A 101,398-nucleotide genomic window follows, 5' to 3' on the forward strand; every position below is an offset into this window, starting at 1 on the left:
TCTCTCTTTGGACTCAGGGTCAACATACAAGGAGCGAGGCTTGCCCGCGAAGGCGTCAGATCAGTCAGTAATGATGTCGACTGACCGACAGCCTTCGCGGGCAAGGCTCGCTCCTTCGATGCTTTCCGCCTTTTATTCCTTGATCACCAAAATCAATAGTGCTGTTCAAGGCGCTCCAGTCTCCATATTATCGCCGTCATAAAGTCATCCTCCGTGGAGCGTCCCATGCCTGTAAAAGCCTTGTTCAAACCGTTCCACCTCGGCAGCCTCGAACTGCCGACCCGAGTCGTCATGGCGCCGATGACCCGTTCGTTTTCGCCGGGTGGCGTGCCTAACTCCAAAGTGATCGAGTACTACCGTCGTCGTGCCGCCGCGGGTGTCGGCCTGATCATCACCGAAGGCACTACCGTTGGTCACAAGGCTTCCAACGGCTACCCGAACGTTCCGCATTTCTACGGTGAGGCCGCGTTGGCGGGCTGGAAAAAGGTCGTCGATGCCGTGCACGCCGAAGGTGGCAAGATCGTTCCGCAGTTGTGGCATGTCGGCAGCGTGCGTCGTATCGGTACCGAGCCGGACGCCAGCGTGCCGGGCTATGGTCCTTCGGAAAAAATCAAGGACGGGCAGGTCGTGGTTCACGGCATGACCAGGCAGGATATTCAGGACGTGATTGCCGCGTTCGCCCAGGCTGCCAAGGATGCCCAGAGCATCGGCATGGACGGCGTGGAAATCCACGGCGCTCACGGTTATCTGGTCGACCAGTTCTTCTGGGAGGGCAGCAACCAGCGCACCGACGAATATGGCGGCAGCCTGGCCAATCGTTCGCGCTTCGCCATCGAGCTGATTCAGGCCGTGCGTGCTGCGGTCGGTGAAGGTTTCCCGATCATCTTCCGTTTCTCTCAGTGGAAGCAGCAGGATTACACCGCGCGTCTGGTGCAGACGTCGCAAGCCTTGGGTGAATTTCTCAAGCCGCTGTCTGACGCTGGCGTGGATATTTTCCACTGCTCGACCCGCCGTTTCTGGGAGCCGGAGTTCGATGGCTCTGAACTGAACCTCGCAGGCTGGACCCGCAAACTCACCGGCAAGCCGACCATCACCGTGGGCAGCGTTGGTCTGGATGGCGAGTTCCTGCAGTTCATGGTCAACACCGACAAGGTGGCGCAGCCGGCTAGCCTGGAAAAATTGCTTGAGCGTTTGAACAACGACGAGTTCGACCTGGTGGCGGTCGGCCGTGCGCTGCTGGTAGACCCGGACTGGGCGCAGAAGGTGCGCGACGGTCGTGAAGAAGACATTCTGCCGTTCAGCCGTGAGGCGTTGATGACGCTGGTTTAAGCGTCGGATGCCTTCGCGGGCAAGCCTCGCTCCTACAGAAGAACGCGATCACTGTAGGAGCGAGGCTTGCCCGCGAAGCTGTCAAGGCAACATCGCCGCCCCCGGCAGCACCTGCCCCTGTACACACGCCCCCCGCAACTGCCCTTCAAACTGTTCAATGATCGCTGCCCAACCCTGGCGACTGGCATGCTGGCGCGCATTGAGCCGCACGCAACGCAAGGTTTCCCGCTCTTCGAGCATCCAGGCTGCCGCATCGCAAAATGCTTCTTCATCACCAGGCATCGCGAGCACACCGTTGTAACCATGGCGAATATGTTGCGCGGCCGCCGCCTGATCGTAAGCCACCACGCCGAGCCCCGAGGCCAATGCCTCAAGCACCACGTTGCCGAAGGTTTCCGTCAGGCTCGGGAATAGAAACACATCCCCTGACGCATAATGAGCAGCCAACGCTTCGCCGCGCTGAGAACCGCAAAAGATCGCCTCGGGCAGATCCCTTTCCAGGTCCGCCCGTTGCGGCCCGTCGCCGATCACGATCATTTTGAGGTGACGCTGCGGATAACTGCTTTTCAGGCTGTCGAAACAGCGCTTGAGCAAGCCCAGGTTTTTCTCCGGCGCCAAGCGTCCTACGTGGATGACAGCAATGTCGTTCTCACCCAGCCCCCATTGCTCCCGTAGAGCGCCCAGGCGTTTGGCCGGGTGGAACAGTTGGCTGTCGACGCCCCGGGACAGTAATGCCAGGCGTTCGAAATGCCGGCGCTCCAATTCCATGCGCTGGCTGACACTCGGCACTAGCGTCAGGTTCGAGCGGTTGTGGAACCAGCGCAGATAGTGCGTCAGCAACCGGGTGAGCAAGCCGAAGCCGTATTGGCTGGAGTACTGCTGGAAATTGGTGTGGAAGCCGCTGACCACCGAAATGCCCAGACGCCGTGCCGCGCGCAATGCCGACAAGCCCAGCGGACCTTCGGTGGCGATGTACAGCACATCCGGGCGATGACGCTTCCAGCGTCGCAGCAACTTGTGCATCGACGACTGGCCCCATTGCAAGCCAGGGTAGCCTGGTAGCGGCCAACCTCGGCACAGCAGCAATTCATCGTCGCTGCCGGTCTGCTGATCGCAGCCCTGACGAGGCCGGACCAATTCCACCTGATGCCCGCGCGCGCGCAAACCGTCACACAGGCGACCCAGTGTATTGGCCACGCCGTTGATTTCCGGAGGGAAAGTTTCAGTGATCAGGGTGATATGCAGGGCTGTCGTCATGACCCCAGTTTCTGCTGAGGCCATGTCGACGTTGTGACGGTCAGATGATGGATTTATGACCGCGTCAGCGTTGTACCACCAGGTTCTCCGCACCGCGCTCGCGCACCCAGAACAGTGTCGCGCCTGCCACGGCCGCCGGCATCATCAGGATGTTGACCACCGGGATCAGCAACACCAGGTAAACGCTGCCGCCAAAACCCATGCTCTGCCAGCGTTTCTGCCGCAGCCAGTCGAGCATTTCGTTCCAGCCCAGCTTGTGGTTGTCCGCAGGGTAGTCGATGTACTGGATCGCCATCATCCACACCCCGAACAACAGCCACAGCGGTGCAGCAATGATGTTCACCACCGGGATGAACGAGAGGATGAACAGGCCGATCGCCCGTGGCAGGAAGTAGCCGAGTTTGCGCATCTCGCGGGCCAGGGTGCGCGGGATCATCGCGATCAGCTCAGCCCAGCTGAAGGCCGGGAAATCGTCGGTGCCGCGTACCACCACCTCGACTTTCTCTGCGAGAAAGCCGTTGAACGGCGCGGCGATGATGTTGGCGAGCATGGTGAAGGTGAAGAACACCATCAACACCACCAGCACCACGAACAGCGGCCAGAGGATGTAACTGAGGAAACTCAGCCACTCGGGCAGGGAAGGCATCAGCGTATCGACCCACACGCTGAACTGATGGCCGGCCAGATAGATCAATCCGACGAACAGCACCAGGTTGATCGCCAGCGGCAACAACACGAACAAACGCAGGCCGGGGCTGAGGACCAGTTTGAGGCCTTCACGCAGGTATTGCGGGCCGGATAGAACGGGGGCGGGCATAACGAGCTCCGAGCAGAGGGTAAACGCGCCGACCTTACCGGCTTTGCCTGGCAGGTGAAAGCACGGCAGCGGTATCGACATTCACTGTAACAAAGGCGTCCTGAAAATCACCCTGACGGCATAGAGACCACCTATGAGCTGGATTGTTAAACCGTATTTCCTTAATCTTCGCCCCCTCGATACGCTGCACCCAATCTTTTTACAGGACGGTCGGGTTCAAGCCTTCCCCAAGTGCTTTCAACCGTTCTTTTTTATTCCCGCCGGTGATCCGGCGTTCCGCGCCAGGTGTTCCGGGCCGGTCAACAGGAGCAGGTCATGTCTGAAGTCCGTCATTCGCGAGTGATTATTCTCGGTTCCGGCCCTGCCGGTTACAGCGCTGCGGTATATGCCGCCCGTGCCAACCTCAAGCCACTGCTGATCACCGGCATGCAGGCCGGCGGTCAACTGACCACCACCACTGAAGTCGACAACTGGCCTGGCGATGTCCACGGCCTGACCGGCCCGGCGCTGATGGAGCGGATGCGCGAGCACGCCGAACGCTTTGAAACCGAGATCGTTTTCGATCACATCAATGCCGTGGACTTCGCTGCCAAGCCATACACCCTGACGGGCGACAGCGCGACCTACACTTGCGACGCCCTGATCATCGCCACCGGCGCCAGTGCTCGTTACCTGGGCCTGCCGTCCGAAGAAACCTTCATGGGCAAAGGCGTTTCGGCCTGCGCGACCTGCGACGGTTTCTTCTATCGCAACAAGCCAGTCGCTGTGGTCGGTGGCGGCAACACCGCGGTGGAAGAAGCCCTGTACCTGGCCAACATCGCCAGCAAGGTAACGTTGATTCATCGTCGCGAAACCTTCCGCGCCGAGAAGATCCTGATCGACAAGCTCAATGCCCGTGTTGCCGAAGGCAAGATCGAGTTGAAGCTGAACGCGACGCTGGACGAAGTCCTGGGCGACAACATGGGCGTGACCGGTGCCCGCCTGAAAAACAACGACGGCAGCTTCGACGAAGTGAAAGTCGACGGCGTGTTCATCGCGATCGGCCACACCCCGAACACCTCGCTGTTCGAAGGTCAGTTGACCCTCAAGGACGGTTACCTGGTGGTACACGGCGGCCGTGATGGCAACGCCACCGCGACCAACCTGGAAGGCATCTTCGCTGCCGGTGACGTGGCTGACCACGTTTACCGTCAGGCCATCACCTCGGCCGGCGCCGGCTGCATGGCGGCATTGGATGCTGAACGTTACCTCGACGGCCTGCAGAACGCCTGATTCTGCTTTCATGAAAAAACCGGCCTCGGCCTAATGATGTTCACTTAAGAAAAAGTTGGCATCCTGTGGCGAGGGAGCTTGTCGGATCGCCGCACCGTCCCGCTGGGCTGCGCAGCAGTCCCTTTTTTAGGGCCGCTTCGCGCCCCAGCGGGAGCAAGCTCCCTCGCCACGGGTATAGTGCTCGTCCTTAAGTGAACAGCATCAGGCCTTGGCCGGTTTTTTTATACCTTCGATTAATCATCAATTGCTTTATGCGCGAGTGCACTCAGGTCAGTCTGGCCAGGCACGCCTCAAGGATATCCAGCCCCTCTTCAAGCACCGCCGCCTCGGTGGTCAACGGCGCCAGCAAGCGAATGATGTGCCGCGACTTGCCGCTTGGCATCAGCAGCAACCCGGCGTCCCGCGCCAGTGCCAGCAGTTGCGTCAACTGCGCGGCGGCGGGTGTGCCGTCGGCGTGGGTCAGTTCAATGCCGCGCATTGCGCCAACGCCGGTCAGGCGCCCGAGGTAGGGCGATAACTTGCGATCACACCAGGCTTGGTAGCGACTGACAATCGCCTCTTCCTGCTGCGAGCCCCAGGCTTGCAGGCGGGCATCGGTCATCTCGTCCAGCGTCGCCAAAGCGGCGGCGCAAGCGATGGGATTTCCGGAGTAGGTGCCTCCGAGCCCGCCCTTGGGCAAGTTGTCGAGCAGCGATTTGCGCCCGACCACCGCACCCAGCGGCACGCCGCCGGCGATGCTTTTGCCGAGCAGGATCAGGTCCGGCTCGATGCCCAGACGCGAGAACGCGAAGCGTTGCCCCGTACGGCCGAAACCCGACTGGATTTCATCGGCAATCAACACAATGCCCTTGTCGTCACAGAAACGGCGCAGCGCTTGGGCGAACGTTATGTCCATGGCCAGAAACCCGGCTTCACCCTGCACCGGCTCGACGATGAAGCAAGCCACGTCCTCGACGTCGATTTCGACGCTGAACAGCCGTTCCATGGCTTTCAGGGCTTCGGCGCAGGTCACGCCGTTGTCCTGGCTGGGGAAAGGCAAGTGATACACCGGTCCGGGCAGCACACCGACCTTCTGTTTGTAGGGCGCGACTTTGCCGTTGAGGTTGAGTGTCGCCAGGGTGCGACCGTGGAAGGCGCCGTCAAAGGCAACCACGGCACTGCGACCGGTGGCGCCACGGACGATTTTCAGCGCGTTCTCGGCGGCTTCGGCGCCGCTGTTGGTCAACATACCGCTGACCGGGTAATCGACCGGGATGAACGCGCAGAGGCGATCCATCAAGTCGATGTACGGCTGATGAGGCGCGGCATTGAACGCGTAGTGGGTCAGGCGCGTGGCTTGCTCGCGGATGGCCTCGACGATGCGCGGATGGCAATGGCCAAGGTTGAGCACGCCGATGCCACCGACAAAGTCGATGTAGCGTTTGCCGTCGGTGTCCCAGACCTCGGCGTTTTTGCCGTGGCTGAGCGTGACAGGGTGAACGATGTTGATCGACTGGCTGATGGTTTCGTTGCGCATGGATGACCGGCTCGGAAGAAGGAGGACTTCTTTTTATCTAAGCCGTGAGCAGCGGTGCCAGGCAAACGAAATAAAATCACCGGGTCAATCTGAAAAGTCGGGATGTATCGCCGATCCCTGCAGGAGCACGGCTTGCCGGCGATGGCGATCTTGAGGACGCCATCGCCGGCAAGCCGTGCTCCTGCAGAAAGCTGTCAGCGGCGGGTCAGGGGCTGTTGGGTGAACTTCACACCGGCCAGGCCATGGGCGATCAACGCACGAATATTGCCGTGATCGCTGCCCTCAGGCGTCGCCAGCACCGAACGATAATGTTCGCCGAACGCCAGCAGCGCTTCTTCATCACTCAGGCCTTCCAGCAACGCCAGGCCCAGGGTCTTGCACGAGCCTTCGTTCTGCCCGGCGGCGTTTTCCACGCCGCCATTATTGAAGGCCTGAGGCTGGTAGTCGTAACCGGCAGCAATGAACGCGAGGGTGTCGGCGAAGATGTGTTCACCGGTCTTGAGACTTGCGCGCAGGGTGTTCAAATCACTCATTGGGTTTTCCTTTGGCAAACGCCGCTTGTTGTTCGGCGCTGGCTTCTTGCTGAAATCGGGCTTTCCATTCGGTATACGGCATGCCGTAAACCACTTCGCGAGCGTCATCGAGGCTGACGTCGATCTGACGTTCGTCGGCGGCGGCCTTGTACCACTTGGACAAGCAGTTGCGGCAGAACCCGGAAAGGTTCATCAGGTCGATGTTCTGCACATCCTTGCGGCTGTCCAGGTGGGCCACTAGCCGGCGAAAGGCCGCGGCTTCGAGTTCGAGGCGTTGTTGATCGTTCATGGCGGTCTCGGCGAGACAGCTTCAAGCGGCAAGCTTCAAGCTGCAAGTTGGGTTGTGGTGGCTGCAAGTTTACAGCCTGACGCTTATAGCTTGAAGCTAGCGGCTTGCCGCCAGCGTAATCGACACCGACTCGGCAAACCGTAGCGCGTGGGGCTTGTCGACTTCGACTTCGGCATACAGCACCGAGGCGTTGGCCATGACCAGATCGAGAATTTCCTGGGTCAGGCGTTCAAGCAGGGCAAAACGATTGCCCTCCACGTGGGCGATGATCGCTTTGGTGATGGTGCGGTAGTTCAGCGCGTGATCGATATCGTTGTCACGCACCGCTTCCTGGGCCGCATAGAGGATGGTCAGGTTGATCAACACATCCTGCTTGTTGAGGATTTCATCTTCGTTGATGCCAATGAAAGTGCGCAGACACAGGTCCTTGACCCGGATGCGTGCCATGCCTGGTTGAAGTTGTGGCATTACTACTTGCTCCGTCCAATCAATTGCAGGAACTCCTGGCGGGTGTTGCTTGACTCGCGAAAGGCGCCGAGCATCACCGAGGTGTTCATGGTCGAATTCTGTTTCTCGACGCCGCGCATCATCATGCACATATGCTGGGCTTCGATGACCACTGCGACGCCTGCCGCACCGGTGACTTGCAGCACCGCGTCGGCGATTTGCCGGGTGAGGTTTTCCTGGATTTGCAGGCGGCGGGCAAACATGTCCACCAGCCGGGCAATCTTCGACAGGCCCAGCACCTTGCCCGTGGGAATATAAGCCACATGCGCCTTGCCGATGAAGGGCAGCAAGTGGTGTTCGCAAAGCGAATAGAGCTCGATGTTGTCGACGATCACCATTTCATCGTTGTCGGAGGCGAACAGCGCGCCATTGACGATCTCTTCGACACTTTGTTCGTAGCCATGACAAAGGTACTGCATCGCCTTGGCCGCACGCGCCGGGGTGTCTCGCAGGCCTTCGCGATCAGGATTTTCACCGAGGCCGATGAGGATCTCGCGATAGCTCTGGGACAGGGCGTTCTGGTGCAGGAATAGCGTCATGGAAGATCCTCGCGGGACACTTATTTGATGTGCCTTCCGCCATTGACGGTCAGGGTCGTGCCGGTGACATACGGGTTGTCGAGCAAATATCGCAGGCTTTGATAGATCACTTCGCTGCCCGGTTCGATGCCCAGGGCGGACTTGGCCAGTGCCTTGGCGCGATAGGCTGCATCGTCGTCAGCATTGAACATTAGCAGGGCGGGCGCGATCCCGTTGACCTTGATGTGCGGCGCGTACTTTGCAGCGAAGGACAGGGTCAGGCTGTCGAGCCCGGCTTTGCTGGCGCAGTAGCCAATGTGCTTGCTGCTGCCCTTGCGGGTCACGTCGTCGCTGATGTGCACGATATCGGCGGGGCTCGAGCGTTCCAGCAAGTCGGCGCAGTGCAAGTTGATCAGGTAGGGCGCCAACATGTGTACGCTGAACATGCGGGTGAATGCCGCTGCATCGGTATCCGCGGTTTCGGCGAGCCATTCGGAAGCGTTGTGGACAATTGCCCGCAGGCTGTCGGTATGGGTTTTCAGTTCACGGATGAATGCAAAAACCCCGGCCTCGCTGGAAAAGTCCGCAAACACTGCCGTCGCCCCCAAATCCCGCAGGGTCTGTACGCCGGGCCGTTCACTGCGGTAGCTGAAGATCACGCGATGACCGTCTTCGAGCAGTCGCTGCGCACAGTGCAGGCCAACACGCTGGCCGGCACCGGTGATGAGGATAGGGGCTGCAGAAGAGGTCATGAGCGGCTCGCATCGCGTTAAGAGCAAAACTATACCAGCGCATTGCAGCGTTCACCTACGCCCACCGCAAGGGCAGTGCCGAGGTCACTCAGGAGAGGTGTTTCGCCAGGCGCAGCGTCGGGGGTGATGGGGTGCGTCTCGGGCCAGACAAGGCCTATTGCTGATGTGCCAGAAACGACAGTGACATTCTTTCCCGCGTCAGGTTGAATTTTTTCGGGACTGGAGAGTTAGAATGGGCCTCGAACGCTACAAGGATGTTTAGCCAGATGCCCGTAATCACTGACATCGCTTCGGATTCCCGCCACAGCGGCTTACTGGAGCAGGATGAGCTCTTCCCCATTCGCGAGGTGTCGCGCCTGACCGGCGTCAACCCGGTGACCCTGCGTGCCTGGGAGCGCCGGTATGGGCTGATCGTGCCGACACGCACCGCTAGTGGGCATCGTCTGTATTCGATGGCCGATGTCGAGCGGGTGCGCAGCATTCTCGGCTGGATCGAATCGCACCTCATACCTCAAGACCTTGTGCAGGCTGACTACTCGCAGTGGCAGCAACAGATCGAGGCCGCCGTCGTGTCATTCGATGAGGTTCGGCTGGATCAGGTCTACGGTCAGATTTTTTCCACGTATTCGCAGCCGGTCGTTTTCCAGGACATTCTCCTTCCGCTCTGGAAGCAGTTGCTGCAACGCCAGGATGCGTTCGGCAGGACCAGCGAATGGCTTTTCCTCGATGGTTTTCTGCGATCAAGAGTGTTGCAGCGCCTGCTGCTGATTCGCGACAAACAACCAAGACGAGTCATCGTTTGTGCCCTCGCGGGACAATGCCGGGAGCTTGAGCTGTTGCTTGCTGCGCTGTTTCTCGGCTCCGGGCAAACGGGCGTGCGGGTATTGACCATTGGTCAGCCGTTTGATGAATTGACCCTGGTTTGCGAACGAATCAAGCCACAGGCATTGGTGCTGTTCTCCAACCACGTGCCGACGGCGGAGCTGCCGCGGCGTTTGAATCGCCTGGCGATGAGCCTGGATTGTCCAGTGTTGTTGGCGGGCGATGCATCGGATCTGGCGCAGGAAAGCCTGGCCGGATCGTCGATTGGCTGCCTGGGGAACGAGGGAACGGTGATGCGCCAGCGCCTGAATCAATTTCTCGCTGGCGGTCTGGATACCTGATCGTCAGAGATGCAGGGCGGGGTGGGTCAGTCGGTGCTGCTGCAGGATGTACTGGCGCAAACGCTCGGTTTCATCCTTGTCGTCCTGGCTCAACTGATAGGCATAGAAGCCTTGTTCGGTTTCCTTCTCGAACGTGCCACGCAAGGCGATTCGCTCATAGCCTGACGGGCTGAACCACAAGGCGAAATGCTTCGGTGCCTTGGTTTTGTTGCGAACCTCCAACAGCACGCCCTTGAACGATACTTCATGCACCCACATCGTACCGGGCTGGCCCTTGGCATTTTCAAGGGCTACCGGCTCGTCGAGCACCAGCCGCCATGGGCGGACCAATGGCCCGTCTTCATAAATGCTGGGTACGCCCAGCCGAAGATGCAGCGCGTGAAATTCGTCTTCCACCAGATGCAGGGGGAAGGTCATCTGTTGATTTTCGAAATTGGCTTGGATGGTCACTTGCTCATGCGCAGCAAGGCGCGTGAGCAAGTCACGGATTTGCGATCCACCGTTGACCAGCAGACTCGACGTCGCATCCCGCACATTGAGCTGCGGGTTATGTTGCATGGTCTGGATGAAATCCAGCTCATCCTGGGTCAGGAGCGCGTCGCGTTGCATAGCAAACTCGAAAGATATAGATACAAAGTCATTGGTGATTGTAGTTAATGACAATTAATTCGCAGTTTTGTTTGCGCCGTTCGTCGCCTTTATCGCCGCGAGTTCGGCCTGGACTTCAGCCAGTTGCGCTTCCAGCTGTGCAACCCGCTGCTGCGCCTTGACCTGCACGGTCACGTCTTTCTGGACGCCGATGAAGTAGACCTGTCCGTCATTCGGATTTTTCACCGTGGAAATCGACAGCTCGTTCCAGAAAGGGGTGCCGTCCTTGCGGTAATTCCTGATGATCTCCCGGCAGGAGCCTTCATTGTTCAATGCATCGCGGATCAACGGGAGGGCCTGCTGATCTCGGTCTCCCGACTGAAGGAAGCGGCAATCCTGGTAGAGGATTTCTTCGCTGGTGTACCCAGTCAGGCGTTCGAAAGCAGGGTTGACGTAAATCAGGATCTTGTCTTGCTCGCCTTCCTTCTCGGCAATCACGATGCCGTCATTGGAGGCATTGATGGCCAGTTGCAGCAGCTTTGCGTTGATCATCGGTGAAACCCTTCCTTGTTGGTTGTCTGCGGCATTCTAAAAGAACAATGCTGACCGTGCTGTTAATATCCCGGTCTTTCACTCAGGTTCAGGATCAGATTGATGAAAGTCGCCATCATTTCCGGCTCGGTCTACGGCACGGCTGAAGAAGTCGCCCGTCACGCCGCGAACATTTTGAACGCTGCCGGTTTCGAAACCCTGCACAACCCCCGTGCAAGCCTTGCAGACATTCAAGCGTTTGCCCCGCACGCCTTGCTCGCCGTGACCTCGACCACTGGCATGGGCGAATTGCCGGATAATCTTCAACCGCTGTATTTCTCGATTCGCGACCAGTTGCCCGCTCAATGGCGTGGTTTGCCCGGTGCGGTCATCGGGCTGGGCGATGCCAGTTATGGCGATACTTTTTGTGGCGGTGGCGAGTTGATGCGCGAGCTGTTCGGCGAGTTGGGTATTCGCGAAGTCCTGCCGATGCTGCGTCTGGACGCCAGTGAAAGTGTGACCCCTGAAGCCGATGCAGAGCCCTGGCTGGCAGAACTGGTCAGCGCATTGCGCGGTTGACCGACAGTCTTCAACGTTCGTTTCAACCGCTGTCACGGTTCTGTCGAGGCTGCTTCAAAGGCGCGCCTCGCCTTGCCTGGCGGCGGTACTTTGACACGGATCCAAACTCTTTGAGCCACTGACTCGTTCGGCCATCAAGCTGGCTGCCAATGCAACTACGGGAACCCTGGAGGCTGACTAGACTCGGTAGTCATTGGAAACACTCCATAATAAAAAAGCCGAGGTTCCTTGCCGTGAGCGTAGCCCCAGTCCAATCCTCACACAGCGTCAAAGACCTGGTCAGCGCAGCCGAATGGCAGACCCGTGTCGACCTCGCTGCCTGTTACCGTCTGGTGGCCCAGCATGGCTGGGACGATCTGATTTTTACCCACATCTCTGCCAAAGTACCCGGCACTGAAGACTTCCTGATCAACCCGTTCGGCTTGATGTTTCATGAAATCACCGCGTCGAGCCTGGTCAAAGTCGATCAGGCCGGTAACAAGTTGATGGACAGTCCCTACGAGATCAATCCGGCCGGGTACACCATCCACAGTGCCGTTCACGAAGTTCGCCATGACGTGGTCTGTGTGCTGCATACCCATACGGCGTCAGGTGTTGCGGTCTCGGCGCAGAAGCAGGGCATTTTGCCGATCAGCCAGCAGTCGCTTTTTGTTCTGTCGAGCCTGGCGTATCACGCCTATGAAGGCGTTGCGCTGAATCACGAAGAAAAGGCACGTCTGCAAGCCGACCTCGGCGAGAACAACTTCCTGATGCTGCACAACCATGGCCTTTTGACTTGCGGCAACAGCATCGCCGACACCTTCCTGATGATGTTCACCTTTCAGCGCGCCTGCGACATTCAGGTCATGGCACAGAACGGTGGTGCCGAGTTGATCGCCATCGAACCGCAGATTCTTGCCGGCGCCAAGGCAATGATTGCCGGTGTCACCAAAAGCTCCCAAGGCATGGGCGGAGCGTTGGCGTGGCCGGCGTTGCTGCGCAAACTCGATAAACAAGACCCGGGTTATAAACTCTAATGGCACTCGCAGAGATCCCCCTGAGTGTCTGGCGCAAACGCGGGCAGACCTTCGATTTCCATGGTCAGACCATCCATTACTGGACGGCGGGGCAGGGTGAGCCGCTGTTGCTCATCCATGGTTTCCCGAGTGCCAGTTGGGACTGGCATTATCTCTGGCAACCGCTGGCCCAGCGTTATCGGGTGATTGCCTGCGACATGCTGGGCTTCGGCGACTCGGCCAAACCGGTCAACCATGAATACAGCCTGCTGGAGCAGGCCGATCTGCAACAGGCATTGCTGGCTCATCTGAATGTCGAGCAACCGGTGCATGTACTGGCTCATGATTATGGCGACAGCGTGGCCCAGGAACTGCTGGCCCGGCATTACGAATCGCGGATCAATCTCGCCAGTTGCGTGTTTCTCAATGGCGGGTTGTTTCCGGAAACCCACCGTCCGGTGCTGATGCAAAAACTGCTGCTCGGCCCCCTAGGCTGGATGATCGGCCGCGCGTTCAGTCGCGACGGCCTGGTGAAAAGCTTCCGCCAGATTTTCGGGCCGCAGACCCGTCCCAGCGAAAGCGAAATGGATGATTTCTGGAGCCTGATCGAAAGCAATCGCGGGCCTCGGATCATGCACAAATTGATCACATACATTCCGGAGCGCCGCGTCCAGCGCGATCGCTGGGTCAGTGCAATGCAGCGCGGTGAAGTACCGCTGCGGGTAATCGATGGCGAAGTCGATCCGATCTCGGGCGCGCACATGGTCGCGCGTTACCGCGAGCTGATCCCCGAACCGGACACCGTGCTGCTGACCGATATTGGTCACTATCCCCAGATCGAGGCGCCGTGCCAGGTGCTCAAGCATTACCTGGCGTTTCGCGACCGGTTGGTGATGCCACCCCTCAAAGTGGCCTGTTCCTGAGGCTGGGGCTCATCATCCCCCAGCCTTATCGCGCACCATTCAGCCTCCGCCGTGTTCATTGTGAGCCGCAGCGCCGTGCCTGACACTCCCGGGTAATGTCCCTGGCCTGCTGGAGTTTCCTCACATGAATGAGTCTGTGCGCTTCGAAGATAAAGTCGTGATCATCACCGGTGCAGGTGGCGGCCTGGGACGGGCGCATGCACTGTTATTCGCCAAACAGGGTGCGAAAGTGCTGGTCAATGACCTTGGCGGCTCGGCCCAGGGCGAAGGCGCCAACGCTTCGGCCGCCGACCGCGTTGTGGCTGAAATCCGCGAGGCCGGCGGCACCGCCGAGGCCAACCACGACTCGGTCACCGATGGCGACAAACTGGTCCAGCACGCCCTCGATGCCTTCGGCCGGGTCGACGTGGTGGTCAACAACGCCGGTATCCTGCGCGACAAGACATTCCACAAAATGGACGACGCCGACTGGGACCTGGTTTACCGCGTCCACGTCGAAGGTGCCTACAAAGTCACCCGCGCTGCCTGGCCGCACATGCGCGAGCAAAACTACGGTCGAGTGATCTTCACCGCGTCCACTTCAGGCATCTACGGCAACTTCGGCCAATCCAACTACGGCATGGCCAAACTTGGCCTCTATGGCCTGACCCGCACCCTGGCCATCGAAGGCCGCAAGAACAACATCCTGGTCAACGCCATCGCCCCCACCGGCGGCACCCGCATGACCGAAGGCCTGATCCCGCCGCAAGTCTTCGAACAACTCAAGCCAGAACTGGTCAGCCCGCTGGTGGTGTACCTGGCCAGCGAAAACTGCCAGGAAACCTCCGGCCTGTTCGAAGTCGGCGGCGGCTGGATGGGCAAAGTCCGCTGGGAACGCAGCCTCGGCGCCGGGTTCGATCCACGGGTGGGGTTCTCCCCGGAAGACGTGGCGGCGCATTGGCAGCAGATCTGTGATTTCGAAGGAGCGGCGCATCCGAAGGACAATATTGAAGCGTTGAAGGAGATGATGGGGAATTTGCAAAAATATTCGCTCTGACTGCGCTTCATTCGGCAGAGCCAGATCAGGTTCTGCCGTCCCCGATTGACCCCCTCGCGACAAAAACCACGCCCATAAAAAAGGCCGCTGCAAACGCAGCGGCCAAGCAAGACGTTGGATCCAGGAGCTACAAATCAACGTCGGTGTACACGGGGCGATGAGTCGAAACGCTTCAACTCACCTGAAATCTGTCGTGCTTCCGGGCTGTAATCCGTGAAAGCCCGGCAAGAATAAGTCTTTGCCGGCAAAGGAAAAACAGCAATTGCGGACATGCACCGTTACCGCCTGCGTAACAGTTCGCTCGCCTGCAGCGTAGTCCATGAATTCGACTGATGCCTTCACATCCAGTCTGTCTATGCGCCGCGCAATCGCCCGTTCCATATGACCAGTCATCCTTTGGAGGTACATCACGAATACCTCCTTGGTGCGCTTATCGCCCCAGGCCTGCGGCAGTAGGGTGAGGCCTTCTGTCACTCACCGGGGAAGACGCATGACAAAAACAACAATGCGCGCCATCTTCACACCGCAGGCGCTGGCCGCTGCGGTTGCCTTGGGCTGCTGTGCCCAGGCGCAGGCTGTTTCATTCAACATCGGGGAAATCGAAGGGACGTTCGACTCTTCGCTGTCGGTCGGCGCGAGTTGGGGCATGCGCGATGCGGACGATGCCCTGGTGGGCACGGTCAACGGTGGTAGTGGACAGGCGTCGACCGGCGACGACGGTCGTCAGAATTTCAAGAAAGGCGAAACCTTCTCGAAGATCTTCAAGGGTATTCACGACCTTGAACTGAAATACGGCGACACCGGTGTGTTCGTCCGTGGCAAGTATTGGTACGACTTCGAATTGAAGGACGAAGACCGGCCGTTCAAGCCGATCAGCGATCACAACCGCAAAGAGGGCTCCAAGTCTTCCGGTGCGCAGATTCTCGACGCCTTCGTCTATCACAACTATTCCATCGCCGATCTGCCGGGGACTGTTCGTGCCGGTAAACAGGTGGTGAGCTGGGGCGAAAGTACGTTCATCGGCAACTCGATCAACAGCATCAACCCGGTCGACGTTTCCGCGTTTCGTCGTCCGGGTGCCGAGATCAAGGAAGGGCTGATCCCGGTCAACATGTTGTTTGCTTCCCAAGGCCTGACCGACAAGTTGACCGTCGAAGGTTTCTATCAACTGGAGTGGGATCAGACCGTCGTCGATAACTGCGGCACCTTCTTCGGGGTCGACGTGGTAGCGGACGGATGTAACAAGGGATACACGGTCGCCAGCCCTGCGATTGCACCGTTGCAACCGATTGCTGCGGCGTTTGGCCAGGGCTTCGAGGTGACCAGCGAAGGCGTGGTCGTTCCCCGTGGTGGCGACCGCGATGCCCGGGATTCGGGGCAGTGGGGGACCGCATTGCGTTGGCTGGGCGACGATACCGAGTATGGCCTGTATTTCATGAATTACCACAGCCGAACCCCGACGGTTGGCACCACGACGGCGGGGCTCAGAACGCTGGCGAGCATTCCGGGCATTGTCACCACGGCCAACCGCATCGCTCCGGGTAGCGGTGGGGGGCTGGCGCAGAGTGTGATGCTCGGTCGCGGTCAGTACTACCTTGAATACCCCGAGGACATTCGCCTCTACGGCGCGAGTTTTTCCACGACGCTGCCTACCGGCACGGCGTGGACCGGCGAGATCAGTTATCGCCCCAACGCGCCGGTGCAGGTCAACACCAACGACCTGACCCTGGCGATGCTCAACCCCATTGCCGGTGGCGCAGCGTCACCCATTGCGACCGCGCCCGGTGCCGACAACACAGGCTATCGGCGCAAGGAAGTGACGCAGGTTCAGAGCACCCTGACGCACTTCATCGACCAGATTGCAGGCGCTGATCGCCTGACCTTGGTGGGTGAGGCGGCGGTGGTGCGGGTCGGTGGCCTGGAGTCTCGCAGCAAACTGCGCTATGGCCGCGACTCGGTGTACGGCCAGTATGGTTTCGGTGGCGATACCGACGGTTTCGTGACCTCGACCTCATGGGGTTATCGCGCCCGGGCAATCCTCGATTACAACAACGTCATTGCCGGGATCAACTTCAAACCCAACCTGTCCTGGTCCCATGACGTCGCCGGTTATGGTCCCAACGGGTTGTTCAACGAAGGTGCCAAGGCCGTGAGCGTTGGCGTTGATGCGGACTACCGCAACACCTACACCGCAAGCCTCAGTTACACCGATTTCTTCGGCGGTGACTACAACGTGCTCGAAGACCGCGACTTCGTGGCGTTGAGCTTTGGCGTGAACTTCTGATCTGGCTGAAAAGGATGAATTCAATGCGCAAGATGATTCTGCAAATCGGTTCCGCCCTGGCCCTGAGTCTGCTGGCCGTCAACGTGATGGCCGCCGTATCGGCACAAGAAGCCGACAAGCTTGGCACCACGCTCACCCCGCTCGGTGGCGAGAAGGCCGGCAATGCCGACGGCTCGATTCCGCCGTGGACCGGTGGCATTCCGAAAAACGCTGGTGCGGTGGACAGCAAGGGTTTCCTGGCTGATCCATTCGCCAATGAAAAACCGCTGTTCGTGATCACTGCCGCAACGGTCGACAAATACAAGGACAAGCTGTCTGACGGGCAGATCGCGATGTTCAAGCGCTACCCCGAGACCTACAAGATTCCGGTCTACCCCAGCCACCGCACCGCGGCCCTGCCGCCAGAAGTCTATGAGGCGGCCAAACGCAGCGCGTTGAACGTGACACCGACCAACGATGGCAACGGTCTGGCCAATTTCACTGGCAATCGCTATTACGCCTTTCCGATTCCGAAGAACGGTGTAGAGGTCATCTGGAACCACATCACCCGTTATCACGGCGGCAACTTGCGTCGCACCATTACCCAGGCCACGCCACAGTCCAATGGTGATTTCACCGTCATTCGATTCAAGGACGAAGTGGCCGTGCCATCGCTGCTGGGGGATTTGAAGCCGGGCAGTGACGAGAACGTCCTCAACTATTTCAAGCAGGAAGTGACCGCGCCGGCGCGGTTGGCGGGTAACGTGCTGCTGGTTCACGAGACCCTCGATCAGGTCCAGGAACCGCGCAAGGCGTGGATCTACAACGCCGGTCAGCGTCGTGTGCGTCGCGCGCCGCAAGTGGCGTATGACGGTGTGGGCACTTCGTCTGACGGGCTGCGTACTACCGACAACTTCGACATGTTTTCCGGCGCACCGGATCGCTACGACTGGAAGCTGGTCGGCAAGAAGGAAATGTACATTCCGTACAACAGCTACAAACTCGATTCGCCAGACCTCAAATACACCGATGTGATCAAGGCCGGCCATATCAACCAGGACCTGACACGCTATGAGCTGCACCGGGTCTGGGAAGTGGTGGCCACGGTCAAGCCTAACGAACGGCATGTTTACGCCAAGCGTCATATGTACATCGACGAAGACACCTGGCAGGTGGCGCTGGCCGATCACTACGACGGTCGTGGCCAACTGTGGCGAGTCGCCGAAGGGCATGCGCAGTTCTACTACGATCATCAGGTGCCGGCCTACACCGTCGAAGCGCTGTATGACTTGATTGCCGGTCGTTACATTGCCCTGGGGATGAAGAATGAGGAGAAACGCAGCTTCGAATTCAACATCGCGGCAAAAGCCGGGGACTACACGCCGGCGGCGCTCAGGAGTACGGGTGTGAGGTAATCGTCCTACAGCGTCTTACACAAAAAGGTGACCTCGCAGTCACCTTTTTTATGGCCGCAAATCAGCGTGCTGAATACTTCTTCAACAAGCGCTCGGGAGGGGGCTAGGGTGGCGCCACAACAATAACAAGGCGCATCACTATGACTGCCATGACATTGTGTCTGGACCGTCCTGGATTCCTGCCTCGCCTGTCCTCCCATCATTTGGCTCGAGAGCGTTTGGTCGAGCCATTGCTGGCCTCGACGGCTCGAGTGAAGTTGCTCTGCGCACCGGCGGGCAGCGGCAAGAGTGCGCTGCTCACCGAGTGCCTGTTACGTGCGCCGGTGGATTGCCGGGTGTGTTGGTTGCCGATGGCCGGGGAATCCCTGGGTATCGCCGCTTTCCGGCAACGCCTTGCACATGCGCTGGGTCTGGCTTCGGCCGATGAGACTTTTTTGCTGGAGTACCTGTCCCGTTTGCAGGTGCCAACCTGGCTTTTCATCGACGATTATTGCCGGGTTTCCAACCCCGAACTCGATCGCTTTCTGGATCGTTTACTGGCTGTCAGAAGCCCGACATTGAATTGGTGGCTGGCCTCGCGCCGACGTCCACAATGCAACTGGCCCCGGCTGTTGCTTGATGATGAGTTGTACGAATGCGAGGCCCGCGCGCTGGCGTTTACCGAGTGTGAAGTCCAGCATTTGCTCAGTCATGTCGAGCCAGCAATGGCCACGCATACAGCACGCAGAATTATTCAGCGCAGTGCAGGCTGGTGTGCCGGTGTGCGCATTGCCTTGCTGGATGCCTGCCAGTGGGCAGCCGAGCAGAACAAACAGGAGCGCTCGGCGACACTGCTCGATTATTTGCACCATGAGTTGTTCAGCGCGCTGGCCCCTGAACTGATTGAGGCTTGGCAGGTACTGGCGCGTTTGCCGCGATTCAACGCCAGCCTCTGCGAGCATCTGTTCGGCGCCGGTGAAGGGGCGCAATGGTTGCATCAATTGCAGGACATGGGCTGTTTCATCGAGCCATGGGAAGACTCCAGCGAGTGGCTGCGGGTTTTTGTGCCGTTGGCCCGGGCCGTGGGCGACGAGCGAGGTTCGGCGGGGCGTGCCTGGCATCGGCGCGCATGTCAGTGGTTTTGCGCCGAGGAAGACTGGCAGGGGGCGTTCGAACAAGCGCTGCTGGCTGAAGAGTTCGAGGTTGCCGTCACTCTGTTGCAGCACTTCAGTCTTGAGCATTTGTTCCGGCGAGAAAACGTGCGCTTGTTGTTGAATCTGCATGAGCGACAGGGCGAAGAGTTGACCCTCGGTTCGCCGCAGTTGGTGGGACTGATCACGGCGGCGTTGTTGTTCGCCGGGCGCTTCGATCAGGCTGCCGAGTGCATTGGCCAACTGGCCCGTTTCGCACCACAACCGACCGCCACGCTTCAGCGGCAATTGCTGGCTCGCTGGCAGGCACAACAAGGTTGGCTGTTGCATTTGCTGGGGCGCATGGAAGCGGCACGTGCACACTTTATTGACGCGCTGGCTGAATTGACGCCGGATGCCTGGCCCGCACGGCTGTTGTGTTTGTCCGGGTTGACTCAACAAGCCTTGCTCAACGCCGAACTCGATACTGCGCAGGCCTGCAATCGTGAGGCGTTGTGTCTGGCCCGTGCGCAAGGTTCGTTGCTGTTTGAAGGCTTGCTTGAACTTGATCACGCCCAGTTGCTGGAGCAGCGAGGTGCGCCGCGGCGAGCCGAAAGCTTGTTGGCCGATATCCACGCATTGTTGAGTCGACAGGCCGATCGGCCGACGCCGTTGCTGGGCAGGATCGCCCTGCAGCGCGGGCGACTGGCGCTATGTCAGGGGCAGGAAGAGGTGGCTGCCGAATTCTTCCAGTCTGGTTTGCAAGACTGCCTGCACAGCCAGGACAAGCGTGCGTTGTATGGTTTTCTGGGGCAGGCCCAACTGGCCGCCAACCAACGCGATTACGCCCTCGCTTTCGATCGATTGCGCGATGCCGAGCGCTTGATGCAGCAGCGGCAGATTCCCGAAACGGTTTATCGGGGTGTATTGCTGCAAATCAGCAGTCATTTCTGGTTGCAGCAGGGACGCCCGCAATTGGCTCGCGAAGCGTTGACCCGTGTGTTGCGTCACTATCGCGGAACGCATGCCCGCCAGGCCCCTCCCGCGACCGTGATGCTGATTGCCCGTGTCGAGTATTTACTGGTGCTTGCCCAAACCCGACTGCAGGAGGCGCAACAACCGCTCGAACGACTCAACAACCTGCTCGTTCACGCTCAGCAACATTCAATGCTGGCGCTGGAAGCGGAGTTGCAGTTGGCGATCTGCGAAGTAGCGGACCTGACGGGCGAAACCGATCTGGCGAAATCGGCATTGCTGGCGGGCCTGAAGCTGGCAGGGCGTGGGCAATTGCAACAGGCCTTGTGTGAACTGCGCCTGCGCCAACCGACCTTGCTCAGCCGTTACGGCATGGACGACGAGTCTGCGGCAACAATCGACGACAATCCATTGAGCGGGCGGGAACTGGAAGTACTTGGCCTGATTGCCCAAGGCAACTCCAACCAGCAGATTGCCGAACAATTGTTCATTTCATTACATACAGTGAAAACCCATGCGCGGCGAATCCACAGCAAGTTAGGTGTAGAGCGTCGCACTCAAGCAGTAGCGATAGCAAAAAAGCTGGGATTGATTTCCCGGGAGTAATGAATGCAAACACTCCCTTGGGTGCAACGATGATGGTTTTAATTAAGATGTTGGCAGGACTCAGACATAGGCAACCATGATTTGAGTCTGGCGTTATCAACTCTAATTAACAGGTTATTCAATCATGGAAGAATTAAATATCGAGCGAGTGCGTGCCATATTGCATGCAAGGCTCAGCGGGCGTGGAATTGATGTTGACGACGTTTACATCAATGGCGTTTTTTCGCTTGAAAAACCACTGGTCACTTACTCGCAAACGCTGGTATGGGCCTTGTATCTGAAATTGCAGGACGGCGAAGTTCCTTACTTTGAGGGCGACCATCTAGGTTTGTTTGTCAAAGCCTATACATTTGATTCGATACATCGTTTCAAAGGTCTGGAGTTTGACGAAGTAAACGGTATTAGTGCAGATATTGCAGAGCTGTTCCAAATTCAATCTGTAGTTTGATTCAGCCGTTGTGCCGGCGCGTGCCGGCACAACCGCTATTCAAGCGCCGGGTGTTTTTGCCTCATAGCCCATTCGCCAACTGACGGCGCGTGTTGCGGACAACAAGCGCTGCGCGGCCGGGCCATTTTCGTCGGCGTGGAACAGCGACGTCGGGCCGACCACGGTCAACACGGCCACGACATTTCCCATTGCGTTCATCACCGGTGCCGACAAGGCGTCCACCCCCGGCATCAACAAGCCATGCACATGATGCAGGCCCCGCGCACGGATCTGCTCGCACAACAGGGTGTAAGCCTGCTCATCTGCCAGCGCGTGACTGGCATGCTCCTGCAATTCCCGGTCGCGCAGCTCAACGGTTTCGCGCTTGGGCAGGTATGCGCCAAAGACCAGGCCAGTCGAAGAACTGAGCAAGGGCAATACCGAGCCCAATTGTGTGACCACCGTAACCGCACGCACCGCGGGTTCGATGCGCACTACGGTCGCGCCCTGATTGCCCCACACCGCTAAAAAACAGGTTTCATTCAAGTCATCGCGCAGCTCGGCCAAGGGCAGGGCGGCGACGTTCAGCACATCCATTGCGTTGAGGGCCGCAAGGCCAACGCGCAAGGCTTCACGGCCCAGGCCGTAATGGTTGGTCGCCGCGTTCTGTTCGGCAAAGCCGCTGGCGATCAGCGCCTGCAAATAGCGGTGAACCTTGCTCGCCGGCATCTGCACGTGTTCGGCCAGGCGCGAAAGAGAGGTCGAGGGCGACAACTCGGCCAGCGCCTTGAGGATGTCGGTCCCCACCTCGGCGGAGCGGACTTTCTGTTTGCCGTTGCTGTCGCTGCTGGGCTTTTCCATGTTGGTGCTGTGATCCCGGGACGAATGGGCGTCTTTATAGCTTGACGGTCAATACCAATCAAATTACGTTATGCGTAATTGGATTACGATAAAAATAACCCAGACGTGCCATGAGCGCTGCAACAGAGCGATCGGTTACCGTCGACTCCCGTTCAGGAGGCTCCATGAACCCCGATTCAACCGCCCAGGCGTTGGCTTATCAGTCAGGCTTCGGCAACGAATTCAGCAGCGAAGCGCTCCCCGGTGCATTGCCCGTCGGCCAGAACTCCCCGCAAAAAGCCCCTTACGGCCTCTACACCGAGTTGTTCTCCGGCACCGCTTTCACCATGGCCCGCAGCGAAGCGCGGCGGACCTGGATGTACCGCATTCAGCCATCGGCCAATCACCCGGCATTCGTCAAACTCGACCGACAGTTGGCCGGTGGCCCCTTGGGTGAAGTGACGCCCAATCGCCTGCGCTGGAACCCACTTGAGATTCCCGCTGAGCCGACCGACTTCATCGACGGCCTGGTGAGCATGGCGGCCAACTCCTCCGCCGAAAAACCGGCCGGCATCAGCATCTACAACTACCTCGCCAATCGCTCCATGGAGCGGGTGTTCTTCAATGCCGACGGTGAAATGCTGCTGGTGCCACAGCAGGGGCGTTTGCGCATTGCCACTGAACTGGGCGTGCTGGAAGTGGCGCCCCTGGAAATTGCCGTACTGCCCCGGGGCCTGAAATTTCGTGTCGAGCTGCTTGATCCGCAAGCGCGTGGCTACATCGCGGAAAACCACGGTGCGCCATTGCGCCTGCCGGATCTCGGGCCGATCGGCAGCAACGGCCTGGCCAATCCACGGGACTTTCTGACCCCCGTCGCGGCGTACGAACACCTTGCGCAGCCGACCACCCTGGTCCAAAAGTTCCTCGGACAATTGTGGGCCTGCGAACTCAATCATTCGCCGCTCAACGTTGTCGCCTGGCATGGCAACAACGTGCCGTACAAGTACGACCTGCGCCGTTTCAACACCATTGGTACCGTCAGCTTCGATCACCCGGACCCGTCGATCTTCACCGTGCTGACTTCGCCGACCAGTGTCCATGGGTTGGCCAACCTCGATTTTGTGATCTTTCCGCCGCGCTGGATGGTGGCTGAAAACACCTTCCGTCCACCATGGTTCCACCGCAACCTGATGAACGAGTTCATGGGCCTGATCCAAGGCGAATACGACGCCAAGGCCGAAGGCTTCGTACCCGGTGGCGCGTCGTTGCACAGCTGCATGAGCGCCCACGGCCCCGATGGCGAAACCTGCACCAAAGCGATCAACGCTGAGCTCAAACCGGCGAAAATCGATAACACCATGGCCTTCATGTTCGAGACCAGCCAGGTCTTGCGCCCGAGCCGGTTCGCCCTTGATTGCCCGCAACTGCAAACCACCTACGACGCTTGCTGGGCTACGCTGCCCGCCACTTTCGACCCGACCCGGAGATAACCCATGACGCAGACTTCCATCACTCGCAGCTGGGTTGCTTCCGCCAACGGCCACGCGGATTTCCCGCTGCAGAACTTGCCGCTGGGCGTGTTCAGCGTGAAGGGTTCGGCGCCACGCAGCGGCGTGGCCATCGGCGAGCATATTTTCGACCTGGAAGCCGCACTGGATGCCGGCCTGTTCGACGGCGCCGCGAAAGCTGCCGTCGAAGCCACCCGTGGCGGTCAATTGAATGCGTTCTTTGAGCTGGGCAGCGCCGCTCGTGTGGCGCTGCGCGAACGCTTGCTGGAACTGTTGAGCGAAGGCAGCACGCTGCACGGCAAGATCGAAGCCCAAGGCGCAAAACTGCTGCCGCTGGCGACGGATTGCCAGATGCACCTGCCAGCGAAGATCAACGACTACACCGACTTCTATGTCGGCATCGAGCACGCGCAGAACGTCGGTAAACTGTTCCGTCCCGACAACCCGCTGCTGCCGAACTACAAATATGTGCCGATTGGTTATCACGGCCGCGCTTCGACTGTTCGTCCATCCGGCACCGACGTACGCCGCCCGAAAGGCCAGACCCTGCCGGCCGGCCAGACCGAGCCGACCTTCGGCCCGTGCGCACGTCTGGACTACGAACTGGAACTGGGCATCTGGATCGGTCAGGGCAACGAAATGGGCGACTCGATCGCCATCGGTGACGCCGCCGATCACATCGCCGGATTCTGCCTGCTCAACGACTGGTCGGCGCGGGATATCCAGGCTTGGGAATACCAGCCATTGGGGCCATTCCTGTCGAAGAGTTTCATCACCAGCATCTCGCCATGGGTCGTGACCGCTGAAGCGCTGGAGCCTTTCCGTCGCGCCCAGCCTGCGCGCCCGGAAGGTGATCCGCAGCCACTGCCGTACCTGTTCGACAAACGTGATCAGGCTGCAGGCGGTTTCGATATCGAGCTGGAAGTCTTGCTCTTGACCGAAGCCATGCGCGAGCAGAACCTGCCGGCTCATCGCCTGACCTTGAGCAATTCGAAATACATGTACTGGACCGTGGCGCAAATGGTCGCGCATCACAGCGTCAACGGCTGCCAATTGCAGGCCGGTGACCTGTTCGGTTCGGGAACTTTGTCGGGGCCGGAAAACGGTCAGTTCGGCAGCCTGCTGGAAATCACCGAGGGCGGTAAAAAACCGATCGAGCTGGCGTCGGGCGAGGTGCGCAAGTTCCTTGAAGACGGTGACGAAATCATCCTGCGTGGCCGATGCACTCGCGAGGGCTTCGCGTCCATCGGCTTCGGCGAGTGCCGCGGCAAAGTGCTGCCGGCGCGCTGAGAGGAACGGAGCATGGAACTCTATACCTACTACCGCTCTACATCGTCCTATCGGGTGCGCATCGCGTTGGCGCTCAAGGGGCTGGACTATCAGGCGCTGCCGATCAACCTGATCGCGCAGCCCGGTGGCGAACACCGCCAACCGCCGTACCTGGCCCTCAATCCCCAAGGCCGGGTGCCGGCCTTGAGCACTGAAGAAGGCGCGTTGCTGATCCAGTCACCGGCGATCATCGAGTACCTGGAGGAACGTTATCCACAGGTGCCGCTGCTGTCCAAAGACCTTGTCGCTCGTGCACATGAGCGCGGTGTGGCAGCGTTGATCGGTTGCGACGTGCATCCATTGCACAACGTCAGCGTGCTCAATCGGCTGCGGCAATTGGGCCATGATGAACCGCAGGTGATGGAGTGGATCGGGCACTGGATCGGCCAGGGGCTGGCGGCCGTGGAGCAGTTGATCGGCGAGCAAGGCTACTGCTTTGGCCCGCAGCCCGGATTGGCAGATGTTTACCTGATCCCACAGTTGTATGCCGCTGAGCGTTTCAACATTTCCCTTGAGGCGTACCCGCGAATTCGTCGGGTGGCGGCATTGGCAGCCACGCATCCGGCGTTCATCAAGGCGCATCCGGCAAACCAACCGGACACGCCGTAACACCTCTGTAGGAGCGAGCCTGCTCGCGATTACGGTCTTGGATGGATCGCCGTTATCGCGAGCAGGCTCGCTCCCACAAAGGTTTGTTTTCAGTGGACGATTGAGTTGGGCGGCAAATGCCCAAGCCGTTCCGTCAGGCGAATGCGCTGGATCGGGTCGTCACTGAGCAACAGCGCATGCTCCAGATCGAAGCGCTCGGCGTTCGGGCAGTCCAGGCGTTGGTAGAGACTGGCGCGGGCCAGGTAGTCGGCGGCGTTGGCGTTACCCAGTTCAAGCACGCGCTCGGCGTCGATCAGGGCACCAATGTAATCGTCGTGGGAAAGGTGCAACTGGCGCAGGTTGCGCGACAGCCGTTGCAGCATCTGCACCGGTTCGGCTGTCACCAGGTGTTCGGCACTGAGCTTGATGTTCGGGCCGTACTGGCGCTGCAGCAGTTCGCGGCAGTCGTTGGGGTAGAGTCGGCGACCGCCGCAGGGATCGAGCAAGTGATCGGCACCGGGCACACGCAAGAGAAAATGGCCGGGGAAGTTTACCCCGACCAAGGGAATTTCCAGGCCTCTGGCCAATTCCAGCGCAATCAGCCCCAGGGCCAGCGGTTGCCCGCGTCGGCGTTCCAACACTTTATGGATCAACGCTGCTTGCGGCCGCAAGGGTGTGGCATCGTCCTGCGCGAACCCCAGATCATTCATGCGCCGCAGCAACGGCTGCGCCAGCTCGCTCACCGGCAGCATTGGCAAGCCGCCGCTGGCTCGTTGTTGCAGTTCTCGCACCTTTTCCAGCGTTGCCTCGGGGGACACTTCGCTGTCATGTTCGACGCAAATCCACAGCGCCGCCTCGAACAGGGCGGGCGGTGAACGTTGCAGGCAAGCGAAAAACGATTGTCGCGGCGTCATTGAAATCTCCGGGCAATGCCTCGTTTTAGCCCCGTCTCCGCTATTCGTCCAGTGCCTTGCAGGGGCAACAACAGGTTATTTCCGAAAGACTCTACAGCTGCGTCGCTTATTCCGGTGCGCTTCTGCAATTTTTGGGCGCAAGCCTATACTGGCGACTACAAGAAGTGATTCGGGAGCCTTACGATGTTTGCTCTCATGCAAAGCACTCGCCTTGAATCGCTGCACCTGAGCGTTGACCCGGTCACCGGGTTGAAGGCGGTCATTGCCATCCATAACAGCCGACTGGGACCTGCCCTGGGCGGCTGTCGTTACCTTGCCTACCCTAGCGACGAGTCTGCTGTCGAGGATGCCATACGCCTTGCCCAAGGCATGAGTTACAAAGCGGCACTGGCCGGCCTGGCCCAGGGGGGCGGGGTGGCGGTGATTGTCCGGCCTGCCCATGTCGCGAACCGCGGGGCGCTGTTCGAAGCTTTCGGACGCTGTATCGATCAACTCGACGGACGCTACATCACGGCCATCGACAGCGGTACTTCCGTGGCGGACATGGATTGCATCGCGCAACAGACCCAGCACGTCACCAGCACGACCTCGGCGGGTGATCCTGCGCCGCATGCGGCGATGGGCGTATTCACCGGCATTCGCGCCACCGCCATGGCCCGCTTGGGCAGCGACAATCTAGAAGGTTTGCGTGTGGCTATTCAGGGCCTGGGCAATGTCGGATTCGCCCTCGCGGAACAGCTGCATGCCGCGGGTGCCGAGTTGCTGGTCAGCGACATCGATCACGGCAAAGTGCAACTGGCCATGGAGCAACTTGGCGCGCATCCGATTGCCAACGATGCATTGCTCAGCACGCCATGCGACATTCTGGCCCCGTGTGGTCTGGGCGGGGTGCTGAACAGTCATAGCGTCACGCAATTGCGCTGTTCGGCGGTGGCGGGCTCGGCGAATAATCAGCTGACGCACCTGGACGTCGCCGATCAACTTGAGCGACGCGGCATCCTGTACGCACCGGATTACGTGATCAATGCCGGTGGCTTGATCTACGTTTCGCTCAAACACCGTGGTGAAGAGCTGTCGACCATCACCGCACATTTGTCGAAAATCAGCACGCGACTTACTGAAGTCTTTGCCCATGCCCAGGCGGAGAAACGTTCACCGGCGCGGGTGGCCGATGAGTTGGCCGAGAAAGTGCTGTACCGATAACAAGAACCTTTGAGTCTGGAAAATGAAAAAGGCCCTGAGTCATTCGACTCAGGGCCTATTCAATTCGCATGTCACTTCGCAGCTTTCGGTGCCTTGGCCGGTTTGGCCGCTGGTGCCGGCTCTTCGGCTTCAACCGCTTCGACCGTTGGCGCGATTTCAGCCGGTGCGCTCAGCAATTCGGACAGGGCGTCCGGCTGGCTCTTGAATGCCTTGGCGAAGACATCGCGATTTTTCGCCATGTAGATCCCGGCTTCTTCCACTTGCTGCTCGGTCAGGGACGGAACGGCTTTTTGCAACACTTCAGCCAGCAACTCGGCCAGTTCGAGCATTTTGTCATGACGGTCAGCTTCGGCTTTATCCATGAACAAGCGCTCCAGATCTCGGCTGCTGCGGTATACCACTTCGACGGCCATTCACCACCTCACATGCCTTCACATTGGTTGTCGATTTCGACTACTGTATCTATATACAGCGAAAAGGATAAGCGAATCCCTTTGCTTTGGGTAGTGGCTTTTTAATGTAGTCCGGATTCAGGGTTTGTCAGGTGCAGGGCACCCAAGGTGCGACCAAACGCCACGGCGCGCAATTGCGGGCCGCTCGCCATCATGCAGTGGCCTTTTTTCTGCATGCGGAAAACCGTCACGTCCAACCCGCATTATCCGGTCGAGCCGACCTAAGGAAACATCATCGTGAAAATCAACTGGGCCGAAAAGCTGCGGCAGAATGTGCATCAACTGGCTGAGTCCCTGGGCAACCTGTTCGTCGAAACCTTTCATTACCTCGCACTGTTCGCCATCGGTGCGGTGACCGCGTGGGCGGCGGTGATGGAGTTTCTCGGGATGCTTGAGAAGGGGCACATCAAGATTGATGACATCCTGCTGCTGTTCATCTACCTGGAACTGGGGGCGATGGTCGGGATTTACTTCAAGACCAACCACATGCCGGTGCGTTTCCTGATCTACGTGGCGATCACTGCGCTGACGCGGCTGTTGATATCCAACGTGTCGCACCACAATCCACCGGACCTGGGGATCATCTACCTGTGTGGCGGTATTCTGCTGCTGGCGTTTGCGATTCTGGTGGTGCGTTACGCTTCATCGCAGTTTCCGTCGGTGAAGATAGAAAACCCGCACCGCAAGATCGGTGCGGGTTCCAGTGAACACCCGGAGGTGGAGAAGGGCGAGCTTTAAAGGCCCATGGTGGGGCGCGGGCGCCCTTTGGCTGGGGGTGGCGGCAGGCTGCGCGTGCCGCCATCGGTCATGGATTCGAGGACGGCCACGGCGCTGTGGCCTTGTTCGATGGCGATGCCGAACTGGATGCTTTGCACCAGTCGTTTAAGGCGCTCGGGGTCATTGCGTTGTTCGGCACTGATCATGCGCTTGGCGACTACGCGCCCACTGTTGGAAAGGGTCAGCATGATGCTGCCGTCCAGGCCCTGAATGCTCAGGTTGATCTGGTAATCCGCTGCAAAGGCATCGGTAATGAGCTGAAAGGGGTTGTCCATGATGCGTCACCGCCTGATTGAACGTGCAGTTGTTGACCGGCCGTGATCGGGTTGGTTCGCAACGCCGGACCACCGGCCATTTCACGGCCATATCGCCATCATTGTTCCAACAGGGATGTAGCAAGGGGCATGCCGACTGGATTGTCGGACAATGATCACGGCAAAAAGAAGGCGGGCACTGTGGCCCGCCTTCTTTTTGCCTGCACGATTCAGGGCATTAAACCGTGATGCGCCTCGAAAACGATCAGCACTCTACCCAGTTCACCGCCAGGCCGCCGCGTGAGGTCTCTTTGTATTTGTCGTGCATGTCGGCACCGGTGTCGCGCATGGTGCGGATCACCCGATCCAGGGAAATGAAGTGTTTGCCGTCGCCGCGCAGAGCCATTTGCGTGGCGTTGATCGCCTTGACGGCGGCAATCGCGTTGCGTTCGATGCACGGCACTTGCACCAGCCCGCCCACCGGGTCACAGGTCAGGCCGAGGTTGTGTTCGAGGCCGATTTCCGCGGCGTTTTCCAGTTGCTCCGGCGTGGCGCCCAGCACCTCTGCCAGGCCAGCGGCAGCCATGGCGCAGGCTGAGCCGACTTCACCCTGGCAACCCACTTCGGCGCCGGAGATCGAGGCGTTTTTCTTGCACAGAATGCCTACCGCTGCCGCGCCCAGGAAGAACGCCACGACATCGTCGTCCGAAGCATCCGGGTTGAACTTCATGTAGTAGTGCAACACCGCCGGGATGATGCCCGCCGCGCCGTTGGTCGGTGCGGTGACCATGCGCCCGCCGGCGGCGTTTTCTTCGTTCACGGCGAGGGCGAACAGGTTCACCCATTCCATCGCCGAGAGGGTCGAGGTGATGACGTTCGGTTTGCCGATTTCCAGCAGGCTACGGTGCAATTTCGCCGCGCGACGAGGAACATTCAGACCGCCCGGCAGGATGCCCTCATGGTTCAAGCCCTGCTCGACGCACTCGCGCATCACCGACCAGATATGCAGCAAGCCCTGGCGGATTTCGGCGTCACTGCGCCAGGCCCGTTCGTTGGCCATCATCAATTCGGAAATCCGCAAGTTGTGCTGGTTGCACAGCTGAAGCAATTCGACGGCGCTGGAAAAATCGTACGGCAGCAGCACTTCGCTGGCCGGTGAGATCCCGGATTCGGCTTCAGCCGCTTCGATGATGAAACCGCCACCAACCGAGTAATACGTCTGTTCAAACAGCTCGCCGGTTTCGCCGAAGGCTGTCAGGGACATGGCGTTGGGGTGGTAGGGCAGGCTTTCGTCAAGCAGCAGCAGATCGTGTGCCCAGTCGAAGGCGATGGTCACCTGGCCTGCCAGGGACAATTCGCCGGTTTCGCGCAGGGTCTGGATTCGACTGTCGATGGACGTGGGATTGATGCTGTCCGGCCACTCGCCCATCAAGCCCATGACACAGGCGCGGTCGGTGGCGTGGCCGACGCCGGTTGCCGACAGGGAGCCGTAAAGACGGATTTCAACTCGCCGCACATCGGCGAGCAAATGTTGATCGACCAGCGCTTGGGAGAAGGTCGCAGCTGCACGCATCGGACCCACGGTATGAGAGCTGGATGGGCCGATGCCGACTTTGAAGAGATCGAAAACACTGATAGCCATGCTAAAGCCTATTCCTGCAATGGAAGATGAATCGCTGCCATTTTTGTAGGACAAGCGCACTTTCAGCGATACTGCCTGCCTCGGTCCTGCGTGACCAACGAAACTTCCTAAGACAGCCTTTAGCAGGACTAAACAATGAGCCGTCAATTGCACGCCCAGACCTACGTGTGGCTACAGGTGTTTTCCTGCGCCGCCCGGCACTTGTCGTTCACCCGTTGTGCGGAAGAACTGCACATCACGCCGGGGGCGGTCAGCCAGCAGATCCGCCAGCTTGAAGAGCGCCTGGGTTTTCGCTTGTTTCATCGACGTGCAAGGGGCGTGGAGTTGAGTGCTGAAGGCCAGCGACTGGCCATCACCGTCAATGAGGCTTACGGCAGCATCGATGCGGAATTGCGTCGACTGGACGCCGGCATGATCAGCGGCACCTTGCGCGTGCGTTCGATTCCATCGTTCCTCAGCAAATGGCTGACGCCACGCTTGCCGCGATTGCAGCAGCGGTTTCCGGACATCCAGTTGCGCCTGGTGGCCGAGGACAGCAGCGTGCCGTTGCATGAGGGCGATTTCGATTTGGCCATCGACCTCAACGACGGCAGTTATCCGGGACTGTTATCCACAGCCTTGCTCGACGAACAGATTTTTCCGGTCTGTGCACCGGGCCTTCTGCGCGGTCGCCCGCCGCTGCATGGGCCGGCGGACTTGATGCACTTTCCACTGCTGCATGACATCACAGCCTGGCGTGGCAGTTATGAATACGCCGAATGGGAGTTCTATCTCAACGCCATCGGTTTCGAAGGAGCCGATGTGCGTCGCGGTCACACGTTCAATCGCAATCACCTGACTATCGAAGCGGCCATCGCCGGGATGGGCGTTGCCATTGCCCGGCGAACGCTGCTCAACGATGAGTTGGAGCGCGGCGCATTGATCGTGCCGTTTGGGCTGACGGTGCCTAATCATAAACGCTACATGGTGCTCTATGCGCCGGGGGCGCTGAGTCATCCGGGCGTGCGTGCGGTGCATGACTGGCTGGTGGAAGAAGCGGGGATTTTTCGCGGTTTGCATCCGCTGGGCGAGCGGCAGATGTGAGCAATTATTACGTAGGGGCGGACCGAACCAACTCCCGACCTTAACAGCGCTTTTGCCAGTTGTCCGGCTTTTTTTGCGATTAGAAATTTATCTTTTTTTAGGGGTTGAATTGTTCAGCGTACAGACCGATTGTGTAAGTAAGAGGTCACGGTGATGACGCCCAAGGGCTTAGCTGACCGGCCTCTCGCGAGCTAGCTGAAATAAGGGATGAACTATGCAAATCCAAGTCAATAGCGATAACCATATTCAAGGCAGTAAACGACTGGAGGAGTGGGTACGTACTACCATTGAGAGCACGCTCGAACGATATGAGGAGGACCTGACACGCGTCGAGGTTCACCTGCGGGACGAGAACGGCGACAAGCCGGGTCCCCACGATTTGCGCTGCCAATTGGAAGCGCGGCCAAAAGGCCACCAACCGATTTCCGTCACCCATAAAGCCGCCAGCCTGGAACTGGCGATCGATGGAGCCGCTGAAAAACTCGAACATGCGCTGGAACATCTGTTCGGCAAATTGCGAGGCAAACCACGAGCCGCTGTGGTGCCGTTCGAGCGCAGGGCTCACGCCGATGTGCTACTGGAAGAAGAGTTTCTTGAAAACGAACAGGCTGCGCAAAACGGTTGAAGCCTGATTCACTGTTTTTACTTTCCCACCGAAACGGGCCTGCATTGCAGGCCCGTTTTGTTTTCAGGATTCACTGAGCAAGAGATCACGGCTTCACTTCTTTTGCGTATAAGAATCTTTATCATTAGTATTGCGCCTTGCTGGCCACGTGATATTCACGCCGCCTCACCAGGTTCCAAGGTCGCAACATGAAAGCCACAAGCAAGACGCTCCCCGTTTCCTATCGACTGGCGGTCACATCACGTGTGCTGGCTGCCGTGCTTGGCGGCTATGTCGTCTCGGCGCTGGCGAGTGTCTGCCTGACGCTGTGGGTGCCAATGGCCCGCGCCGAAGCGGTGGTGACCGGAATGCTCAGTTCCTTCCTGGTCTATCTGCTTGCGGTGATCTGGTGCTTTGCTTGTCGAACAGCGTGGCGAGCCTGGGTCGGGTTGATCCTGACAGGCCTGCTGTTGGTGGCGTTGGCAGGGCTGGCTTACTGGATGGGGCAATCATGAAAGAGGGATTTCGCCAGGCAATGGCCTGGTTGCACACCTGGGCCGGTTTGCTCTTCGGTTGGCTGCTGTTTGCGATTTTCCTGACTGGCACACTGGCCTATTTCAAGGATGAGACCACTCATTGGATGCAGCCGGAAATCCCCGCGCGGTCGGTGTCCACCGAATCGAGCCTGTCCCTTGCCCAGGATTACCTTCAGCAACAGGCTCCCGGCGCATCACGCTGGATCATTGAATTGCCCAGCGCCCGCGAACCGGCACTCTCGGTACGCTGGCAACAGGCACCGGCGAAGCCCGGTGAGCGCGGCCAACTCACGGCAAAATTGCTCGATCCGCAAACCGGCCGTGAGGTGCAGGCCCGGGACACCCAGGGCGGCGAGTTCTTCTACCGTTTCCATTTCCAGCTGCAAATGCCCTATCCGTGGGGGCGTTGGCTGTCGACCATTGCAGCGATGGTGATGTTCGTCGGGTTGATCAGCGGGATCATCACCCACAAGAAAATCTTCAAGGACTTCTTCACCTTCCGCCCGCGCAAAGGCCAGCGCTCCTGGCTCGACGGGCATAACGCAGTCGGTGTGCTGGTGTTGCCGTTTCACCTGATGATCACCTACAGCAGCCTGGTGATTTTCATGAGCATGGTGATGCCGGCGAGCATTTTGGCGGCGTACAAAGGCGATGTGCAGGCGTTTTTCAGCGACGTGTTTCCAGCGGCCAATACCGCGAAAGCCGCTGGTCAGCCAACGCCATTGCTGCCCCTGGCACCGCTGCTGGAAAAGGCCCGCGGGCAATGGGCGGGTGGCCAGGTCAGGCGCTTGACGGTGAATAATCCGGGTGATGCGAACGCCACTGTGGTGTTGGCTCGCAGCGGTGCAGACCGCGTGGTTCACGATTTCGGCAGCGCCGTGACGTTCAACGGCGTGACCGGGCAACTGCTCGCCGCGACCCCGGCGCAAGCCATGCCAATGGCCGTCGCCGGCACTTTCTACGGTTTGCACATGGGCCATTTCGCCGGACCGCTGTTGCGCTGGTTGTACTTTATCTGTGGGCTGGCAAGCACGGCGATGATCGGCACCGGGCTGGTGATCTGGCTTGGCAAGCGGCAGCTCAAACATGCCAGGAGCAGCGTGATGCCCTTCGAACTGCGGCTGGTGGAGGTGCTGAATATTGCCGGTATGTCGGGGTTGGTCGTCGCGGTAGCCGGGTTTTTCTGGGCCAACCGTTTGTTGCCGATCGGGTTGGCCGAGCGCGGCAATTGGGAGGTCAACAGTTTCTTCATTCTATGGGCGCTGAGCCTGCTGCATGCCATCGCTCGCCGAGGGCGCACGGCGTGGGTCGAGCAGTTGTCGTTGGCCGCGTTGCTGTTTGGCGCCGTGCCATTGCTCAATGCACTGACCACGCCGTATCACTTGGGCAGCTCCTTGATTGAAGGTGATTGGGCCATGGCCGGTTTCGATTTGGCATGCCTGGTCAGCGGGCTGTTCCTCGCCTGGGCTGCCTGGAAAATGCAGCGCGCCGCAAAGACCGATGGCGTCCGGCAACGCGCCCAAGCAATCACCCTTGAGCAAGAGGCGAACTGAATGTTGCTGGCCCTTTTGCTCTGCTATAGCGGTTTTACCGCGTTGTGTTTGTCGATGGACCGCCATCATGCCGACCTGCTGGGACGCAAACCGTCAACGCGCTCGCGTCGGTGGTTGAAAGTCGCGGGCTGGGTGTTGCTGGCGATTTCGTTGTGGCCGGCGGTATCAGCGATGAACTGGGCGCTCGGGTTAGTGGATTGGTTTGCGGTGTTGATGCTCAGTGCCTTGCTGCTGGTGTTGCTCATACCGTATCGCCCGCGCCTGGCCCTGGCGTTGGCCGGTGTGAGCTTGCTGGCCAGCCCGATTGTCGCGTTCGCACAGTATTGAATGGATGATCTGCCAGCCTCTGGATATCAGCGCAAAAACGCCTGCCGATATTCCCCGGGCGTCCCACCCAGGCTCTGGCGAAAACGATTGGTAAAGTGACTGGCGCTGGCAAATCCGCACGCCAAGGCAATTTCGCCCAACGGCTGCGAAGTCGAGCGCAACAGTTCCCGCGCCCGGTTCAGGCGTCGTGCCAACACGTACTGATGTGGCGGCAAGCCGAAACTCTCACGAAACATCCTCGCAAAGTGGTATTCCGACAGCGCGCACAACGCTGCCAGTTGCCCCAGGCTGATGGCTTGATCCAGATGGCTGTCGATGTACTCCACCAACAAACGCCGTTGGTGTGCCGCCAAACCACCCTTGAGACGCAGACCCGGTCGCACGCTGACCTGACTGAGCAGGGCGTGGCTGAGAATCTCGTGGGCCAGGCTGCTGGTGAGCAGGCGCTCGCCCGGTTCTTCCCAGTTGAGGCTGATCAACTGACGAAAACGCACCGCCTGCTGCGGGTCATCGAGAAACGTCCGTTCGCGCAGTTGCAATTCCCGTGGTTCGCGGTCCAGCAGGGTGACGCAGCCAAGGGCAAATTGTTCCGGGCTGAAATACAGGTGAGCCAGGCGAATGTCGCCATTGATCACCCAGCCTGACTGGTGGTCGGCGGGCAGGATACACAGTTTGTCGGGGCCACCCTTGTTGCCGGGTTGGTCACGGCGAAAGGTGCCGGTGCCGCCAGCGATATAGCACGACAGCGTGTGATGGCTTGGCGCTTCGTAATCCTGGGCGTCGTGGTGGTTGCTCCACAAGGCTGCGGACAAGCCGTCACCGAGCTCGGCGCTGTGCTCAAGGCGAGCATTCGGCGAGCGGTTGAGGGCTTGAAAGACTTGTAGGGTATCCAGTGAGGCCATGTTCGTTGCTCGCTAACGCCTGCTTCCAACGCCTTGCATCCTACTCTGTAGCGCTGCGACTGCCAGCCAGTTGCCTGACAAAAGCGCAAGTTTATGCAAGTGCGCAAAGGCACGGCGCAGGACACTGAGCGCCTATCGAGGAGCCTTTGCCATGAACCTGTCGTTATACCTGTTGACTGTGCTGATCTGGGGCACCACCTGGATTGCCCTGAAATGGCAACTGGGCGTGGTGGCGATTCCCGTATCGATCGTCTATCGCTTCGGCCTGGCCGCACTGGTGCTGTTCGCGATGTTGTTGCTCAGCCGAAAGCTGCAAGTGATGAACCGGCGCGGGCATTTGATTTGTCTGGCGCAGGGTTTGTGTCTGTTTTGCATCAATTTCATGTGTTTCCTGACGGCCAGCCAGTGGATTCCCAGCGGTCTGGTGGCCGTGGTGTTTTCCACCGCGACCCTGTGGAACGCCCTCAATGCGCGGGTGTTCTTCGGCCAGAAAATCGCCCGCAATGTGTTGATGGGTGGTGCGTTGGGCTTGCTCGGGCTGGGCCTGTTGTTCTGGCCTGAACTCGCTGGCCACACCGCCAGCCCGCAAACCTTGCTCGGGTTGGGTCTGGCGCTGCTCGGCACCTTGTGTTTCTCGGCGGGCAACATGTTGTCGAGCCTGCAACAGAAAGCCGGGCTCAGACCGTTGACGACCAATGCCTGGGGCATGGCGTACGGCGCGGCGATGTTGTCGGTGTGGTGCCTGGTCAAGGGCATCCCGTTCGAGATGGAATGGAATGCGCGCTACATTGGCTCGCTGCTGTATCTGGTGATTCCAGGTTCGGTGATCGGTTTCACTGCTTACCTCACGCTGGTCGGTCGCATGGGGCCGGAGCGTGCGGCTTATTGCACCGTGCTGTTCCCGGTGGTGGCGCTGAACGTCTCGGCGATTGCCGAAGGCTATCAGTGGACCGCGCCGGCGCTGGCAGGGTTGGTGATGGTCATGTTGGGTAACGTCTTGGTGTTCCGCAAACCCAAGCCGAGTGTAAGTCCGATGGCGAGGAAACTGGCATGAACAGCCAGGGAGTCAGTTATCCTTCACCGCCAGCAGATAGATCAGCCCAAAAAACATGTATTCGATATTGCTTCTTGCCCAATAGAAGGCATTACGATTGACGGAAGACTCCATGTCGAACCACTCGTTGAGAATGATTACATATAAAACCTGATAAACGAAAATGGCGCTGCTGAATCCAATGATGGCGAATTTTTTTGCTTCATGGAATTCACTTCGTGGTGCTGCAAGTTTGCGGTATATCTGATAGGCGCCTACCAGGAAACTGATGGTAAAGATGACTTCCAACGTTATGATTGCCCAGTAAAAACGATGATGAAAAAGCGGACGAGTGACGGCCCGGTAAAGTCGAGAATCATTACCGGTGGTATCGCTCATGCTGATGATTCGCCCGATATACTCGGTGTAGGCTGCATAGTCGGTGAAGTTGTTGATGGAAGTAGTGAATCCGAACAAAAAAGCTATCAGGACGACGAGTAGTTTGCTCCTTCTGATAACTAAGGTGGTGGTGAAGTTGTTCATTAGAGTGCACTCCGATTGCACGATTATTGCCATTGTTGTGTCGGAGTCTATCTATCTTTCTCGGGAAGAAGTTTGGTACTGAATTGCAAGTTGTGTCGTTGTGCATATTTGTAGGAGTTGACACAGGCTGCGATTTTTATTTAACGATCAAATTTGAAAAATCGCAGCCTTGGGCAACTTCTGCAGGAATACTCGGTTTAATTCTTGCCTTTCCAGACGTGCGGGTTCACCAGGTCTTGCGGTCGTTCGCCGAGCAGCGCGCTGCGCAGGTTGGCCAGGGCGCGGTTGGCCATCGCTTCGCGGGTTTCATGTGTGGCCGAGCCAATGTGCGGCAAGGTCACCGCGTTTTTCAGCTGGTAAAGCGGCGACTCAGCCAGCGGTTCTTTTTCGTAGACATCCAGCCCTGCGCCTCGAATGCGGTTGTTTTGCAGCGCTTCGATCAGTGCCGGCTCGTCGACCACCGGGCCACGCGCAATGTTCACCAGAATGGCGCTTGGCTTCATCAGCGCCAGTTCGCGGTGGCTGATCAAGTGCCTGGTTTTCTCACTGAGCGGCACCACCAGGCACACGAAGTCGGCTTCGGCCAGTAGATCATCGAGGCTGCGCAACTGCGCGCCCAGTTCCTGTTCCAGCGCAGGCTTGCGGCTGTTGCCGCTGTAGAGGATCGGCATGTTGAAGCCCAGGCGGCCACGGCGGGCGATGGCGGCACCGATGTTGCCCATGCCGACGATGCCCAGGGTCTTGCCGTGCACATCGCAACCGAACAGCTGCGCGCCGACCGTGGCCTGCCATTGTCCGGCCTTGGTCCACGCATCCAGTTCGGCGACGCGACGGGCACTGCTCATCAGCAAGGCGAAAGCCAGGTCGGCAGTGCTTTCGGTGAGCACGTCCGGGGTGTTGGTCAGCATGATCCCGCGTTCGCTCAGGTACGCCACATCATAGTTGTCATACCCCACCGAGACGCTGGACACCACTTCCAGTTTCGCGGCGTTCTCCAGTTGCGCGCGTCCGAGCTTGCGACCGACGCCGATCAAGCCATGGGCATGGGGCAGGGCTTCGTTGAACTGGGTGTTGATGTCGCCGTTTTTCGGGTTGGGCACAATGACGTCGAAATCTTGCTGCAGGCGTTCGACCATCTCAGGCGTGACGCGGCTGAAGGCGAGGACGGTTTTTTTCATGGATGCAGGCTCGTCGGGCGGAGGAGGATGCTGAGCACGCTAACATTCTTCGCGGGATTTGTGCGAGTCGCTTAACAGCAGCTTGCAGCGCTTCATCCAGTTATACTGGCGCCTTTCGTGGCTCGCTGACCGGGCCCGACATTTGCGCATCACCCGGAGCTTTCATGACTTCCCCGAAACAACCGCCGGCCGACGACGTCTTGAGCGACAGCGTCGACGCCAGCGCCGACAGCGAAACCAAAGCCGAAATCCCGGCGTTCAAGTTCCCGTTCAAACCAGGTGAACTGGCGTCCGCCAAGGGTTCCAACCAGCCGTGGTACAAGAACGGTGCCAAAAACGGCCACACCAAGACCCCAGGCATGGCGCCTCCGGGTACTCGGCGGTCGATGGGCAAGCGCTGAACACCGGATGATCGCGGTGGCAGGACTATCCCCATCGCCAGCAGGCTGGCTCCCACAGTGCTATGAGATGTTCGTGAATTTTATGTTCAGCGCTGACCCTGTGGGAGCCAGCTTGCTGGCGATGACGCCGGTGCAAACACAGCAAATCCCGAATCAAGCCGCCCGCAACGAAATAAACGCATAGTTCGCAGGCTGCTCAGTCGCCAATTGCGCACCGGCCGCCATTACCTGCCCGGCAATCTCCTCGCCGGATACATGAAACTGCCACTCGCTGCTCCACTCCGGCAGCGTCTGCCCGGTCAATTCGTCGATGATCGTGGCGAACTCGTGCATGTCCGGCAGAAAAGCGGTGAATCCATCGCCTTTCAGCGCGGCCGTGCGAAACCCAAGCAGCGCACAAATGGCGTCCTTGACCTGGATGTCATCGCGGTCCGCTTGACGGGAACGCTGGATCAGCTCTGACAACTCGCGGTCGACCAACTCGCCACCGACGATCAGCTCAGGCCCTTTTTCCCACGACTCGGGCGGGCAATCCTTGCCGGCCGTGTTCAGCGGAATGTGCGGATTGATTTCCATCGGATAAATGCGGCACACCAGCGGCCGCCGCTCATAGATGCGGCAGAGGTTGTCTTCGTCAAGATTCCGGCAGGCACCGACGTTGTAAGCCGCAAAGGTGATGGCGACGTAGGCCTCTGCGTCGGCGCTGCGAACCCGCGCCGATCGGCGTTCGGCGTGTTCTCGTTGCTGCTCCGGCAAGCCCAGCCCGTTACTTAAAAAGGCTTCCGCCAGAATGATCACTTGCCCCCCGTCCGCCGCCCACATGCGGGCTTCGGGCAGGGTCAGGGGTACATGGTGGTCATTGCAGCATTTGCCACAGCCTACGCAGGAAAACGTCGTATTCATTTAACGGTCAGTCGCATCCGGGGGCATCAATCGGCGACAGGATGCCGCCGTGCAGATCCCTGACGAAGCAAGTTATGCGCCACTCACTGCGCCTTGGTGGCCGGGCGGATGGAGTCCCATTCGGTGACGTAAGCGGTTTTGCTTTTTTTGTTGTACAGGCACAGCTCGGTGCCTTGCGCGCCTTTCATGTGTTTTTGCGGATACTGACCTTGCAACAAAAGCGCGGTGTAGCCAACGCGGTCATCGAACTGCGCGGCATTGCCGACGGGTTTGGCATCCTTGAGGCCACTGGCCTTGGTGCAACTGGCGAGCACGGTTTTATCGTAGGCGGCCCAGGCATCAGGGCTGGAGGCGTGGGCCTGGGTAGCGAGGGCCGTGAGGCAGAGGAAGGTCAGGGTGGCAGCTTTCATGGGTCAGCAATCCTTGGGCAGACAGGGCCAGCATGTGAGTATGTCAGAGTGGAACCGGTTCCCGACGCACCTCACGCATTCCGACACTTTCATATAACCGCCGCGCCCGATGGTTGTCTTCCAGTACCTTCAAATCCACAAAACCTTCCCGTCTCTGATCAAATACCTTGAACGCATGCAACAGCAGCGCGCGTCCCAGGCCCCGGCGTTGCGCCCGTGGATGCACCACCAGATTCTTGATGTAGGCACTGGTCCAGCATTGGCACACGGCAACTACGCCTTCGGCGTCCAGGGCCACAAAGCACAGCGCGGGATCGTATTCAGGATCGGTTTCAAAATTTTGTTGCCAGCGCTCCAGCGCCGGCACCCGGCCACCGCCGTCGCGGTAACCCAGTTCCATCAAGCGATGTACCGCTTGTGCAAGTTCGGGACGATAGTCAATCAATTGGACGCCAGTTGGCCAGTCAATGGCCGGCGCGACCTCTGCGAGGTTGCGCCGCATCAACCAGCAATAGTCCCCGGCCAAGGCTCAATGACCTTGTTCGGCCACAGCCTTGGCCGCGTCGATCAGGCACTTGGTCAGTTCCGGTGAGGAGAATTTGGTCAACACCGCGTTCGCCCCGGCCTGACGGGCCTTTTCGCTGTTCATCGCGCTGTCCAGCGAGGTGTGCAACAGCACGTAGAGGTGCGCGAAGTCCGGGGTTTCGCGCAGGGTGCGGGTGAAGGCGTAGCCGTCCATCTCGGACATTTCGATGTCGGAGACAATCAGGTTGATCTGTTGCGCGGTGCCTTGCAGGTCGAGCAGGCAATCGATGGCCTCCTTGGCGCTGCGAGCGGTGTGGCATTGCAGGCCGAGGTTGCGCAGGGTATGCACCGATTGCTGCAAGGCGACCTGGCTGTCATCGACCACCAGAATCCTCGCGTTACCCAATATTTCGGCGTCTTCCATGCTCAGTTCGGTCGGTGCCATCTCGATTTGCACCGGGGCAATGCCGTGGATGACTTTTTCGATGTCCAGCACCTGCACCAGCGTGCCGTCGACCGAGGTGACACCGGTGATGTACGCGCTTCTGCCACCGGAACCAAAGGGCGGCGGGCGGATGTCGGTGGTCAGGCAGTGAACGATCTTGCTCACCGCCTGAACATGCAGGCCCTGCTTGGAGCGGCTGACATCGGTGACGATCAGGCAGCCACCGTCCGGATCTTCCAGTGGGCGCTCGCCGATGGCGCGGCTGAGATCGATCACTGACAACGAGGTACCGCGCAAGGTGGCAATACCCTTCACGTGCGGGTGCGACTCCGGCAGTTTGGTCAGCGGCGGGCAGGGGATGATTTCGCTGACTTTGAGCAGGTTGATCGCCATCAACTTGCCGCTGCGCAAGGTAAACAGCAGAAGCGAAAGTGAGTCTGCGCGGGCTTTGGTGGAGGACATAAGAACCTTCTGTGGAAAAAGGTGGCGGGCGACCGCGAGGATCGCCAACAGCTATCGATGCCGGGTTATCGACTTGTCAGGGGCAGGCTTTAGGTTAATTACCGGCTGCCAGTCAATTGGTCCCCCTGTGGCGAGGGAGCTTGCTCGCGCTCGGCTGCGTAGCAGCCGCAACAGCTGCAAACGCATTCCTTCGCCTGATTGGGGACCGCTTCGCGCTCGAGCGGGAGCAAGCTGCCTCGCCACAAGGGCTTACTTCATGCCCAACCTTTTGGCCATGCGCCCAAGATTCGCCCGATCCAAGCCTAGCTCACGGGCGGCACTGGCCCAATTGTTGTTGTGCCGCTCCAGGCATGCGCCGATCAACTGGCGCTGATAATTCTCTGTCGCCTCGCGCAAATCACCCGTCACCAACGCCATCGCGGCGGCGGCCGGTTGCTCGGTAGTGGCTTCAATGCTGCCGTTGGGCAGGTCCAGGTCAGCAGCGCTCAAACTGAGAATCTTTGGCCGCTCTTTGCAGTTGCCCAGCGCCTTCAATGCGCTACGACCGATCAGGTGTTCCAGTTCCCGCACGTTACCGGGCCAGTCATAGGCGAGCAACGCAGCTTGGGCATCACTATTGAGGCGCAAACTGTTGAGGCCCATGCGCGAGCGGTTCTGCTCGAGGAAGTAACCGCTGAGCAGCAGCACATCGCGGCCACGGTCACGCAGGGCTGGCACCAATAAAGGATAAACACTGAGACGGTGATAGAAGTCGGCGCGGTAGCGGCCGCTGCGCACTTCTTCGGCGAGGTCGCGGTTGGTCGCTGCGATCAGGCGAACGTCGACCTGATGTTCCTTGTCCGAGCCCAATCGCTGCAACTGGCCGCTTTGCAGTACTCGGAGCAATTTGGCCTGTACCGTCAGTGAAAGCTCCCCAACTTCATCGAGAAACAATGTACCGCCATTGGCCAGTTCGAATTTGCCGCGACGATCACTCATCGCGCCTGTGAAGGCGCCGCGTACGTGGCCAAATAATTCACTTTCCACCAGGGTGTCGGGCAACGCGGCACAGTTGAGGCTGATGATCGGTTTGTCGGCCCGTGGCGAGGCCGCATGGATGGCTTGCGCCACCAGTTCCTTGCCGACTCCGGTTTCCCCGGTGATGAGCACAGTCAGGTCGCTGCCGCCCACCAGATTGATTTCTTCCACCAGCCGTTTCAGCGCTTTGCTCTGGCCGATCATTTCGCGGTTCTGCTGGCCGTTGGCCTGGCGATAGACCTCGGCGCGCTGATGTTCGTCTTCGACGCGATTGTTCAGGCGTTCAATGCGTTCGACGGCATTGACCGTGGCGGCGGCGAGGCTGGCGAAAGCCTCGAGGGCGTCCAGTTCGATCGGTTCGAATTGCTCCGGGTCGAGGGCGTCCAGGGTCAGCAAGCCCCACGGGCGCTCATCGATAAGTAGCGGGCAACCCATGCAATCGTGGACTTCCAGATGGTCATCGAGGCCATCGACCAGACCGTCATACGGGTCGGGCATGTCGCTGTCGGCGGCGAACCGTGTCGGGCCGCTGCTGCTCAGTAATGCTTCAAAGCGCGGGTGTTCGCTGACCTTGAAACGTCGGCCGAGGGTGTCGGTACTCAACCCATCGACAGCCAGCGGGACCAGCCATTCACCATCGAGGCGCAGCAAGGCGGCGGCATCGCAGGGCAGCAGGGCGCGCATGGCTTCGAGCAGGCGCCGATAGCGCTCGCTTTCGGGCAGTTCGCGGGACAGGTCCGAGACCAGGGGCAGCAGGGCAGTAAGCAGAGATTTTGCAGTCATAGTGACTCCATGTAGTCGGAGTGACTATAAGCCAGGCTGTGTCGTTCTGACTATCATGTTTTCAAGTTATTGATTTATATGGATTAAATTGTTGGCACGGAACCTGATAAGCATAGAGCAATAGTCAAGAAACCTTGTTGCTCAGGAGTCACTTTATGCTTAGCGTCCAAGACCGTGCCATCGTCAAATCCACTGTGCCGCTGCTGGAAAGCGGTGGCGAAGCGCTGATCACCCACTTCTACCGCATGATGCTGTCCGAGTACCCGCAAGTCCGCCCGCTGTTCAACCAGGCCCACCAGGCCACGGGTGATCAGCCGCGTGCGCTGGCCAATGGTGTGCTGATGTACGCGCGCCATATCGACCAGCTCGACCAATTGGGCGATCTGGTGGCGAAGATCATCAACAAACACGTGGCCTTGCAGATTCTTCCGGAGCACTACCCGATTGTCGGCACCTGCCTGTTGCGCGCAATCGCCGAAGTGCTCGGCGAAGAAATCGCCACGCCGGAAGTGATTGCGGCGTGGGGCGCGGCTTACGGTCAACTGGCGGACATCCTCATCGGTGCTGAAACCAGCATCTACGACCAAAAAGAGCAGGCACCGGGCGGCTGGCGTGGGGCGCGGGAATTCATCGTCGCGGCCAAGGTCGAGGAAAGCGCGGAAATCACCTCGTTCTACTTCGAACCGGTGGACAAAGGTTTGATTCTGGCAGCAGAGCCGGGTCAGTACATCGGCATGAAACTGATCCTCGATGGCGAAGAGATTCGCCGTAACTACTCGCTATCGGCCCTGGCGAACAAAGGTCAATATCGCATCAGCGTCAAGCGCGAGGCCGGTGGTCGTGCCTCCAACTTCCTGCATGATCAATTGCACGTGGGTTCGACCATTCAGCTGTTCCCGCCATCGGGCGAGTTCACCCTGACCGCCAGCGACAAGCCGTTGGTGCTCATCAGCGGTGGCGTGGGCATCACCCCGACCCTGGCGATGCTCGAAGCGGCATTGCAGACCGAGCGGCCGGTGCACTTCATCCACTGCGCGCGCAATGGCAGTGTTCACGCCTTCCGTGACTGGATCGACGGGCTGGCCGAGCGTCATCCGCAACTCAAGCGCTTTTACTGCTATGCCGAAGACGACGGCGTGAGCCCGGCGGCGCACAAGGTTGGCTTGCTGAGTCAGGAACAGTTGGGCGAATGGCTGCCGCAGGAACGCGATGTGGATGCTTACTTCCTCGGGCCGAAAGGTTTCATGGCGGCGATCAAACGCCACCTCAAGGCCCTGGGTGTGCCGGAGAAGCAAAGCCGCTACGAGTTCTTCGGGCCGGCTGCGGCGCTGGAGTAAGCGGTTTGGCGCGGTGAAGCAATCTCACCGCGTTGCCTTTACCTCGGTTGATCGTTCCCACGCTCTGCGTGGGAACGCCTCCACGGACGCTCTGCGTCCGCTTTATGGGACGCAGAGCGTCCTTTGCTGCGTTCCCAAGCAGAAGATGGGAACGATCAGTTAATCCCTTCTTAACCCGCTTATCGTCTATTCCCCCGGCATCCCCCGGCTCGCGTCCAGCGTGTAGACTGGCGGTTAATCGATATCTTCAAGGGAAACGCGATGAGCGAGGAAACAATGCGGTTGGGGCGTGAACGGCGCTTTCTGGTATTGCTGGGCATCATCTGCCTGGCGCTGATCGGCGGTGCGCTGTACATGCAAATCGTACTGGGCGAGGCGCCATGCCCGCTGTGCATTCTGCAGCGTTATGCGTTGCTGTTGATCGCGATCTTTGCCTTTATCGGTGCAGCCATGCGCAACCGTCGCAGCATCACGGTGTTTGAAACCCTGGTGGTGATTTGCGCCCTGGCAGGCGTCGGCGTAGCGGGGCATCACGTCTATACGCAGTTCTACCCGGCGGTCAGTTGTGGCGTCGATGTGTTGCAGCCGATAGTCGACGACTTGCCCTTGGCGAAGATTTTCCCGCTGGGCTTCCAGGTCGACGGCTTCTGCTCCACGCCGTACCCGCCGATTCTCGGTTTGTCGTTGGCACAATGGGCTTTGGTTGCCTTTGTGCTGGTGGTGATACTGGTGCCGCTGCTGACCATACGTAACCGCAAAGCGCTGCGCTGAGATTAAAAAAACGCCCCGGTCCTCGCAGAGAGGGCCGGGGCGTTTTTGTGTTTTCAGGGGGTGGCTGAAAAGTCCCTGACAGGGCGCAAGCAGAGGTGCGATACGTGTGCGACATGTTGTCACAGCTTTTGTGTCGCAGTGGCCTCCAAGGCTGCGGATTGGCACGCGGTCCGGCAATGAAATTGGTCTGTTTCGCAGTGTGTCGACTTTGCCCGCCATCCGGCTGGAGCAGGCAGTTTTAACAGGCTCTGGCGATTTGCCAGAGCCCTTGTCATCTGGGGGCTTGGGCCAGATCGAGCGTCGCCGCCAAAGCGCTGAAGCTGTCTGAATCGCGGGTGGTAGACCTACAAATTTTGGTGTTTTTGTTGAGAATCAATTTCGATAAGATGCGCCACTTTTACGAATTTGGCGAAGCATTGTTGCGGCTCGGGATATAAATTATTTCGGGATGAGACATGGTTTAAAAAACGCTACATAACTACAATCGCCCGCACTGAATTCCCGGCGCTGCTCACCCTCGCGAGGTGCTTGAGCAGAATCAGGGTGTCGAGAGGCCGGGCGGCTTCATGCGACTCCCAGGTGTCGGTGCCTCCAACTATCCGCACCAAATGGAATTGGTCTGTAACAAGGCCTTTGACCACGAATTCGAATAAGAACTCACCGCTGGCCCAGGATTTGTCGAAACGCGTCTGACGCTCGACGGGCAAGCCCTTATTCAATCCAAGAAAATGCCAACCCTTGGCAGGGTGAAGTGTTGGCGATCAAAACCCAACTGCATTGCGCAAGCTGCTTTAGAGGTCGTGAGATGAGTAAAAACAGGTACCCCAGACTACTAGGCTTATTGCCGCTGCTCGGCACGTTGTTGCTGGGAGGCTGCAACATGACCTTGCTCAATCCCACGGGCCAGGTCGGCCTGGAACAGAAAAACCTGATCATCACCGCAACGCTGCTGATGCTGTTGGTCGTGGTTCCGGTCATCGTCATGACCTTCCTGTTCGCCTGGAAATACCGCGCGTCCAACACCAAGGCGACCTACACGCCTAAATGGAACCACTCCACCAAGATCGAGATCGCGGTGTGGACTGTTCCCGTGTTGATCATCATTGCCCTGGGTTACATCACCTACAAGTCGACCCACGAGCTGGACCCTTATCGTCCGATCGAATCCGACGTGAAGCCTGTGACCATCGAAGTGGTCGCACTGGACTGGAAGTGGCTGTTCATCTACCCGGAACAAGGCATTGCCACGGTCAACAAGATCGTGTTCCCGGCGCACACGCCAATCAACTTCAAGATCACCTCCGACGCCGTGATGAACTCGTTCTTCATCCCGGGCCTGGGTGGCCAGATCTACGCGATGGCGGGCATGCAGACCAAGCTGCACCTGATCGCCGACCGCAACGCTGAAATGGAAGGCATCTCCGCCAACTACAGCGGCGCCGGTTTCACCGGTATGAAATTCAAAGCGATCGCAACTTCCCAGGAAGAATTCGACGCCTGGGTAAGTGAAGTCAAAAAGGCACCTAAACAGCTTGAACAAGCTGAATACGCAGCCCTTTCCAAGCAGAGCCAGAACAACCCAGTCGAGCTCTACTCCTCGGTTACGCCGAACCTGTTCCAGATCATCGTCGACAAGTACGAAGGCATGAAACCGGGTCCTAAGGTGAAGCACGAGAAGAAAGAGAAAGAAGTGGCCGCTACGGACATGAACTCGCATTCAGCTGCCGGGGCAGAGGAGTAAACGATGTTTGGTAAATTAAGTTGGGAAGCGGTCCCGTTCCACGAACCGATCGTGATGGTGACCATCGCCATGATCGCGCTCGGTGGTCTGGCACTGTTCGCTGCAATCACCTACTTCAAGAAGTGGACCTACTTGTGGACCGAGTGGCTGACGTCGGTCGACCACAAGAAAATCGGCGTGATGTACATCATCGTCGCCATGGTCATGCTGCTGCGCGGCTTTGCCGACGCCATCATGATGCGTACCCAGCTGGCCATGGCCACCGAGGGTTCGCCTGGCTACCTGCCACCTGAACACTATGACCAGATCTTCACCGCTCACGGTGTGATCATGATCATCTTCATGGCGATGCCATTCTTCACCGGCCTGATGAACCTTGCAGTGCCGCTGCAGATCGGCGCGCGTGACGTTGCCTTCCCGTTCCTGAACTCCCTGAGTTTCTGGCTGCTGGTATCGGGCGTAGTGCTGATCAACCTGTCCCTGGGCGTCGGCGAGTTCGCCAAGACCGGTTGGGTTGCCTATCCGCCGCTGTCGGGCCTGCAATACAGCCCGGGCGTGGGGATGGATTACTACATCTGGGCGCTACAGCTATCCGGGTTAGGTACGACACTGACGGGGGTCAACTTCCTGGCCACCGTGCTGAAAATGCGTACCCCTGGCATGAAGTTGATGGACATGCCGATCTTCACCTGGACCTGCACCTGGGCGAACGTTCTGATCGTGGCTTCGTTCCCGATCCTGACCGCTACCCTGGCACTGCTGACGCTTGACCGTTACATGGATTTCCACATTTTCACCAATGAACTTGGTGGCAATCCAATGATGTACGTCAATCTGTTCTGGGCCTGGGGTCACCCTGAGGTGTACATCCTGATCCTGCCGGCATTCGGCATTTTCTCGGAAGTCATCTCTGCCTTCACCGGCAAGAAACTGTTCGGCCACCACTCGATGATCTACGCCTCGGGCGCGATCTCGGTACTGGGCTTCATGGTTTGGCTGCACCACTTCTTCACCATGGGCTCGGGTGCGAGCGTCAACGCCTTCTTCGGTCTGGCGACGATGCTGATTTCCATCCCGACGGGTGTGAAGCTGTTCAACTGGCTGTTCACCATTTACCAGGGCCGTCTGCGTTTCACCAGCCAGGTGCTGTGGACCCTGGGCTTCATGGTGACCTTCGCCATCGGCGGCATGACCGGCGTACTGCTGGCCATTCCGGGTGCCGACTTCGTTCTGCACAACAGCCTGTTCGTGATCGCGCACTTCCACAACGTGATCATCGGCGGTGCGGTATTCGGTTACATCGCAGGTTTCGCGTTCTACTTCCCGAAAGCGTTCGGCTTCAAGCTGCACGAAGGCTGGGGTAAAGCAGCGTTCTGGTTCTGGATCTCGGGCTTCTTCGTCGCGTTCATGCCGCTCTATGCACTGGGCTTCATGGGCATGACCCGTCGTCTGAACGCCACCACCAACCCTGAGTGGGTGCCGTACCTGTACGTCGCCATGTTCGGTGCGGTGATGATCGCTTTCGGTATCGCCTGCCAACTGATCCAGCTGTACGTCAGTGTGCGTGACCGCAACAAGCCAGAGAACATGTGCGAACACGGTGACCCGTGGAATGCCCACACGCTGGAATGGTCGACCTCGTCGCCACCACCGTTCTACAACTTCGCTGTGCTGCCTAAGGCTGACTGCATCGACCCGTTCACCGAAGCCAAGGAAAACGGCACCGCGTACAAGGCTCCGGCCAAGTACGAGCCGATCCACATGCCAAACAACACCGCCACCGGTGTGGTCATGGGTGCTCTGTTGACCGTGTTCGGTTTCGCCATGATCTGGCACATCTGGTGGCTGGCCATCGCGAGCCTGGTAGGCACTGTCGTCTACTTCGCGATCCACGCTGCACGTGACGACCAGGGCTATATGGTCCCGGTAGAAACGATCGAGCGCATCGAAGCCGAGCAGCACAAGCGTCTGGTAGCGGCAGGGAAAATCCCGGCCACCGCCACCCGTGTTGAAACCTCGTTGGAACAGGCTTAAACCATGTCGAACTTAGTGACCAATGTTGGACACGCCCATGGTGACCATGGGCACGATGACCACCACCACGACTCGGGCGAGATGACCGTATACGGTTTCTGGCTCTACCTGATGACCGACTGCATTCTGTTTGCATCGATCTTTGCGGTATACGCGGTACTGGTTAACAACGTAGCGGGTGGCCCGTCGGGCCACGACATCTTCGAACTGCCATACGTGCTGGGCGAAACCGCTCTGCTGTTGTTCAGTTCGATCACCTACGGCTTCGCCATGCTGGCGTTGTACAAGGGCAACAAGAAGGCGGTACTGACCTGGCTGGGCCTGACCTTCCTGTTGGGTGCAGGCTTTATCGCGATGGAGATCAACGAGTTCCACATCTTGATCTCCGAAGGCTACGGCCCTAGCCGTTCAGGCTTCCTGTCCGCGTTCTTTACCCTGGTCGGTACTCACGGTCTGCACGTGTCCGCCGGTTTGATCTGGATGGCGATCATGATGTATCAGGTGCAGAAAAAGGGCCTGACGTCGACCAACAAGACTCGCCTGAGCTGCCTGAGCCTGTTCTGGCACTTCCTGGACGTGGTCTGGATCTGCGTCTTCACCGTTGTCTACCTGATGGGGACCCTGTAATGGCTAATGCACACTCCCATGACAGCCATGATGCTGGCCACGGCAGCGTCAAGTCGTACGCCATCGGCTTCATCCTGTCGGTGATCCTGACCGTCATCCCGTTCGGTCTGGTGATGTACCCGAGCCTGCCGAAGGCCACCACGCTGGCAATCGTTCTGCTGTTCGCAGTGATCCAGGTGATTGTTCACCTGTATTACTTCCTGCACCTGGACCGTTCCATTGCTCAGCGTAACAACGTGATCGCCTTCGTCTTCACGGCGATTGTAATCGTGCTGCTGGTTGGCCTGTCGCTGTGGATCATGTTCAGCATCCACACGTACATGATGGCGAAGTGAGGTAGACCCGATGTCGCTCAAGCACTTTATCCAAATCACCAAACCGGGGATCATTTTCGGTAACGTGCTTTCTGTGGCAGGCGGGTTTTTCCTGGCCTCGAAAGGGCATGTCGATCTGGCCGTGTTTCTGGCAGCCATGATCGGCACGTCCCTGGTCGTCGCCTCCGGTTGCGTCTTCAACAACTGCATCGACCGCGACATCGACATCAAGATGGAACGCACCAAGAACCGGGTGCTGGTCCAGGGCCTCATCTCCCTGAAACTGGCCCTGATCTATGCGACCGTCCTGGGTGTTCTCGGCGTTGCGTTGTTGTACAAGGTGGCCAACCCGTTGGCCGCTCTGTTCGCCGTCATCGGCTTCGTGATCTACGTCGGCTTCTACAGCCTGTACCTCAAGCGCAAGTCGGTTCACGGCACGCTGGTGGGCAGTCTGTCGGGCGCCATGCCGCCGGTGATCGGCTACGTCGCGGTGAGCAACACCTTCGACATGGCCGCTCTGACCCTGCTGGTGATGTTCAGCCTGTGGCAGATGCCGCATTCCTACGCCATCGCGATCTTCCGCTTCAACGATTACCTGGCCGCATCGATTCCGGTGCTGCCCGTGAAGCGCGGGATCGAAGTGGCCAAGAAGCACATCCTGCTCTACATCCTGGCCTTCCTCGTGGCGACCCTGATGCTGACCTTCAGCGGCTACGCCGGCATGAGCTACCTCGCCGTCGCCGCAGCCATGGGCATGTACTGGTTGTACATGGCCTGGACCGGCTACAAGGCAGTGGATGACACGGTCTGGGCACGCAAGCTGTTCGTGTTCTCGATCTTCACCATTACCGCCTTGAGCGTGATGATGTCCCTGGACTTCAAAGTGCCGGCAGAGCTGTTGCTGACGTACGCGCCTTAAGATTCAGATGCTGTAGCGAAAAGCCCCGCCTTCGAGAGAAGAGCGGGGCTTTTTGTTGGGTGCCTTCTACTGGATCGAGTATCGGATACAGCGCGGACCCTGTGGGAGCGGGCTTGCCCGCGATGGCGATGTGTCAGGCGACAAGAATCTTAGCTGTGACGGCCTCTTCGCGGGCAAGCCCGCTCCCTCGCGGAGGGGGGATGGTTATTTGTATGGCTTATCCAACAACCGGAAAAACCGCTCCCGCACTTGCACGTGATCACTGTGCGCCACGTTGAATCGCAGGAACTGATTGGCGTCCGCCGCTTTGCTGAGCAAGGTCCCCGGTGCCAGTACCAGGTCTATTTCCAGGCCCTTTCTGGCCAGGCATTCGGCTTTGTATCCCTCTGGCAATCGCGTCCAGATGTACAACCCTTCTCCTGGCAGGGACGACACCGAACACCCGGCTTCAGCCAGCCACGCTGCCACCCGGCTGTTCGATTCATAGAGCCGGTCCACGGTGCGGCGCATGTGTTTGGCATAGCTGCCATCGCTGAGCATGGTGCAAATGATCTGCTCGGCCATTTCCGAGGTCATGCCGCCGCAGGCCATTTTCAGGGTCACCATCCGCGCCGCCAGTTGCGGGGAGAGCACCGCGAAGCTGACGCGGCTGTTGGCGGTCAGGGTCTTGGAGAACCCGGAGACGTAAGACACATTGTCCAGCCCGCTCGCAGCCAGGCGAGGGGTTCGGCGTTGCTGCATGTCGCAGTACAAGTCGTCTTCGAGGATGTGGAAGTTGTAGCGGTGACTCAACTCCAGCAAGCGATAAACCTGCGCCGAGGTGAACGAATGCCCGGTCGGGTTGTGCAGCGCGTTGTTGGTCATGTAGAGCACGGGACGGTGGGCGATCAGCAGTTGCTCCAAGGCGTCCAGGTCCATACCGTCGCATTCGCGGCGAATGGTGATGACCTTCGCCCCGTGCCAGGCCAGATTGGTGTGCATCGTGAAATAACACGGATCGTCGAGCAGCACCGTGTCGCCAGGTTTGACCAGCAGGCGCATCAGCATGTCGATGGCCTGGACGGTGTTGGCGGTGGTGATGATCTGCTCTACCGGCGCCTCGATGCCCAGGGTCGCCATCTTCACCCGCAGGGCCTGACGCAGTGGCAGGTAACCGCTGGCGTTACCGTATTCACCCATGCGCAGGGTGGTGGCGCGCAGTGTGCCGCGTACGGCTTTGAGCAGTTCTTCGGCAGGCAGCCACGAGGAGGGCAGAAAACCCGCCCCCGGGCGCAGTGCGCCATTGTCCAGCAGCACGGCGCGGCGGACCACGCTGAGGGTGTCCTGAGGCAGCAGGTCCGGCCCGGCGTTAGCCGGGAGGGTGCTGCTGGAACGGTGCACGTAGTGCCCCGAGCCCTGGCGTGAAACCACCAGGCCCTTGGCCCGCAAGCGGTCCAGGGCGTCGACCACCGTGGATTTGCCCACGTGCATCAAGTCTGAGAGTTCGCGAATCGGGGGCAGCCTGGAGCCGTGAGGCAGGCCGCCCTGGCTGATTGCTACGGTCAATTGATCGACGATCTGCTGCACCAGCGGCACACCCTGCTGGAACTCGATGGCGGCGATCACTGCGCGCTGAGCCTGCATTTTACTGGTCTCTCCGGCAGTAAAGTTCGTTTGATTCTATACGAACTTGCTCTGATCAAGACAAGCATCTCTTTCTACTATCGCTTTGGAGTGTTTATGGATTGTCGACCTTTTGCCGGTCGTTCAGTCAACCAGGTTCAAGAGGTGCTGCATGAGTGTAGAAACAACCGCCGTCGTGGCGAAACCGGTGATCAACCTGCGGTTGTTCACCATTCGAATCATCACGGCCGTGGCGTTGTTCGCGGTGCTGGGCAAGGCCAACGTCTGGCTCGATACCGCCACCAACAGCATTCTGGCCCTCGGCTATCGGGCCTTGTTGCTGCTGTTGCCGCTGACCTTGCTGGTGCTCGGTCGCCGCTCCTTGAGCGTTACGTTGCTGTGCGCCGCCGCCGGCCTGGTGCTGCTGGCGGTCACCAGCAACCAGGGCGTTGTCATGTTTGCCGCGGCGTTGTTTGCCTACGGTATCGCGATTGCCGGTTACCTGATCAAGAGCGAAGCGGCACAGACCAAAGAGGGTGCAGCCTACAACCGCGTGGCCATGAACATGGGCAGCCTGTTGGCGGGTCTGATCCTGCTGTCGCCACTGTTGACCCCGGGCATGTTTTTCTTCGGCGCCGCCGCGTTCGTCCTGTTGTGCCTGCCCATCGCCATGGGCGCGACCTTCACCACCGAAGCCGCGGTGTCTCGCCCGGCCAGCAAGGACGGTAGCGGTTGGGGTAACAAACTGCCGTGGGTCATCGCCGGCATCATCATGGGCATCAAGTTGTTTGGGGTGTTCTCGATCCTGCCGCAAGCAATCCTGCTCAAGACCGGCGAACTGCCGACCTGGTACGGCTTGATGCTGATCCTCAACAGCGCCGTGGTGGTGTTCGCGCAAGTACCGGTCATGAAACTGATCGAGAGCACCGGGCGTTTCAAGGTGCTGACGGTGATCGCCATCATCGTCGGCGGTTTTGCGGTGCTGTCTTCGCCTGCCGCATTCCACGTCGAAACCCTGGCCGGCGCACTGGTCTGGGTGGCGTTGCTGTCCATCGCCGAATGCGCGTTCAGTCATCTCGATTACTTCTCGGTCAAGCAGAACAACATGTTCGTCAAGGAAGTGTCGCTGGGCGTCGGTGCGGGTCTGACCGTGTTGATCATGCGGGTCATGCCACCGCCGTACAACGCGTTGGTGCTGGCCGCCATTGGCGCCGCCGGGATCATGGTCTGGTACGGGCTCAACCGTAAATCAATCGCGTCGCTGCATGACTGAGTCATCGCCGTTTCGGTTTTCACTTTGCAAGTCGGGGGTTTTATGAATACGACTTCGTGCGTAGTAGTGGTGGGGTACAACGGCAGTCGGGTTCACGATATCCAGAAGCTGCGCGATTTGTGCAAGTCGCTGTACAACGCGAGGCTGATCCTGCTGGTCGAGCAGATCCAGCCCCAGGACGAACAGGTCGCTGATCACGTTTGCACTACATCGCTGGCCGAGAAAGACGTGTCGGCCTCGCTTGAACTGGTAGTCGGTTGCCTGAATGCAGATCGCTGGAAGCTGATCGGCGTCCTGCCGTTTTCCGATCGCGGCGTGCTGCTCGGTGCGGCGCTGGCCGACCATTTCGGCCTGCCGGGCATTACCCCGGCCGAGGCACGGGCGGGGTTGGACAAACAGATTTTCCGCCAGCTCGAAGCCTGCGCCACGGTGGCACCCGAGGACTATCGGCCGATCGTTTCGAGCCGTATCGAAAGCCTGCCGGAGCTGCGCCAGCGGGTGATTGAGCTGGGCGGCAAAGCTTTCATCAAACCCGCCTGCGAAGGCGCCAGCCGAGGCTGCCGGGTTATCCGGCATCCGTCCGAATGCGACGAAGCCTGGCAGGCCCTCAAGCCCTATCGCGAGGGTGGCATCGTGCTCGAAGAGCTGATCCAGAACGCTCGGGAGTACAGCTGGGACTATGTCGCCGGAAGTACCTGGATCACCGAAAAAACCACCACCGATGGTGCCTACCGTGCCGAGATCCAACAAGTGGTGCCTGCGCCGCTGGCGGCCGATGCCCAGGCTCGGCTGATGGCCGCCGGCCGCCACATGGCTGGGCTGGTGTCGCAGGACAACGGAGCCTGGCACAACGAAGTTTTCCACAGGGCCAACCACCGCACCTCGGCCGTGGAAACCAACATGCGCCCCGGCGGCATGCATATCTGGGATCTGGCGCGTAAGGCGTTCATCGACTTCGACCCGTGGGAGCGCTGGGTTCGCTGGGCGGTGGAAGGTCAGGTCGATAGCCATGATCCAGTCGCGCGCGGCTACTGCGGCATCCGCCTGTTGAGAGCGAACACCAGTGGCCTGCTGCGCGATGTTCCGGACGTCCAGGCCCTCGCCCGGGCGCTGAATATCGAGCTGGTGGAAGCCGTGCTGAGCAAGCGCATCGGTGATTCAGTGAGCGCATTGGTGAAGGACAACTTCTCGTTCATCGGCCACATCGTGTTGTTCAACGAGCGGTACGAGCAGCTCAGCCTGGACCTGTCGCGTCTGGCCGAGGCCATTGAAACAAAGGTCGGGATCACCCCTCTGGCAGCACCGGCCAGGGCAGTGGGGTGAGGCGTGGGGCAAGTGGTAGCGATCGATGTTTCATGCAGTATTGATCAAGAGGGTTCAGTAAATGATTCAACACATGACCTGTGATGAGCGCTTCATCGCTCTGGCGCGGGAATTCGACTATGACATCTACGGCGAGAACACCGTTGGCGGTCATTACGCGCCGTTGATTCGTCACCACGACGAACTGTATATCAGCGGTCTGGTGCCGCGCATGAACGGCAAAATGCACTACACGGGGCGGGTCGGGCGCGACCTCGACATGGCGGATGCGCAAGCGGCCGCGAGCATCAGTGCGATCCGCGGATTGGCTTTGATCGTTGATGCCATTGGCTCGCTGGACAAGATCAAGTCGCTGATTCGGGTAACGGTATATGTGAGGTGCACGGAGGATTTCGTCGATCTCAGCGATGTCGCCAATGGTGCGTCGGATGTCTTCAGCCACGTGCTGGGTGATGCCGGTAAACATACACGCACCACGGTCGGTGTTTATCAGTTGCCAAAAAATGCAGCGATTGAAGTTGATATGATCGTGGCGTTGAGACCATCGGCGTTATAAGTGAAGTTGTTCGACTTTACACTGTTGAAATGTTCGCCTATGGTCGGTTGACTCCATTCGGCAGAATAAGTTGGAAACGGAAAAATGAATAACGTTCAGGGTGCGTTTTTTTCATATAAGGACTTTCGCCAGAGTCTGGATCGGCAACCGATAAAACCCCGGGTATGGAAAGGTGCCGAACTTGCCGATATGCGTCAGGCGCTTGAAGCCAGTGACATCGATATTGTTGCGCTGGCCCACGAAAGTCATATCGACGGTTGCCAATTGACACCCGGCATGGCGGTCTCCATGCAATGGCTGGTGCCGGGGTCAACGCTCGACGGCCATTGCCATGCCTGGTGGCATCTGTTCATCATCCAGTCCGGCAGCGGCGCGTTGTCGCTGGGCGAGGCCGAGCAGGTAGACGTTGGCCCAGGCGATGTATTGCTGGTGCCCGCCTGGACGCAGCATGGCTTCGTCAACTCCAGCGCCATCGAGCCGCTGACCATGCTCAACCTCAGCAACATGCCGCAGATGGCGTTGTTGTCCAACCATGCCGACCACGTTGGCCTGATCCCCCGCCAGCTGTAATTTCCCGTCTGCTGCACACCAGGGAGTCCGCCTACGCTGACTCCCTTTTTCGTTTTTGCGTACCCCCAAAATGCTTGCTGGCGAATAACACGCCACGAATTTCTGTATCGATAGAAACAGATAATTTCTGTATCTGTTCAGCGCTTAATCAACTTACTACGATCGCTTCAAATGCAACGGATTAATGTGTTTAGTGCAAGGGAGCGTTCCATGGAAAGTACCAGCTTAAAACTGTATCTCGGCGCGGATTATGTCAGTGCTTTTGCAATGTCGGCTTATGTGGCGTTAAAGGAAAAACAACTTTCATTTGATCTGGTGACGGTGGATTTGAAAGCCCGTGATAATTATCAGGATCATTATCGTGATCTTTCGCTGACCTGCAAAATTCCGCTGCTGGTTCACGAAGGTTTTGCGCTGTCGGAATCTTCGGCCATTGCCGAATATCTGGAAGAACTCGCTCCAGGTTCAAAAAGCATTTACCCAAAAGACATCAAGCAGCGTGCCCGTGCCCGTCAGCTGCAGGCCTGGCTGCGCAGTGATCTGCTGGTGGTACGCAAAGAGCGTCCGTTTGACCTGGTGTATTTCGGCAAGAAAGACACGCCACTGTCCGACGAAGCCCGGGCCGCTGCCGAGCGCCTGTTGTTCGTGGCCGACCGTTTGCTGGAGGAGGGGGCCGAGCATCTGTTCGGTGACTGGAGCATCGCCGACACCGACCTGGCAATCATGCTCAACCGCCTGGTCGCCAACGGTGACGAGGTGCCTGCGCGATTGGCGGCGTATGTCCGTCGTCAGTGGGATCGCGACAGCGTTCGCGCATGGATGGACCTGGAGCGCAAAGCGCCGGCCGTCGTGTAGCAATCGTCAGGGCAAACACCAGGAGCGCTGCCATGCAAGGAATGTTGGAGCAGGAAAGATACAAACCCTATAACGCACGCACCATTCGCGACACGCCCTATTGGGACAGGTTGACCCCGGCATTGCAGGAAGCCATGAGCGTCGTGGCGCGGGTCATGCCATTTCGCACCAACGACTATGTACTGGGGACGCTGATCGATTGGGACAACATTCCGGACGATCCGATTTTCCGCATGACATTTCCGCACAAGGACATGTTGCTGCCGGAGGAGTACGCCTCGCTCAAGCAGCTGATCGAGTTGGACGATCCCGCGGCGATCAAGCGTCGTATCGAAGCGATCTGGTTGCGCATGAACCCGCACCCGGCCGGGCAACTGACGCACAACAGCGCGACGCTCGACGGAAAAGTCCTCGCGGGCATTCAGCACAAGTACCGTGAGACCGTGTTGTTTTTCCCCGGTGCCGGTCAGACCTGTCACGCCTACTGTACGTTCTGTTTCCGCTGGGCGCAGTTCATCGGCGAGGAAGAACTCAAGTTCAATGCCCGTGAATCCCAGGAGCTTGTGAGCTATCTGCAGCAACACAGCGAAGTTACCGATGTGCTGATCACCGGGGGTGACCCGATGATCATGAACACCCGTTCGCTGGCCGGTTACATCGAGCCATTGCTGGATTTGCCACACCTGAAGAGCATCCGCATCGGCACCAAATCGGTGGCGTATTGGCCGCAGCGCTTCGTCAGCGACAAGGATGCGCCCGACCTGCTGGAGCTGTTCCGGCGCATCGTGGCGGCGGGGAAAAACCTGTCGATCATGGGGCACTACAACCACCCGGTGGAAATCCGTCAGGACATCGCGCGCCAAGCCGTTGAACGCATTCGCAGCACGGGGGCAACGCTGCGCATGCAGGCGCCGGTTATCCGCCACATCAACGAAAACCCGGCCGATTGGGCGGACCTCTGGACCGAAGGCGTACGACTCGGTGCGGTGCCCTATTACATGTTCGTCGAGCGCGACACCGGCCCCAGCCATTACTTCGCGATGCCGCTGGCCAGGGCCTTCGAGATTTTTCAGGCGGCCTATCGCACGGTCTCCGGACTGGCGCGAACCGTGCGCGGGCCGTCCATGAGCACCTTCTACGGCAAGGTGTTGATCAACGGCATCGAAACCGTCGCCGGCGAAAAAGTCTTCGTGCTGCAGTTCCTGCAGGCGCGCGATCCGCAGTGGGTGTTGCGCACCTTTTATGCGCACTTCGATCCGCACGTGACCTGGTTCGACGACCTGCGTCCGGCGTTTGGCGAGCGGGCGTTTTTCTTTCAGAGCGAAGCCCAGGCAAGCCCCGAATTGATACCGGTCCTGCTGCAAACGGCGTAGGACGATTTACAGGAGATAAGGACATGAGCGGTATCCCGTTTGATCAGCGCGAAGGATGGATCTGGCTCGATGGCGAATTTGTCGAGTGGTCCGAAGCGCGCCTGCATGTACTGACTCACGGCTTGCATTATGCAAGCACGGTGTATGAAGGGGAGCGCGTGTACAACGGAAAAATCTTCAAGCTGCGCGAGCACACCGAACGGCTGTATCGCTCGGCGCAACTGATGGACTTTGCCCTGCCGTTTGAGCCCGCTGAGCTGGAAGCGGCGAGCCACGAACTGCTGCAACGCAACGGTGTGGTCGAAGGTTACCTGCGACCGGTCGCGTGGCGTGGCAGCGAGATGATTTCCACCTCGGCACGTTTCAATCGCGTGCATGTGGCGATCGCTTGCTGGCAATGGCCGAGCTATTTCGACCCGGCGGCACGCATGGCCGGCATTCGCTTGAAAACCGCGATCTGGCGTCGACCGCCACCCAACAGCAGCCCCTTTGAAGCCAAGGCCTCCGGGCACTACCAGATCGCCACGTTGAGCAAGCATGACGCTGAGAACAACGGCTACCACGACGCCTTGATGCTCGACTGGCGCGGGCACGTTGCCGAAGCCACCAGTGCCAATGTGTTTTTCGTCAAGGACCGGACATTGCACACGCCGGTGGCGGACTGTTTCCTCAACGGCATTACCCGGCAGACCGTGATCGAACTGGCGAAGGCGCTGGATTACCAAGTGGTCGAACGGACGATCCTGCCGAGCGACCTGGGCGCCTTCGATGAGTGTTTTCTGACCGGCACTGCCGCTGAAATCACCCCGGTGCAATGCATCGACGAGCAGTCCTACCGACCGGGCAATGCCTGCCGCGATTTGATCGCCGCTTACACCTCAACCGTCAACGCCTGAACAACAGCCAGGAACTTCGCCATGTCAGATCAAGGGATAGTCGCGTCTACACCTTATGTTTCACTGGGCCATCGTCATCAACAATTGTCGGCGCAGGGCTGGGCGGTGCTCACCCCCGGGGAATTTGCTCACGATGTTGTAGGAACACTGCACGAGTTCGGTCAGGTCATTCCGCAGTTCAACGGTCAGGTCGCCTTCGCCATCACCCGCAAACCAGGGTATGAAGCGTTGCCGTACTCCCAGAGCATGAACGGCATCGGCCCGCACACCGAAGCGCCGGTCTATGGCCCGCCGCCCCGTTATCTGGCGTTGCATTGCCATAAACAGGCGACCTGCGGTGGCGGGCACACGGGGCTGGTGGACGGTTATGAATTTCTCAAGTCCCTCGAGCGCTCCGAACCGCAACTGCGCGAATGGCTCGACGACACGCCCGTGGAGTTTGTCGCCACCGCCAAGCCTGGCGAGCCGGCGCAAACCCGAGTCAGGGAGTACATCCTCACTCCGACCGAAGACGGCGATATTTTTCGCTTCAGCTACAACCAGTTTCACTATGGCGACGTGAACCCTTCGAAGGATGCGTTACAGCAGTCGCAGGTCGCCAACGGCACGTCGCCACTGGCCAGGTTTGCGGCGCTCGGCGAGGCCTACTTTGTCGAGCACAACACCCCGGTGCTGATTCCCGACGGGTGCCTGCTGATTTGGGATAACTGGCGGATGATTCACGCCCGCAGCCGATACACTGACCCGGCGCGCAACCTCACCCGCTACTGGCTGGCCTGATTTTTCCGTCGCCCTTCATTCTTCAGGCGCACCCCTCGCGGGCGCGCTTCTTACAGGTATTGCGTCATGCAAACAGCAATCGAGATTGCCCAAGTCGATCATCAACTGATCGTTCGGCTCAATCAGGCCTGGACCAAACGCGCCACGGTGTGTGCGCCGGACAAAGCCCAGGTCAACGAAGTGTTCGATCCGTCGCGCCCTGATTATCCAGAATGCATGGTGCCGTTTTTCCATCACCCGGCATTCCAGTCCTTGAGTGATGAACTCAAAAGCAGCGTGGTGACCTGGGGCTGGATCGGCTACAACCTGCGCACCGTGACCGCCGAGGAACACGTGGTGAATCCGGCGCTGAGCGTCATCGCCAATCAGTACCTGGGCAAGGACGACTGGCATTTTCGCGAGGCCATGCAACAGACGCTGATCGACGAGCACTACCACACGCTGATGCACCTGCGCGCTATCGAACGAACAAAACTTGACCGCGCACTGGATCAGGATCTGGACTTGCCGCCGTCAGTCACTTACCTGCGCCTGAAAACCTTGTGCGAAGAGCTGCCTGAGCAATGGCAACGGGACTTGGCGGCGATCACGTTCGCGGTGGTGGCCGAGATCAGCGTCAATGCCTACCTCGACCTGCTGGCGGATGACCAGACCATCCAGCCACAAAACCGCCGCGTCGCCGAACTGCATAACCGCGACGAATATGCCCACAGCAAGGTGCTGGCCGAGGTGGCCAAGGTCATGTACGCCAATATGCAGCCAGTCCAGCGGGAGTTCTTCGCACGCAACCTGTCGGTGGCGCTGAGTGCTTTTATCGCCCAGGACTACTCGATGTGGGAGGCGATCCTGACGCAATTGGGCGTCGAGGACGCGGCGTTGATCATTGCCGACACCCGCGAGAGCAACAAGAACGCGACGATCATGCGCGACTACAGTGGCCTGCATAAACTGGCCCGCGATCTGGGCATCAGTGAGCAGATCGACTTTGATTTCCGTCCAACCCTCAAAGCCACAGCAGCGGCCTGAATCCGGAGGTGTGCATGTCCGTTCCCGAGTACGAAGTGTTCGCCATCCGCGTCGGCGCCAATGCCCAACGCACCGCCCGAGAGAATTTTCTCTACGACGCCTGCTGCGGCGATCCGAATGCGCCGATGCCGCTGGATTATTACTTCTGGGTCATCCGCAACGAGCAACAGGTGATCGTGGTCGACACCTGTTTCCAGCCGGCTACGGCGGATCGCCGCAATCGCCAGATGTATCGCCTGCCGGAAGAATCCCTGCGCCAACTGGACATCGATCCGGCGCAGGTCGAGCACCTGATCCTCACGCATTTGCATTGGGATCATGCCGGCAATCTGGGGTTGTTTCCGAAAGCCACGGTGCATTTGCAGGAGGCTGAATTGCGCTTCTGCACCGGGCCGAAAATGGCCCATCACACGGTGAATAAAACCTACGAAGTCGAGGACGTGATGTCGGCCCTGCCACCGCTGTTCGAAGGGCGGATGCGTTTGCACAACGGCACGGTTGAAGTCATGCCCGGCGTGACCTTGCACGCCGTGGGCGGCCACACGCCGGGCAGTCAGGTGGTGCGGGTCAATACTGCGCGTGGTTGGATTGTGCTGGCGTCGGATGCCGCGCATCTGTGGGTCAACATTCGCCAACGCAGCCCGTTTCCGATCATCGATGACCTGGCGCAAAGCCTTGAAGCGTTCAGTGAAATCGACCGCCTGGCCGACAGCGAAGACCACGTCATCCCCGGCCACGACCCGCTGATCGCCGAGCGCTTCCCGCACTGGAATGATGACCCGCATATCATCAGCCTGCACCAGACCCCGATCTAAAGCTCACCCCTGACCTGTAGGAGCAAGGCTTGCCCGCGATAGCGGTGTGTCAGACACAGCAATGTTGCATGTGCTGACGCCATCGCCGGCAAGCCGTGCTCCTACAGGGGTTGGATCAGCCCTGAAGTTTGAGCAGGTTCCCCAACGTCCCCAGTGCCTCATCGATCCGCGGCGAATACGGCGTCCCACAGCCAATACGCAGAAAATTCCTGAACCGCTTGGCGTTGGAAAAGATATCCCCAGGTGAAATCTGGATGCCGACGTCCAGCGCTTCATGAAAAAGCGCCATGGACGAATACTGCACAGGCAATTCCACCCACAGCAACGTGCCACCCTGCGGATTGGTCACTCGGGTACCCTCGGGAAAGTAGCGCAGGATCGCTGCGCTCATTTGCTGGCGCTGTTGGGTCAGGGTTTTTCTCAAACGTCGCAGATAGCGCTCGTAGGAAGGTGTGCCCATGAACGCACTGACCGCCAGCTGTGACAGCTTCTCGCAGCCGCGGGTCTGGGTGTGCTTGAGCATTTCCACGCGGTCGTGCCACTTCCCCGCACTGATCCAGCCCAGGCGCAGGCCCGGGGCCAGGGTTTTGTTCAGCGAAGCGCAATAGATCACATTGTCGCTGCGGTCCCAGTGCTTGAGGGTGGACAGCGGTTGCTCGGTGTCCACCAGGTCACCGTAGGTGTCGTCCTCGATCAGCACCGTATCGTGCTCGGCGCAGAGTTTCACCAGTCGGGCCTTGTGGCTGTCGGGCATGATGCTGCCCAGCGGATTGTGCAGGTTGGGCATGACGATCAGCGCCTTGATCCGCTCCGGCCCTTGCAGCAAATGTTCAAGGGCCGGCAGATGAATTCCCGCATGGGGCGAAGCGGGGACTTCGAGCACCCGCAGGTTCAGGCTTTCGAGAATTTGCAGCAAGCCGTAGAAGGTTGGCGATTCCACGGCCACGGTATCACCGGGGTGGGTCACGGCACGCAGGGCCAGGTTGATCGCTTCGGTGGCGCCGTTGGTGATGACAATGCGTTCGGCTGTCAGATGGGTCTTGGCGGTCAGCATTCGGCGGGCAAGGACGCTGCGCAGCGTACTGTTGCCGCTGGTCGAACCGGTGGTGTCGAGCAGGTGCTGATCCTGGCGCAAAGTCTTGATCATGTTGTCCTGCAAGGTCTTCAACGGATAGAGCTGAGGTGCGCAATAGGCGCTGGCCAGATTGACCTTGATCGTCGCCCGCTGACTGGCTTTGAGCACCGCTGACACTTGCTCATGGATGCCGACATACACCCCGCTATCCAGCGGCGGGAGCAGGGTGATCGGCGCGGATTGTTTTGGCGTATCCGGCTGGCGAATGTAATTGCCCGAGCGCGGTCGCGCTTCCAGCACGCCATAGTCCTCAAGCTCCCGGCACACCTGCACGGCGGTCGACAGGCTGACGGCGTGTTTTTCCATCATCAGCCGTATCGAAGGCAGGCGCTCGCCGGTTTTCAGGGTGCCGCTACGGATCGCGTCCAGATAATGATTGGCCAGCTGACGGTAGAGAGGGAGCGTGTTCATGATGACCTCGGCAGTCGCACCGCTGAGGTCTTGGGCTGGAAACTGAGTTGACGCTTCCCGCAGACGGACCCGTGGTGCAGAAGGGGGAAGGGAAGTGGTGTTCTGGCGTTGATACTGGAAGAGTAATCGGGGATTCGCCGCAATCGCGGGCAATAAAAAGCCCCGCACGAGGGCGGGGCGCTAAGTGAGTCGCTGAGGTGACTGTGGCGATGGAGCTGGCTTGTGCTTGAGTGCGCTGCACTCACGAAAATCTGTAAGTGCCGTCAAATTCCGGGGGCCGCTGCGCAGCCCGACGCGAGCCAGCTCGCTCGCCACAAATAATGGGGTATCAGGTTATTGAGCGGTGATGCTATAGCCGTCGAACGCCGTCTGCTGTTGCAGGGCGGTGATGATGTTCTTGCGGTTGACCGCTTGTTCGCTGCCGGCATTGTCCAGGAATGTCTCGTTTTCCAGCTCGGCTTCATCGCCTTCGCCAACAAAACTGAAACCGAGGAATTCCAGGGCTTCACGGTCGACGCTCAAACGCGAGCGCGGGGTGCGCAGCGGCAGCGTCACACTCATGCCGTCCTTGCTGATGGTGAACACTTCGACTTCTTTCTTGGCCTTGGCAGCCTTGCTCTTGCCACCGCTCGGGTTGCTGATGGCCTGGTGGGTCTGGTTCAGCACTTTCAGCGCCAGGCCGTAGACAATTTCCTGGAACGCCGGGTCATCCTTGAAGCTGGACAGGATGCGGCTGATCGGGAATTTGCTGCTCAGGTCTTCGAGCGCGGCGATGTCGGCGGCTTCGGCGTCCTTGAGCTGCTTGAGCTGGCCCATCAGTTCGTACGCCTTGTCATCGTCGAAGCTGTCGTGGGCCTGACGGATCGCGGCGCGCAGCTCGCGGATCTGGTCGCTTTCGCGGGTGGACTGGAAAGCGTCCAGCACCATCTCGCTGATGGTTTTGGCCTGGGGCACGTGTTGTGAAAGATTGATGGAGTTTTCGTATTCCGCTTTGGACGACAAGGTGACTACGGATTCAGCGGTATTGGAATCGGACATTGAAATTTCACTACTTTTTTCAGCTTGAATAGGGGCGAGAAAGCACGGGGGCTTTTTCAGGTCGCCTAATCTATTGGACCGGGGCGGCGTTGTCACGGAGCAACGGGCGGTTGGTCGTTTTTTTGCCTTGCTGGATAATCGCGATCCCCTGTAGGAGCGAGCCTGCTCGCGATGTGATCGTTCCCACGCTCTGCGTGGGAATGCAGCCCGGGATGCTCCGCGTCCCTGCCAGAGCCGAACGCGGAGCGTCCGTTGAGGCATTCCCACGCGGAGCGTGGGAACGATCAAAATCGCTGGCAAGCCAATTCTCAAGCCTGCCCCGGTGTATTGAGGTTCATCGAACGCACCGCCAACGCAGTCGCTGTCTCTTCATCAATCGGCAACGAAAACCGAAAGGTCGCCCCGCGTCCCGGCACATCGATCAACTGGATCTCGCGCCCGTGCAATTGCAGGATGCGATGCACGATTCGCAAACCCAACCCGCCATCACGCCGTGCGCCGCCGATATTGAACGGGCGCAGGAACAACCCGTCGCGCAATTGCGGGGCAATCCCCGGTCCTGTATCGCTGACGGTCACTTCGATAAACGAGCCTTGCGGGCGCAAGCCAAGTTCGATTTCGCCACCTTGTGGGGTATGGCGCAGAGCGTTGTCGAACAGGTTGGTCAGCACCCGTTCGATCAAGCCGAGATCCGCGCACGCCACCGAGACGTTCGGGGCAAAGGTGGCCTTCAATTCGACCTCGCGCGCTTCGGCGGTGAGCTCGAACTTCTGGAAAATGTCCTGGGCCAGATCGGTCAGGGAAAACCGCTCCAGCACCGGCTGCACAAAACCATGTTCCAGCCGCACCAGCTCCAGCAGTGATTGCGCCAGCCCACCGACCTTGCGGCTCTGATCCAGCGCAATGCCCAGATAACGGCGGCGATCGGCGGGGGACAGCGTCGCGTCCTTGAGCGACAGGGTTTCCAGATAGCCGTGCAGTGAGGCCAATGGCGTGCGCAAGTCATGGGAGATATTGGCCACCAGTTCACGGCGCTCCTGATCCTGGCGGGTCAGCGAGCGCCACTGCTCGCCGAGGCGTGCCTGCATCTGCCGGAACGTGGCGTCGAGGATGGCAATTTCATCGTGGCTGGCGGTTTTTTCTACGGTAACGGGCAGGGCCGGGGTGACCGGGACGCCGTCAATGTCGAACTGGCTGACGGTTTCGGTCAAACGGCGCAACGGCCGGGTGATCAGGGCAAACGCGGTGAGACCGGCAATCAGGCACAGCAGCGCGACCAAACCGATGGACAGCAGGGCGGTGTTGAGTGCGGCACTGGTGGCACCGCGTTCGGCCAGCCGATCGTGGTCTTCGCCGAGCAGGACCACGTAGAGATAACCGGCGGGTTTGCCATCGACCTTCAGGGGCGCGGCGCTGAATACCTTGCGGGTCTCTACACTGCGCGGGTCGTCCCCGGGAATCGGCAGCGGGTCGCCCCGCAGCAGGCGCTGGATCGGTGCCAGATCAACTTTCTCCCGACGAATCCGGCCCTCGGGCGCGGCGCTGCCAACAATCCTGCCTTCGGTATCGAGCAGGTACACCTCGACACTCGGGTTGACCTGCATCAGCTTGCTGAACAGATCGCGCACCGCATTGGGCATCAGTCCCTGGGTGTCCATCAGCACCGTGTCATTGGCGATGTGTTGCGCCAGGTCGCGGGACAAGCCTTGCACCACTTCCTGTTCATGCATCTGGTTGGAGCGCACCTGCATCCACGCCGACGTGCCGCAGCACACCAGCAACAACACGGCGAACACCAGCGACAGGCGCTGTGTGAGCGTCAACCTCATGGCTGCGGTTCCTCCCCGGTGGCGAATTTGTAGCCACGCCCCCATACCGTGAGGATGCGCACCGGTTGCGCCGGGTCAGTCTCGATCTTGGCGCGCAGGCGGTTGATGTGGGTGTTGACCGTGTGCTCGTAGCCTTCGTGGCTGTAGCCCCACACGGCATTGAGCAGGTCCATGCGCGAGAACACCTTGCCGGGCTGACGGGCGAAGAAGTACAGCAAGTCGAACTCACGGGGTGTGAGGTCCAGCCGCCGACCGTCCAGCGCCACTTCGCGGGTGATCGGGTCGATGGCCAGGCCGTCGATGTTCAGGCTGCCGGCGTCCATCTTCAGGTTGCGCGCCATCGCATCGACCCGGCGCAACAGGGCTTTGACCCGCGCCACCAGTTCCAGCATGGAAAACGGCTTGGCCAGGTAATCATCGGCACCCAGTTCGAGGCCGAGGATCCGGTGCACTTCGCTGGAGCGAGCGCTGGTGATGATGATTGGCGTGTAGCGGGCCATGGCCCGGGCGCGGCGGCAGATTTCCAGGCCATCGACACCGGGCAGCATCAGGTCGAGGATCAACGCATCCCAGTTGCCTTGCTGCAACAGGCGCATGCCCTCATTGCCATCGGCACTGTGGACCACCTCGAATTGCTCATCACGCAGATGCAGGCAAATGAGGTCGGCGATGTGCGTATCGTCCTCGACCACGAGGACGCGTTTAGTCTGTTCCATCCAGCTCAATCCTTCGGCGCAATGAGCGCATTGTGCGGGTTTTCCAGCGCCCGAGTTATCACGAATTGTTTAACTTACTGTGAGGATTTGGCGATCACCCAAAGCCTAGGCTGTGTTCCATGAAACACCCCTGGTTTTGGGAGACAAGCATGTTTTCACGACGGCAATTTCTTGTAGCGAGCAGCGGGCTCGGGGTCACGGCCCTGGCGATCGGCCTGTTGCCGAAGTTATCCACAGGCTCGGCGTTGATCAGCGAGGTCAACGCGGCCGAGGCGTTCGAAGTGACCCACACTGATAGCGAATGGCACGCGATCCTCAGCGACGAGCAGTACGAAATCCTTCGCGAAGAGGGCACCGAGCGCGCCTACAGCAGCCCGCTGAACAACGAACACCGTGACGGTACGTTCGCCTGCGCCGGTTGCGATCTGCCGCTGTTTTCCTCGGCCACCAAGTTCGACAGTCGCACCGGTTGGCCGAGCTTCTGGGCACCACTGGACAAGGCTGTGGCCACTCGACAGGACCGCACTTTCGGCATGGTCCGCGAAGAGGTGCATTGCCGACGTTGCGGCGGGCATTTGGGCCATGTCTTCGATGACGGCCCGAAACCGACAGGCCTGCGTTATTGCATGAACGGACTGGCGATGAAGTTCGTGCCCAAAACCGTCTGATTTTTGCCTGCCTGCCCTTTGAATCATTCTGGAGTTGCTTACATGAAAAACCTGCTCACCTGGCGTCGTGCGCTGCTGGCCCTGGCCACCGTTAGCGTTATCGGCCCATGCTCGGCGTTCTCCTTGGGTGGTGCCGAAGAAGCGGTGGTGATTGCGCCGCCAGCGCTCGATGAAGTCACTCAGGCCCGCAGCGCAACCGCGGTGTTCGCCGGCGGTTGTTTCTGGGGCGTGCAAGGGGTGTTTCAACACGTCAAAGGGGTGAAGAATGCGGTTTCCGGTTACGCCGGTGGTGCAGCCGACACGGCGCAGTACGAGCGCGTCAGCGACGGCAATACCGGCCATGCGGAATCTGTCGAAGTGACGTACGACCCGAGCCAGGTCAGTTACGGCACCTTGCTGCACATCTACTTTTCAGTCGCCCACAACCCGACCGAACTCAACCGCCAGGGGCCGGACACCGGGACTCAGTACCGTTCGGCCATCTTCACCAAAAGCGCCGAGCAGCAAAAAATCGCCCAGGCCTACATTGCCCAGCTCGACGCGGCCAAGTCCTTCAACAAACCGATCGTGACCAAGCTGGAAAGCTACAACGGTTTCTACCCGGCCGAAGAAGAGCATCAGGACTTTCTCACCGAGCACCCGACCTATCCTTACATCGTGATCAATGACCTGCCGAAAGTGGCGCAGCTCAAGCAGCTGTTTCCCGAGCGTTATCAGGAAAAACCGGTGCTGGTGAAGGAGGGGAGGTAAGCGTCAGGAATGCTTGCCCCACTTCTGTACCGCGAATTCAACGAAACGGCGCAATTTCGGCAAACGGTGGCGATCCTGCGGGTAAACCAGATGCATCGGACGGCTGGGCGGGCAGTAATCCGGCATCAATGCCAGCAGGTTTCCTTGCCGCAGGTCTTCTTCGACCAGCGCGTCGGGCATCATCACGATGCCCATACCCGTCAGCGCCGCCTGATGCAGGCCGGCCGAACTGTTGATCAGCATCGGCCCGCTGACTCCCACGCTGACTTCGCCATCAGGTCCGGCCAGACGCCATTCCTTTTGCACCGACTGCCAGTCATCCCCGGCCGGATAGGCAAACGACAGACAATCGTGCTGTCGCAGGTCTTCAGGTGTTTGCGGTGTGCCCCGGCGGGCCAGATATTGCGGCGAGGCGCACATGGTCAGGGTGTAGTCGATCAGCGGGCGGGCGATCAGGTTTGAGGGTTCCAGTGCGCCGAGTCGAAACGCCACATCCAGGCCGTTCTCCAGAAGGTCCGGACGGCGGTTGGTCAGCACCACATCAAGCTTCACCCGCGGGTTTTGCAGGCTGAACTCACTCAGCGCCGGTGCCAGCCGCTCGGTGCCGAAGGTCAAGGGAGCGGTGATGCGCAAGATGCCGCTCGGTTCGTCGAGGGCCTGTTCTGCAAGCCGCTCGGAATCCGCCACCAGTCCCAACACTTCCAGACAACGCTGGTAATACGCGGCACCGAATTCGGTCAGGCGCTGACGCCGCGTGGTGCGGTGCATCAGGCGCACACCCAGACGCTGTTCCAGTGCCTTGAGGTGATTGCCGACCATGGTCGTGGACATTTCGCACTGAAAAGCCGCGGCGGTCATGCTGCCGGTTTCCACCACTTTCACGTAAACACTCATTGCCTGGAATAAATCCATTATCAAGCTCGGCTTTTAAATGATTGAAGTTTTGAGGCGTTTATCCAGCTCAGGTGGCTAACCATACTGCAAAAACACCGACCCTTGCTGGAGCTTGATGTCATGACCGCCGCTTGCCTGATGAGCACTTACCAACCCTTGGCCCTGAGTTTCAACAAAGGCCTGGGCACACGCCTGTGGGATCAGGCCGGTCGTGAGTATCTGGATGCGGTGGCCGGGGTGGCGGTGACCAACGTTGGCCATTCCCACCCGAAAATCGTTGCCGCCATCAGTGAACAAGCCGGATTGCTGCTGCATACGTCCAACCTCTACAGCATCGACTGGCAACAACGGCTGGCGCAAAAATTGACGCGGCTGGCAGGGATGGACCGGGCGTTCTTCAACAACTCCGGGGCCGAGGCCAACGAGACGGCGCTGAAAATCGCCCGGTTGCATGGTTGGCACAAAGGCATCGAGCAACCGTTGGTGGTGGTCATGGAGAACGCTTTCCATGGTCGGACCCTCGGCACGTTGTCCGCCAGTGATGGCCCGGCCGTGCGTCTGGGCTTCAACAAATTGCCGGGTGATTTTGTCAAGGTGCCGTTCGGCGACCTGCAAGCGCTCGACCAGGTGCAGCAAGCGCATGGCTCGCGGATCGTGGCGATCCTGATGGAGCCGATCCAGGGCGAAAGCGGCGTACAATTGGCGCCGCCCGGTTACCTCAAGGCGCTGCGCGAACGGTGCAACCGGCGTTCATGGTTGCTGATGCTCGACGAAATCCAGACCGGGATCGGTCGTACCGGACAGTGGTTCGCCTTTCAGCACGAAGGCATCGTGCCGGACGTCATGACCCTGGCCAAAGGCCTCGGCAACGGCGTGCCCATCGGTGCCTGTCTGGCCCGTGGCAGGGCCGCAGAGCTCTTTACCCCGGGCAGCCACGGCAGCACGTTCGGCGGCAATCCGCTGGCCTGCCGCGTCGGTTGCACCGTGCTGGATATTGTCGAAGAACAAGGGCTGCTGGAGAACGCCCGGCTTCAAGGGGAGCATTTGCTCGAAAGATTGCGCACAGAATTGGCGGGCCATCCGAACGTCGCGCAGATCCGCGGTCAGGGCCTGATGATCGGCATCGAACTGAAACAACCGATCCGCGACCTGAGCCTGATCGCCGCCCGGGACCACGGCTTGCTGATCAACGTCACACGCGGACAAATCATCCGCCTGCTGCCACCGTTGACCATCGATGAGCGGGAGGTGGAGATGATTGTCAGGGGCGTGAGTCGGGCGATTTCGCAAGTGTTCGAGCGATTTGAGTAATCGTTCAGCGTTGGCTTTGGAGCTTAAAAGATAAGTCGTTTCATCGAACACTTCGGGACTATCCAGAGTTTTCTTGTTCCTCTTCCTACGATTCAGCAACCACTGGAGAACTCGCATCACCCGCTCCTCATTCAGATAGACGCTGAGTATCTAATGCCCTGACAAGAGACGTTTCTGTAAGAGCTGTAGTCCCGTTCCGATTTGGAGAAAGACGCTGAAAGAATGATCAATGCGGGTTTCGAACCGCACTGAGGAAGTCCGTGATTTCAGTCTGAGTGGTCAACTGGATTCGGAAACCGGCAAATCCGTCCAGCAACCGCTGATGCGCCACAAACCCACTGGACCCATCACGTGTTCGATAGCTTGCGGCCCACTCCAGCAACGCCATCGATCGCTCGTCGTCGTTGACTTCGCGCTGGCGGATATTGGCGAGGCAAGCTTCATCTTCAATGCACAACCAGATCAGCGCTGTTGCGCGGTGCAGCAGTTCGCTGATGATCCAGCCATAAACCCCTTCGATCACCCAGCAGGGATCATCGGCGACGATGCGCGCCATGCCCAGGGCTTCGGCGCGGGGGCGGGGGATGCTGTGTTCGTCGGATAGCCAGTGAATCTGATCGAGATCGACCCATGGCACGCACAATTGCTCGGCGAGCCGTTGCGCTAGCCAGCTCTTGCCGGAACCTGAGTTACCGATGATCAGGGTTCGGGTGAGGTCCATGAGCGACACCAAATGAAATGGAAATCAGCCGGTTTTCAATCTTCTGTCTCGGGAGCCACCATGCGTGTCTTCGGGGAGCCATTCGAGTTGTGCTGATAAATATCCTGCGGCTGTCCCTTGTCATTGAAAAACACCTGGCCGATGCCCGCGGAGTTCCACAGTCGTTCACCTGCTTCAGCATGCTCCGGAACGTGCGGCACGATGCGCATGCGCCGACGTTTGGTCAGCCAGTTCAGCGGTGAGCGCGGTGAATACAGCCAGCGGTTGAGGCGGTCGAACCATTCCAGCAACGTGGGCGGAAATTCATTCTTGATGCCGCTGCTGGTGATCTGCCAGATACGCGGCCCAGCCTTGCGATGGCGAATCAGCACTTCGTAGACGAAGGAATAATGCACATCGCCCGACAGCACCACGTAATTACCCGGTGTGCGCGAGTGGCGGAAAATGTTCAGGATCACCTGGGCCGCGCCGCGATGGGCCATCCAGTTTTCCGCGTCCACCAGCAGCGGATAGCCGAACCAGCTGAACACCCGTTGTACCGTCTCGATCAGTTTCACGCCGAACACTGGCGCCGGTGAAACGATGATCGCCGACGGATGATCCAGCAGCTCCTGTTGCAGTTCGCTGAGGGCCTCCCAGTCGAGCAGGCCCGAGGGTTGCTTGAGGTTCATCTCGCTGCGCCAGCGTCGGGTGCGGGTGTCGAGCACGACCATGGCTGGCGTGGTGGGCAGCACGTAATGCCAATGCTGGAAACGCAACAGTTCATCGATCAACCGGTCCTGGACGTCGCTGTCGAGATAGCGGTCTTGCCCGGTGTCGCTGAATGCGCAGGCCTTCTCGACGACATCGACAAAGGCGTCCGGATTGTTGCCCCAGCCCTGGCACAGCATGTAGGCGATCAGCGCATTACCGATGATGCGTCTGGAGAACGGATGGCCGTAGGCCGTTTCTTCCCATTGCGCAGAGAGGTTCCAGTCATCGGTGATGTCGTGGTCGTCGAAAATCATCAGCGTCTGCACGTGCGCCAATGCCCGCGCAACGCGGCCCAGACCAGCCTTGAAACCGTCGATGCGCACCTGTTCCAGCGCATAGCGTTCACGACGTTCCTTGATCAGTTTTGGCGGCTTTGGCGCGATCAGCGACCATGGGGTCGGCGACCAGACCAGCAGGTACATGGCCATGACTTCGGCGAACGTCACCAGATGATTGTCGGCACTGCTGCTGGTGAAAATCGGCTTGCGCGCACCGCCGAAAAAGCGATCGCGCAGGGTTTCGTTGCTCTTGAGTGCCGGCAGCAAATCGGCGCGGTGGTAGTAGCACGCCGCGTGGCCGTACAGCTCGGCGCTGTCGCTGACCACGGCACCTTGCAGATGCTCGCCGAACAAACCCAAGCGCTCGATAAGGCCATGAATCGCCCGCAGCATCGGCCCGGCGACATCGTCGGCGTACACCTGATCGCCACTCATCATCAGCAGCGCCGGACGATCCTTGGCTTCGTGTGCTTGCGCCAACAGGTTGTCGACGCACAGCAAGCCGTCGGTCGCCGGGTGATGGGGCTTGCGGCAGGAACCGTGCAGCAACTGATCGATGCGCGAGCGCAGGACGAAGTTCGGGCAATCCGCCTCGCTGTAAAGCAAATGCGGCGCCCAATCGGCGATGCCTTTGCCGTCTTCCAGCAGCAGGTCGTATTCGATACGTTGGTCAAAGGGCAGGGCAGCGTCCAATGACACATCGATCAAATGCACGAAGGCGTGCGTGCCCACCGCAATCACCGTGCAGTGCCCGGCGTCGAGACGGATATCGGCAACGCCCTGCAAACGCAGGGTCAGTTCCAGCGCACGGGACCCCACCAGCCACATCACCAGTCGTGTGGGCTCCAGCCGCCGCAGCAGCGGGCCGGCGAGGACCGGGGGCAGGGATTGAGCGTCGGGCAGGGGCAGCGTTGCGGACATCCGGGGTCAAGACTCTTGAGGGCTCAGAGGCGGGCGATGATAGCGCAGGTGGCGGCGGGACAGGCTATTGTGGGTGTCAGAACATCTCGATTGGAAAGGGTCTGCCATGAACAACCGTATCCTGCCGGCACTGGCCATTTTGCTGCTGGTGCAATCCCCGGCCCATGCCATCAACGACAAGTACCGCCAGCAGCTGGAAAAGTCCGGTTGCACCCAGGTGAGCGAGTTGCAGGGCTGCGATATCCACAAGACCAAGGCGGAAAACGCCAAGGCCGGATTCAGCAACCCGGCCGTGCCTGCCGCTGGCGAAAAGACCAAGGAACCGAGCACTGGCACCCAGGAGGGAGCCGCCCCGCCTGTCACCAAATGAAAAGCCATTGTCGTCTGATGAGAAGCGTCTCAACAGGCCTGGTCCTACAGTCCAATCAGCGCAATTCGATGCAACACGCCCATATTGCAGATTGGAGAATAAGAAAAATGGCTAAAGCCGTACGCTTTTACGAAACCGGTGGTCCTGAAGTCCTGCGTTATGAGGACGTTGAAGTCGGCGACCCCGGTCCGGGCCAGGTGCGTCTGCGTCATGTGGCGGTCGGCCTGAACTATGCCGACACCTACTTTCGCAATGGCACTTACCCGATCCCGATGCCCAATGGCATGGGGGTTGAGGCGTCCGGCGTGGTCCAGGCCATCGGCGAGGGGGTGACCAATGTCCAGGTGGGGGATCGCGTCACTTACACCGGTTTCCTCAACACCCTCGGCGCCTACAGCACCGAGCGCCTGATTCCGGCCGCGCCGCTGATCAAGTTGCCGGAAACCATCAGTTTTGAAACCGCTGCCGCCATGACCATGCGCGGCCTGACGTCTTCGTACCTGATGCGCCGCATCTACGATTTCAAGGAAGGCGACAGCATTCTGCTGCACGCCGCTGCCGGTGGTGTGGGCCTGATCGTTTCGCAGTGGGCCAAACTGTTGGGCCTGAACGTGATCGGCACAGTCTCGACCGAGCAAAAGGCTGAAATCGCCCGGGCTCACGGTTGCGACCATACGATCAATTACAGCCATGAAGATGTTGCCGCTCGCGTTCGCGAACTGACCGACGGTGTGGGCGTCAACGTGGTGTTCGACAGCGTTGGCAAGAACACCTTCATGGGTTCGCTGGATTCGTTGAAACCCCGTGGCCTGATGGTCTGCGTGGGTACGGCGTCCGGGCCGATCCCGGCATTCGACCCGGTGATGCTGGCGATGAAAGGTTCGCTGTTCCTGACCCGTCCGGCCCTGGCCAACTACATCAGCGACCCGGCGGAAAAGGCCGAGCTGGCCGGTGAGTTGTTCGACCATGTCGGCAGCGGCCGGATCAAGATCGAGATCAACCAGCACTACGCCTTGCAGGATGCGGTGCAGGCGCACCGTGATCTTGAATCGCGCAAGACTACCGGCTCGTCGATTTTCGTCATTTAAGGAGCTGCCAGCCATGAAAGTCGAACAATTGACCTGCAGCATCGGTGCCGAGTTGACCGGCGTAAACCTGGCCGACGCGGTGCACGACGACGGTCTGTTTGCCGAAATCCGTGCCCAGCTGCTCAAGCATCGAGTGGTGTTCCTGCGCGATCAGGACATCACTCGCGCCGAGCACGTGGCTTTTGCCCGGCGCTTCGGTGAACTGGAAGATCATCCGGTGGCCGGCAGTGATCCGGAGCATCCCGGGCTGGTGCAGATCTACAAGAACCCCGACCAGCCGATGGACCGCTACGAAAACGCCTGGCACACCGATGCCACCTGGCGCGACGCCCCGCCGATGGGTTGCGTGCTGCGCTGCGTGGAGTGCCCGCCGGTGGGCGGCGATACCATGTGGGCCAACATGGTTCTGGCTTACGAAAATCTGCCGGATGATGTGAAAGTGAAGATCGCCGACCTGCGCGCCCGTCACAGCATCGAAGCCAGTTTCGGCGCGGCCATGCCGATCGAGAAGCGCCTTGCGCTGAAGGCGATGTACCCGGACGCCGAGCACCCGGTGGTGCGCACACATCCGGAAACCGGCGAAAAGGTGCTGTTCGTCAATGCCTTCACTACTCACTTGAGCAATTACCACACCCCTGACCGGGTGCGTTTTGGCCAGGACGCCAACCCTGGTGCGGGCGAGTTGCTGCGTTACCTGATCAGTCAGGCATATATCCCTGAGTATCAAGTGCGCTGGCGCTGGAAGCCCAACAGCATCGCCATCTGGGACAACCGCAGTACCCAGCATTACGCCGTCATGGATTACCCGCCGTGCCATCGCAAGATGGAGCGCGCCGGGATCATCGGCGACAAGACTTACTGATCCACCGCCTCTGCATTCGCTCTCGTAAACACGCCTGCCCGGCGCGACCCCGGGTGGGCGGGACAATCATAAGAACTGGAGTAAACCATGCAATTCTTCGACGATTCCCTGCACCCCGAAAACATGGAAAAAGTGGTTATCACCGTGGCCCCGTACGGCCCGGAGTGGATGCCCGAAGATTTCCCGGAAGACATCCCGCTGACCATGGACGAGCAAATCCACAAAGCGGTCGAGTGCTATGAAGCCGGCGCCACGGTCCTGCACTTGCACGTGCGGGAACTGGACGGCAAAGGGTCCAAGCGCCTGTCGAAGTTCAACGAACTGATCGCCGGTGTGCGTGCCGCCGTGCCGGACATGATCATTCAGGTCGGCGGCTCGATTTCCTTCGCCCCGGAAAGCGACGGTGAAGCGGCCAAGTGGCTGTCCGACGACACCCGCCACATGCTGGCCGAGCTGACGCCGAAACCGGATCAGGTCACGGTGGCGATCAACACCACCCAGATGAACATCATGGAACTGCTGTATCCGGAATACCTGGAAGGCACTTCCCTGGCCAACCCCCTGTATCAGGCTGCCTACAGCGAAATGACCGTGCCGGCAGGTCCGGCCTGGGTCGCCGAACACCTCAAGCGCCTGATGGCCAATGGTATTCAGCCGCACTTCCAGTTGACCGGCATGCACGCCATGGAAACCCTCGAGCGCCTGGTGCGCCGTGGTGTCTACAAAGGCCCGCTGAACCTGACCTGGATCGGCATCGGCGGTGGTTTCGACGGGCCGAACCCGTTCAACTTCTTCAACTTCATCCACCGCGCGCCGGACGGTTGCACCCTGACCTCCGAATCGCTGCTAAAGAACGTCATGCCGTTCAACACCATGTCGATGGCCATGGGCATGCACCCGCGCGTGGGCAACGAAGACACTATCATTGATCACAAGGGCGAGCGTTTCGGCTCGGTGGCGCAGATCAAGCAAACCGTGCGCATTGCCCACGAACTGGGTCGCGAAATCGCCACGGGCAAAGAAGCCCGTGAGATCTATCGCATCGGTGTGCAGTACGACAGCATCGAGGAAACCCTGTTGGCCAACGGCATGGCGCCCAACCGCAAGGCCGGGCAGAAAGGCGTGCCGCAACGCGGCTGACCGACACGGCGAGCGAGCGGCCGTGACCGCTCGCTCGACGCACTGCTACACGCTTGATAACAACAATAAAACAAAGCTTTGAGGAGGCTGCATGGCCTTTCACCCAATCGCCGACGATGACGACTCCGGTGGAGTCGTTGTTGCGCGTAAATATGCCTGGATCGTCTTTGCCCTGACGTTTGGCCTGTTGATTTCCGATTACATGTCGCGCCAGGTACTGAACGCGGTGTTCCCGCTGCTGAAAAGCGAGTGGGCGCTGAGCGACGGCCAACTCGGCCTGCTCAGTGGCATCGTTGCGCTGATGGTCGGGCTGCTGACGTTTCCGCTGTCGCTGATGGCCGACCGTTTCGGCCGGGTCAAGAGCCTGGCGCTGATGGCGATGCTCTGGAGTCTCGCGACCCTTGGCTGCGCATTGGCCCAGGATTACCAGCAGATGTTCATCGCGCGTTTCATGGTCGGCGTCGGCGAGGCAGCCTATGGCAGCGTCGGCATCGCCGTGGTGATTTCGGTGTTTCCGAAACACATGCGTGCCACCCTGGCCAGTGCCTTCATGGCCGGTGGCATGTTCGGCTCGGTGCTGGGCATGGCGCTGGGCGGGGCCATCGCCGCCAAACTGGGCTGGCGCTGGTCGTTTGCCGGCATGGCGCTGTTCGGCCTGGTGCTGGCGATGCTTTATCCGCTGATCGTCAAGGAAGCCCGCATTGCGCCGCAACGCGCCGCCAAGGCTGTCGCGGTGGTCAAGCGGCCGTTGCGCACGTTGTGGTCCAGCCGTTCGGTGGTGGCAACTTACTTCGCCAGCGGCTTGCAATTGTTCGTCGGTGGCACGGTGATGGTGTGGATTCCCAGCTACCTCAATCGCTACTACGACATGCCCACCGACAAGGCTGGCGGCATGGCGGCGATCATCGTGTTGTGCAGCGGCGCGGGGATGATCCTGTGCGGCATGCTCAGCGATCGCCTGTGCCGTCACTCGCCGGAGCGCAAAGTCAGCCTGGCCATCGGTTTTTGCCTGGGCAGTTGCCTGTTGCTGTCAGCAGCATTTGCCTTGCAAGCAGGGCCGTTGCAACTGGCGCTGATCTGCCTGGGCATGTTGATCGCCACCGGCACCACCGGCCCATGCGGCGCGATGGTTGCCAACCTGACGCATTACTCGGTCCACGGCACGGCGTTCGCCACGCTGACCCTGGCCAACAACATGCTGGGCCTGGCGCCGGGGCCGTTCATCACCGGCCGGGTGTCCGATCTCATCGGTTTGCACGCCGCGTTTCAACTGGTGCCGCTGGTCAGCCTCGCGGCAGCAGCGGTGTTCTTTTATGCCAAGTGTCATTACCACAAAGATATTGCCCGCCTTCAGGGTCAGAGCGTGCCTGACCCCGTTCGTGAAGCCGGGATAGAGGTGAAGTTGTGAGTCGTCGTTTACGTATTGATGTGTTTTTCGATTTCATCTGCCCCTGGTGCCTGATCGGTAAACGCCAACTGGAGCATGCGCTGGTGCAGTTCCGCAGTCGCCATCCGGATGTGCAGGTCACCACGGCGTGGCACGGTGTGCAGTTGCTGCCGCAGTTGCCGGTGGAGGGCGAGCCGTTCGCCGATTTCTACCGCAAGCGTCTGGGTAACGCCGATGCCATGACCATGCGCCAGGCCCAGGTTCAAGAGGCTGCCAGGGCGGTTGGACTGGCGATTGATCTGAGCCGCATCGAAACGATGCCCAACACTGCCGACGCCCATCGCTTGTTCCAGCGTGCCACGGCGCTGGGCAATGCGGCTCAGCGTGAAATGTTGCTCGAACGCCTGTTCGCCGGCTATTTCCAGAGACGCGAAAACCTCGGTGATCGCGAGACCCTGCTCGCCATTGCCCGCTCTTGCGGCCTTGACTCGGACACCCTGGTCGACTGTCTGAAAGGAGACGCCACACCGTTTGCAGCGCCACCGGAGGCGACCAGTGGTGTGCCGAGTTTCCAGTTCGACCAGCGCGTGACCGTCATCGGTGCACAACCGGCCCAGGCGCTGCTCGGGGCGATGAACGAAGCCCTCAAGCACAGTGAGCGCGAGCGGCAGCCGGCATGACCCGGCGCATTCCCGTACCTGCTGGCAAACACCCGCAGGCCGGTGGCCGTGCGCTGTTCGAATTCGAAGACAAAAGCCTGGCGTTGTTCAACGTCGACGGGCAGTTGTTTGCCATCGACGACAGCTGTCCGCATCAGGGCGCCTCGTTGTGCGGCGGGCGGCTTGAGGGCTGCGTGATTCAGTGTTGCGCCCATGGCCTGCGATTCGATCTGCGCAGCGGCTACATGCTCAATTCCACGCTGGTCAAAGTCACCCACTACCCGGTCGAGATCATCGACGACCAGGCGTTTATCGTCATCACTTGCGAGGAGTCCGCGCCATGAGCGCCATCGCTCTCACCCGTATCCACAGTCGCACGCGCGAACTGGCGCCGGGGCTTATCGTCAGCCTGATCGTGGCGGCCGCCGCGTCGTTCCTGTCCGAGCATTACGGTGCGCCGGTCATGCTGTTTGCCTTGCTGCTGGGCATGGCCCTGAATTTTCTGGCCGATGACGGCCCGTGCAAGGCCGGTGTCGAGTTCACCGCCCGCACAGTGCTGCGCATCGGGGTCGCACTGCTGGGCATGCGCATCACCCTGGAGCAAATGGCGGCGCTGGGCTGGAAGCCGATTGCGCTGGTGGTGATTCTGGTGGTGGTGACCATTGGTGTGTCAGTGATCGCGGCCAAGGCGTTGGGCTTCCAGCGCCTGTTCGGCATGCTGACCGGTGGGGCGACGGCGATCTGTGGTGCTTCGGCGGCGTTGGCGCTGGCGGCGGCGCTACCCAACCATCCGCAAAAAGAGCGCGCTACGTTATTCACGGTGATTGGTGTCTCGGCGTTGTCGACCCTGGCAATGATTGTCTACCCGATGATTGCCAACTGGCTGGAGTTGTCGCCGCAGGTGGCAGGTGTATTCCTCGGCGCGACCATTCACGATGTCGCGCAAGTGGTCGGCGCCGGTTACAGCATGTCCACCGAAACCGGTGACACGGCCACGGTGGTCAAACTGATGCGCGTGGCGATGCTGCTGCCGGTGATCGTCACCGCCGCGATGATCACCCGCATGCAGGGCGCCGACCCGACCGGCAAGCGCCCGCCATTGCTGCCGTGGTTTGCCGTCGGTTTCCTGATCCTGGCCTGCATCAACAGCACCGGCTGGGTGGCGCCGGCGGTGCAGGGCTCGGTCAATGAACTGTCACGCTGGTGCCTGGGGGTTTCCATCAGTGCCCTGGGCATGAAGACCCGCTTGAAGGAGCTGGCAGCGGTCGGGATCAAGCCGATTTTGCTGATGGTGGGGGAGACAGTATTCCTCGTCGTGCTGGTGTTGTTGCTGCTGCGCTGGGGTTTCTAGGATTCACACAGAGCGCTCGATGCAACCAGCCACGAAACCCGTAGGAGCAAGGCTTGCCCGCGATAGCGCCGGGTCAGGCGCCATTGATGCCGGATGTGCCGGCCTCATCGCGGGCAAGCCTTGCTCCTACAGGGAGAGGGTTGTTTATCGAGTTTTCGGACAGCCACAGAGAAATGAATGCTGATTTCGCTCTTTGCGGCGACCGTGCCAGCGGTCGCCGTTTTTTTTGCCTGCTGTCAGGACGGTTTCTGTTTCTGCGCCCGCCACGTCGCCGGCGGCATGCCGAACTGGCTGATGAACCACCGCGTGAACGAACTTGCCATCGAATAGCCGAGCATGTCGGCAATACGGCTCAGCGAGTAGTTCGGGTTGTCCAGATAACGCAGCACCAGATCGCGGCGCACATCGTTGATCACGTCGTTGAACGCACAGCCGTCGTCCTTGAGGCGACGTTGCAGGGTGCGCACGTTCATGCCCTGGCTCTGCGCGACTTGCTCGATGGTCGCGCGGCCCATGGGCAGCAGCAGGTAAATGGCTTTGCGCACTTCGAACAGCATCGAGGTGCCATCGTGGCTTTGCAAAGAATCGAGATAACTTTGGGCGTAGCGGGCCATGGCCGGGTCGGCGTTGGGGTTGGTCATGTCGAGGCTGGCATCTGAGCAGACGATGCCGTTGAACTCACTGCCGAATTCCAGGGTGCAGCCGAACAGCCGGCGATGCAGTTGCAGGTTGTCCGGTGCCTTGTGCATGAAGTTGACGCTGTACGGGTGCCAGTGCGAACCGAGCAGCGCCGCGCACAAGCGGAACATCACACCGATGGCCAGCTCGGTGGCCTGGCGGCTGGGCATCGGCGTTTCGGTGACGACTTCTTCGCGGATGATCACCATCTTGCCGGCCTCTTCAATGAAGATCGCCAGCGAATCGTTCATCAGGTGCCGGTAATGCACCACCACCTGCAAGGCATCGCGCAACGTGCGCTGATGGCTGAGCAACAGGCTGACCACGCCGAAGTCCGAAAGCTGGCGCGACTCGGCCATGCTCAAACCGAACGTCTGGCAACCACTGGCGGCGGCCGAGTCTTCCAGCAAGCGTACGGCGGCGTCGATCGCAATGCGGTGCTCGGGGGCTTGCAATTGCGCCCTGCTCAGGCCGACGGCGGCCAACACATCGCGCGGGTTGAATCCCAGGTACTGGGTGACCTCCAGGTAGTTGGTCAGTACAGCAGCGCGAACAAGCTTGGGCATGCGTAGGTCTTCCCTGGGCCGATGGCTTCTTTTTCTGATGGGCGGGCGTGGCGACTATATCCAGCGCATCGACCGTTGAACAGTTGTCTTGTTGGCGATGGACATCACGCTGGCGGGCGTTGAATCAGCGCTGCTTGCGCGAGCAATCCAGGCTCATCCGTTGATTACAGTGACCCTGCGCCAACCTGTGGGGTTATTCGACCAGCGGTCGAGGCGATAAAGTGTCGGACAATTTGTCATCAAAAGAAAAGTGCCTGACGTCCAATGTAAAGCGCCTCGAGTGGGCGCTCTTTAATGTCGACCCTACAAAAAGCCTCTGGCGAAAACAGCCAGTCGAGATATCGAGAAAGCGAAGGTGTTGACCGTGGACAAATTGCAAACTGCCGCCACCGTTCTGATCGTACCGGGCCTGCGCGAGCACGTTGCCGAGCATTGGCAAACGTTGCTGCAAGCCAAGCTAGCCAAGGTACGCAGCGTCCCGCCGCTGGAGACCGACAAGCTCGACTGCGGTGCTCGCGTGCGGGCGATCCAGCACGAACTGGAGCAGATCGACGGCCCGGTGATTCTGGTAGCCCACAGTGCCGGCGTGCTGATGGTCGCGCATTGGGCGGCGCAGTACAGCCGTCCAATCAAGGGCGCATTGCTGGCCGCGCCACCGGACCTCGATGCAGTCTGGCCGGCCAACTATCCCTCTTCGGAAACACTCAGCAATCAAGGCTGGAATCCTCTGCCACAAGGCCCGCTGCCATTCCGCAGCATCGTGGCCGGCAGCACCAACGATCACCTGGCCAGTTTTTCCGCCGTGACCCGCATGGCTGAAAACTGGGGCGCCGAATTGCTCGATCTGGGCGATGTCGGCCATCTCAATCCGGCCGCAGGATTTGGCCACTGGGCGCAAGCCGAGGCACTGATCCTGCGATTGGACCAATAAAACAGGACCGCTAATACAGGAACCGGCAGGCATCACGCCAGTCGGCATTTGCCCTCACTCCTGAAAACGCAGACCCGAAGAGGAATGCGCGAGGGCGGCTGCGCTTAAAACAAATACAAAAAGGCGGAGACAACGCAATGCACAACAACAAGAGTCACGGGTTCACCGCATCACGCTACACATTGCTGGCCTCGGCCATTCTCGCGGCAACGGTGCCGATGGCCCATGCGGCCGAGATCGAGACAGGTAACCCGGACTGGACCGTTCGCCTGGATAACACCGTCAAGTACAACTATGGCGTGCGCACCGAAAGTGCCGACAAACGCATGTTGGCTACGCCAAACAACAACGACGGCGATTACAACTTTCGCAAGGCCGGCACCAACATCACCAACCGCGTCGACCTGTTGACCGAGATGGACGTGGTCTACCAGAACCACATGGGCTTTCGCGTCAGTGCTGCCAGCTGGTACGACAAGGCGTACGAAAACACCGGTTCCAATTCCAACCCGTTCGTCAACGGCAACGGTTCGACCTCGGGCCTGATCGCCAACGACCCGCGCCTGGCGGGTGTCACCCGGGACGACGTCGGCACCGGCAGCCCGCACCTGAGCAACTACGCCCAGCGCTACTACACCGGCCCGTCCGGCGAAATCCTCGATGCCTTCGTGTTTTACAGCACCGAAGTGGGCGAGGAGTCGATACTCAGCGTCAAGGCTGGCCAGCACAACGTGTTCTGGGGCGAGACCATTCTCAACCCGGTGCACTCGGTCAGTTACGGCCAGTCGGGCCTCGACCTGGCCAAACTCGCCGCATCGCCGGGCACCGAAGCCAAGGAACTGTTCGTCCCGCGCAACCAGCTGTCGATGTCGTTCACCGTCAACCCGGAGTTGACCGTCGGCGCGCAGTACTTCCTCGATTGGGATGAGGCGCGCCTGCCGGAAGCGGGCACTTACTACGGCGGTTCCGACCTGGTCGGTTTCGGTGCGCAATCGTTCCTGCTCGGCAACACCAACGCTGTGGTTCCGGGCAGCCCGCTTGGTTGTGGCCTGGCGCCGTGCAACGGTTTGACCAACGTCCGTCGCGGTCATGACCTGACGCCGGACAAGCGCGGTGACTGGGGCGTCATGGCCAAGTGGTCGCCAGCCTGGCTGGACGGCACCCTCGGCGTTTACTACCGCGAAACTTCGGAGATCCTGCCGCAAGCCTGGCTGGACGCCCGTGGCCTGACCTCGGCCAACCCCAACGGCACCCGCCCGGCCGGGCAAGTGCCTGCGGTGATCAACACCCTCAACTCGCTGAACACCGCCACCTATCAGATGGCCTACGCCGACAACATCAAGATCGTCGGCCTGAGCCTGTCCAAGGATGTCGGCGGTGTGAGTGTGGGGTCGGACCTGAACATTCGCCACAACATGCCGCTGGCCAGTATCCCGGCGATCGTCAGCACCAACAGCCCGTTGGGCCTGGGCCAGGGTCTTGGCTTGCTGCCGGCGCGAACTGCTGCCACGGGTGTGATTTATGACACGCCGGAAAAGGGCGACAGCATGGCTGCCACCGGCGACACCCTGCATTGGACGATCAATGGCCTGATGACCATTGCCGATACGCCGCTGTTCGATTCGGCAACCCTGCTCGGCGAGTTGTATTACAGCAACCTGCTCAAGCTCGATAGCAAGAACGAGGCGCTCTACAAAGGCAAGGACAGCTATCGCGGCATCGACGCACCGACCCGGGACAACTGGGGCATCGCGGTCAACTTCACCCCGACCTGGTACCAGGTGTTCCCCGGTATTGACCTCAACGCGCCGATGTCTGTCAACGTCGGCCTCGATGGCGTGTCACCGGTCTCCGGTGGCGGTGCCAAAGACACCGGCAACTACGCCATCGGCCTCGGTGCCGTTGTGTACAACAAATACTTTGTCGACCTGAAGTACGTGGACTCCTTCGGCAAAACCGACAAGTGCAATGTCAGCGGCGTAAGCACCGGCCCGACCGGTGGCGACGGCTCTACGCCGAACGCCTTCAGCGGCAACGAAAACTACGCCTGTTACGCCGGTGGCTACTCGGCCTTCTCCGGAGGTGGCGCAACGACTGAGGACCGTGGCGCCGTTTACCTGACGATGAAAACCACTTTTTGATTCACCACTGATTTGCTCAATGCAAGCAGGAGAATAACAAGATGAAATTCGCACAAACCGTGTTGGCCGTTTCGCTGGCCATGGTCCTGGCCGCTCAGGCACAGGCCGCTGTTTCAACCCAGGAAGCCGCCAAGCTGGGCAGCAGCCTGACGCTGGTCGGCGCTGAAAAGGCCGGGAACGCTGATGGTTCCATTCCGGCCTACAACGGTGGCCTGACCACGCCACCGGCCAGTTTCAAATCCGGTGACAGCATGCGCCCGGACCCGTTTGCCAGCGAAAAACCGCTGCTGGTGATCGACGGCAAGAACGTCGATCAGTACAAGAACCTGCTCAGCGCCACCACCGTTGAACTGGCCAAGCGCTTCCCGACGTTCCGTGTCGATGTGTTCCCGACTCACCGTACCGTCTCGCTGCCACAGGCCATTCTGGACAACGGCGTGAAGAACGCCAGCGGTGCCAAGTCCCTGGAAAACGGCCTGGCCATCGACAACGTGCTGCCGGGCGTACCGTTCCCGATCCCTCAGTCGGGCAACGAAGCGATGTGGAACTTCCTGTTGCGTTATCAGGGCGTGAGCATCAACTCCAAGTACGACTCCTGGAACGTCGACTCTGCTGGCGTGCCGAGCCTGGCGACCACCGGGCAGGCGTTCATTTCCTACCCGATCTACGAAAACCTCTCGCAGCCGATCAGCAGCGCCGACGTGTACTACCAGATGAAACTGTCGTACACCGGCCCCGCGCGCCGAGCAGGCGAAGCGGTGATGCTCAAGGACGCCGCCAACCCGCTGCAACAACCACGCCGCGCCTGGCAATACCTGCCGGGTCAGCGTCGGGTGAAACTGGCGCCGAACCTGGCTTACGACACACCGAACCCGGGCACCGCCGGTGCGGGCACCTACGATGACGTGTTCGTGTTCAACGGGGCGCTGGATCGCTACGACTGGAAGCTGGTGGGCAAGCAGGAAATGATCGTGCCCTACAACACCTACAAGCTGACCTACGCCCAGGATCCGAAGTCGCTGACCACCGCCAACCACCTCGCGCCGGACTTCGTGCGCTGGGAAAAACACCGTGTATGGGTGGTCGAAGGCACGCTCAAGGCCGGTGCCCGGCACATCTACGCCAAGCGCCGCTTCTACCTCGACGAAGACAGCTGGAGCGCTCTGGCCTCTGACCAGTACGACGCCCGTGGTCAACTCTATCGCGGCTCCTTCGCCTTCCTCAGCCAGAGCTACGACAAGCAGGTGCCGGACTCCACGCCGTTCATGATCTACGACCTGGTGGGCGGTTCCTACAACATCAACGGCGTCGTCGGCCCGTACGGCGGCATCAAGTACATCGAGCCGCTCTCCAAGGCGCAGTGGTCGTCGGAATCCCTGGCCGGCGCCGGCATTCGCTAAGCCTGTGGGAGCGAGCAGGCTCGCTCCCACAACAGCATGAACGTCGGGCACACGCCTGTGTGTCCCGACGCGGCTTTCCGAAGAGGACGCGGTATGTGTTCGTATAAAAACTGCTTGCAGCTGGCGTTGGGCATAGTGCTCGGCGTATTACAGGGCGTCACCCACGCCACCGATTATGTCGACGTGCTGGACCTGCCCGCCAGGGTCAGCGCCTTGGCCATCAACAGCCCGTTGTCCGGCATGGCCCGCGCCGGTGAGCGCGTGATTGCCGTCGGCCAGCGCGGCCATATTCTGTTTTCCGACGATGCCGGCCAGCATTGGCAGCAGGCCGCCGTGCCCGTCAGTGCCGATCTCACGGCGGTGAATTTTCCGACCACCACCCAAGGCTGGGCGGTGGGCAATGACGGCGTGGTGCTGCACAGCAGCGACGCCGGCGCGACCTGGCACAAGCAGCTCGACGGCCGCCAGATCGGCGACATCCTGGTCAAGCACTACACGGCACTGGCCAGTGCCGAACCGGCCAACGAGCAGTGGCCATTGCTGGTGGCCGAGGGCGAGCGACTGGTCGAGCAAGGCGCGGACAAACCGCTGCTCGATGTCTGGTTTGCCAATGACAAAGTCGGTTATGTGGTCGGCGTATTCAACCTGATCCTGCGCACCGAAGACGCTGGCCAGAGCTGGACGCCCTATCAGGATCGCACCGACAACCCGCAAGGTTTCCACCTCAACGCCATCGCTTCGACTGGCGACGCGTTGTACATCGCGGGCGAACAAGGCCTGTTGCTCAAATGGGATGACAACGGCCAACGCTTCGCTGCTGTGCCAACGCCTTATCAAGGCAGCTTCTTCGGTGTGCTCGGCAAGCCGGGCGAAGTGCTCGTCTATGGCTTGCGCGGCAACGTCCTGCGCAGCACCGATGGCGGCCACAACTGGAGCGCGCTCGACAGCGGCCTGCGCGTGAGCATTACCGCTGGGCTGATCGATGCCCGTGGCAATTACCGCCTGTTCACCCAGGGCGGGCAGATGCTGGTCAGCCAGGGCACGGGCGCGCAATTGCGCCTGCTGCGCCAACCGGTGCCGACTCCGGTCGCCGGTGCTACCCAGTCCGCCACTGGCGCGTTGGTGGTCGCGGGCAGCCGTGGCGCCCAGACGCTAGCCCTCGAACCCTAAGAGCGAGAACCCAGACATGGGCAATATCAAACAAGACGCCATGCCGGTCATCCGCGAGCTGCGGGATTTCGATCGACACTCCGGCAACCTCCTCGAACGGCTGGTATTCAACTACCGCCCGCTGTTCATGCTGCTGATGGCGCTGGCCACCGTGGTGCTGGGCTTCATGGCCGTGACCCGCCTTGAACTGCGCCCCAGCTTCGAAAAAATGATTCCGCAGAGCCAGCCGTACATCCAGAACTTCCTGGAAAACCGCCAGTCATTGCGCGGCCTGGGCAACTCGGTGCGGGTGGTGGTCGAGAACACCCAAGGCGATATTTTCGACCCCGCGTACCTCGACGTGCTCAAGCAGGTCAACGACCAGTTGTTCCTCACCGAAGGCGTCGACCGCGCGTGGATGAAATCGCTGTGGAGCCCGGCGGTACGCTGGACTGAAGTCACCGAGGACGGCTTCCAGGGTGGCCCGGTGATGCCCGATACCTATTCCGGCCAGCCGGAGCAAATCGAGCAGTTGCGCCAGAACATCTCCCGCGCCGGCATCGTCGGCAGCCTGGTCGCCAGCGACTTCAAGTCGAGCATGTTGATCGTACCGCTGTTGGACAAAGCCGCCGCGGGTGGCCAACCGATCAACTACCACGCGTTCTCGCAGATGCTCGAAGAGCAGTTGCGCGACAAGATCGAATTCGCCGGCGACAGCGTCGCGCGTAAATCCGGGGAGGAGGGCAAGGGCCAGTACAAGGTGCGGGTGATCGGCTTCGCCAAATTGATGGGCGACCTGATCGACGGCCTGATCCAGGTGATGATGTTCTTCGGCCTGGCCGTGATCACCTCGCTGGCGATCATCTACGCCTACACCCGTTGCGTGCGCAGCACCTTGCTGGTGGTCGGCTGCTCGCTGATCGCGGTGGTCTGGCAACTGGGAATCGTCGCCTGGCTCGGTTATGCCATCGATCCGTACTCGGTGCTGGTGCCGTTCCTGATCTTCGCCATCGGCGTGTCCCACGCCGCGCAGAAGATGAACGGCATCATGCAGGACATCGCCCGTGGCACCCACAAACTGATCGCCGCGCGCTACACCTTCCGCCGCCTGTTCATCGCCGGTGTCACCGCGTTGCTGGCTGACGCGGTGGGTTTTGCGGTGCTGATGCTGATCGACATTCCGGTGATCCAGGACCTGGCGATCACCGCCAGCATCGGTGTCGCGGTGCTGATCTTCACCTCGCTGTTGCTGATGCCGGTGGCGCTGTCCTATGTTGGCGTTGGCGCCAAGGCGGCCGAGCGCGCCCTGAAAATCGACAACCGCGCCGAACACCACAAAGGGTTCGGCAAACTGTGGGACCTGCTCGACCGCTTCACCACGGCCAAGTGGGCGACCGGTGCGGTTCTGGTCGCGGTGCTGATGGGCATTGGCGGCTTCATGGTCAGCCTCAACCTGAAGATCGGTGACCTCGAAAGCGGTGCGCCGGAGTTGCGTGCCGACTCGCGCTACAACCGCGACAACGCCTACATCACCCAGCATTACGCGCTGTCCAGCGACCTGTTCGCGGTGATGATCAAGACCGCGCCGGAAGGCTGCCTGAACTACAAGACCCTGGTGCTCGCCGATCGCCTGGCCTGGGAGCTGCAACAGTACCCGGGCGTGCAGGCGACGACGTCGCTGGTCAACGCCGTGCGGCAGATCACCGCCGGCACCTATGAAGGCAACCCCAAGCTCAACAGCATCCAGCGCAACCAGGACGTGCTCAACTACGCCGCGCAGCAGGCCTCGGTCAACTCGCCGGAGCTGTTCAACAACAACTGCTCGCTGATGCCGGTGATCACCTTCCTCAAGGATCACAAGGCAGAAACCCTGGACGCGGTGGTGGCGATTGCCGACAAGTTCGCCAAGGAAAACAGCACAGAAGATCGGCAGTTCCTGCTGGCGGCCGGCAGCGCCGGCATCGAAGCGGCGACCAACATCGTCGTACGCGAAGCCAATCGCACCATGCTGCTGTACGTCTACGCGGCGGTGACGCTGTTCTGCCTGATCACCTTCCGCAGCTGGCGCGCCACGCTGGTGGCGCTGTTGCCGCTGGTGCTGACCTCGATCCTCTGTGAAGCGCTGATGGTCGCCATGGGCATCGGCGTCAAGGTCGCGACCCTGCCGGTGATCGCCCTTGGCGTGGGCATCGGCGTCGACTACGCCTTGTACCTGCTCAGCGTGCAATTGCACTTCCAGCGCCAGGGCTTGCCGCTGTCCCAAGCCTATCGCAATGCGGTGTCCTTCACCGGCCGTGTGGTCGGGCTGGTGGGCATCACCCTCGCGGCGGGCGTGGTGTGCTGGGTCTGGTCACCGATCAAGTTCCAGGCCGACATGGGCATCCTGCTGACCTTCATGTTCCTGTGGAACATGCTCGGCGCGCTGATCCTGATCCCGGCCCTGTCGTACTTCCTGCTGCGCGAACGGGTGCCGCAAACCGCGCCTGTCATGCCGGCCGAAACCACCGAAACCACTGAACGTCCCGGCATGCCCAATGCCCTGACCACTTCCGAGTAAGCCAACAATGTCTGAATACAAAGCTCCCCTGCGCGACATGCGCTTCGTACTCAACGAGGTTTTCCAGGTATCCCGGCTGTGGGCCAAGTTGCCTGGCCTGGCCGACGTGATCGATGAACAAACCGCTGCCGCGATCCTCGAAGAGGCCGGCAAGATCAGTGGTGAAGTGGTGGCGCCGTTGAACCGCGCCAGCGACGAACAGGGCTGCACCTGGAACAACGGCGCAGTCGGCGCAGCGGACGGATTCGCCGAGGCCTATCAGGCGTTTGCCGAGGGTGGTTGGGTCGGCGTCGGCGGTGATCCGCAGTTCGGCGGCATGGGCATGCCCAAGGCGATTTCGGCGCAGGTCGAAGAGATGGTCAACTCAGCCAGCCTGTCGTTCGGTCTGTACCCGATGCTCACGGCCGGTGCCTGCCTGTCGATCAACGCCCACGCCAGCGAAGCGCTGAAAACCAAATACCTGCCGAACATGTACGCCGGCACCTGGACCGGTTCGATGTGTCTGACCGAAGCCCATGCCGGCACGGATCTGGGGCTGATCCGCACCCGCGCCGAGCCGCAGGCTGACGGCAGCTACAAGGTCAGCGGCAGCAAGATTTTCATCACCGGCGGCGACCACGACCTGACCGAGAACATCATCCATTTGGTGCTTGCACGCCTGCCCGATGCGCCGGCAGGACCGAAAGGCATCTCGCTGTTCCTGGTGCCCAAGGTGCTGGTCAACGACGACGGGTCATTGGGCGAACGCAACGCGCTGTCCTGTGGTTCCATCGAACACAAGATGGGCATCAAGGCTTCCGCCACGTGCGTGATGAACTTCGATGGCGCGACAGGCTGGATTGTCGACGCACCGAACAAAGGCCTGGCAGCGATGTTCACCATGATGAATTACGAGCGCCTGGGCGTGGGCATTCAAGGCCTGGCGCAGGGCGAGCGTTCCTACCAGAACGCCGTCACATACGCCCGTGATCGCCTGCAAAGTCGTGCACCGACCGGGGCGCAATTCAAGGAAAAATCCGCCGACCCGATCATCGTCCACCCCGATGTGCGCCGCATGCTGCTGACCATGAAAGCGCTGAACGAAGGCGGTCGCGCATTCTCCAGCTACGTGGCCCTGCAACTGGACACCGCCAAATACAGCGCAGATGAAGCCACCCGTAACCGCGCCCAGGAACTGGTGGCCCTGCTGACGCCGGTGGCCAAGGCATTCCTCACCGACATGGGCCTGGAAACCACCTTGCACGGCCAAATGGTGTTCGGCGGCCACGGCTACATCCGCGAGTGGGGCCAGGAGCAACTGGTGCGTGACGTGCGCATCACCCAGATCTACGAAGGCACCAACGGCATCCAGTCCCTTGACCTCGCCGGGCGCAAGATCGTCGGCAGCGGCGGGGCGCTGTACCGGTTGTTCGCCTCGGAAATCCGCAACTTCACTGCCAACGCCTGCGCCGATCTCAAGGAGTTCACCCAGCCACTGAACGCCGCCGTCGACACCCTCGATGAACTCACCGCATGGCTGCTGGACCGGGCGCAAAGCAACCCGAATGAAATCGGCGCGGCCTCGGTCGAGTACCTGCACGTGTTCGGCTACACCGCGTACGCCTATATGTGGGCGCGGATGGCCAAGGCGGCCATGAGCACCCATTCCACTGACGACTTCTACGTCAGCAAACTGGCCACCGCGCGCTTCTACTTTGCCCGCGTGCTGCCGCGTATCCACTCGCTGAGCGCATCGGCCAAGGCCGGCAGCGAATGCCTGTTTGCGATGCAAGCCGAGCAGTTCTGAAAGGACAAGGAACCCCGACATGATGGCGACAAAAATAATTCCACCCGCCGAAGGCGCTTACGCCTACCCCTTGCTGATCAAGCAATTGCTGCTGTCCGGCGTGCGCTATGAACCGGGCCGGGAGATCGTCTACGCCGACAAACTGCGCTACACCTACCTGACGCTCAACGAGCGTATCCGCCGCCTGGCCAATGCGTTGACGGCGGCCGGGGTCAAGGCGGGCGACACCGTGGCGCTGCTCGATTGGGACAGCCACCGCTATCTGGAGTGCTTCTTCGCCGTGCCGATGATCGGCGCGGTGCTGCACACGGTGAACATTCGCCTGTCACCGGAGCAGGTGCTGTTCACCATGAACCACGCCGAGGATGACCTGGTGCTGGTGCATGATGATTTCTTGCCGCTGGTCGAACAAATCCACGGTCGACTGCAAACCGTAAGAGGCTACCTGCAACTCACCGATGACGAAGCGACTGCCACCTCGTTGCCTGTTTTGGGCGAATACGAGCACCTGCTGTCCGAGGCATCCGACCAATACGACTTCCCCGACTTCGACGAGAACTCGGTGGCGACCCTGTTCTACACCACCGGCACCACCGGCGACCCGAAAGGCGTGTACTTCACCCATCGCCAATTGGTCCTGCATACCCTGAATGCCGTCGGCACCCTGGGCGTGTACCAAGGCCAGCCGCTGCTGCGCTCCGACGACGTATACATGCCGATCACGCCGATGTTCCACGTGCATGCGTGGGGCGTGCCGTATGTCGCAACGCTGATGGGCATCAAACAGGTTTACCCCGGCCGCTACGAACCCAACAGCCTGGTGCGCTTGTACCGCGAAGAGAAGGTCACGTTCTCCCACTGCGTGCCGACCATTTTGCAGATGATCCTCAACTGCGAGGAAGGCAAGGCGACCCGTTTCAACGGCTGGAAAATGCTCCTCGGTGGCAGTGCCCTGACCCTCGGCATCGCCAGCGAAGCCTGCGCCAAAGGCATGCACGTGCACGCCGGGTACGGCATGTCGGAAACCTGCCCGTTGCTGTGCCTGACTTACCTGCGTGATGAAGACCTCGCGCTGTCACGCGAAGCGCAGTTGCCGATCCGCATCAAGACCGGCACGACGGTGCCGATGGTCGACTTGAAAATCATCGATGCCAACGGCAACGACGTCGCCCACGACGGCGAATCCCTGGGTGAAATCGTGGTCCGGGCACCGTGGCTGACCCAAGGCTATCTGAAGGAGCCGGCAAAAGGCGCTGAGCTTTGGGAAAACGGCTGGCTGCACACCGGCGACATGGCCTCCATCGACACGCTCGGCTGCGTGGAAATCAAGGACCGTATCAAGGACGTGATCAAGACCGGCGGCGAGTGGATCAGCTCCCTGGAACTGGAAAGCCTGATCAGCGAACACCCGGCGGTGATGTCGGTCGCGGTGGTGGGTATCGTCGATGAACAATGGGGCGAGCGCCCCATGGCCATGGTCGTCAGCGAGCCGGGGCAATACCTGGATCGCAAGATGCTGGAAACTCACTTGCAAGCTTTCGTCGACGGCGGCCGTATCAACAAATGGGCAATCCCCAAGCAGTTCAAGTTCGTCGCCGAAATCCCCAAGACCAGCGTCGGCAAGATCAACAAGAAACTGATCCGCGAAAGCGAAGCGAACTAAGCGCTACATCCTCGGCCGTGGCATGGTCGAGGGCATGCGTTGTTGCGGCGGGATAATCCTGCCGCTGCCTCCGTTGGCGGACGGCCGCGCCTGATCGTCCTGACGGCTGTCGTGGCAGGACGAACCGCTGATGGCCACGGCCACGGCGAACAGGAGAGGCGCGAGCAAGTGCTTGGACATGGGGATTTTCCAGTGCCGGGTCATTGCAGCTTAATCGCTGTTACGCGCCTGCCACGTTCCGTTGGTCCGGCTTCCGGTTGGCGATTCTTGTGCCAAGCTGTTCGGATGCCAATCCGCCTGCCGCCGCCAGGAAACCCAGCATATGAAACTCATCCACACGTCGCACATCCGTCGAGAGTTCTACAAAGCCGTCGGCTACTCCCTTCGAATCGTCTGGCCGATTCTGTCCACCATGCTGGTGGTCATCGTTATATTCGGCCTGATCATCAGCTACCTGGAAGGCTGGGATCCGTTCGACGGCATCTATTTCGGTTTCGTGACAGGCTTGACCATCGGCTATGGCGAATTGGTGCCGAAACTGCCGTTGTCGCGGCTATTGGCAATATTGTTGGGCTTCAATGGCGTGCTGCTGACGGCGATTTTTGCGGCGATCAGCGTCAGGGCAATTGAAACTGCCGTGCGTGTGACAGGCGCAGACAAGTAATGGGTCAACCCACTCCTGTGGGAGCGGGCTTGCCCGCTCCCACAGGTTTTGCAGTCAATTTCCAGGGGGCGGCAGGCTAAGCCTCCCAACCAGCCCCACTCACCGCGGCCTGCACCAGCGGGTGCAAGTCCGCGCCCTTATGCTCCGTCTGCCAGGCCAACAGCTCCTTGCGCATGCTCGGCGCCCAGAACATCTGCAGATGATTACGCACACTGAGCACGGCCTGCTCCTGGTCCGGTTGAGTGGCGAAGTACTGGGCGATCTGGTTGGCCATCTTGATCAGGTTGTCGGTGCTCATCGGCGTACCTCCGCTTTATCGCCACGGGCCTTGCGGCGGTCCTTGAGCAAGCGGTCCTGTTCGTCGCTGAATGCCTGGAAGCGTTTTTGCCACTCCGAAGGGTGATAAACGCGGCTGACTTCGACGGCCGTAACCTTGTACTCCGGACAGTTGGTGGCCCAGTCGGAGTTGTCGGTGGTGATCACGTTGGCCCCTGATTCGGGGAAGTGGAACGTGGTGTACACCACGCCCGGCGCAACCCGTTCGGTAATCCGCGCACGCAGCACCGTCTGCCCGGCGCGGCTGCCGATGCCGACCCAGTCACCTTCGTTGATGCCACGGCTCTCGGCGTCGGTCGGGTGGATTTCCAGGCGGTCTTCATCATGCCAGGCAACGTTCTCTGTGCGCCGGGTCTGGGCGCCGACGTTGTACTGGCTGAGGATGCGCCCGGTGGTCAGCAGCAGCGGATAACGCGTGTTGACCTTCTCTTCGGTAGGCACATAACCGGTGAGCATGAAGCGCCCCTTGCCGCGCACGAATTGCTCGATGTGCATGGTCGGCGTGCCGTCCGGTGCCGCGGCGTTGCATGGCCATTGCAGGCTGCCGTGACGCTCCAGTTCGGCGTAGCTGACGTTGGTGAAGGTCGGCGTCAGGCTGGCGATTTCATCCATGATTTCTGACGGATGCCGGTAATTCATCGGGTAGCCCAACGCGTTGGCCAGCGCCACAGTGCCTTCCCAGTCGGCCTTGCCACCCAACGGCTCCATGACCTTGCGCACCCTCGAGATGCGCCGTTCGGCGTTGGTGAAAGTGCCGTCCTTTTCCAGGAACGAACTGCCCGGCAGAAACACATGGGCAAACTTGGCGGTTTCGTTGAGGAAAATGTCCTGCACCACCACGCATTCCATGGCCGACAGCGCCGCGGTGACGTGTTGAGTATTCGGATCGCTCTGGGCGATGTCCTCGCCCTGGCAATACAAACCCTTGAAACTGCCGCCCAGCGCGGCCTCGAACATGTTGGGGATACGCAGGCCCGGGTCGGGTTGCAGGGTGACGTTCCACGCCTGTTCGAACTGGGTGCGCACTTCCACGTTGGAGACATGCCGGTAACCAGGCAGTTCGTGGGGGAACGAGCCCATGTCACAAGAGCCCTGCACGTTGTTCTGCCCGCGCAACGGGTTCACGCCTACACCTTCGCGACCGATGTTGCCGGTGGCCATGGCCAGGTTGGCGATGCCCATCACCGCGGTGCTGCCCTGGCTGTGCTCGGTCACCCCCAGGCCGTAATAGATCGCCGCGTTGCCGCCTGTGGCATACAGGCGCGCTGCGGCACGAATGTCGGCCGCGGGCACGCCGCAGATGGCGCCCAGTACTTCTGGCGAGTTGTCCGGGCGGCTGACGAATTCGCGCCAATTGGCAAAATCGCTGCCTTCGCAGCGGGCGTCGATGAAGGCCTGATTGAGCAGCCCTTCAGTGACGATCACGTGGGCCAAGGCATTGAGCATGGCGACGTTGGTGCCCGGGCGCAGCGCCAAGTGCAGCTCGGCGCGGGCATGCACCGAGTCCACCAGATCAATGCGCCGTGGATCAATCACAATCAGCCGTGCGCCTTCACGCAGGCGACGTTTGAGTTGAGAGGCGAATACCGGGTGGGCATCGCTGGGGTTGGCGCCCATCACCAGGATCACATCGGCCTGCATCACCGAATCGAAACTCTGGGTACCCGCCGATTCGCCAAGGGTTTGTTTCAGGCCATAGCCAGTCGGCGAGTGACAGACCCGCGCACAGGTGTCGACGTTGTTATTGCCGAACGCGGCGCGCACCAGTTTTTGCACCAGGTAGGTTTCTTCGTTGGTGCAGCGGCTGGAGGTGATGCCACCGATGGAATCGCGGCCGTATTTTTGCTGCAACCGACGGAATTCGCTGGCGGCGTAGGTCACCGCCTCATCCCAGCTGACTTCCTGCCACGGGTCGTTGATGTGTTTGCGGATCATCGGCTTGGTGATGCGATCCGGGTGGGTCGCGTAACCCCAGGCAAAGCGGCCCTTGACGCAGGAATGGCCGTGGTTGGCCTGGCCGTTCTTGTCCGGCACCATGCGCACCAACTGGTCGCCTTTCATCTCGGCGCGGAACGAGCAGCCCACGCCGCAATAGGCACAAGTAGTGATCACGCTGTGTTCGGGCTGGCCCATTTCGACCACGCTTTTTTCCATCAGCGTCGCAGTAGGGCAGGCTTGTACACAGGCGCCGCAGGACACGCATTCCGAATCGAGGAAGTTATCCCCACCGGCAGCGGCCACCCGGGATTCAAAACCGCGCCCGGTAATCGTCAGGGCGAAGGTGCCCTGGGTTTCTTCGCAGGCGCGCACGCAGCGGTTGCAGACGATGCACTTGCTCGGGTCGTAGTCGAAGTAGGGGTTGGAGGTGTCCTTCACGTCCTCCAGATGGTTCTCGCCTTCATAGCCGTAACGCACTTCCCGCAGACCAACCTGGCCGGCCACGGTTTGCAGCTCGCAATTGCCGTTGGCCGAGCAGGTCAGGCAGTCCAGCGGGTGATCGGAGATGTACAACTCCATGACATTGCGCCGCAGCGTCGCAAGCTTCGGCGTCTGGGTGTGGACGCTCATGCCTTCAGTGACCGGCGTGGTGCAGGACGCCGGGTAACCGCGCATGCCGTCGATCTCCACCAGGCACATGCGGCACGAGCCGAAGGCTTCCAGGCTATCGGTGGCGCAGAGTTTGGGAATGGTGGTGCCGAGCATTGCAGCGGCGCGCATCACCGAGGTGCCTTCGGGCACGCTGATGCTACGGCCGTCGATGCTCAAGGTGACTTGCACCTGGCTGTCGCGGGCCGGTGTACCCAGGTCGATATCGGTTTTCGGGTCGAAGAGAGTGATCATTGCTCGGCCTCCGAGGGCTGCAAGCCGAAGTCGGCGGGGAAGTACTTGAGGGCGCTGACCACCGGGAAGGGCGCCATGCCGCCCAACGCGCACAGCGAACCGTATTGCATCGTGTCGCACAGGTCCTTGAGGATGATCACCTGCTCATCGCGGACACTTTGGTCCGATGCGGCGAGCATGCGGTCGATCACCTCGACACCGCGGGTAGAACCGATGCGGCACGGCGTGCATTTGCCACAGGATTCCTCGGCGCAGAACTCCATCGCAAAACGCGCCATCTGCGCCATGTCCAGACTGTCGTCAGCCACCACCACACCACCGTGACCGAGCATCGCGCCAATGGCGGCGAAGGCTTCGTAATCCAGCGGTGTATCGAATTGCGACGGTGGCACCCAGGCGCCGAGCGGGCCACCGACCTGCGCAGCCTTCAGCGGCCGGCCACTGGCGGTGCCGCCGCCGTAATCTTCCACCAACTCCCGCAGGGTCAGGCCAAAAGCCCGTTCCACCAGTCCACCGTGACGAATATTGCCCGCCAGCTGGAAAGGCATGGTGCCCAACGAACGGCCCATGCCGTAATCGCGATAGAACTGCGCACCCTTGGCCAGAATCAGCGGCACCGAGGCCAACGTCAGCACGTTGTGCACCAGGGTCGGCTGACCGAACAGGCCCTTCAAGGCAGGAATCGGCGGCTTGGCGCGCACGACCCCGCGCTTGCCTTCAAGAGAGTCCAGCAGCGCGGTTTCCTCACCGCAGATGTAGGCACCGGCACCGACCCGCACTTCCATATCGAACGCTTGACCGCTGCCGCCGACATTGGCGCCGAGGTAACCGTTCGCCCGGGCAATCTGCAGCGCGTTGCGCAGGGTGGCCACGGCATCCGGATATTCTGAGCGCACATAGATGTAGCCGTAGGTGGCGCCGACGCACAGGCCGGCAATCGCCATGCCTTCGATCAGCAGGAAAGGGTCGCCTTCCATCAGCATGCGGTCGGCATAAGTGCCGGAGTCGCCTTCGTCGGCGTTGCACACGATGTACTTTTGCGCCGCTTCCGTCGCACGCACCGTGCGCCATTTGATCCCGGCGGGGAAAGCCGCGCCGCCACGGCCACGCAGGCCTGAGTCGAACACTGCCGTGGCAGTTTGCTCGCCGCCGATGGCGACGGCCCGGTTCAAACCTTCGAAACCGCCGTGGGCCCGGTAATCCTCCAGCGACAGCGGCTGAGTGATGCCAGCGCGGGCAAACAACAGGCGCTGCTGAGTTTTCAGATAAGGCAACTCTTCCACCAGACCCAAGGCCAGTGGATGCTTTGAAGGTTCGTCTTTTAATGAATCGAGCACAGAGGGCACATCGTCAGCGGTCAAAGGGCCGAAGCCGATACGACCTTGCGGGGTGTCCATTTCCAGCAACGGTTCCAACCAGTACAGGCCACGGGAACTGGTGCGCTGCAACTCCAGCGGCAGATTGCGTTCCTGGGCTTGAGTGATCAGGGCCGTGGAGACCTCGTCGGCACCCACTGCACGGGCCAGCGAATCACAGGGCAGATAAAGAGTCGGCATCACGCGTCCTCCCGGCAAGCGTCAAGCAAGGCATCGAGACGCTCGGCGCTCAGCCGCGCATGCACCTTGCCGTCCAGTTCCAGGGCGGGCGAACAGGCACAGGCACCCAGGCAATACACCGGCCGCAAGCTGATGCTGCCATCGGCGCTGCTGCCGTGGTCGTCCAGTTGCAGACGCTCACGCAACTGTGCCGCCAACTGCTCGGCGCCACGGCTCTTGCACGACTCGGCCCGGCACAGCCGCAGGATATGCCGCGCCGGCGGCGCAGTACGGAAGTCATGGTAAAAACTGATCACCCCACGCACCTCGGCCTGGCTCAGGTTCAGGGCATGGGCAATCTCGGGGACGGCGACATCGGGGACGTACCCAATACGCTCCTGAATATCATGAAGAATGGGCAACAGCGCACCCGCAGAGCCCTTGTGGCGCTCCAGCACACTGTTGACCACAGGCAGGTGCAACATCTCATCAGGCATTCAGCAATCCTCACGGTCACGGACAAACCAGATGGCTGTCGGTCGTCCGAAAGTGTCGGCTGCGGCACTCACACCACGTCACGGTATCGTGGCAATTCAGGCCGTTGGCCAGGGCACCCTGAGCGGGCATCTTGTTGTGCCCGGCACGGTCTTCGCCGCACCTCGACTGGGCATAAAAGGCAGCTTGCCACGCCGCTATTGATCGACCTGCACCAAAGCGACGTGCTCGGTTCTGCCTACGACCTCTTATTGAGTCTAGATGAGAGTGGCGCGGGGGCATTGACCCATGGACGTGCGCGCCTGATGTCTATCGGGCGCGCACGCCAAATGTAGGAGCGAGCCTGCTCGCGATAGCGCCAGCCGAACCACCACCAACCTCGAAGAAAAAGGTAGTGACGCCGGAAACATCCTACATCCCGCCAGCCATTACAAAATAGGAAAGGTCCGAATCGTCAGTTTAACGATATCCGAATGAGCGAATACTCGTTCCGAAATACGTAAATTCTCTCCTGTAAGTTTGATAAACAACTACTGCAAGGAACGGTCACATGGCGTTCGACGCTTACGTCAAAATCGAAGGTATTCCAGGCGAAGCGCTTGATGACCAACACAAGGACTGGATAGAAATTACCGGGTACAGTTTCAGCACTCACCAGGAAGCCTCGTCTACTGCCAGTTCCGCAGGCGGTGCCTCATCGGGGCGCACGACCGTTAGCGACTTCACATTCACCAAGAATCTGGACAAGTCCAGTTGCAAGCTCATAGAGGCCAGTTGCGCAGGGGACCATCTAAAAGAAGTCGTCCTGACCCTGCATCGCGCTGGAGGCGAGAAGCAGAAGTACTTCGAAGTTGTGCTGGAAGAAGTCATCATTTCAAGTTACGCACAAGCCGCAAATGAAGGTGTACCTACCGAAAGCATCAGCTTGAATTATGGGCGGATTAAAACGATCTATATCCAGCAAAAAAGAACGGACGGTGCTGGCGGAGGTAATGTGGCGGGTGGTTGGGATCGCATCAGCAACAAAAAATACTGCTGAGGTGCCATCCATGTCAGAGACCTATAGTTTTATAAATTCAAGAATGCAACCTTATTCCTATTTGAAATCGACCTTGCAGCTTGGCAAGAACTCAATGTCAAAATTCGATGTGTTGAATGCACATGTTGTCAATTCGGTGGTACTGCCAGGCGAGCTGGTAATCGTAGGTGATAATTCAACACCGTCGTGTACGGCTGAAGAAGCGTTCTACATGAAGAAGGCCTTTGAAATCCACTTGGCACTCATGGTCAATGGAATGCAAAGTGATGGATTTCTATTAGAGAATCATGAACTCATAACAAGAGCGCTTGGGTATTCATCTATTGGAATAGGTAGCGTTGGCAGTGCTTGGAGTAAGCACCTTGATGGTATCAAGCAAACTCTTGAAGAGATCGAAGCGGCTCATCGTTATCACATTAGAAGTGGGACGGCTCAGGCTCGAAATGATTTCTTGACGAAGCGCGAGCTGTTATTTAAACAGCTCGATGATCAGCTGAAAGGTTTTGCCAAATATGGCTCAGGCTTACGCAATCAAGGCTCGATACGAAATATGATTGAGATGTCCAAGCAAAGCTATTTACATTCAGGAGTGATAGCAGGTTACGCAGAAACTATTAGCGGCGTGGCGAGAGTTTCGAATATCCTGAAAAAGGGTACGTACTTAGGTGTCGGTTTGAGTGTAACTGCTGCTGGGGCCTCTATCTACGCTGCATGTACGACTGGGCGCGAAACGGAATGCAGGAAGGCAAAATATGTTGAGGGTAGTAAGTTGTCTGGAAATATTATTGTTGGGACCTTCGGAGGAACTATAGCGAGCGGTGCGGCTGCGATGGGTTGCGTTGCTGTACTTGGCTTAGCCACCGGAGGCCCTGGCGTCTTAGCTTGTGCAATTATTGGGGGTGGGTTAGGGG

98 protein-coding genes and 1 pseudogene are annotated in these 101,398 nt (G+C 59.8%); 62 read left to right on the forward strand and 37 right to left on the reverse strand.

What is annotated here, in order from left to right; all coding sequences use genetic code 11:
- The first annotated feature begins 225 nt into the window (after window positions 1-225).
- Window positions 226-1,329, forward strand: a complete 1,104-nt coding sequence (locus D8U73_RS16880) for an NADH:flavin oxidoreductase (protein WP_056855050.1) — start codon at window positions 226-228, stop codon at window positions 1,327-1,329.
- Between the two features lie 81 nt (window positions 1,330-1,410).
- Here D8U73_RS16880 and D8U73_RS16885 read toward each other — a convergent pair whose 3' ends face one another.
- The gene (locus D8U73_RS16885) at window positions 1,411-2,610 is read right to left on the reverse strand and encodes a glycosyltransferase family 1 protein (protein WP_130905173.1); all 1,200 of its coding nucleotides are present in this window, start codon (window positions 2,608-2,610) and stop codon (window positions 1,411-1,413) included.
- Between the two features lie 40 nt (window positions 2,611-2,650).
- Window positions 2,651-3,403: a sulfate transporter CysZ gene (cysZ, locus tag D8U73_RS16890; protein WP_130905174.1), complete on the reverse strand. Its 753-nt coding sequence runs from the start codon at window positions 3,401-3,403 to the stop codon at window positions 2,651-2,653.
- Window positions 3,404-3,718: 315 nt separating this feature from the next.
- On the opposite strand from cysZ, the gene trxB reads away from it, so the two are divergent.
- The gene (gene trxB, locus D8U73_RS16900) at window positions 3,719-4,675 is read left to right on the forward strand and encodes a thioredoxin-disulfide reductase (RefSeq protein WP_056855053.1); all 957 of its coding nucleotides are present in this window, start codon (window positions 3,719-3,721) and stop codon (window positions 4,673-4,675) included.
- Between the two features lie 265 nt (window positions 4,676-4,940).
- On the opposite strand, the gene D8U73_RS16905 is transcribed toward trxB, so the two are convergent.
- The 6 genes from D8U73_RS16905 to folM form a co-directional block, all read right to left on the reverse strand.
- Window positions 4,941-6,191, reverse strand: coding sequence for an aspartate aminotransferase family protein (locus tag D8U73_RS16905; RefSeq protein ID WP_130905175.1), 1,251 nt, complete (start codon window positions 6,189-6,191; stop codon window positions 4,941-4,943).
- 194 nt (window positions 6,192-6,385) lie between these two features.
- On the reverse strand, window positions 6,386-6,724 hold the full coding sequence (locus D8U73_RS16910; protein ID WP_130905176.1) for a HopJ type III effector protein: 339 nt from the start codon (window positions 6,722-6,724) through the stop codon (window positions 6,386-6,388).
- On the reverse strand, window positions 6,717-7,013 hold the full coding sequence (locus tag D8U73_RS16915; RefSeq protein WP_056855056.1) for a DUF1244 domain-containing protein: 297 nt from the start codon (window positions 7,011-7,013) through the stop codon (window positions 6,717-6,719). Before D8U73_RS16915 ends, D8U73_RS16910 begins: the two co-directional genes overlap by 8 nt.
- 96 nt (window positions 7,014-7,109) lie before the next feature.
- The gene (gene folX, locus D8U73_RS16920; protein ID WP_007970304.1) at window positions 7,110-7,481 is read right to left on the reverse strand and encodes a dihydroneopterin triphosphate 2'-epimerase; all 372 of its coding nucleotides are present in this window, start codon (window positions 7,479-7,481) and stop codon (window positions 7,110-7,112) included.
- 2 nt (window positions 7,482-7,483) lie between these two features.
- Window positions 7,484-8,059 carry a GTP cyclohydrolase I FolE gene (gene folE / locus D8U73_RS16925; protein WP_056855057.1) on the reverse strand — a complete coding sequence of 192 codons (576 nt, stop codon included), beginning with the start codon at window positions 8,057-8,059 and terminating at the stop codon, window positions 7,484-7,486.
- A gap of 20 nt (window positions 8,060-8,079) precedes the next feature.
- Window positions 8,080-8,790 carry a dihydromonapterin reductase gene (gene folM, locus D8U73_RS16930; RefSeq protein WP_130905177.1) on the reverse strand — a complete coding sequence of 237 codons (711 nt, stop codon included), beginning with the start codon at window positions 8,788-8,790 and terminating at the stop codon, window positions 8,080-8,082.
- A gap of 266 nt (window positions 8,791-9,056) precedes the next feature.
- Between folM and D8U73_RS16935 the strand changes: the two genes are divergently transcribed.
- Complete coding sequence (locus D8U73_RS16935) at window positions 9,057-9,953, forward strand: MerR family transcriptional regulator (RefSeq protein ID WP_130905178.1); 897 nt, start codon at window positions 9,057-9,059, stop codon at window positions 9,951-9,953.
- Window positions 9,954-9,956: 3 nt separating this feature from the next.
- Here D8U73_RS16935 and D8U73_RS16940 read toward each other — a convergent pair whose 3' ends face one another.
- Together D8U73_RS16940 and D8U73_RS16945 are read right to left on the reverse strand one after the other, a co-directional pair.
- Complete coding sequence (locus tag D8U73_RS16940) at window positions 9,957-10,562, reverse strand: hypothetical protein (protein ID WP_056855060.1); 606 nt, start codon at window positions 10,560-10,562, stop codon at window positions 9,957-9,959.
- 54 nt (window positions 10,563-10,616) lie between these two features.
- Window positions 10,617-11,093 (reverse strand): PAS domain-containing protein, encoded by a 477-nt coding sequence (locus tag D8U73_RS16945; RefSeq protein WP_056855061.1) that lies wholly within the window; start codon window positions 11,091-11,093, stop codon window positions 10,617-10,619.
- 102 nt (window positions 11,094-11,195) lie between these two features.
- On the opposite strand from D8U73_RS16945, the gene D8U73_RS16950 reads away from it, so the two are divergent.
- From D8U73_RS16950 to D8U73_RS16985, 8 genes are all read left to right on the forward strand, one after another.
- Window positions 11,196-11,651, forward strand: a complete 456-nt coding sequence (locus D8U73_RS16950; protein WP_056855062.1) for a flavodoxin — start codon at window positions 11,196-11,198, stop codon at window positions 11,649-11,651.
- A gap of 233 nt (window positions 11,652-11,884) precedes the next feature.
- Window positions 11,885-12,667, forward strand: a complete 783-nt coding sequence (locus D8U73_RS16955; RefSeq protein ID WP_130905179.1) for a class II aldolase/adducin family protein — start codon at window positions 11,885-11,887, stop codon at window positions 12,665-12,667.
- Window positions 12,667-13,569: an alpha/beta hydrolase gene (locus D8U73_RS16960; protein WP_056855064.1), complete on the forward strand. Its 903-nt coding sequence runs from the start codon at window positions 12,667-12,669 to the stop codon at window positions 13,567-13,569. The genes D8U73_RS16955 and D8U73_RS16960 overlap by 1 nt, the downstream gene beginning before the upstream one ends.
- A 124-nt stretch (window positions 13,570-13,693) precedes the next feature.
- Window positions 13,694-14,605: an SDR family oxidoreductase gene (locus tag D8U73_RS16965; protein ID WP_130905180.1), complete on the forward strand. Its 912-nt coding sequence runs from the start codon at window positions 13,694-13,696 to the stop codon at window positions 14,603-14,605.
- A gap of 490 nt (window positions 14,606-15,095) precedes the next feature.
- Window positions 15,096-16,889, forward strand: coding sequence for a DUF1302 domain-containing protein (locus D8U73_RS16970; RefSeq protein WP_130905181.1), 1,794 nt, complete (start codon window positions 15,096-15,098; stop codon window positions 16,887-16,889).
- A 23-nt stretch (window positions 16,890-16,912) separates the two neighbouring features.
- The gene (locus D8U73_RS16975) at window positions 16,913-18,283 is read left to right on the forward strand and encodes a DUF1329 domain-containing protein (RefSeq protein ID WP_056855071.1); all 1,371 of its coding nucleotides are present in this window, start codon (window positions 16,913-16,915) and stop codon (window positions 18,281-18,283) included.
- 140 nt (window positions 18,284-18,423) lie between these two features.
- A complete protein-coding gene (locus tag D8U73_RS16980) occupies window positions 18,424-20,973 on the forward strand; it encodes a LuxR C-terminal-related transcriptional regulator (protein WP_130905182.1) in 2,550 nt (849 codons plus the stop codon).
- Between the two features lie 124 nt (window positions 20,974-21,097).
- Window positions 21,098-21,421, forward strand: coding sequence for a hypothetical protein (locus D8U73_RS16985; protein ID WP_130905183.1), 324 nt, complete (start codon window positions 21,098-21,100; stop codon window positions 21,419-21,421).
- Between the two features lie 39 nt (window positions 21,422-21,460).
- On the opposite strand, the gene D8U73_RS16990 is transcribed toward D8U73_RS16985, so the two are convergent.
- Window positions 21,461-22,261 (reverse strand): IclR family transcriptional regulator, encoded by an 801-nt coding sequence (locus tag D8U73_RS16990; protein WP_056855074.1) that lies wholly within the window; start codon window positions 22,259-22,261, stop codon window positions 21,461-21,463.
- A 164-nt stretch (window positions 22,262-22,425) separates the two neighbouring features.
- On the opposite strand from D8U73_RS16990, the gene hmgA reads away from it, so the two are divergent.
- Genes hmgA through maiA form a run of 3 tightly spaced genes read left to right on the forward strand, consistent with a single transcriptional unit; the run spans window position 22,426 to window position 25,686 of the window.
- A complete protein-coding gene (gene hmgA / locus D8U73_RS16995) occupies window positions 22,426-23,730 on the forward strand; it encodes a homogentisate 1,2-dioxygenase (protein ID WP_130905184.1) in 1,305 nt (434 codons plus the stop codon).
- Window positions 23,731-23,733: 3 nt separating this feature from the next.
- The gene (gene fahA, locus D8U73_RS17000; RefSeq protein WP_130905185.1) at window positions 23,734-25,038 is read left to right on the forward strand and encodes a fumarylacetoacetase; all 1,305 of its coding nucleotides are present in this window, start codon (window positions 23,734-23,736) and stop codon (window positions 25,036-25,038) included.
- Window positions 25,039-25,050: 12 nt separating this feature from the next.
- Window positions 25,051-25,686: a maleylacetoacetate isomerase gene (gene maiA / locus D8U73_RS17005; protein WP_056855077.1), complete on the forward strand. Its 636-nt coding sequence runs from the start codon at window positions 25,051-25,053 to the stop codon at window positions 25,684-25,686.
- An 89-nt stretch (window positions 25,687-25,775) separates the two neighbouring features.
- On the opposite strand, the gene D8U73_RS17010 is transcribed toward maiA, so the two are convergent.
- Entirely contained in the window at window positions 25,776-26,579 is an 804-nt protein-coding gene (locus D8U73_RS17010) for a transglutaminase family protein (protein ID WP_056855078.1), read from the reverse strand.
- A 183-nt stretch (window positions 26,580-26,762) separates the two neighbouring features.
- On the opposite strand from D8U73_RS17010, the gene D8U73_RS17015 reads away from it, so the two are divergent.
- Window positions 26,763-27,782, forward strand: coding sequence for a Glu/Leu/Phe/Val dehydrogenase dimerization domain-containing protein (locus D8U73_RS17015; RefSeq protein ID WP_056855079.1), 1,020 nt, complete (start codon window positions 26,763-26,765; stop codon window positions 27,780-27,782).
- Between the two features lie 173 nt (window positions 27,783-27,955).
- On the opposite strand, the pseudogene D8U73_RS17020 reads toward D8U73_RS17015, so the two are convergent.
- Window positions 27,956-28,195: pseudogene (locus D8U73_RS17020) on the reverse strand (YebG family protein); the annotation flags it as partial.
- 276 nt (window positions 28,196-28,471) lie between these two features.
- Here D8U73_RS17020 and D8U73_RS17025 point away from each other — a divergent pair.
- The gene (locus D8U73_RS17025) at window positions 28,472-28,972 is read left to right on the forward strand and encodes a phosphate-starvation-inducible PsiE family protein (RefSeq protein WP_056855081.1); all 501 of its coding nucleotides are present in this window, start codon (window positions 28,472-28,474) and stop codon (window positions 28,970-28,972) included.
- Here the strand turns inward: D8U73_RS17025 and D8U73_RS17030 are convergent.
- Window positions 28,969-29,286, reverse strand: a complete 318-nt coding sequence (locus tag D8U73_RS17030; protein ID WP_130905186.1) for a DUF3509 domain-containing protein — start codon at window positions 29,284-29,286, stop codon at window positions 28,969-28,971. The genes D8U73_RS17025 and D8U73_RS17030 overlap by 4 nt on opposite strands.
- Before the next feature lie 244 nt (window positions 29,287-29,530).
- On the reverse strand, window positions 29,531-30,907 hold the full coding sequence (locus tag D8U73_RS17035) for an L-serine ammonia-lyase (protein WP_130905187.1): 1,377 nt from the start codon (window positions 30,905-30,907) through the stop codon (window positions 29,531-29,533).
- A gap of 135 nt (window positions 30,908-31,042) precedes the next feature.
- Here D8U73_RS17035 and D8U73_RS17040 point away from each other — a divergent pair, with 135 nt between their 5' ends.
- The 5 genes from D8U73_RS17040 (at window position 31,043) to D8U73_RS17060 (ending at window position 35,010) form a co-directional block, all read left to right on the forward strand.
- Complete coding sequence (locus tag D8U73_RS17040) at window positions 31,043-31,990, forward strand: LysR substrate-binding domain-containing protein (RefSeq protein ID WP_130905188.1); 948 nt, start codon at window positions 31,043-31,045, stop codon at window positions 31,988-31,990.
- Between the two features lie 214 nt (window positions 31,991-32,204).
- Window positions 32,205-32,615 carry an HPF/RaiA family ribosome-associated protein gene (locus D8U73_RS17045; protein ID WP_056855085.1) on the forward strand — a complete coding sequence of 137 codons (411 nt, stop codon included), beginning with the start codon at window positions 32,205-32,207 and terminating at the stop codon, window positions 32,613-32,615.
- Between the two features lie 188 nt (window positions 32,616-32,803).
- The gene (locus tag D8U73_RS17050) at window positions 32,804-33,109 is read left to right on the forward strand and encodes a DUF3649 domain-containing protein (protein ID WP_130905189.1); all 306 of its coding nucleotides are present in this window, start codon (window positions 32,804-32,806) and stop codon (window positions 33,107-33,109) included.
- Window positions 33,106-34,683 carry a PepSY-associated TM helix domain-containing protein gene (locus D8U73_RS17055; protein WP_130905190.1) on the forward strand — a complete coding sequence of 526 codons (1,578 nt, stop codon included), beginning with the start codon at window positions 33,106-33,108 and terminating at the stop codon, window positions 34,681-34,683. Before D8U73_RS17050 ends, D8U73_RS17055 begins: the two co-directional genes overlap by 4 nt.
- Window positions 34,684-35,010, forward strand: a complete 327-nt coding sequence (locus tag D8U73_RS17060) for a DUF3325 domain-containing protein (protein WP_130905191.1) — start codon at window positions 34,684-34,686, stop codon at window positions 35,008-35,010.
- 26 nt (window positions 35,011-35,036) lie between these two features.
- On the opposite strand, the gene D8U73_RS17065 is transcribed toward D8U73_RS17060, so the two are convergent.
- Window positions 35,037-35,912, reverse strand: a complete 876-nt coding sequence (locus tag D8U73_RS17065) for an AraC family transcriptional regulator (RefSeq protein ID WP_130905192.1) — start codon at window positions 35,910-35,912, stop codon at window positions 35,037-35,039.
- Window positions 35,913-36,063: 151 nt separating this feature from the next.
- Here D8U73_RS17065 and D8U73_RS17070 point away from each other — a divergent pair, with 151 nt between their 5' ends.
- Window positions 36,064-36,966: a DMT family transporter gene (locus D8U73_RS17070; protein WP_130905193.1), complete on the forward strand. Its 903-nt coding sequence runs from the start codon at window positions 36,064-36,066 to the stop codon at window positions 36,964-36,966.
- 12 nt (window positions 36,967-36,978) lie between these two features.
- On the opposite strand, the gene D8U73_RS17075 is transcribed toward D8U73_RS17070, so the two are convergent.
- Together D8U73_RS17075 and D8U73_RS17080 are read right to left on the reverse strand one after the other, a co-directional pair.
- Window positions 36,979-37,488, reverse strand: a complete 510-nt coding sequence (locus D8U73_RS17075) for a DUF2165 family protein (protein ID WP_130905194.1) — start codon at window positions 37,486-37,488, stop codon at window positions 36,979-36,981.
- Between the two features lie 197 nt (window positions 37,489-37,685).
- The gene (locus tag D8U73_RS17080; RefSeq protein WP_130905195.1) at window positions 37,686-38,666 is read right to left on the reverse strand and encodes a D-glycerate dehydrogenase; all 981 of its coding nucleotides are present in this window, start codon (window positions 38,664-38,666) and stop codon (window positions 37,686-37,688) included.
- A gap of 164 nt (window positions 38,667-38,830) precedes the next feature.
- Between D8U73_RS17080 and D8U73_RS17085 the strand changes: the two genes are divergently transcribed.
- Window positions 38,831-39,067, forward strand: coding sequence for a hypothetical protein (locus tag D8U73_RS17085; RefSeq protein WP_056855093.1), 237 nt, complete (start codon window positions 38,831-38,833; stop codon window positions 39,065-39,067).
- Window positions 39,068-39,220: 153 nt separating this feature from the next.
- On the opposite strand, the gene D8U73_RS17090 is transcribed toward D8U73_RS17085, so the two are convergent.
- The 5 genes from D8U73_RS17090 to norR form a co-directional block, all read right to left on the reverse strand.
- Window positions 39,221-39,970, reverse strand: coding sequence for a YkgJ family cysteine cluster protein (locus D8U73_RS17090; RefSeq protein ID WP_130905196.1), 750 nt, complete (start codon window positions 39,968-39,970; stop codon window positions 39,221-39,223).
- Between the two features lie 83 nt (window positions 39,971-40,053).
- A complete protein-coding gene (locus tag D8U73_RS17095; RefSeq protein WP_056855095.1) occupies window positions 40,054-40,380 on the reverse strand; it encodes a hypothetical protein in 327 nt (108 codons plus the stop codon).
- A gap of 43 nt (window positions 40,381-40,423) precedes the next feature.
- The gene (locus D8U73_RS17100; protein WP_056855096.1) at window positions 40,424-40,882 is read right to left on the reverse strand and encodes an N-acetyltransferase; all 459 of its coding nucleotides are present in this window, start codon (window positions 40,880-40,882) and stop codon (window positions 40,424-40,426) included.
- 27 nt (window positions 40,883-40,909) lie between these two features.
- Window positions 40,910-41,812, reverse strand: coding sequence for a chemotaxis protein (locus D8U73_RS17105; protein ID WP_056855097.1), 903 nt, complete (start codon window positions 41,810-41,812; stop codon window positions 40,910-40,912).
- A gap of 249 nt (window positions 41,813-42,061) precedes the next feature.
- Window positions 42,062-43,612, reverse strand: coding sequence for a nitric oxide reductase transcriptional regulator NorR (gene norR, locus D8U73_RS17110; RefSeq protein ID WP_130905197.1), 1,551 nt, complete (start codon window positions 43,610-43,612; stop codon window positions 42,062-42,064).
- Between the two features lie 155 nt (window positions 43,613-43,767).
- Between norR and hmpA the strand changes: the two genes are divergently transcribed.
- The 7 genes from hmpA to cyoE all read left to right on the forward strand — a co-directional run bounded on the left by hmpA (window position 43,768) and on the right by cyoE (window position 51,355).
- Window positions 43,768-44,949 (forward strand): NO-inducible flavohemoprotein, encoded by a 1,182-nt coding sequence (gene hmpA / locus D8U73_RS17115; RefSeq protein WP_130905198.1) that lies wholly within the window; start codon window positions 43,768-43,770, stop codon window positions 44,947-44,949.
- Between the two features lie 261 nt (window positions 44,950-45,210).
- Window positions 45,211-45,720: a disulfide bond formation protein B gene (locus D8U73_RS17120; protein ID WP_130905199.1), complete on the forward strand. Its 510-nt coding sequence runs from the start codon at window positions 45,211-45,213 to the stop codon at window positions 45,718-45,720.
- Window positions 45,721-46,525: 805 nt separating this feature from the next.
- A complete protein-coding gene (gene cyoA, locus D8U73_RS17130; protein ID WP_056855101.1) occupies window positions 46,526-47,461 on the forward strand; it encodes a ubiquinol oxidase subunit II in 936 nt (311 codons plus the stop codon).
- A gap of 3 nt (window positions 47,462-47,464) precedes the next feature.
- Window positions 47,465-49,495, forward strand: a complete 2,031-nt coding sequence (cyoB, locus tag D8U73_RS17135; protein ID WP_056855102.1) for a cytochrome o ubiquinol oxidase subunit I — start codon at window positions 47,465-47,467, stop codon at window positions 49,493-49,495.
- Between the two features lie 3 nt (window positions 49,496-49,498).
- Complete coding sequence (locus D8U73_RS17140) at window positions 49,499-50,122, forward strand: cytochrome o ubiquinol oxidase subunit III (protein WP_130905200.1); 624 nt, start codon at window positions 49,499-49,501, stop codon at window positions 50,120-50,122.
- Window positions 50,122-50,457 (forward strand): cytochrome o ubiquinol oxidase subunit IV, encoded by a 336-nt coding sequence (cyoD, locus tag D8U73_RS17145; RefSeq protein WP_007916940.1) that lies wholly within the window; start codon window positions 50,122-50,124, stop codon window positions 50,455-50,457. The genes D8U73_RS17140 and cyoD overlap by 1 nt, the downstream gene beginning before the upstream one ends.
- 10 nt (window positions 50,458-50,467) lie before the next feature.
- Entirely contained in the window at window positions 50,468-51,355 is an 888-nt protein-coding gene (cyoE, locus tag D8U73_RS17150) for a heme o synthase (protein ID WP_056855104.1), read from the forward strand.
- A gap of 204 nt (window positions 51,356-51,559) precedes the next feature.
- Here the strand turns inward: cyoE and D8U73_RS17155 are convergent, their stop codons facing one another.
- Complete coding sequence (locus D8U73_RS17155) at window positions 51,560-52,978, reverse strand: PLP-dependent aminotransferase family protein (protein WP_130905201.1); 1,419 nt, start codon at window positions 52,976-52,978, stop codon at window positions 51,560-51,562.
- 151 nt (window positions 52,979-53,129) lie between these two features.
- Here D8U73_RS17155 and D8U73_RS17160 point away from each other — a divergent pair, with 151 nt between their 5' ends.
- The 10 genes from D8U73_RS17160 to D8U73_RS17205 all read left to right on the forward strand — a co-directional run bounded on the left by D8U73_RS17160 (window position 53,130) and on the right by D8U73_RS17205 (window position 62,424).
- On the forward strand, window positions 53,130-54,230 hold the full coding sequence (locus tag D8U73_RS17160; protein ID WP_056855108.1) for a hypothetical protein: 1,101 nt from the start codon (window positions 53,130-53,132) through the stop codon (window positions 54,228-54,230).
- 42 nt (window positions 54,231-54,272) lie between these two features.
- On the forward strand, window positions 54,273-55,553 hold the full coding sequence (locus D8U73_RS17165; protein WP_130905202.1) for a biotin carboxylase: 1,281 nt from the start codon (window positions 54,273-54,275) through the stop codon (window positions 55,551-55,553).
- A gap of 61 nt (window positions 55,554-55,614) precedes the next feature.
- The gene (locus D8U73_RS17170; protein WP_056855110.1) at window positions 55,615-56,109 is read left to right on the forward strand and encodes a RidA family protein; all 495 of its coding nucleotides are present in this window, start codon (window positions 55,615-55,617) and stop codon (window positions 56,107-56,109) included.
- Window positions 56,110-56,193: 84 nt separating this feature from the next.
- Window positions 56,194-56,679, forward strand: a complete 486-nt coding sequence (locus D8U73_RS17175) for a cupin domain-containing protein (RefSeq protein WP_130905203.1) — start codon at window positions 56,194-56,196, stop codon at window positions 56,677-56,679.
- A 210-nt stretch (window positions 56,680-56,889) separates the two neighbouring features.
- Window positions 56,890-57,534, forward strand: coding sequence for a glutathione transferase (gene yfcF, locus D8U73_RS17180; protein ID WP_056855112.1), 645 nt, complete (start codon window positions 56,890-56,892; stop codon window positions 57,532-57,534).
- A gap of 32 nt (window positions 57,535-57,566) precedes the next feature.
- On the forward strand, window positions 57,567-58,907 hold the full coding sequence (locus tag D8U73_RS17185) for a 4Fe-4S cluster-binding domain-containing protein (protein ID WP_130905204.1): 1,341 nt from the start codon (window positions 57,567-57,569) through the stop codon (window positions 58,905-58,907).
- Between the two features lie 23 nt (window positions 58,908-58,930).
- Window positions 58,931-59,803: a branched-chain amino acid aminotransferase gene (locus tag D8U73_RS17190; RefSeq protein WP_130905205.1), complete on the forward strand. Its 873-nt coding sequence runs from the start codon at window positions 58,931-58,933 to the stop codon at window positions 59,801-59,803.
- A gap of 21 nt (window positions 59,804-59,824) precedes the next feature.
- Window positions 59,825-60,583: a TauD/TfdA family dioxygenase gene (locus D8U73_RS17195; RefSeq protein WP_130905206.1), complete on the forward strand. Its 759-nt coding sequence runs from the start codon at window positions 59,825-59,827 to the stop codon at window positions 60,581-60,583.
- Between the two features lie 66 nt (window positions 60,584-60,649).
- A complete protein-coding gene (locus D8U73_RS17200) occupies window positions 60,650-61,609 on the forward strand; it encodes a diiron oxygenase (protein ID WP_130905207.1) in 960 nt (319 codons plus the stop codon).
- 14 nt (window positions 61,610-61,623) lie between these two features.
- Complete coding sequence (locus D8U73_RS17205; protein ID WP_130905208.1) at window positions 61,624-62,424, forward strand: N-acyl homoserine lactonase family protein; 801 nt, start codon at window positions 61,624-61,626, stop codon at window positions 62,422-62,424.
- 115 nt (window positions 62,425-62,539) lie between these two features.
- Here D8U73_RS17205 and D8U73_RS17210 read toward each other — a convergent pair whose 3' ends face one another.
- The 4 genes from D8U73_RS17210 to D8U73_RS17225 all read right to left on the reverse strand — a co-directional run bounded on the left by D8U73_RS17210 (window position 62,540) and on the right by D8U73_RS17225 (window position 67,553).
- A complete protein-coding gene (locus D8U73_RS17210; protein WP_130905209.1) occupies window positions 62,540-63,970 on the reverse strand; it encodes a PLP-dependent aminotransferase family protein in 1,431 nt (476 codons plus the stop codon).
- A 333-nt stretch (window positions 63,971-64,303) separates the two neighbouring features.
- A complete protein-coding gene (locus D8U73_RS17215) occupies window positions 64,304-65,008 on the reverse strand; it encodes a hypothetical protein (protein ID WP_056855119.1) in 705 nt (234 codons plus the stop codon).
- Window positions 65,009-65,316: 308 nt separating this feature from the next.
- The gene (locus D8U73_RS17220) at window positions 65,317-66,837 is read right to left on the reverse strand and encodes a HAMP domain-containing sensor histidine kinase (protein WP_130905210.1); all 1,521 of its coding nucleotides are present in this window, start codon (window positions 66,835-66,837) and stop codon (window positions 65,317-65,319) included.
- On the reverse strand, window positions 66,834-67,553 hold the full coding sequence (locus D8U73_RS17225; protein ID WP_130905211.1) for a response regulator transcription factor: 720 nt from the start codon (window positions 67,551-67,553) through the stop codon (window positions 66,834-66,836). The genes D8U73_RS17220 and D8U73_RS17225 overlap by 4 nt, the downstream gene beginning before the upstream one ends.
- Before the next feature lie 149 nt (window positions 67,554-67,702).
- Here D8U73_RS17225 and msrB point away from each other — a divergent pair, with 149 nt between their 5' ends.
- Window positions 67,703-68,221: a peptide-methionine (R)-S-oxide reductase MsrB gene (gene msrB, locus D8U73_RS17230; protein ID WP_130905212.1), complete on the forward strand. Its 519-nt coding sequence runs from the start codon at window positions 67,703-67,705 to the stop codon at window positions 68,219-68,221.
- 42 nt (window positions 68,222-68,263) lie between these two features.
- The gene (msrA, locus tag D8U73_RS17235; RefSeq protein ID WP_056855123.1) at window positions 68,264-68,971 is read left to right on the forward strand and encodes a peptide-methionine (S)-S-oxide reductase MsrA; all 708 of its coding nucleotides are present in this window, start codon (window positions 68,264-68,266) and stop codon (window positions 68,969-68,971) included.
- A gap of 3 nt (window positions 68,972-68,974) precedes the next feature.
- Here the strand turns inward: msrA and D8U73_RS17240 are convergent, their stop codons facing one another.
- The gene (locus D8U73_RS17240; RefSeq protein WP_056855124.1) at window positions 68,975-69,883 is read right to left on the reverse strand and encodes a LysR family transcriptional regulator; all 909 of its coding nucleotides are present in this window, start codon (window positions 69,881-69,883) and stop codon (window positions 68,975-68,977) included.
- Window positions 69,884-69,985: 102 nt separating this feature from the next.
- Between D8U73_RS17240 and D8U73_RS17245 the strand changes: the two genes are divergently transcribed.
- Window positions 69,986-71,176, forward strand: a complete 1,191-nt coding sequence (locus D8U73_RS17245; protein ID WP_130905213.1) for an aspartate aminotransferase family protein — start codon at window positions 69,986-69,988, stop codon at window positions 71,174-71,176.
- A gap of 226 nt (window positions 71,177-71,402) precedes the next feature.
- Here D8U73_RS17245 and D8U73_RS17250 read toward each other — a convergent pair whose 3' ends face one another.
- Both D8U73_RS17250 and D8U73_RS17255 read right to left on the reverse strand, forming a co-directional pair.
- Window positions 71,403-71,897: an adenylate kinase gene (locus D8U73_RS17250; RefSeq protein WP_130905214.1), complete on the reverse strand. Its 495-nt coding sequence runs from the start codon at window positions 71,895-71,897 to the stop codon at window positions 71,403-71,405.
- Between the two features lie 35 nt (window positions 71,898-71,932).
- On the reverse strand, window positions 71,933-73,849 hold the full coding sequence (locus tag D8U73_RS17255) for an alkaline phosphatase D family protein (protein ID WP_130905215.1): 1,917 nt from the start codon (window positions 73,847-73,849) through the stop codon (window positions 71,933-71,935).
- Window positions 73,850-73,955: 106 nt separating this feature from the next.
- Between D8U73_RS17255 and D8U73_RS17260 the strand changes: the two genes are divergently transcribed.
- The 8 genes from D8U73_RS17260 to D8U73_RS17295 all read left to right on the forward strand — a co-directional run bounded on the left by D8U73_RS17260 (window position 73,956) and on the right by D8U73_RS17295 (window position 80,706).
- Entirely contained in the window at window positions 73,956-74,219 is a 264-nt protein-coding gene (locus D8U73_RS17260) for a hypothetical protein (protein WP_130905216.1), read from the forward strand.
- A gap of 107 nt (window positions 74,220-74,326) precedes the next feature.
- Window positions 74,327-75,307 (forward strand): quinone oxidoreductase, encoded by a 981-nt coding sequence (locus D8U73_RS17265; RefSeq protein WP_056855129.1) that lies wholly within the window; start codon window positions 74,327-74,329, stop codon window positions 75,305-75,307.
- A 13-nt stretch (window positions 75,308-75,320) separates the two neighbouring features.
- Window positions 75,321-76,169, forward strand: coding sequence for a TauD/TfdA family dioxygenase (locus D8U73_RS17270; RefSeq protein ID WP_056855130.1), 849 nt, complete (start codon window positions 75,321-75,323; stop codon window positions 76,167-76,169).
- Between the two features lie 87 nt (window positions 76,170-76,256).
- Entirely contained in the window at window positions 76,257-77,309 is a 1,053-nt protein-coding gene (locus D8U73_RS17275) for a 3-keto-5-aminohexanoate cleavage protein (protein ID WP_056855131.1), read from the forward strand.
- Window positions 77,310-77,400: 91 nt separating this feature from the next.
- Window positions 77,401-78,717 carry an MFS transporter gene (locus D8U73_RS17280; RefSeq protein ID WP_130905217.1) on the forward strand — a complete coding sequence of 439 codons (1,317 nt, stop codon included), beginning with the start codon at window positions 77,401-77,403 and terminating at the stop codon, window positions 78,715-78,717.
- Window positions 78,714-79,376: a DsbA family oxidoreductase gene (locus D8U73_RS17285; RefSeq protein WP_130905218.1), complete on the forward strand. Its 663-nt coding sequence runs from the start codon at window positions 78,714-78,716 to the stop codon at window positions 79,374-79,376. Before D8U73_RS17280 ends, D8U73_RS17285 begins: the two co-directional genes overlap by 4 nt.
- Window positions 79,373-79,699 carry a Rieske 2Fe-2S domain-containing protein gene (locus D8U73_RS17290; RefSeq protein ID WP_056855134.1) on the forward strand — a complete coding sequence of 109 codons (327 nt, stop codon included), beginning with the start codon at window positions 79,373-79,375 and terminating at the stop codon, window positions 79,697-79,699. Before D8U73_RS17285 ends, D8U73_RS17290 begins: the two co-directional genes overlap by 4 nt.
- The gene (locus D8U73_RS17295; RefSeq protein ID WP_130905219.1) at window positions 79,696-80,706 is read left to right on the forward strand and encodes a putative sulfate exporter family transporter; all 1,011 of its coding nucleotides are present in this window, start codon (window positions 79,696-79,698) and stop codon (window positions 80,704-80,706) included. Before D8U73_RS17290 ends, D8U73_RS17295 begins: the two co-directional genes overlap by 4 nt.
- A 236-nt stretch (window positions 80,707-80,942) precedes the next feature.
- Here the strand turns inward: D8U73_RS17295 and D8U73_RS17300 are convergent, their stop codons facing one another.
- Window positions 80,943-81,950 (reverse strand): AraC family transcriptional regulator, encoded by a 1,008-nt coding sequence (locus D8U73_RS17300; protein WP_130905220.1) that lies wholly within the window; start codon window positions 81,948-81,950, stop codon window positions 80,943-80,945.
- A 364-nt stretch (window positions 81,951-82,314) separates the two neighbouring features.
- Here D8U73_RS17300 and D8U73_RS17305 point away from each other — a divergent pair, with 364 nt between their 5' ends.
- The 7 genes from D8U73_RS17305 to D8U73_RS17335 all read left to right on the forward strand — a co-directional run bounded on the left by D8U73_RS17305 (window position 82,315) and on the right by D8U73_RS17335 (window position 93,577).
- The gene (locus D8U73_RS17305; RefSeq protein ID WP_056855260.1) at window positions 82,315-82,881 is read left to right on the forward strand and encodes an alpha/beta hydrolase; all 567 of its coding nucleotides are present in this window, start codon (window positions 82,315-82,317) and stop codon (window positions 82,879-82,881) included.
- A gap of 137 nt (window positions 82,882-83,018) precedes the next feature.
- Window positions 83,019-85,022 (forward strand): DUF1302 domain-containing protein, encoded by a 2,004-nt coding sequence (locus D8U73_RS17310; protein WP_130905221.1) that lies wholly within the window; start codon window positions 83,019-83,021, stop codon window positions 85,020-85,022.
- 41 nt (window positions 85,023-85,063) lie between these two features.
- Window positions 85,064-86,422: a DUF1329 domain-containing protein gene (locus tag D8U73_RS17315; RefSeq protein ID WP_056855138.1), complete on the forward strand. Its 1,359-nt coding sequence runs from the start codon at window positions 85,064-85,066 to the stop codon at window positions 86,420-86,422.
- 93 nt (window positions 86,423-86,515) lie between these two features.
- Window positions 86,516-87,592 carry a YCF48-related protein gene (locus D8U73_RS17320; protein WP_130905222.1) on the forward strand — a complete coding sequence of 359 codons (1,077 nt, stop codon included), beginning with the start codon at window positions 86,516-86,518 and terminating at the stop codon, window positions 87,590-87,592.
- A gap of 16 nt (window positions 87,593-87,608) precedes the next feature.
- Complete coding sequence (locus D8U73_RS17325; RefSeq protein ID WP_130905223.1) at window positions 87,609-90,128, forward strand: MMPL family transporter; 2,520 nt, start codon at window positions 87,609-87,611, stop codon at window positions 90,126-90,128.
- A 7-nt stretch (window positions 90,129-90,135) separates the two neighbouring features.
- Window positions 90,136-91,914 (forward strand): acyl-CoA dehydrogenase C-terminal domain-containing protein, encoded by a 1,779-nt coding sequence (locus D8U73_RS17330; RefSeq protein ID WP_130905224.1) that lies wholly within the window; start codon window positions 90,136-90,138, stop codon window positions 91,912-91,914.
- 19 nt (window positions 91,915-91,933) lie between these two features.
- A complete protein-coding gene (locus D8U73_RS17335) occupies window positions 91,934-93,577 on the forward strand; it encodes a fatty acid--CoA ligase (protein WP_130905225.1) in 1,644 nt (547 codons plus the stop codon).
- 3 nt (window positions 93,578-93,580) lie between these two features.
- On the opposite strand, the gene D8U73_RS29205 is transcribed toward D8U73_RS17335, so the two are convergent.
- Window positions 93,581-93,757, reverse strand: a complete 177-nt coding sequence (locus D8U73_RS29205; protein WP_156386277.1) for a hypothetical protein — start codon at window positions 93,755-93,757, stop codon at window positions 93,581-93,583.
- A gap of 142 nt (window positions 93,758-93,899) precedes the next feature.
- Here D8U73_RS29205 and D8U73_RS17340 point away from each other — a divergent pair, with 142 nt between their 5' ends.
- Window positions 93,900-94,241 carry a potassium channel family protein gene (locus D8U73_RS17340; protein WP_130905226.1) on the forward strand — a complete coding sequence of 114 codons (342 nt, stop codon included), beginning with the start codon at window positions 93,900-93,902 and terminating at the stop codon, window positions 94,239-94,241.
- A 76-nt stretch (window positions 94,242-94,317) separates the two neighbouring features.
- Here the strand turns inward: D8U73_RS17340 and D8U73_RS17345 are convergent, their stop codons facing one another.
- From D8U73_RS17345 to D8U73_RS17360, 4 genes are read right to left on the reverse strand one after another with little or no spacing between them, the layout of a single operon-like run.
- Window positions 94,318-94,539, reverse strand: coding sequence for a formate dehydrogenase subunit delta (locus D8U73_RS17345; protein WP_056855144.1), 222 nt, complete (start codon window positions 94,537-94,539; stop codon window positions 94,318-94,320).
- A complete protein-coding gene (gene fdhF, locus D8U73_RS17350) occupies window positions 94,536-97,418 on the reverse strand; it encodes a formate dehydrogenase subunit alpha (RefSeq protein WP_130905227.1) in 2,883 nt (960 codons plus the stop codon). The genes D8U73_RS17345 and fdhF overlap by 4 nt, the downstream gene beginning before the upstream one ends.
- Complete coding sequence (locus D8U73_RS17355) at window positions 97,415-98,974, reverse strand: formate dehydrogenase beta subunit (RefSeq protein ID WP_130905228.1); 1,560 nt, start codon at window positions 98,972-98,974, stop codon at window positions 97,415-97,417. The genes fdhF and D8U73_RS17355 overlap by 4 nt, the downstream gene beginning before the upstream one ends.
- The gene (locus D8U73_RS17360; RefSeq protein ID WP_130905229.1) at window positions 98,974-99,450 is read right to left on the reverse strand and encodes a formate dehydrogenase subunit gamma; all 477 of its coding nucleotides are present in this window, start codon (window positions 99,448-99,450) and stop codon (window positions 98,974-98,976) included. Before D8U73_RS17360 ends, D8U73_RS17355 begins: the two co-directional genes overlap by 1 nt.
- A gap of 31 nt (window positions 99,451-99,481) precedes the next feature.
- Here D8U73_RS17360 and D8U73_RS29210 point away from each other — a divergent pair, with 31 nt between their 5' ends.
- The 3 genes from D8U73_RS29210 to D8U73_RS17370 form a co-directional block, all read left to right on the forward strand.
- Complete coding sequence (locus D8U73_RS29210) at window positions 99,482-99,652, forward strand: hypothetical protein (protein WP_156386278.1); 171 nt, start codon at window positions 99,482-99,484, stop codon at window positions 99,650-99,652.
- 346 nt (window positions 99,653-99,998) lie between these two features.
- Window positions 99,999-100,487: a type VI secretion system tube protein Hcp gene (locus tag D8U73_RS17365; RefSeq protein ID WP_056855148.1), complete on the forward strand. Its 489-nt coding sequence runs from the start codon at window positions 99,999-100,001 to the stop codon at window positions 100,485-100,487.
- A 10-nt stretch (window positions 100,488-100,497) separates the two neighbouring features.
- Window positions 100,498-101,398 (forward strand): hypothetical protein (locus D8U73_RS17370; RefSeq protein ID WP_130905230.1); only part of this gene is annotated, 901 nt, incomplete at its 3' end.

Origin of the sequence: Pseudomonas sp. Sample_22 (assembly GCF_004307635.1) — a bacterium.
Taxonomy (GTDB): Bacteria; Pseudomonadota; Gammaproteobacteria; order Pseudomonadales; family Pseudomonadaceae; genus Aquipseudomonas.

Excerpts from the sequence above, each read along its gene's own strand:
- D8U73_RS17120 (WP_130905199.1), top strand. The coding sequence starts at position 45,211 with ATGAGCGAGGAAACAATGCGGTTGGGGCGTGAACGGCGCTTTCTGGTA.
- D8U73_RS17210 (WP_130905209.1), bottom strand. The coding sequence starts at position 63,970 with ATGAACACGCTCCCTCTCTACCGTCAGCTGGCCAATCATTATCTGGAC.
- hmgA (WP_130905184.1), top strand. The coding sequence starts at position 22,426 with ATGAACCCCGATTCAACCGCCCAGGCGTTGGCTTATCAGTCAGGCTTC.
- hmpA (WP_130905198.1), top strand. The coding sequence starts at position 43,768 with ATGCTTAGCGTCCAAGACCGTGCCATCGTCAAATCCACTGTGCCGCTG.
- D8U73_RS17205 (WP_130905208.1), top strand. The coding sequence starts at position 61,624 with ATGTCCGTTCCCGAGTACGAAGTGTTCGCCATCCGCGTCGGCGCCAAT.
- D8U73_RS17275 (WP_056855131.1), top strand. The coding sequence starts at position 76,257 with ATGCAATTCTTCGACGATTCCCTGCACCCCGAAAACATGGAAAAAGTG.
- D8U73_RS17095 (WP_056855095.1), bottom strand. The coding sequence starts at position 40,380 with ATGAAAGCTGCCACCCTGACCTTCCTCTGCCTCACGGCCCTCGCTACC.
- D8U73_RS17310 (WP_130905221.1), top strand. The coding sequence starts at position 83,019 with ATGCACAACAACAAGAGTCACGGGTTCACCGCATCACGCTACACATTG.
- D8U73_RS17345 (WP_056855144.1), bottom strand. The coding sequence starts at position 94,539 with ATGAGCACCGACAACCTGATCAAGATGGCCAACCAGATCGCCCAGTAC.
- D8U73_RS16960 (WP_056855064.1), top strand. The coding sequence starts at position 12,667 with ATGGCACTCGCAGAGATCCCCCTGAGTGTCTGGCGCAAACGCGGGCAG.
- D8U73_RS16915 (WP_056855056.1), bottom strand. The coding sequence starts at position 7,013 with ATGAACGATCAACAACGCCTCGAACTCGAAGCCGCGGCCTTTCGCCGG.
- D8U73_RS16910 (WP_130905176.1), bottom strand. The coding sequence starts at position 6,724 with ATGAGTGATTTGAACACCCTGCGCGCAAGTCTCAAGACCGGTGAACAC.
- D8U73_RS16970 (WP_130905181.1), top strand. The coding sequence starts at position 15,096 with ATGACAAAAACAACAATGCGCGCCATCTTCACACCGCAGGCGCTGGCC.
- D8U73_RS17360 (WP_130905229.1), bottom strand. The coding sequence starts at position 99,450 with ATGCCTGATGAGATGTTGCACCTGCCTGTGGTCAACAGTGTGCTGGAG.
- maiA (WP_056855077.1), top strand. The coding sequence starts at position 25,051 with ATGGAACTCTATACCTACTACCGCTCTACATCGTCCTATCGGGTGCGC.
- D8U73_RS17175 (WP_130905203.1), top strand. The coding sequence starts at position 56,194 with ATGAATAACGTTCAGGGTGCGTTTTTTTCATATAAGGACTTTCGCCAG.
- D8U73_RS17250 (WP_130905214.1), bottom strand. The coding sequence starts at position 71,897 with ATGGACCTCACCCGAACCCTGATCATCGGTAACTCAGGTTCCGGCAAG.
- D8U73_RS17070 (WP_130905193.1), top strand. The coding sequence starts at position 36,064 with ATGAACCTGTCGTTATACCTGTTGACTGTGCTGATCTGGGGCACCACC.
- norR (WP_130905197.1), bottom strand. The coding sequence starts at position 43,612 with ATGACTGCAAAATCTCTGCTTACTGCCCTGCTGCCCCTGGTCTCGGAC.
- D8U73_RS17290 (WP_056855134.1), top strand. The coding sequence starts at position 79,373 with ATGACCCGGCGCATTCCCGTACCTGCTGGCAAACACCCGCAGGCCGGT.
- D8U73_RS17045 (WP_056855085.1), top strand. The coding sequence starts at position 32,205 with ATGCAAATCCAAGTCAATAGCGATAACCATATTCAAGGCAGTAAACGA.
- D8U73_RS16940 (WP_056855060.1), bottom strand. The coding sequence starts at position 10,562 with ATGCAACGCGACGCGCTCCTGACCCAGGATGAGCTGGATTTCATCCAG.
- D8U73_RS17035 (WP_130905187.1), bottom strand. The coding sequence starts at position 30,907 with ATGGCTATCAGTGTTTTCGATCTCTTCAAAGTCGGCATCGGCCCATCC.
- D8U73_RS17015 (WP_056855079.1), top strand. The coding sequence starts at position 26,763 with ATGTTTGCTCTCATGCAAAGCACTCGCCTTGAATCGCTGCACCTGAGC.
- D8U73_RS17055 (WP_130905190.1), top strand. The coding sequence starts at position 33,106 with ATGAAAGAGGGATTTCGCCAGGCAATGGCCTGGTTGCACACCTGGGCC.
- D8U73_RS16980 (WP_130905182.1), top strand. The coding sequence starts at position 18,424 with ATGACTGCCATGACATTGTGTCTGGACCGTCCTGGATTCCTGCCTCGC.
- D8U73_RS17085 (WP_056855093.1), top strand. The coding sequence starts at position 38,831 with ATGACTTCCCCGAAACAACCGCCGGCCGACGACGTCTTGAGCGACAGC.
- trxB (WP_056855053.1), top strand. The coding sequence starts at position 3,719 with ATGTCTGAAGTCCGTCATTCGCGAGTGATTATTCTCGGTTCCGGCCCT.
- fdhF (WP_130905227.1), bottom strand. The coding sequence starts at position 97,418 with ATGATCACTCTCTTCGACCCGAAAACCGATATCGACCTGGGTACACCG.
- D8U73_RS17255 (WP_130905215.1), bottom strand. The coding sequence starts at position 73,849 with ATGTCCGCAACGCTGCCCCTGCCCGACGCTCAATCCCTGCCCCCGGTC.
- yfcF (WP_056855112.1), top strand. The coding sequence starts at position 56,890 with ATGGAAAGTACCAGCTTAAAACTGTATCTCGGCGCGGATTATGTCAGT.
- D8U73_RS17265 (WP_056855129.1), top strand. The coding sequence starts at position 74,327 with ATGGCTAAAGCCGTACGCTTTTACGAAACCGGTGGTCCTGAAGTCCTG.
- D8U73_RS17065 (WP_130905192.1), bottom strand. The coding sequence starts at position 35,912 with ATGGCCTCACTGGATACCCTACAAGTCTTTCAAGCCCTCAACCGCTCG.
- D8U73_RS17050 (WP_130905189.1), top strand. The coding sequence starts at position 32,804 with ATGAAAGCCACAAGCAAGACGCTCCCCGTTTCCTATCGACTGGCGGTC.
- folX (WP_007970304.1), bottom strand. The coding sequence starts at position 7,481 with ATGCCACAACTTCAACCAGGCATGGCACGCATCCGGGTCAAGGACCTG.
- D8U73_RS17325 (WP_130905223.1), top strand. The coding sequence starts at position 87,609 with ATGGGCAATATCAAACAAGACGCCATGCCGGTCATCCGCGAGCTGCGG.
- D8U73_RS17270 (WP_056855130.1), top strand. The coding sequence starts at position 75,321 with ATGAAAGTCGAACAATTGACCTGCAGCATCGGTGCCGAGTTGACCGGC.
- D8U73_RS17240 (WP_056855124.1), bottom strand. The coding sequence starts at position 69,883 with ATGGATTTATTCCAGGCAATGAGTGTTTACGTGAAAGTGGTGGAAACC.
- D8U73_RS16965 (WP_130905180.1), top strand. The coding sequence starts at position 13,694 with ATGAATGAGTCTGTGCGCTTCGAAGATAAAGTCGTGATCATCACCGGT.
- D8U73_RS17185 (WP_130905204.1), top strand. The coding sequence starts at position 57,567 with ATGCAAGGAATGTTGGAGCAGGAAAGATACAAACCCTATAACGCACGC.
- D8U73_RS17080 (WP_130905195.1), bottom strand. The coding sequence starts at position 38,666 with ATGAAAAAAACCGTCCTCGCCTTCAGCCGCGTCACGCCTGAGATGGTC.
- D8U73_RS17330 (WP_130905224.1), top strand. The coding sequence starts at position 90,136 with ATGTCTGAATACAAAGCTCCCCTGCGCGACATGCGCTTCGTACTCAAC.
- D8U73_RS17200 (WP_130905207.1), top strand. The coding sequence starts at position 60,650 with ATGCAAACAGCAATCGAGATTGCCCAAGTCGATCATCAACTGATCGTT.
- D8U73_RS17160 (WP_056855108.1), top strand. The coding sequence starts at position 53,130 with ATGAGTGTAGAAACAACCGCCGTCGTGGCGAAACCGGTGATCAACCTG.
- D8U73_RS17060 (WP_130905191.1), top strand. The coding sequence starts at position 34,684 with ATGTTGCTGGCCCTTTTGCTCTGCTATAGCGGTTTTACCGCGTTGTGT.
- cyoE (WP_056855104.1), top strand. The coding sequence starts at position 50,468 with ATGTCGCTCAAGCACTTTATCCAAATCACCAAACCGGGGATCATTTTC.
- folM (WP_130905177.1), bottom strand. The coding sequence starts at position 8,790 with ATGACCTCTTCTGCAGCCCCTATCCTCATCACCGGTGCCGGCCAGCGT.
- D8U73_RS16935 (WP_130905178.1), top strand. The coding sequence starts at position 9,057 with ATGCCCGTAATCACTGACATCGCTTCGGATTCCCGCCACAGCGGCTTA.
- folE (WP_056855057.1), bottom strand. The coding sequence starts at position 8,059 with ATGACGCTATTCCTGCACCAGAACGCCCTGTCCCAGAGCTATCGCGAG.
- D8U73_RS17355 (WP_130905228.1), bottom strand. The coding sequence starts at position 98,974 with ATGCCGACTCTTTATCTGCCCTGTGATTCGCTGGCCCGTGCAGTGGGT.
- fahA (WP_130905185.1), top strand. The coding sequence starts at position 23,734 with ATGACGCAGACTTCCATCACTCGCAGCTGGGTTGCTTCCGCCAACGGC.
- D8U73_RS17190 (WP_130905205.1), top strand. The coding sequence starts at position 58,931 with ATGAGCGGTATCCCGTTTGATCAGCGCGAAGGATGGATCTGGCTCGAT.
- D8U73_RS17315 (WP_056855138.1), top strand. The coding sequence starts at position 85,064 with ATGAAATTCGCACAAACCGTGTTGGCCGTTTCGCTGGCCATGGTCCTG.
- cysZ (WP_130905174.1), bottom strand. The coding sequence starts at position 3,403 with ATGCCCGCCCCCGTTCTATCCGGCCCGCAATACCTGCGTGAAGGCCTC.
- D8U73_RS17195 (WP_130905206.1), top strand. The coding sequence starts at position 59,825 with ATGTCAGATCAAGGGATAGTCGCGTCTACACCTTATGTTTCACTGGGC.
- D8U73_RS17140 (WP_130905200.1), top strand. The coding sequence starts at position 49,499 with ATGTCGAACTTAGTGACCAATGTTGGACACGCCCATGGTGACCATGGG.
- D8U73_RS16945 (WP_056855061.1), bottom strand. The coding sequence starts at position 11,093 with ATGATCAACGCAAAGCTGCTGCAACTGGCCATCAATGCCTCCAATGAC.
- D8U73_RS17170 (WP_056855110.1), top strand. The coding sequence starts at position 55,615 with ATGATTCAACACATGACCTGTGATGAGCGCTTCATCGCTCTGGCGCGG.
- D8U73_RS17365 (WP_056855148.1), top strand. The coding sequence starts at position 99,999 with ATGGCGTTCGACGCTTACGTCAAAATCGAAGGTATTCCAGGCGAAGCG.
- D8U73_RS17225 (WP_130905211.1), bottom strand. The coding sequence starts at position 67,553 with ATGGAACAGACTAAACGCGTCCTCGTGGTCGAGGACGATACGCACATC.
- D8U73_RS17340 (WP_130905226.1), top strand. The coding sequence starts at position 93,900 with ATGAAACTCATCCACACGTCGCACATCCGTCGAGAGTTCTACAAAGCC.
- D8U73_RS29205 (WP_156386277.1), bottom strand. The coding sequence starts at position 93,757 with ATGTCCAAGCACTTGCTCGCGCCTCTCCTGTTCGCCGTGGCCGTGGCC.
- msrB (WP_130905212.1), top strand. The coding sequence starts at position 67,703 with ATGTTTTCACGACGGCAATTTCTTGTAGCGAGCAGCGGGCTCGGGGTC.
- D8U73_RS17075 (WP_130905194.1), bottom strand. The coding sequence starts at position 37,488 with ATGAACAACTTCACCACCACCTTAGTTATCAGAAGGAGCAAACTACTC.
- D8U73_RS17040 (WP_130905188.1), top strand. The coding sequence starts at position 31,043 with ATGAGCCGTCAATTGCACGCCCAGACCTACGTGTGGCTACAGGTGTTT.
- D8U73_RS17100 (WP_056855096.1), bottom strand. The coding sequence starts at position 40,882 with ATGCGGCGCAACCTCGCAGAGGTCGCGCCGGCCATTGACTGGCCAACT.
- D8U73_RS16950 (WP_056855062.1), top strand. The coding sequence starts at position 11,196 with ATGAAAGTCGCCATCATTTCCGGCTCGGTCTACGGCACGGCTGAAGAA.
- D8U73_RS16985 (WP_130905183.1), top strand. The coding sequence starts at position 21,098 with ATGGAAGAATTAAATATCGAGCGAGTGCGTGCCATATTGCATGCAAGG.
- D8U73_RS17245 (WP_130905213.1), top strand. The coding sequence starts at position 69,986 with ATGACCGCCGCTTGCCTGATGAGCACTTACCAACCCTTGGCCCTGAGT.
- D8U73_RS17220 (WP_130905210.1), bottom strand. The coding sequence starts at position 66,837 with ATGAGGTTGACGCTCACACAGCGCCTGTCGCTGGTGTTCGCCGTGTTG.
- D8U73_RS16880 (WP_056855050.1), top strand. The coding sequence starts at position 226 with ATGCCTGTAAAAGCCTTGTTCAAACCGTTCCACCTCGGCAGCCTCGAA.
- D8U73_RS17165 (WP_130905202.1), top strand. The coding sequence starts at position 54,273 with ATGAATACGACTTCGTGCGTAGTAGTGGTGGGGTACAACGGCAGTCGG.
- D8U73_RS17300 (WP_130905220.1), bottom strand. The coding sequence starts at position 81,950 with ATGCCCAAGCTTGTTCGCGCTGCTGTACTGACCAACTACCTGGAGGTC.
- cyoA (WP_056855101.1), top strand. The coding sequence starts at position 46,526 with ATGAGTAAAAACAGGTACCCCAGACTACTAGGCTTATTGCCGCTGCTC.
- D8U73_RS16905 (WP_130905175.1), bottom strand. The coding sequence starts at position 6,191 with ATGCGCAACGAAACCATCAGCCAGTCGATCAACATCGTTCACCCTGTC.
- D8U73_RS17010 (WP_056855078.1), bottom strand. The coding sequence starts at position 26,579 with ATGACGCCGCGACAATCGTTTTTCGCTTGCCTGCAACGTTCACCGCCC.
- D8U73_RS17295 (WP_130905219.1), top strand. The coding sequence starts at position 79,696 with ATGAGCGCCATCGCTCTCACCCGTATCCACAGTCGCACGCGCGAACTG.
- msrA (WP_056855123.1), top strand. The coding sequence starts at position 68,264 with ATGAAAAACCTGCTCACCTGGCGTCGTGCGCTGCTGGCCCTGGCCACC.
- D8U73_RS17155 (WP_130905201.1), bottom strand. The coding sequence starts at position 52,978 with ATGCAGGCTCAGCGCGCAGTGATCGCCGCCATCGAGTTCCAGCAGGGT.
- D8U73_RS17215 (WP_056855119.1), bottom strand. The coding sequence starts at position 65,008 with ATGTCCGATTCCAATACCGCTGAATCCGTAGTCACCTTGTCGTCCAAA.
- D8U73_RS29210 (WP_156386278.1), top strand. The coding sequence starts at position 99,482 with ATGGCTGTCGGTCGTCCGAAAGTGTCGGCTGCGGCACTCACACCACGT.
- cyoB (WP_056855102.1), top strand. The coding sequence starts at position 47,465 with ATGTTTGGTAAATTAAGTTGGGAAGCGGTCCCGTTCCACGAACCGATC.
- cyoD (WP_007916940.1), top strand. The coding sequence starts at position 50,122 with ATGGCTAATGCACACTCCCATGACAGCCATGATGCTGGCCACGGCAGC.
- D8U73_RS17320 (WP_130905222.1), top strand. The coding sequence starts at position 86,516 with ATGTGTTCGTATAAAAACTGCTTGCAGCTGGCGTTGGGCATAGTGCTC.
- D8U73_RS16975 (WP_056855071.1), top strand. The coding sequence starts at position 16,913 with ATGCGCAAGATGATTCTGCAAATCGGTTCCGCCCTGGCCCTGAGTCTG.
- D8U73_RS17090 (WP_130905196.1), bottom strand. The coding sequence starts at position 39,970 with ATGAATACGACGTTTTCCTGCGTAGGCTGTGGCAAATGCTGCAATGAC.
- D8U73_RS17335 (WP_130905225.1), top strand. The coding sequence starts at position 91,934 with ATGATGGCGACAAAAATAATTCCACCCGCCGAAGGCGCTTACGCCTAC.
- D8U73_RS17280 (WP_130905217.1), top strand. The coding sequence starts at position 77,401 with ATGGCCTTTCACCCAATCGCCGACGATGACGACTCCGGTGGAGTCGTT.
- D8U73_RS17260 (WP_130905216.1), top strand. The coding sequence starts at position 73,956 with ATGAACAACCGTATCCTGCCGGCACTGGCCATTTTGCTGCTGGTGCAA.
- D8U73_RS17105 (WP_056855097.1), bottom strand. The coding sequence starts at position 41,812 with ATGTCCTCCACCAAAGCCCGCGCAGACTCACTTTCGCTTCTGCTGTTT.
- D8U73_RS16885 (WP_130905173.1), bottom strand. The coding sequence starts at position 2,610 with ATGGCCTCAGCAGAAACTGGGGTCATGACGACAGCCCTGCATATCACC.
- D8U73_RS16990 (WP_056855074.1), bottom strand. The coding sequence starts at position 22,261 with ATGGAAAAGCCCAGCAGCGACAGCAACGGCAAACAGAAAGTCCGCTCC.
- D8U73_RS17030 (WP_130905186.1), bottom strand. The coding sequence starts at position 29,286 with ATGGACAACCCCTTTCAGCTCATTACCGATGCCTTTGCAGCGGATTAC.